General features: G+C 72.9%; 110 protein-coding genes (2 of these 110 only partly in view). 42 read left to right on the forward strand and 68 right to left on the reverse strand.

The genetic code is table 11. The features are described 5' to 3' along the window. Positions 1–164, forward strand: partial view of an AraC family transcriptional regulator gene (locus K1T35_RS31750; protein WP_220255458.1) — the 3' portion only. 667 nt of this gene lie to the left of the window's left edge; 164 of the gene's 831 nt are visible here — the last part of the coding sequence; its start codon lies off the left edge, out of view; it ends in the stop codon at positions 162–164. On the opposite strand, the gene K1T35_RS31755 is transcribed toward K1T35_RS31750, so the two are convergent. After that, positions 130–1,014 carry an SDR family NAD(P)-dependent oxidoreductase gene (locus K1T35_RS31755; protein WP_220255459.1) on the reverse strand — a complete coding sequence of 295 codons (885 nt, stop codon included), beginning with the start codon at positions 1,012–1,014 and terminating at the stop codon, positions 130–132. The genes K1T35_RS31750 and K1T35_RS31755 overlap by 35 nt on opposite strands. Positions 1,015–1,098: 84 nt before the next feature. On the opposite strand from K1T35_RS31755, the gene K1T35_RS31760 reads away from it, so the two are divergent. Then, on the forward strand, positions 1,099–1,680 hold the full coding sequence (locus K1T35_RS31760) for a TetR/AcrR family transcriptional regulator (RefSeq protein WP_220255460.1): 582 nt from the start codon (positions 1,099–1,101) through the stop codon (positions 1,678–1,680). Positions 1,681–1,686: 6 nt separating this feature from the next. Here the strand turns inward: K1T35_RS31760 and K1T35_RS31765 are convergent, their stop codons facing one another. Both K1T35_RS31765 and K1T35_RS31770 read right to left on the reverse strand, forming a co-directional pair. Further along, positions 1,687–2,181: a GNAT family N-acetyltransferase gene (locus K1T35_RS31765; protein WP_255620971.1), complete on the reverse strand. Its 495-nt coding sequence runs from the start codon at positions 2,179–2,181 to the stop codon at positions 1,687–1,689. 5 nt (positions 2,182–2,186) lie between these two features. Further along, positions 2,187–4,712, reverse strand: a complete 2,526-nt coding sequence (locus K1T35_RS31770; protein ID WP_220255462.1) for a DNA translocase FtsK — start codon at positions 4,710–4,712, stop codon at positions 2,187–2,189. Between the two features lie 98 nt (positions 4,713–4,810). On the opposite strand from K1T35_RS31770, the gene K1T35_RS31775 reads away from it, so the two are divergent. Then, positions 4,811–5,395: a Uma2 family endonuclease gene (locus tag K1T35_RS31775; protein ID WP_220255463.1), complete on the forward strand. Its 585-nt coding sequence runs from the start codon at positions 4,811–4,813 to the stop codon at positions 5,393–5,395. On the opposite strand, the gene K1T35_RS31780 is transcribed toward K1T35_RS31775, so the two are convergent. Further along, the gene (locus K1T35_RS31780; protein ID WP_220255464.1) at positions 5,386–5,826 is read right to left on the reverse strand and encodes an Lrp/AsnC family transcriptional regulator; all 441 of its coding nucleotides are present in this window, start codon (positions 5,824–5,826) and stop codon (positions 5,386–5,388) included. The two genes, K1T35_RS31775 and K1T35_RS31780, sit on opposite strands and share 10 nt — an antisense overlap. Positions 5,827–5,908: 82 nt before the next feature. Between K1T35_RS31780 and lat the strand changes: the two genes are divergently transcribed. The 3 genes from lat to K1T35_RS31795 all read left to right on the forward strand — a co-directional run bounded on the left by lat (position 5,909) and on the right by K1T35_RS31795 (position 9,712). Next, a complete protein-coding gene (lat, locus tag K1T35_RS31785) occupies positions 5,909–7,204 on the forward strand; it encodes an L-lysine 6-transaminase (RefSeq protein WP_220255465.1) in 1,296 nt (431 codons plus the stop codon). Next, positions 7,201–8,814 carry an aldehyde dehydrogenase family protein gene (locus K1T35_RS31790; RefSeq protein ID WP_255620973.1) on the forward strand — a complete coding sequence of 538 codons (1,614 nt, stop codon included), beginning with the start codon at positions 7,201–7,203 and terminating at the stop codon, positions 8,812–8,814. The genes lat and K1T35_RS31790 overlap by 4 nt, the downstream gene beginning before the upstream one ends. Before the next feature lie 91 nt (positions 8,815–8,905). Next, the gene (locus K1T35_RS31795; RefSeq protein ID WP_220255466.1) at positions 8,906–9,712 is read left to right on the forward strand and encodes an SAM-dependent methyltransferase; all 807 of its coding nucleotides are present in this window, start codon (positions 8,906–8,908) and stop codon (positions 9,710–9,712) included. Positions 9,713–9,737: 25 nt separating this feature from the next. Here the strand turns inward: K1T35_RS31795 and K1T35_RS31800 are convergent, their stop codons facing one another. The 5 genes from K1T35_RS31800 to K1T35_RS31820 are packed head-to-tail and all read right to left on the reverse strand — an operon-like array spanning position 9,738 to position 14,041. Further along, complete coding sequence (locus K1T35_RS31800; protein WP_220255467.1) at positions 9,738–10,406, reverse strand: phosphonatase-like hydrolase; 669 nt, start codon at positions 10,404–10,406, stop codon at positions 9,738–9,740. 11 nt (positions 10,407–10,417) lie between these two features. Continuing rightward, positions 10,418–11,239: a phosphonate ABC transporter, permease protein PhnE gene (gene phnE / locus K1T35_RS31805; protein WP_220255468.1), complete on the reverse strand. Its 822-nt coding sequence runs from the start codon at positions 11,237–11,239 to the stop codon at positions 10,418–10,420. Further along, positions 11,236–11,997, reverse strand: coding sequence for a phosphonate ABC transporter ATP-binding protein (locus K1T35_RS31810; protein WP_255620976.1), 762 nt, complete (start codon positions 11,995–11,997; stop codon positions 11,236–11,238). The genes phnE and K1T35_RS31810 overlap by 4 nt, the downstream gene beginning before the upstream one ends. Further along, positions 11,994–12,899 carry a phosphate/phosphite/phosphonate ABC transporter substrate-binding protein gene (locus tag K1T35_RS31815; protein WP_220255469.1) on the reverse strand — a complete coding sequence of 302 codons (906 nt, stop codon included), beginning with the start codon at positions 12,897–12,899 and terminating at the stop codon, positions 11,994–11,996. Before K1T35_RS31815 ends, K1T35_RS31810 begins: the two co-directional genes overlap by 4 nt. Before the next feature lie 8 nt (positions 12,900–12,907). After that, a complete protein-coding gene (locus K1T35_RS31820; RefSeq protein ID WP_220255470.1) occupies positions 12,908–14,041 on the reverse strand; it encodes a TIGR03364 family FAD-dependent oxidoreductase in 1,134 nt (377 codons plus the stop codon). Positions 14,042–14,187: 146 nt separating this feature from the next. Here K1T35_RS31820 and K1T35_RS31825 point away from each other — a divergent pair, with 146 nt between their 5' ends. Beyond that, the gene (locus tag K1T35_RS31825; RefSeq protein WP_220255471.1) at positions 14,188–14,928 is read left to right on the forward strand and encodes a GntR family transcriptional regulator; all 741 of its coding nucleotides are present in this window, start codon (positions 14,188–14,190) and stop codon (positions 14,926–14,928) included. A 1-nt stretch (position 14,929) separates the two neighbouring features. Here the strand turns inward: K1T35_RS31825 and K1T35_RS31830 are convergent, their stop codons facing one another. Then, positions 14,930–15,589 carry a TetR/AcrR family transcriptional regulator gene (locus tag K1T35_RS31830; RefSeq protein ID WP_220255472.1) on the reverse strand — a complete coding sequence of 220 codons (660 nt, stop codon included), beginning with the start codon at positions 15,587–15,589 and terminating at the stop codon, positions 14,930–14,932. A 66-nt stretch (positions 15,590–15,655) separates the two neighbouring features. Here K1T35_RS31830 and K1T35_RS31835 point away from each other — a divergent pair, with 66 nt between their 5' ends. Continuing rightward, positions 15,656–16,846, forward strand: a complete 1,191-nt coding sequence (locus K1T35_RS31835; protein ID WP_220255473.1) for an FAD-dependent monooxygenase — start codon at positions 15,656–15,658, stop codon at positions 16,844–16,846. A 70-nt stretch (positions 16,847–16,916) separates the two neighbouring features. Here K1T35_RS31835 and K1T35_RS31840 read toward each other — a convergent pair whose 3' ends face one another. The 4 genes from K1T35_RS31840 to K1T35_RS31855 form a co-directional block, all read right to left on the reverse strand. Then, a complete protein-coding gene (locus K1T35_RS31840; RefSeq protein ID WP_220255474.1) occupies positions 16,917–17,363 on the reverse strand; it encodes a hypothetical protein in 447 nt (148 codons plus the stop codon). 61 nt (positions 17,364–17,424) lie between these two features. Further along, entirely contained in the window at positions 17,425–18,792 is a 1,368-nt protein-coding gene (locus tag K1T35_RS31845) for an FAD-binding oxidoreductase (protein WP_220255475.1), read from the reverse strand. After that, a complete protein-coding gene (locus K1T35_RS31850) occupies positions 18,777–20,168 on the reverse strand; it encodes an aspartate aminotransferase family protein (RefSeq protein WP_220255476.1) in 1,392 nt (463 codons plus the stop codon). The genes K1T35_RS31845 and K1T35_RS31850 overlap by 16 nt, the downstream gene beginning before the upstream one ends. Continuing rightward, positions 20,165–20,638: an Lrp/AsnC family transcriptional regulator gene (locus K1T35_RS31855; protein WP_220255477.1), complete on the reverse strand. Its 474-nt coding sequence runs from the start codon at positions 20,636–20,638 to the stop codon at positions 20,165–20,167. The genes K1T35_RS31850 and K1T35_RS31855 overlap by 4 nt, the downstream gene beginning before the upstream one ends. A 150-nt stretch (positions 20,639–20,788) precedes the next feature. Between K1T35_RS31855 and K1T35_RS31860 the strand changes: the two genes are divergently transcribed. Next, positions 20,789–22,231: a gamma-aminobutyraldehyde dehydrogenase gene (locus tag K1T35_RS31860; protein WP_220255478.1), complete on the forward strand. Its 1,443-nt coding sequence runs from the start codon at positions 20,789–20,791 to the stop codon at positions 22,229–22,231. 11 nt (positions 22,232–22,242) lie between these two features. Next, positions 22,243–23,871 carry an APC family permease gene (locus tag K1T35_RS31865; RefSeq protein ID WP_220255479.1) on the forward strand — a complete coding sequence of 543 codons (1,629 nt, stop codon included), beginning with the start codon at positions 22,243–22,245 and terminating at the stop codon, positions 23,869–23,871. Positions 23,872–24,014: 143 nt separating this feature from the next. Here the strand turns inward: K1T35_RS31865 and K1T35_RS31870 are convergent, their stop codons facing one another. The 3 genes from K1T35_RS31870 to K1T35_RS31880 form a co-directional block, all read right to left on the reverse strand. Then, positions 24,015–24,440, reverse strand: coding sequence for an SgcJ/EcaC family oxidoreductase (locus K1T35_RS31870; protein ID WP_255620978.1), 426 nt, complete (start codon positions 24,438–24,440; stop codon positions 24,015–24,017). A 34-nt stretch (positions 24,441–24,474) separates the two neighbouring features. Further along, positions 24,475–24,891, reverse strand: coding sequence for a RidA family protein (locus K1T35_RS31875; protein WP_220255481.1), 417 nt, complete (start codon positions 24,889–24,891; stop codon positions 24,475–24,477). A 68-nt stretch (positions 24,892–24,959) separates the two neighbouring features. Continuing rightward, positions 24,960–25,583 (reverse strand): class I SAM-dependent methyltransferase, encoded by a 624-nt coding sequence (locus tag K1T35_RS31880; RefSeq protein ID WP_255620980.1) that lies wholly within the window; start codon positions 25,581–25,583, stop codon positions 24,960–24,962. Between the two features lie 137 nt (positions 25,584–25,720). Here K1T35_RS31880 and K1T35_RS31885 point away from each other — a divergent pair, with 137 nt between their 5' ends. Continuing rightward, positions 25,721–27,619, forward strand: a complete 1,899-nt coding sequence (locus tag K1T35_RS31885; protein ID WP_220255482.1) for an ATP-binding protein — start codon at positions 25,721–25,723, stop codon at positions 27,617–27,619. Between the two features lie 24 nt (positions 27,620–27,643). Here K1T35_RS31885 and K1T35_RS31890 read toward each other — a convergent pair whose 3' ends face one another. The 5 genes from K1T35_RS31890 to K1T35_RS31910 form a co-directional block, all read right to left on the reverse strand. Beyond that, on the reverse strand, positions 27,644–28,510 hold the full coding sequence (locus K1T35_RS31890) for a spermidine synthase (RefSeq protein WP_220255483.1): 867 nt from the start codon (positions 28,508–28,510) through the stop codon (positions 27,644–27,646). Between the two features lie 11 nt (positions 28,511–28,521). After that, the gene (locus K1T35_RS31895; protein WP_220255484.1) at positions 28,522–29,652 is read right to left on the reverse strand and encodes a type III PLP-dependent enzyme; all 1,131 of its coding nucleotides are present in this window, start codon (positions 29,650–29,652) and stop codon (positions 28,522–28,524) included. Positions 29,653–29,663: 11 nt separating this feature from the next. Continuing rightward, positions 29,664–31,337 carry a ribonuclease J gene (locus K1T35_RS31900; protein WP_220262984.1) on the reverse strand — a complete coding sequence of 558 codons (1,674 nt, stop codon included), beginning with the start codon at positions 31,335–31,337 and terminating at the stop codon, positions 29,664–29,666. Positions 31,338–31,505: 168 nt separating this feature from the next. Next, positions 31,506–32,492 (reverse strand): 4-hydroxy-tetrahydrodipicolinate synthase, encoded by a 987-nt coding sequence (gene dapA, locus K1T35_RS31905; protein ID WP_220255485.1) that lies wholly within the window; start codon positions 32,490–32,492, stop codon positions 31,506–31,508. 113 nt (positions 32,493–32,605) lie between these two features. Continuing rightward, entirely contained in the window at positions 32,606–33,229 is a 624-nt protein-coding gene (locus K1T35_RS31910; protein ID WP_220255486.1) for a TIGR03085 family metal-binding protein, read from the reverse strand. A gap of 129 nt (positions 33,230–33,358) precedes the next feature. Between K1T35_RS31910 and K1T35_RS31915 the strand changes: the two genes are divergently transcribed. Together K1T35_RS31915 and K1T35_RS31920 are read left to right on the forward strand one after the other, a co-directional pair. Then, positions 33,359–34,372, forward strand: a complete 1,014-nt coding sequence (locus tag K1T35_RS31915; protein ID WP_220255487.1) for a tripartite tricarboxylate transporter substrate binding protein — start codon at positions 33,359–33,361, stop codon at positions 34,370–34,372. Between the two features lie 105 nt (positions 34,373–34,477). Next, entirely contained in the window at positions 34,478–34,891 is a 414-nt protein-coding gene (locus tag K1T35_RS31920; RefSeq protein ID WP_220255488.1) for a hypothetical protein, read from the forward strand. A 102-nt stretch (positions 34,892–34,993) separates the two neighbouring features. Here the strand turns inward: K1T35_RS31920 and thyX are convergent, their stop codons facing one another. Continuing rightward, positions 34,994–35,746 carry an FAD-dependent thymidylate synthase gene (gene thyX, locus K1T35_RS31925; RefSeq protein ID WP_220255489.1) on the reverse strand — a complete coding sequence of 251 codons (753 nt, stop codon included), beginning with the start codon at positions 35,744–35,746 and terminating at the stop codon, positions 34,994–34,996. Positions 35,747–35,845: 99 nt separating this feature from the next. Between thyX and K1T35_RS31930 the strand changes: the two genes are divergently transcribed. Both K1T35_RS31930 and K1T35_RS31935 read left to right on the forward strand, forming a co-directional pair. Beyond that, positions 35,846–36,385: a toxin-antitoxin system HicB family antitoxin gene (locus tag K1T35_RS31930; protein WP_220255490.1), complete on the forward strand. Its 540-nt coding sequence runs from the start codon at positions 35,846–35,848 to the stop codon at positions 36,383–36,385. Positions 36,386–36,390: 5 nt separating this feature from the next. Then, entirely contained in the window at positions 36,391–37,368 is a 978-nt protein-coding gene (locus K1T35_RS31935; RefSeq protein WP_220255491.1) for a DUF4097 family beta strand repeat-containing protein, read from the forward strand. Positions 37,369–37,495: 127 nt separating this feature from the next. On the opposite strand, the gene K1T35_RS31940 is transcribed toward K1T35_RS31935, so the two are convergent. Continuing rightward, positions 37,496–38,920: an MFS transporter gene (locus tag K1T35_RS31940; protein ID WP_370645526.1), complete on the reverse strand. Its 1,425-nt coding sequence runs from the start codon at positions 38,918–38,920 to the stop codon at positions 37,496–37,498. 99 nt (positions 38,921–39,019) lie between these two features. Between K1T35_RS31940 and K1T35_RS31945 the strand changes: the two genes are divergently transcribed. Then, complete coding sequence (locus K1T35_RS31945) at positions 39,020–39,892, forward strand: helix-turn-helix transcriptional regulator (protein WP_220255493.1); 873 nt, start codon at positions 39,020–39,022, stop codon at positions 39,890–39,892. Here K1T35_RS31945 and K1T35_RS31950 read toward each other — a convergent pair. Continuing rightward, the gene (locus tag K1T35_RS31950; protein WP_220255494.1) at positions 39,838–41,121 is read right to left on the reverse strand and encodes a winged helix-turn-helix domain-containing protein; all 1,284 of its coding nucleotides are present in this window, start codon (positions 41,119–41,121) and stop codon (positions 39,838–39,840) included. The genes K1T35_RS31945 and K1T35_RS31950 overlap by 55 nt on opposite strands. Beyond that, positions 41,118–42,062: an EamA family transporter gene (locus K1T35_RS31955; protein WP_255620981.1), complete on the reverse strand. Its 945-nt coding sequence runs from the start codon at positions 42,060–42,062 to the stop codon at positions 41,118–41,120. Before K1T35_RS31955 ends, K1T35_RS31950 begins: the two co-directional genes overlap by 4 nt. A 60-nt stretch (positions 42,063–42,122) precedes the next feature. Between K1T35_RS31955 and K1T35_RS31960 the strand changes: the two genes are divergently transcribed. The 3 genes from K1T35_RS31960 (at position 42,123) to K1T35_RS31970 (ending at position 43,762) form a co-directional block, all read left to right on the forward strand. After that, positions 42,123–42,683, forward strand: coding sequence for a GNAT family N-acetyltransferase (locus K1T35_RS31960; protein ID WP_220255495.1), 561 nt, complete (start codon positions 42,123–42,125; stop codon positions 42,681–42,683). A gap of 155 nt (positions 42,684–42,838) precedes the next feature. After that, on the forward strand, positions 42,839–43,300 hold the full coding sequence (locus K1T35_RS31965; protein ID WP_220255496.1) for a DUF4190 domain-containing protein: 462 nt from the start codon (positions 42,839–42,841) through the stop codon (positions 43,298–43,300). A gap of 96 nt (positions 43,301–43,396) precedes the next feature. Beyond that, a complete protein-coding gene (locus tag K1T35_RS31970) occupies positions 43,397–43,762 on the forward strand; it encodes a DUF4190 domain-containing protein (RefSeq protein WP_220255497.1) in 366 nt (121 codons plus the stop codon). A 15-nt stretch (positions 43,763–43,777) separates the two neighbouring features. Here K1T35_RS31970 and dapB read toward each other — a convergent pair whose 3' ends face one another. From dapB to truB, 8 genes are all read right to left on the reverse strand, one after another. Next, a complete protein-coding gene (dapB, locus tag K1T35_RS31975; protein WP_220255498.1) occupies positions 43,778–44,527 on the reverse strand; it encodes a 4-hydroxy-tetrahydrodipicolinate reductase in 750 nt (249 codons plus the stop codon). A 1,370-nt stretch (positions 44,528–45,897) separates the two neighbouring features. Next, a complete protein-coding gene (locus tag K1T35_RS31980) occupies positions 45,898–46,377 on the reverse strand; it encodes a DUF456 domain-containing protein (RefSeq protein WP_220255499.1) in 480 nt (159 codons plus the stop codon). 112 nt (positions 46,378–46,489) lie between these two features. Continuing rightward, positions 46,490–47,824 carry a pitrilysin family protein gene (locus tag K1T35_RS31985; RefSeq protein WP_220255500.1) on the reverse strand — a complete coding sequence of 445 codons (1,335 nt, stop codon included), beginning with the start codon at positions 47,822–47,824 and terminating at the stop codon, positions 46,490–46,492. Then, positions 47,821–50,073, reverse strand: coding sequence for a polyribonucleotide nucleotidyltransferase (locus K1T35_RS31990; protein WP_220255501.1), 2,253 nt, complete (start codon positions 50,071–50,073; stop codon positions 47,821–47,823). Before K1T35_RS31990 ends, K1T35_RS31985 begins: the two co-directional genes overlap by 4 nt. Positions 50,074–50,267: 194 nt before the next feature. Beyond that, positions 50,268–50,537 carry a 30S ribosomal protein S15 gene (rpsO, locus tag K1T35_RS31995; RefSeq protein WP_220255502.1) on the reverse strand — a complete coding sequence of 90 codons (270 nt, stop codon included), beginning with the start codon at positions 50,535–50,537 and terminating at the stop codon, positions 50,268–50,270. 133 nt (positions 50,538–50,670) lie between these two features. Further along, complete coding sequence (locus K1T35_RS32000; protein WP_220255503.1) at positions 50,671–51,213, reverse strand: helix-turn-helix domain-containing protein; 543 nt, start codon at positions 51,211–51,213, stop codon at positions 50,671–50,673. 145 nt (positions 51,214–51,358) lie between these two features. Continuing rightward, positions 51,359–52,285: a bifunctional riboflavin kinase/FAD synthetase gene (locus K1T35_RS32005; protein WP_220255504.1), complete on the reverse strand. Its 927-nt coding sequence runs from the start codon at positions 52,283–52,285 to the stop codon at positions 51,359–51,361. A gap of 59 nt (positions 52,286–52,344) precedes the next feature. Next, the gene (gene truB / locus K1T35_RS32010) at positions 52,345–53,220 is read right to left on the reverse strand and encodes a tRNA pseudouridine(55) synthase TruB (protein ID WP_255620982.1); all 876 of its coding nucleotides are present in this window, start codon (positions 53,218–53,220) and stop codon (positions 52,345–52,347) included. Positions 53,221–53,305: 85 nt separating this feature from the next. Here truB and K1T35_RS49205 point away from each other — a divergent pair, with 85 nt between their 5' ends. Together K1T35_RS49205 and K1T35_RS32015 are read left to right on the forward strand one after the other, a co-directional pair. Then, the gene (locus K1T35_RS49205; protein WP_255620983.1) at positions 53,306–54,940 is read left to right on the forward strand and encodes an ABC transporter ATP-binding protein; all 1,635 of its coding nucleotides are present in this window, start codon (positions 53,306–53,308) and stop codon (positions 54,938–54,940) included. Next, complete coding sequence (locus K1T35_RS32015; RefSeq protein WP_255620984.1) at positions 54,937–56,670, forward strand: ABC transporter ATP-binding protein; 1,734 nt, start codon at positions 54,937–54,939, stop codon at positions 56,668–56,670. The genes K1T35_RS49205 and K1T35_RS32015 overlap by 4 nt, the downstream gene beginning before the upstream one ends. A 99-nt stretch (positions 56,671–56,769) precedes the next feature. Here the strand turns inward: K1T35_RS32015 and K1T35_RS32020 are convergent, their stop codons facing one another. Continuing rightward, complete coding sequence (locus tag K1T35_RS32020; protein ID WP_220255507.1) at positions 56,770–57,441, reverse strand: DUF5995 family protein; 672 nt, start codon at positions 57,439–57,441, stop codon at positions 56,770–56,772. A gap of 212 nt (positions 57,442–57,653) precedes the next feature. On the opposite strand from K1T35_RS32020, the gene K1T35_RS32025 reads away from it, so the two are divergent. Then, positions 57,654–58,214, forward strand: coding sequence for an RNA polymerase sigma factor (locus K1T35_RS32025; RefSeq protein WP_220255508.1), 561 nt, complete (start codon positions 57,654–57,656; stop codon positions 58,212–58,214). Positions 58,215–58,896: 682 nt separating this feature from the next. On the opposite strand, the gene K1T35_RS32030 is transcribed toward K1T35_RS32025, so the two are convergent. After that, positions 58,897–61,860, reverse strand: coding sequence for a LuxR family transcriptional regulator (locus tag K1T35_RS32030; RefSeq protein ID WP_220255509.1), 2,964 nt, complete (start codon positions 61,858–61,860; stop codon positions 58,897–58,899). Positions 61,861–62,005: 145 nt separating this feature from the next. Here K1T35_RS32030 and K1T35_RS32035 point away from each other — a divergent pair, with 145 nt between their 5' ends. The 3 genes from K1T35_RS32035 to K1T35_RS32045 all read left to right on the forward strand — a co-directional run bounded on the left by K1T35_RS32035 (position 62,006) and on the right by K1T35_RS32045 (position 66,253). After that, on the forward strand, positions 62,006–62,791 hold the full coding sequence (locus K1T35_RS32035; protein ID WP_220255510.1) for a DUF5995 family protein: 786 nt from the start codon (positions 62,006–62,008) through the stop codon (positions 62,789–62,791). A 42-nt stretch (positions 62,792–62,833) separates the two neighbouring features. Beyond that, positions 62,834–64,501 (forward strand): ABC-F family ATP-binding cassette domain-containing protein, encoded by a 1,668-nt coding sequence (locus K1T35_RS32040; protein WP_220255511.1) that lies wholly within the window; start codon positions 62,834–62,836, stop codon positions 64,499–64,501. 81 nt (positions 64,502–64,582) lie between these two features. Next, positions 64,583–66,253, forward strand: coding sequence for a PstS family phosphate ABC transporter substrate-binding protein (locus K1T35_RS32045; RefSeq protein WP_220255512.1), 1,671 nt, complete (start codon positions 64,583–64,585; stop codon positions 66,251–66,253). A 6-nt stretch (positions 66,254–66,259) separates the two neighbouring features. Here the strand turns inward: K1T35_RS32045 and K1T35_RS32050 are convergent, their stop codons facing one another. From K1T35_RS32050 to rimP, 10 genes are all read right to left on the reverse strand, one after another. Further along, positions 66,260–66,388, reverse strand: coding sequence for a hypothetical protein (locus K1T35_RS32050; protein ID WP_255620985.1), 129 nt, complete (start codon positions 66,386–66,388; stop codon positions 66,260–66,262). Between the two features lie 106 nt (positions 66,389–66,494). Next, positions 66,495–67,826, reverse strand: coding sequence for an MATE family efflux transporter (locus K1T35_RS32055; RefSeq protein ID WP_220255514.1), 1,332 nt, complete (start codon positions 67,824–67,826; stop codon positions 66,495–66,497). Further along, positions 67,823–68,449, reverse strand: coding sequence for a class I SAM-dependent methyltransferase (locus K1T35_RS32060; protein ID WP_220255515.1), 627 nt, complete (start codon positions 68,447–68,449; stop codon positions 67,823–67,825). The genes K1T35_RS32055 and K1T35_RS32060 overlap by 4 nt, the downstream gene beginning before the upstream one ends. Positions 68,450–68,560: 111 nt before the next feature. Next, the gene (locus K1T35_RS32065; RefSeq protein WP_255620986.1) at positions 68,561–69,526 is read right to left on the reverse strand and encodes a bifunctional oligoribonuclease/PAP phosphatase NrnA; all 966 of its coding nucleotides are present in this window, start codon (positions 69,524–69,526) and stop codon (positions 68,561–68,563) included. Further along, entirely contained in the window at positions 69,523–69,978 is a 456-nt protein-coding gene (gene rbfA, locus K1T35_RS32070; RefSeq protein WP_220255516.1) for a 30S ribosome-binding factor RbfA, read from the reverse strand. The genes K1T35_RS32065 and rbfA overlap by 4 nt, the downstream gene beginning before the upstream one ends. A gap of 24 nt (positions 69,979–70,002) precedes the next feature. Continuing rightward, complete coding sequence (locus K1T35_RS32075; protein ID WP_220255517.1) at positions 70,003–70,299, reverse strand: DUF503 domain-containing protein; 297 nt, start codon at positions 70,297–70,299, stop codon at positions 70,003–70,005. A gap of 50 nt (positions 70,300–70,349) precedes the next feature. After that, positions 70,350–73,502: a translation initiation factor IF-2 gene (gene infB, locus K1T35_RS32080; RefSeq protein WP_220255518.1), complete on the reverse strand. Its 3,153-nt coding sequence runs from the start codon at positions 73,500–73,502 to the stop codon at positions 70,350–70,352. Between the two features lie 93 nt (positions 73,503–73,595). Next, the gene (locus K1T35_RS32085) at positions 73,596–73,886 is read right to left on the reverse strand and encodes a YlxR family protein (RefSeq protein WP_255622698.1); all 291 of its coding nucleotides are present in this window, start codon (positions 73,884–73,886) and stop codon (positions 73,596–73,598) included. A gap of 140 nt (positions 73,887–74,026) precedes the next feature. After that, positions 74,027–75,046, reverse strand: a complete 1,020-nt coding sequence (gene nusA / locus K1T35_RS32090; RefSeq protein WP_255620987.1) for a transcription termination factor NusA — start codon at positions 75,044–75,046, stop codon at positions 74,027–74,029. Further along, complete coding sequence (gene rimP / locus K1T35_RS49210; protein ID WP_255620988.1) at positions 75,043–75,567, reverse strand: ribosome maturation factor RimP; 525 nt, start codon at positions 75,565–75,567, stop codon at positions 75,043–75,045. Before rimP ends, nusA begins: the two co-directional genes overlap by 4 nt. 197 nt (positions 75,568–75,764) lie before the next feature. On the opposite strand from rimP, the gene K1T35_RS49215 reads away from it, so the two are divergent. Together K1T35_RS49215 and K1T35_RS49220 are read left to right on the forward strand one after the other, a co-directional pair. After that, on the forward strand, positions 75,765–76,205 hold the full coding sequence (locus K1T35_RS49215; RefSeq protein WP_255620989.1) for a hypothetical protein: 441 nt from the start codon (positions 75,765–75,767) through the stop codon (positions 76,203–76,205). Further along, positions 76,202–76,657, forward strand: coding sequence for a ferritin-like domain-containing protein (locus K1T35_RS49220; protein WP_255620990.1), 456 nt, complete (start codon positions 76,202–76,204; stop codon positions 76,655–76,657). The genes K1T35_RS49215 and K1T35_RS49220 overlap by 4 nt, the downstream gene beginning before the upstream one ends. 17 nt (positions 76,658–76,674) lie before the next feature. Here K1T35_RS49220 and K1T35_RS32105 read toward each other — a convergent pair whose 3' ends face one another. Beyond that, positions 76,675–77,700, reverse strand: coding sequence for an aminotransferase class V-fold PLP-dependent enzyme (locus K1T35_RS32105; RefSeq protein ID WP_220255521.1), 1,026 nt, complete (start codon positions 77,698–77,700; stop codon positions 76,675–76,677). An 18-nt stretch (positions 77,701–77,718) separates the two neighbouring features. On the opposite strand from K1T35_RS32105, the gene K1T35_RS32110 reads away from it, so the two are divergent. Continuing rightward, entirely contained in the window at positions 77,719–78,129 is a 411-nt protein-coding gene (locus K1T35_RS32110) for a secondary thiamine-phosphate synthase enzyme YjbQ (RefSeq protein ID WP_220255522.1), read from the forward strand. Positions 78,130–78,170: 41 nt separating this feature from the next. Here K1T35_RS32110 and K1T35_RS32115 read toward each other — a convergent pair whose 3' ends face one another. The 6 genes from K1T35_RS32115 to K1T35_RS32140 all read right to left on the reverse strand — a co-directional run bounded on the left by K1T35_RS32115 (position 78,171) and on the right by K1T35_RS32140 (position 84,891). Further along, positions 78,171–78,983 carry a protein kinase gene (locus K1T35_RS32115; RefSeq protein ID WP_220255523.1) on the reverse strand — a complete coding sequence of 271 codons (813 nt, stop codon included), beginning with the start codon at positions 78,981–78,983 and terminating at the stop codon, positions 78,171–78,173. Between the two features lie 18 nt (positions 78,984–79,001). Then, on the reverse strand, positions 79,002–81,008 hold the full coding sequence (locus tag K1T35_RS32120; protein WP_220255524.1) for an FHA domain-containing protein: 2,007 nt from the start codon (positions 81,006–81,008) through the stop codon (positions 79,002–79,004). A 272-nt stretch (positions 81,009–81,280) separates the two neighbouring features. Then, positions 81,281–83,032 (reverse strand): proline--tRNA ligase, encoded by a 1,752-nt coding sequence (locus tag K1T35_RS32125; RefSeq protein WP_220255525.1) that lies wholly within the window; start codon positions 83,030–83,032, stop codon positions 81,281–81,283. Positions 83,033–83,099: 67 nt separating this feature from the next. Continuing rightward, positions 83,100–83,774 (reverse strand): MBL fold metallo-hydrolase, encoded by a 675-nt coding sequence (locus K1T35_RS32130; RefSeq protein ID WP_220255526.1) that lies wholly within the window; start codon positions 83,772–83,774, stop codon positions 83,100–83,102. Further along, the gene (locus tag K1T35_RS32135; RefSeq protein ID WP_220255527.1) at positions 83,771–84,421 is read right to left on the reverse strand and encodes a DsbA family protein; all 651 of its coding nucleotides are present in this window, start codon (positions 84,419–84,421) and stop codon (positions 83,771–83,773) included. The genes K1T35_RS32130 and K1T35_RS32135 overlap by 4 nt, the downstream gene beginning before the upstream one ends. Continuing rightward, positions 84,418–84,891 (reverse strand): pyridoxamine 5'-phosphate oxidase family protein, encoded by a 474-nt coding sequence (locus K1T35_RS32140; protein ID WP_220255528.1) that lies wholly within the window; start codon positions 84,889–84,891, stop codon positions 84,418–84,420. Before K1T35_RS32140 ends, K1T35_RS32135 begins: the two co-directional genes overlap by 4 nt. A gap of 63 nt (positions 84,892–84,954) precedes the next feature. Between K1T35_RS32140 and K1T35_RS32145 the strand changes: the two genes are divergently transcribed. Then, the gene (locus K1T35_RS32145; RefSeq protein WP_220262988.1) at positions 84,955–85,569 is read left to right on the forward strand and encodes a TetR/AcrR family transcriptional regulator; all 615 of its coding nucleotides are present in this window, start codon (positions 84,955–84,957) and stop codon (positions 85,567–85,569) included. Between the two features lie 6 nt (positions 85,570–85,575). Here K1T35_RS32145 and K1T35_RS49225 read toward each other — a convergent pair whose 3' ends face one another. Further along, positions 85,576–86,034, reverse strand: a complete 459-nt coding sequence (locus tag K1T35_RS49225) for a dCMP deaminase (RefSeq protein ID WP_255620991.1) — start codon at positions 86,032–86,034, stop codon at positions 85,576–85,578. Next, positions 86,027–86,713, reverse strand: a complete 687-nt coding sequence (locus tag K1T35_RS49230) for a RibD family protein (protein ID WP_255620992.1) — start codon at positions 86,711–86,713, stop codon at positions 86,027–86,029. The genes K1T35_RS49225 and K1T35_RS49230 overlap by 8 nt, the downstream gene beginning before the upstream one ends. 244 nt (positions 86,714–86,957) lie before the next feature. On the opposite strand from K1T35_RS49230, the gene K1T35_RS32155 reads away from it, so the two are divergent. Beyond that, a complete protein-coding gene (locus K1T35_RS32155; RefSeq protein ID WP_220255529.1) occupies positions 86,958–87,344 on the forward strand; it encodes a VOC family protein in 387 nt (128 codons plus the stop codon). Here K1T35_RS32155 and K1T35_RS32160 read toward each other — a convergent pair. Then, a complete protein-coding gene (locus K1T35_RS32160; RefSeq protein WP_255620993.1) occupies positions 87,322–88,464 on the reverse strand; it encodes a homoserine O-acetyltransferase in 1,143 nt (380 codons plus the stop codon). The two genes, K1T35_RS32155 and K1T35_RS32160, sit on opposite strands and share 23 nt — an antisense overlap. A gap of 78 nt (positions 88,465–88,542) precedes the next feature. On the opposite strand from K1T35_RS32160, the gene yaaA reads away from it, so the two are divergent. From yaaA to K1T35_RS32180, 4 genes are all read left to right on the forward strand, one after another. Then, complete coding sequence (gene yaaA / locus K1T35_RS32165) at positions 88,543–89,289, forward strand: peroxide stress protein YaaA (RefSeq protein ID WP_220255530.1); 747 nt, start codon at positions 88,543–88,545, stop codon at positions 89,287–89,289. Positions 89,290–89,472: 183 nt separating this feature from the next. Next, a complete protein-coding gene (locus K1T35_RS32170) occupies positions 89,473–90,435 on the forward strand; it encodes a serine protein kinase RIO (RefSeq protein ID WP_220255531.1) in 963 nt (320 codons plus the stop codon). 366 nt (positions 90,436–90,801) lie between these two features. After that, on the forward strand, positions 90,802–92,070 hold the full coding sequence (locus tag K1T35_RS32175) for a DEAD/DEAH box helicase (protein ID WP_220255532.1): 1,269 nt from the start codon (positions 90,802–90,804) through the stop codon (positions 92,068–92,070). Between the two features lie 261 nt (positions 92,071–92,331). Next, on the forward strand, positions 92,332–93,678 hold the full coding sequence (locus tag K1T35_RS32180) for a hypothetical protein (RefSeq protein WP_220255533.1): 1,347 nt from the start codon (positions 92,332–92,334) through the stop codon (positions 93,676–93,678). A 6-nt stretch (positions 93,679–93,684) separates the two neighbouring features. Here the strand turns inward: K1T35_RS32180 and K1T35_RS32185 are convergent, their stop codons facing one another. Together K1T35_RS32185 and K1T35_RS32190 are read right to left on the reverse strand one after the other, a co-directional pair. Further along, positions 93,685–94,107, reverse strand: coding sequence for a lipopolysaccharide assembly protein LapA domain-containing protein (locus tag K1T35_RS32185; protein ID WP_255620994.1), 423 nt, complete (start codon positions 94,105–94,107; stop codon positions 93,685–93,687). Between the two features lie 90 nt (positions 94,108–94,197). Then, positions 94,198–94,656 (reverse strand): GNAT family N-acetyltransferase, encoded by a 459-nt coding sequence (locus K1T35_RS32190; RefSeq protein ID WP_220255534.1) that lies wholly within the window; start codon positions 94,654–94,656, stop codon positions 94,198–94,200. Between the two features lie 76 nt (positions 94,657–94,732). Between K1T35_RS32190 and K1T35_RS32195 the strand changes: the two genes are divergently transcribed. From K1T35_RS32195 to K1T35_RS32210, 4 genes are read left to right on the forward strand one after another with little or no spacing between them, the layout of a single operon-like run. Next, positions 94,733–95,461, forward strand: a complete 729-nt coding sequence (locus K1T35_RS32195) for a M15 family metallopeptidase (protein ID WP_255622699.1) — start codon at positions 94,733–94,735, stop codon at positions 95,459–95,461. A 9-nt stretch (positions 95,462–95,470) separates the two neighbouring features. Next, entirely contained in the window at positions 95,471–96,844 is a 1,374-nt protein-coding gene (locus K1T35_RS32200) for a mycothione reductase (RefSeq protein WP_220255535.1), read from the forward strand. Positions 96,845–96,901: 57 nt separating this feature from the next. After that, the gene (locus tag K1T35_RS32205) at positions 96,902–97,846 is read left to right on the forward strand and encodes an acyl-CoA desaturase (protein WP_370645172.1); all 945 of its coding nucleotides are present in this window, start codon (positions 96,902–96,904) and stop codon (positions 97,844–97,846) included. A gap of 33 nt (positions 97,847–97,879) precedes the next feature. Beyond that, a complete protein-coding gene (locus tag K1T35_RS32210; RefSeq protein WP_220255537.1) occupies positions 97,880–98,707 on the forward strand; it encodes a class I SAM-dependent methyltransferase in 828 nt (275 codons plus the stop codon). A gap of 143 nt (positions 98,708–98,850) precedes the next feature. Here the strand turns inward: K1T35_RS32210 and K1T35_RS32215 are convergent, their stop codons facing one another. Further along, positions 98,851–99,642: a 1-acyl-sn-glycerol-3-phosphate acyltransferase gene (locus tag K1T35_RS32215; protein WP_255620995.1), complete on the reverse strand. Its 792-nt coding sequence runs from the start codon at positions 99,640–99,642 to the stop codon at positions 98,851–98,853. A 159-nt stretch (positions 99,643–99,801) separates the two neighbouring features. Here K1T35_RS32215 and K1T35_RS32220 point away from each other — a divergent pair, with 159 nt between their 5' ends. Next, a complete protein-coding gene (locus tag K1T35_RS32220) occupies positions 99,802–100,548 on the forward strand; it encodes a cyclopropane-fatty-acyl-phospholipid synthase family protein (protein ID WP_220255539.1) in 747 nt (248 codons plus the stop codon). Between the two features lie 17 nt (positions 100,549–100,565). Beyond that, positions 100,566–101,030 carry an SRPBCC family protein gene (locus K1T35_RS32225; RefSeq protein ID WP_220255540.1) on the forward strand — a complete coding sequence of 155 codons (465 nt, stop codon included), beginning with the start codon at positions 100,566–100,568 and terminating at the stop codon, positions 101,028–101,030. 39 nt (positions 101,031–101,069) lie between these two features. On the opposite strand, the gene K1T35_RS32230 is transcribed toward K1T35_RS32225, so the two are convergent. From K1T35_RS32230 to K1T35_RS32250, 5 genes are read right to left on the reverse strand one after another with little or no spacing between them, the layout of a single operon-like run. Beyond that, positions 101,070–101,885: a carbohydrate ABC transporter permease gene (locus K1T35_RS32230; RefSeq protein WP_220255541.1), complete on the reverse strand. Its 816-nt coding sequence runs from the start codon at positions 101,883–101,885 to the stop codon at positions 101,070–101,072. Between the two features lies 1 nt (position 101,886). Then, positions 101,887–102,810: a carbohydrate ABC transporter permease gene (locus K1T35_RS32235; RefSeq protein WP_220255542.1), complete on the reverse strand. Its 924-nt coding sequence runs from the start codon at positions 102,808–102,810 to the stop codon at positions 101,887–101,889. Continuing rightward, positions 102,807–104,099, reverse strand: a complete 1,293-nt coding sequence (locus tag K1T35_RS32240) for an ABC transporter substrate-binding protein (protein ID WP_220255543.1) — start codon at positions 104,097–104,099, stop codon at positions 102,807–102,809. Before K1T35_RS32240 ends, K1T35_RS32235 begins: the two co-directional genes overlap by 4 nt. 14 nt (positions 104,100–104,113) lie before the next feature. Beyond that, positions 104,114–105,367: a cellulase-like family protein gene (locus tag K1T35_RS32245; RefSeq protein WP_220255544.1), complete on the reverse strand. Its 1,254-nt coding sequence runs from the start codon at positions 105,365–105,367 to the stop codon at positions 104,114–104,116. Beyond that, entirely contained in the window at positions 105,364–108,702 is a 3,339-nt protein-coding gene (locus tag K1T35_RS32250) for a DUF5107 domain-containing protein (RefSeq protein WP_220255545.1), read from the reverse strand. The genes K1T35_RS32245 and K1T35_RS32250 overlap by 4 nt, the downstream gene beginning before the upstream one ends. 90 nt (positions 108,703–108,792) lie before the next feature. On the opposite strand from K1T35_RS32250, the gene K1T35_RS32255 reads away from it, so the two are divergent. Next, the gene (locus K1T35_RS32255) at positions 108,793–109,719 is read left to right on the forward strand and encodes an AraC family transcriptional regulator (protein WP_220255546.1); all 927 of its coding nucleotides are present in this window, start codon (positions 108,793–108,795) and stop codon (positions 109,717–109,719) included. Here the strand turns inward: K1T35_RS32255 and map are convergent. From map to K1T35_RS32275, 4 genes are read right to left on the reverse strand one after another with little or no spacing between them, the layout of a single operon-like run. Beyond that, the gene (gene map, locus K1T35_RS32260) at positions 109,682–110,539 is read right to left on the reverse strand and encodes a type I methionyl aminopeptidase (protein WP_220255547.1); all 858 of its coding nucleotides are present in this window, start codon (positions 110,537–110,539) and stop codon (positions 109,682–109,684) included. The genes K1T35_RS32255 and map overlap by 38 nt on opposite strands. Before the next feature lie 37 nt (positions 110,540–110,576). After that, positions 110,577–110,957 carry a DUF3054 domain-containing protein gene (locus tag K1T35_RS32265; protein WP_220255548.1) on the reverse strand — a complete coding sequence of 127 codons (381 nt, stop codon included), beginning with the start codon at positions 110,955–110,957 and terminating at the stop codon, positions 110,577–110,579. A 51-nt stretch (positions 110,958–111,008) separates the two neighbouring features. Continuing rightward, positions 111,009–112,826, reverse strand: coding sequence for a penicillin-binding transpeptidase domain-containing protein (locus tag K1T35_RS32270; RefSeq protein WP_370645175.1), 1,818 nt, complete (start codon positions 112,824–112,826; stop codon positions 111,009–111,011). A gap of 50 nt (positions 112,827–112,876) precedes the next feature. Further along, complete coding sequence (locus tag K1T35_RS32275) at positions 112,877–113,443, reverse strand: helix-turn-helix domain-containing protein (protein ID WP_255620996.1); 567 nt, start codon at positions 113,441–113,443, stop codon at positions 112,877–112,879. A gap of 51 nt (positions 113,444–113,494) precedes the next feature. On the opposite strand from K1T35_RS32275, the gene K1T35_RS32280 reads away from it, so the two are divergent. Continuing rightward, positions 113,495–113,647, forward strand: partial view of a pyridoxal phosphate-dependent aminotransferase gene (locus tag K1T35_RS32280; protein WP_220255549.1) — the 5' portion only. Its footprint extends 1,008 nt past the window's final position; only the first 153 of its 1,161 coding nucleotides appear in the window; its start codon is at positions 113,495–113,497; its stop codon lies off the right edge, out of view.

Consider the following 113,647-nt stretch of genomic DNA (forward strand, 5'->3'; position numbering starts at 1 on the left):
GCTTCGAGGGCGCGTGCGACCGGCTGCTGGCGCCGCGCCGTCCCGCTCTCGCGGACGTGGCAGCCGAAGCGGGCTACGTCGACCAGGCCCACCTCGCCCGCGACTTCCGCGACCTGGCCGGCCTCCCCGCTACCGCATGGCTCGCGGAGCGGACCGGCCGCTGAGCCGCTCGCACAGCGCCCAGACCACGTCACGGTTGCGCTCGTCGCGCGCACACGCCGGCCACGGGGCGGGCCGCCCACGGGTGTCGAAGTACGTGCCGCTCACGCCGGTCAAGCTGGGATCGGAGGCCAGCCGGACGCTCGATCGCGAGGCCTTCGCCACCGCATCGCCGCCGTAGACGATCGGCAGCACGAGCTTGAGCAGGGGAACGAGCGGCCGGGCCGCCAGTGGAAACGTCCGGGCCGACAGACCCCGGTTCATGTCGGTGTACGCATGTCCCGGATAGGCGACGTTGATCGTCACGTCGCCTGCGGGGCACCGCGTCGCGAACTCGTAGCTCATCGCCATCAACGCGCGCTTGGTCTGGTTGATGAACCACGGATAGCGCCGCTCCCCCTGGAGGTTGTCGAGGTCGAGCCGGCCTCGGGGGATCGCGCCGGTGAGATTGACGGCCCGGCCGGGCGCCGCGGCGCGCAACACCGGCAGCAGCAGGTGGGTGAGCAGGAACGGCGCGAGGACGTTGGCGGCGAACATCGCCTCCACCCCGTCCTCGGTGAGCTCCCGGCGCTCCCGGACGATCGCCGCGTTGTTGACCAGCACGTCCAGCCGGCCGTACCGCTCACCCACCTCGGCCGCGAGCCGGTGCAGGTCGGCCTGGCGCGAGACGTCGGCGGTGAGCGCGTCGACGGCGCCGTTGCCGGTGTCCAGCCGCATCTCCTCCGCCGCGGCCGCGGCGCGCTGCGGGTCGCGGCCCACGAGGACGACGTGTGCGCCGAGGCGCGCGAGCCCGCGCGCCGTCTCCTTGCCGATCCCGCCGGTGCTCCCGGTGATCAGCGCGATGCGGTCCTGCATGTCTCCTCCTCGGTTCGAGCAGGGGTCAGCTTACGTCACTTGGTGACGAGTTAGGCAGCAGCTGTCGAGAAGTAGACTTGGGTGATGGCCGACACGCTGCGGGAACGCACCCGGAGGGCCGTCCGGGCCGAGATCGCGGAGGCGGCCGTCGCGCTCTTCGCCGAGCGCGGGTTCGACGAGACCACCGTCGAGGACATCGCCAGAGCGGTCGGGATGACCAAGCGCAGCTTCTTCCGCTACTTCCCGACGAAGGAGGACGCCGTGTTCGCCGGGACCGAGGTCCTGGTGGAGCAGGTGGTCGCAGACCTCGAGGCGCGACCGGCGGGCGAGGACCCGTGGGCGTGCCTGCACCAGGTGCTGCGTCGCTGGCAGGAACGGATCCACTCCTCCGCCGCGGAGCTGGCAGGCGAGCGGCTCATCGCGTCGACGCCCGCCCTGCGCGCGCGGCTGCACCAGAAGCGCGAGCTCTGGCGGCAGGCGGCCCGCGGCGTGCTCGTGTCACGCGGCAGGCTCGACGACTTCTCCGCCGACCTCCTCACGAACGCGGCGACCGCCGTGCTCGACAGCGTCGAGCGCGAGTGGGTGCGCACCGACGGACGTGCCGACCGAGCGGAGCTGCTGGATCGCGGGTTCGCCGTGCTGCGTCCCGCGCTCGCTGGCGGTTGACGCCCCTCAGTCGGGCTCGAGCTCCAACCGGAAGCACACGCGATCCTGCCCGGGGCCGTCGTAGTCGCTGTGCACGGAGACGCCGTCGACCTCCTGGTCGCCGGGCTCCACGGCGAAGCCCATCGCACGGTGGAACGCGATGGATCCCGTGTTCGACGGCGAGGTGGTCGCCCGGACCGTCCGCCTGCCGACCTTCGCCGCCTGCGCGAAGAACGCGGTGTAGAGGCTGCGCGCCGCGCCGGTCCCGCGCAGCTGGGGGTCGACGCCGACGAAGTGGATGTACGCCTCGTCCGCGGCGTCGGCGGAGTGGAAGCCCACGAGGAAGGCCCTGACCCCGGTGTCGTCCTCGACCACGAGGCTGGTCGTAGCGAAGTGCTGCAGGAACAGCCTCGGCAGGAGCAGCGAGAGTTCCCGCGCCTGCTCAGGGGTGCGCGAATCGGCCCACCAGCTCTGCACGCGCTCCACAATCGCCCGGTGGTCCTCGGCGCGTGCCTGCCGCATGCCGCTCACTCGTCGTCGTCGCCGTCCGGCGCGGGCCCACCGCCGCGGATGAGCCAGAGCACGTTCTCCAGCTCGTCCGGCTTGATCAGCACCTCGCGCGCCTTGGACCCCTCCGACGGCCCGACGATCCCCCGCGACTCGAGCAGGTCCATCAGCCGCCCGGCCTTCGCGAAGCCGACGCGCAGCTTGCGCTGCAGCATCGACGTCGACCCGAACTGCGAGGTGACGATCAGCTCGGCGGCCTGGATCAGCACGTCGAGATCGTCACCGATGTCCGGGTCGATCTCCTTGGCCTCGCCGGCCTTCTGCGTGGTGACACCCTCGTTGTAGGTGGGCTCGGCCTGCTCCTTGGCGAACGCGACCACCGAGGAGATCTCCTCGTCGCCGACGAACGCGCCCTGCATGCGCACCGGCTTGCCCGCGCCCATCGGCAGGTAGAGCCCGTCGCCCATGCCGATGAGCTTCTCGGCGCCGGGCTGGTCGAGGATGACCCGCGAGTCGGTGAGCGACGAGGTGGCGAACGCCAGCCGGGACGGCACGTTGGTCTTGATCAGGCCGGTCACCACGTCGACGGACGGCCGCTGCGTGGCGAGCACCAGGTGGATCCCGGCGGCGCGGGCCTTCTGCGTGATCCGCACGACCGCGTCCTCGACGTCGCGCGGGGCGGTCATCATCAGGTCGGCCAGCTCGTCGACGATGCAGAGGATGTACGGGTAGGGCCGGTACTCCCGCTCGCTGCCGAGCGGCGCGGTGATCTCGCCCGAGCGGACCTTCTTGTTGAAGTCGTCGACGTGGCGGACCTTGTTGGCCTGCATGTCCTGGTAGCGCTGCTCCATCTCCTCCACGAGCCAGGCCAGCGCGGACGCGGCCTTCTTCGGCTGGGTGATGATGGGCGTGATCAGGTGCGGGATGCCCTCGTACGGCGTGAGCTCGACCATCTTGGGGTCGATGAGGATCATCCGGACCTCGTCCGGCGTGGCCCGTGACAGCAGCGACACCAGCATCGAGTTCACGAAGCTCGACTTGCCGGAGCCGGTGGAGCCCGCGACCAGCAGGTGGGGCATCTTCGCGAGGTTCGCGACCAGGAAGTGGCCTTCGATGTCCTTGCCCAGCCCGATGCCGAGCGGGTGCTGCTCGGAGCGCGCGGCCGACGAGCGCAGCACGTCGCCGAGGCGCACCATCTCGCGGTCGGTGTTGGGCACCTCGATGCCCACCGCGGACTTGCCGGGGATCGGCGCGAGCAGCCGCACGTTGTCGGTGGCCACCGCGTAGGAGATGTTGCGCTGCAGCTGGGTGATCTTCTCGACCTTGACGGCCGGGCCCAGCTCGATCTCGTACCGCGTGACGGTCGGGCCGCGGGTGAACCCGGTGACCTGCGCGTCGACGTTGAACTGCTCCAGCACCCCGCTGATCGACTCGATCATCGCGTCGTTGGCGCGGCTCCGGGTCTTCGGCGCCGGCCCGCTGGGCAGCAGGTCGCTGGGCGGCAGCTTGTAGGGGACGGCGTCCGCTGCCGACGGCTGCACGGTGAGCCGCAACTGCTCCCCCACCGCGCCCTCGGGCTCGGGCTCTGCGGGCGGCGTGGCCGGCACGACGACGGGCTTGCGCTTCGGGGGAGGCGGGGCTTCCTCGGCCGGCGGGTCGAGCGCGTCGGGGGTCTCGGCACCATCCTCCCGGTAGGCGTCGGCAACGCGGGAGGCCTGCCGGCGGCGCGACGGGCGCCGGAGCGCCACCGACGGCGGGTCGGCGACGACCTCGCCCGGGTCCTCCGCGGCCGGTGCGGGCTCGTCGACGGCCTGCCCGGTGAGGCGCCGGAACCGGTTCGGCACCTCGCGCACCGGGGTGCCGGTCAGCACCAGGAACGCGTAGCCCGACAGCAGCACGAGGACCGGAACCGCCACCCACGACGTCAGCCCGGTGGCCAGCGGGGTGGCGGCGACGTAACCGATCGCGCCTCCGCCGCGCGACCAGACCGCCGGGTCGTCCGGGCGGCCGGACGCGATGTGCACCAGCCCGAGGACGCCGAGAGCGAGCAGCAGCGAGCCGACGGCCACCCGCGGCCGCGACTCCGGGTGCGGCTTGGTGGCCATCAGCAGCATCCCGATGCCCACGACGAGCACGGGAAGCACCACAGAGCCGCGCCCGACGACCGCGGCCACCGCACCGGAGAGCCAGTTGCCCACCGGGCCACCCGCGCCCCACCAGATGCCGGCCGCAGCCACCACGCCGAGCACGAGCAGCGCCACACCCAGCCCGTCGCGGCGGTGAGCGGGGTCGAGCTCGCGCGTGCGCCCCACGGCGCGGCCCACCGACCGCCCGAGCCGGGCGATCCCCCGGCCGACGCCATCGATGCCGCGGTCGATCAGGTCGGGCTGCTTGCGCGCCGGCGCTCGTCGCGTGGAACCGGACCGGCCGCCCGAGGTCTTGCGGGACGCGGGCGTGCGACGCCCACGCGAAGACCCGGCCGCCGATCGAGCTGACGACGCTGCCGCGGTGCTCCTGCCGCCGCCGGCGGTCGTCCGTCCTGCCATGCGCCCCACGGTATCGGGGAGTGACCCCCGGTCCGGTGACCGACACTCTCCGAGCCCGGTGCCCGGGATCTCTCGGTGTCGCGTGCCACACTGCCGCCGTGACCGCCCGACCCCGGCTCCTGACGGTCGCCGAGTTCGCCGCACTGCCTGAGAACGGCGACGTCACCTGCGAGTTGCAGGAAGGCGCGCTCGTGATCTCACCGAGCCCGTTTCCGGAGCATCAACGCAGCATGCGGAGGCTGCTGAGGATCATCGAGGACCAGCTTCCCGACACCCTCGAGGTGCTCCCGGAGGTCGACATCGACCTCCAGCTCGTCGAGCCTTCGCGGCCCGGGTTCGTCCGCTGCCCCGATCTCGTGGTCGTCCCCACGGCTGCGATCGACCGCCGTGAGCGGGAAGGCGGCCTGCTGCCCGCCGACGAGGTCGTGCTCGCGGTCGAGATCGTGTCGGTCGGATCGGAGCGAACCGACCGCACGATCAAGCACGGGGAGTACGCCGACGCCGGGATCCCGCACTACTGGATCGTCGACATCGACTCCCGCTCCACGCTGACGGCCTGTCACCGAGCGGGCGAGTTCGGTTACGTCGACGCTCCGGCCGTCACCGGCGTGTTCACGGCCGAGGAGCCGTTCCCGGTCCGGCTGGAGCTCGATCAGCTCGTCCGGCCGCCGGGTCAGCGGTAGCGCGTCAGCACCACCCAGGTCGTCGTCCGCACGGTCTCGCGCCACCCCTGGATGCCGTCCAGCACGGCGTCCAGCTCGCCCGCGCTCGGGGCGGTGACCAGCACCATCAGGTCGTACTCGCCGGTCACCGACTCGATCTCGGTCACCCCGGGCATCGCGGAGAGCCTGCGGACGTAGCCGGCCACGTCCGCGGTGCGCACGACGACGCCCACGCGGGCGCGGTGCGCGGCCGACGTGCCGGGCAACTCCACGTCGGCCCGGTAACCGCGGATCACCCCGGCCCGCTCGAGGCGCTGCACCCTGGCCAGCACGGCGGTGCGCGACAGCCCCACGGCGCGGCCGAGCTCGGCCATCGACGCGCGGCCGTCGGCCGCGAGGTGGGCGAGCACCCGGCGGTCGAGGTCGTCGAGCTGACGATCCGTCGGTGGCACGGCGCACATCGTGGCACTTCGTCACCGATACCGACGGTCGACGCGCTGCGCACCGACGATCAACGAACCGACACTGGCGAACATGACCGTCACCCCGGACCGCGTCCACGAGACGCTGCGCCGCCACCTGCTCGTCGACGGCTTCGACCTCGTGCTCGACACCAGGGCCAGTCATGGGTCGTGGCTGGTCGACGCCCGCGACGGGTCCCGCTACCTGGACCTGTTCAGCTTCTTCGCCTCGGCGCCGCTGGGCATGAACCACCCTGCGCTGACGGGCGACGCGGAGTTCCTCGCCGAGCTGACCGAGGTGGCGGTCAACAAGCCGTCGAACTCCGACATCTACACCACGCACATGGCCGCGTTCGTCGAGACGTTCGAGCGGGTGCTCGGCGACCCGGCGCTGCCGTACCTGTTCCTCGTCGAGGGCGGGGCCCTCGCGGTCGAGAACGCGCTCAAGACCGCCTTCGACTGGAAACGGCAGCACAACGCACTGCACGGCCGGCCGGCGCACCTGGGCACGAAGGTGCTGCACCTGCGCAAGGCGTTCCACGGCCGCAGCGGCTACACGCTCTCGCTCACCAACACCGACCCGCGCAAGACCGCGCTCTTCCCCACGTTCGACTGGCCGCGCATCGACGTGCCGGCGATCCGGTTCCCCCTCGATGTCGCCGAGGTCGAGGCCGTCGAGGACCGTGCACTCGCACAGGCCCGCGAGGCGTTCGCCGCCCACCCGCACGACATCGCCTGCTTCATCGCCGAGCCGATCCAGGGTGAGGGCGGTGACAACCACATGCGCGCCGAGTTCCTGCAGGCCATGCAGGCGCTGTGCCACGAGCACGACGCCCTGTTCGTGCTCGACGAGGTGCAGACCGGCGGCGGCATGACCGGCACCGCGTGGGCGTACCAGCAGCTGGGGCTGCAGCCGGACGTCGTCGCGTTCGGCAAGAAGCTGCAGGTCTGCGGGATCATGGCGGGCGGTCGCGTGGACGAGGTGCCCGACAATGTGTTCCGGGTGTCCTCGCGGATCAACTCGACCTGGGGCGGCGGGCTCACCGACATGGTGCGTTCGCGCCGGTACCTGGAGGTCATGGAGACCGAGGGCCTCATCGAGCGGGCCGCGGTGCTCGGCAAGCGGCTGCTCGACGGGCTCGCGACGATCCCGGAGGTCGACAACGTGCGCGGCCGCGGGCTGTTCGTGGCCGTCGACCTGCCGACGGCCGCGGCGCGCGACGCCGTACTGCGCAGGCTGCACCGCGACGAGAAGGTGCTGATCCTCGGCGGCGGGGAGCGCTCCATCCGGTTCCGGCCGGCCCTGACGATCGGCGAGGACGAGCTCGACGCGGCCGTCGCCGCGCTCACCAGGGCGGTGCGGGCATGACCTTTGCCGAGGTGCGCGAAGAGGGCCAGGATTCCGCAATGGGCACGACGATGGGTACGACGCGCGAGGTCGGCGCGTACGTCGGTGGGAAGTGGCGCGCCGAGGGCCTCGGCGGCCGCGTCACCTCGATCGACCCGGCAAGGGGCACGCCGGTCGTCACCGCGCTGCTGGCCGACGCGGGTGGATTCATCGAGGCCTGCCATGTTGCCAGGGATGCGCAGCGGGCATGGGCCGCCGTTCCGGCGCCGGTGCGGGGCCGGGTGATCGAGCAGATCGGCAGGCTCGTCGAGGCCAACAAGGAGCCGCTCGCCGCACTCGTCACGCGCGAGATCGGCAAGCCGATCGCGGAGTCCCGCGGCGAGGTACAGGAGGTCATCGACACCTGCTCCTTCTTCGCGGGCGAGGGCAGGCGGCTCTACGGCCAGACCGTGCCCAGCGAGATGCCGGACAAGCAGCTGTTCACGTTCCGGGTGCCGGTCGGGGTGGCCGCGATCGTCACGGCCGGGAACTTCCCGGTGGCCGTGCCGTCCTGGTACGTGGTGCCTGCGCTGCTGTGCGGCAACGCGGTCGTCTGGAAGCCGGCCGAGTACACGCCCGCGATCGCCGAGGCGTTCACCGAGCTGTTCGTGCGCGGCGGGCTGCCCGCGGGCGTGCTGAACACCGTGCTCGCCGACGGCACCACCACCTTCGACGGCCTGTCCGCCGCGCTCGACGCCGGGCTCGTCGACAAGATCGGATTCACCGGCTCGTCGGCCGTCGGCGTGCGGATCGGGGAGCTCGCCGGGCGACACCTGCAGAACCCGTGCCTGGAGCTGGGCGGCAAGAACCCACTGGTCGTGATGCCCGACGCCGATCTCGACCTCGCCGTCGAGGGCGCCCTGTTCTCCGGGTTCGGCACGGCGGGGCAGCGCTGCACGTCGCTGGGCACCGCGATCGTCCACGCATCGGTGCACGACGAGTTCGTGCGCCGCTTCGACGCTGCCGTCCGGTCCGCCGAGATCGGCGACCCGACCCGCACCGACGTGCTGTACGGACCGATGCTCTCCGCGCGGTTCCTCGCGGGATTCGAGCGGCACCTCGACCTGGTCCGGCCGCACCACACCCTGCACGGCTCCACCGGCACCGGCCGGATCACACCCGACAACCCGCGCGGCGACTTCACCGGCGAGCCCGGGATCTACGCCCACCCGACGATCGTCGACGGCGTGGTCGCCGACGACGCCCTGTACCGCACCGAGACCTTCGGCCCGATCGTCGGCGTCGCGACGTTCGAGACGTTCGACGACGCCGTCGCGCTCGCGAACGGCCACGGCTACGGCCTCTCCGCGGCGATCTACACCTCCACCCCGGTACACGCGTTCCGGTTCCGGGAGCGGGTGAGCGCCGGCATGGTGAGCGTCAACAACTCGACATCGGGGGCCGAAGCCCACCTCCCCTTCGGCGGCAACGGGCGCTCCGGCAACGGGAGCCGGCAGTCCGGGATCTGGGTCCTCGATCAGTTCACCCGGTGGCAGTCGATGAACTGGGACTACGCGGGCAAGCTCCAGAAGGCGCAGATGGACACCGCCGTGCTCCCGGCCGACGCCGAGTTCCGCCTACCGGAGGCCTGACCGCACGCGCTGCGATCCACTGACCGCAGGCAGTCCGCCGATCGCCCGCGACGCATCGACCTGAGCTCGCTGCACACGACAAGATGAATCGGTGACGAACGATCCTGCCCTGCCATCGGCCGTGATCAACACCACCGTGCCGCACTCGGCGCGGGTCTGGAACTACTGGCTGGGCGGCAAGGACAACTACGCCGTGGACCGGGAAGCCGGCGACGCCTTCGCCAAGGCGTACCCGGGCATCTTCACCCTGGCCCAGCAGTCGCGGCAGTTCCTGATCCGCGCGGTCCAGCACCTGGTCACCGAGGCCGGAATCCGCCAATTCCTCGATATCGGCACCGGGCTACCGACGATGGACAACACTCACCAGGTGGCTCAGCGAGCCGCACCGGAGTGCCGCGTCGTCTACGTCGATAACGATCCCCTGGTGTTGGCGCACGCCCGCGCACTGCTGGTGAACACCACACCGGATGGGGTAACGGCCTACATTGACGCTGACCTCCACGAGCCCGATCAGATCATTGCCGACGCCAAGAACATCCTGAACTTCACCCAACCCATCGGAATCATGTTCATGGGCGTCCTCGGCCATGTCGCCGACTACGACGAATCCCGCTCGATCGTCAACCGGGTCCTGGCGGCCGTCCCGTCCGGTAGCTACCTCACGCTGTGGGACGACACCGCCGCCAACGAGGCGGTCGTCGCGGCCAATGAGGGCTACGCGGAGACGGGCGCGATTCCGTACATCCCACGCACGGTGGAACAGGTTGCCGGCTACTTCGAGAACCTGGAGCTGGTGGAGCCGGGCGTGGTCCCGGTGTCGCTGTGGCGACCGAACGCCGCCGAGGTCGGGACTCCCAAGCCCGTCACCGGGCACGGCGCAGTGGCGCGCAAGCCGTGATCCACGGTGGCTGCCGCCGGCACGGCTATCGGTGTGCGGCCGCATCCAGCAGGGCCGGCACCTCCGCCACCCCGCTCAGCACCCGCGTGGGGCCCGCTGCGCGCAGCTCCGGGGCCTCCTGAGCCCCGGTCAGCACTGCGACGACCAGCCCGGCGCCCGCGGCAAGGCCTGCCCGGACGTCGAGCACCGTGTCCCCGGCCACCAGGACGTGCGCCGGGTCGGTGACGCCGAGCCGCGCCATGGCCTCCCGGATCATGTCCGGGGCGGGCCTGCCGGAGGCGACCTCGTCGGCGCAGACGACGGCGTCCAGCGTGCCGGGTACGTCCCAGCCGACCGCGGCGAGCAGCGGTTCCGTCACCTGTCGGTCGAACCCGGTGGTCAGCGCCACCCGCATGCCGGTGGCCCGCAGCGCGGCGAGCGCCTCGGGCACCCCGGGCAGCGGCTTCGGCGGGTCGGCGGTGTACGCGGCGACGAGCTCGCTGACGAACGCGGTGTGCGCGGCGGCGGCCCGTGGATCGTCACGCGCGACACCCAGCAGCGCGGCGAGCGCCTCCCGCTTGTCCGCGCCCATCCACGGGCGCACGTCCGGGTGCTCGGCGCCGTGCGCCCCGGCGACGGCGCCGAGCACCCGGTACACCGCTCCCCCCTCGTCGACCGTGGTGCCCGCGATGTCCAGGACGGCGAGCTCGATCATCTGCGTTCCTCTCACTGGGCGAGCCTGCGCCGCACGGCGGCGGACAGCTGGTCGACCGCGACGATCAGCACCAGCACCACGAGGATGTGGGTGAGCATCTGGTCGAAGCGGAATAGCTTGATCGACTGGTTGATCAGGAACCCGATCCCGCCCGCCCCGACCAGGCCGAGCACGAGCGACGAGCGGACGTTCACGTCGAAGCGGTAGAGCAGAAGGCCGACCAGCTGCGGCGTGACGGTCGGCAACAGCGCGTGCGCGGCCACCTGCACCCGGCCGGCGCCCGCCGAGCGCAGCGCCTGTGCGGGGCCGGGGTCGGCGTCCTCGATCGCCTCGGCCCACAGCTTGCCCATCACGCCCGTGTTGTGGCAGACGAGCGCGAGCACGCCCGGGAACGGGCCCAGCCCGACCGCGGTGACGAACACCAACGCGAACACGACGTCCGGCACGGCGCGCAGGAACGACAGCAGCGACCGTGCCGCCTGGTAGACCCACGGGCCGGGTGCGGTGCCACGGGCCGCGGCCAGCGCGAGCACCAGCCCGGCCGGCACCGACAGCGTGGTGCCGAGCAGGCCGATCCACAAGGTCGTGGCGGCCCCGGCGAGGCTCTGGCCGAGCACCCCTGCCGACAGGTCCGGCGGCACGGCCTCGGCGACGAACGAGAGCATGCCGCGCCAGCCGTCGACCAACGCGCCGAGCGACACCTCGGTGGCCCGCCACGCAACGACGTGCGCCGCGACCAACAGCAACGCGACGCTGCCTCCCACCACCAGCGCGCCCCGGCGGACGGGACGGGGCGGCACCGGAATCCGGCGAACCGGGGCGGTCGTGGTCATGCCGGAACCTCCGCGGCGTAGAGGGCGTCCACGGCCTCGCCGAGCCCGGCCGGATCGCCGTCGAGCACGACGCGACCGTCGCGCAGCCCCACGACCCGGTCGGCGTGGCGGCGGGCCAGCTGCGGCTGGTGCAGCACCGCGAGCACGGCGAGGCCCTCGGCGTGCGCGAGCTCGGAGAGCAGCGCGAGCACCTGCTCGGCGGCGACCGGGTCGAGCGCCGACACCGGCTCGTCGGCCAGCACCACGCGTGCCCGCTGGCAGAGGGCGCGGGCCACGGCGACCCGCTGCTGCTGCCCGCCGGAGAGCCGGCCTGCCCGGTCATGGGCCCGATCGGCGAGCCCGACGCGGTCCAGGCAGGCCATCGCCTCTTCCCGCAGCTCCCGCGGGAACAGCGCCGGCACGAGCGAGGCGCGCAGCGGGAGCCTGCCCAGCCCGCCCGAGCAGACGTTGTCGAGCACGCTGCGCCTGCCGACGAGGTGGACGTGCTGGAACACCATCGCGACGTCCGCGCGCTCGGAGCGGCCGCCTGCGACGGTGACGCTGCCACCGCTCACCGGCACGAGCCCGGCTGCCGCGCGCAGCAGCGTGGACTTGCCCGACCCGTTCGCCCCGAGGACGGCGAGCAGCTCGCCCGCGTGCACGGCGACGTCGACGCGGTGCAGCGCCACCCGGTCGCCGAAGCGCACCTCGCAGCCGCGCAGCTCGAGCGCGGCCCGGCCGGCGACGACGCGCTCCCGGTCCGGCGCCTGCGCGGTCACACGTCCTCCTCGGTGAGCCCGAGCGTCGAGGCGAGGTCGAACAGCGGCTGGTAGGTGGCCCGGTCGACGGGCACCAGCGGCCCGGGCGGGCTGACGTCGAGCAGCGCCCCGACCTGGGCCACCTGCTCGGGCGTGAGCCCAAGCAGCGCGTCCCGCACCGCCGCCTTGACGGCCGGGTCGAGGTCGCCGCGCACCGTGATCGGGTCGTTCGGGATCGGCTCCGACGTCCAGATCTGCCGGAAGCCTGCCGCGTCGAACGTGCCGGCGTCGGTGGCGCTGCGCAGCTGCTGGCTGTTGATCTCGGCCGCGTCGACCGTGCCGTTGACGAGCGCGAGCAGCGCCTCGGGGTGCCCACCGGCGTAGTCGATGCGGACGTCGGACTCGGCGATCCCGGCATCGGCGAGCGCCTTGCGGGGCAGCGCGTCTCCCGAGGTAGAGCCCGCGCTCGACAGCGCGAGCGAGCGCCCGCGCAGCCCCGCGATGTCGGTGATCGGTGAGCTCGCCGGCACCCAGATGCCCGCGGTGTACGTGCTGAGCGCGCCGGAGGCGTCGGCGAACGACGCCACGGGCTCGGCGTGCGCACGCTCGCTCGCGAACACGTACCCGAGCGGGCCGAACTGGGCGACGTCGAGCCGCCCGTTCTGCATCGCGAGGACCTCGGCCGAGTAGTCCTCGACGACCTGCAGGTCGACCGGGCAGGCCAGGCGCTGCGACAGGGCATCGGCCAGCACCTGGTAGGCGGGGGTGAGCCGGGCGGGGTCCTCGTAGGGCTCCACCCCGAACCGGATGCGCCCGTCGGGGCAGGTGGGGGATGCGGCGTCCGATGTGCTGCCTCCGCATCCGGCGAGCAGCAGGGTCAGGGCGGCGAGACCGCAGGTGGCGGCACGGGCGAGGCGGGACACGGGCGCTCCTACAGGGAGTCGAGGATGTTCGGGGCGAGGCCGAAGGCCGTGGTCATGCCGATGCCGGAGGTCACCGCGACGGCCATGACGCCGGGCGCGACCTTCGCGCGCAGGAAATCGCGCTCGGGCGCGCTCGCGTAGACACCGCGCCAGCGGTGCACCACGCGCAGGTCGGTGACGCGCAGCAGGGCGCAGGTCTCGGCGAGCAGCAGCTCGTCGAGCGGTTCGGACGAGAACGGGTCGGGCGTGCGGGCGTAGGCGTGGGTGTCACCGACGACGAGGTCGCCGTCGGGCCGCTGGGTGATCATGTGGTGGATGCCGGCCTCGAGCAGCTCCGGACGGTCGGCGGCCCAACGGGCGCGCAGTGCTGCCGCGCCGTCCGTGCTGGAGAAGGCGGGGTAGCGCAGCAGTGAGCTGCCGGTGAAGACGGCGGGCTCGATCGGGCCTCCCTCCGGCACGCGGACCTGCAGCATCTGCAGCGCGCAGCGCACCATGCCTGCGTCCTCGGCAGCCGCGGGCACCAGCCGGTCGAGGTCGTGCCCCGCGCAGACGACGACGCGCGCACCCCTGAGATCGCCACGGGGCGTGTGCACGACGCCCTCCTCGACGCCGGTGACCGGGGTCGACCAGAGCACCCGCCCGCCCGGCTGCCGGTCGATCCACTCGGCGAGTGCGGGGATCGCCGCCCTGGGGTCGACGCGGATGTCGCGGGGCAGGAACGCTCCCCCGAGCACCGGACCAGGATGTACCGGCACCCGCTCGGTGATCTCGGCCGGGCTCATCAGGACCACCTCGGCACGCCCGCGGCGCTGTGCCACCTCGTCGAGAGCGGCGAGCTCCTCCTCGGCACGCGCGACGACGACCGTGCCGGTCTCGGCGGCCCAGAAGCCGGCGAGCCGGGCCATCCGGAGCCAGGTGCCACGGGCCTGCTGGGCGAATCCGAGTGCCTCGCCCTCCTGAGCGGTGACGCAGCCGTGGCCGAAGTTGCGAACAGAGGCGCCGACGGCCCGCTCGTCGCGGTCGACGACGGTCACCGTCAGCCCGCGCTCCAGCGCGGTGACGGCGTGCGCGAGCCCGACGATCCCGGCCCCGACGACGAGCAGGTCGACGCGGGCGGGCCGCAGGCCGGGTAGGTCGGTCACGGCGTCGACGGTGGCAGCCGAGGCGACCGCCGGTCAAGACTTGTATTGATAAGTTCGGAGAGGCGATTTCGCTTCTACCAGCGGCTTTATCCTGGGTTCATACAGTGTTCACGGCGGGCTCGCCTGTTCTTGTACAGTCAGGTTCCGTGAGCACGCCCCTACACGTGACCGTCGCGGTGGAGCTCCGCCGCCGCATCTCCACCGGCCTGCTCCCCGTCGGATCCCTGCTCCCGTCGGAGGCGCAGCTGTGCCGGGAGTTCGGCGCATCACGCGGCCCGGTCCGCCAGGCGCTCGCCGCTCTCCGGGACGACGGGCTGATCGGCGGCGGCCAGGGCCGCCGGGCGACGGTGCTCGACAGCGTGCCCGCCCAGTCGTTCGAGACGTTCCTGTCGTTCTCGCGCTGGGCCGAGCAGATCGGCCGGTGCCCCGGCCAGCGCACCCAGGAGATCGCCGTACGCCGCGCCGAGCCGGCCGTCGCCGCGGCGCTGGACCTGGCCCCGGGCACCCCGGTCGTGCAGCTGCTGCGGCTGCGCCTGCTGGACGGCGCGCCCGCGATGCTGGAGCGCACGACGTTCGTCGAGTCGGTGGGCCGGGCCCTGCTCGACACCGACCTCGACGCCGGCTCCATCTACGCCTACCTCTTGGAACGGGGAGCGGACCTCGACACGGCCCGGCACACCCTCGACGCGGTCGCCGCCGACGCCACCGACGCCACGCTCCTCGAGGTCCAGCCCGGTGCGCCACTGCTGCGGGAACGGCGGCTGACCACCAGCCGCACCGGCGAGCCCCTCGAATGGTCGGACGACCGCTACCGCTCCGACGTCGTGACCGTGACGATCACGAACACCCGCCGGTCCCGCCCGGCGATGACCCGCACCGGCACCTGACTCACCTGTCAGCAGAACGCCGGGCCGGGATCATCGCGAGGATCCCTCCGACGATGAACGCGACGAGGCGCTCGAGGTCGGCCGCGCCGGAGCGGTCCTGCCCGGGGTCGAGGCGCTGCGGCCAGTCCACGGTGGCGAACGTCCCGGACTGGTGGAGACCCAGCAGCCCCACCATGCTGGTGTAGGCGAAGCGGACGTCCGCGTCGCCGAGCTCGGGAAGAGCGCGCGCCAGCGCGGTGAGGTAGCGGCCCTCCACGGGGTCGACCTGGTCGGCGAAGAGCTGCCGGACCTTCGGATCCGGTTCACCCAAGACGCGTCCCAGGAAGCGGGCGACATCGGCCCGGTCCGCGAGACCCGCGCCCGGCTCCACGAACGCGCGGACCAGGTCCGCAGCCGACGGCGGCCGGGGCCGCGCCTCGAGCTCGTCCAGTCGGCGGCGGCGCTCGTCGTTGACGGGTCGCATCGCGCGGTCGATGACCGCGCGCAGCAGGCCGTCCTTGGAACCGAAGTGGTAGTTGACGGCGGCGATGTTGGTCCGCGCCGACTCGGTCAGCGCCCGCAAGGACGTCGCCTCGATCCCCCGCTCACCGAACAGGCGTACGGCAGCGTCGATGAGCCGCTCCCTTGTCGACCCGGCCGGCTCGTCGCCTCCTGCACTCACGCCGCAGATCGTATAACGTTCGTTTCAAGCGTTCGTTTGAAGCATTCGTTTGAGACAGGAGCGGCAGTGGGCGCGAGGAGAGCGATCATCATCGGCGCTGGGATCGGCGGGCTGGCCGCCGCTCACGCCCTGCGCCGCATCGGCTGGCACGTCACCGTCTACGAGCAGGCGCCCGTCATCGCCCCCGTCGGCGCGGGCGTGGCCATCGCCCCCAACGCGGTCAAGGCCCTCGACCACCTCGGTCTCGGGACGGCCCTGCGCGACCGCGGCAGGCGCCAGACCGGGCTGGAGATCCGGCTCCGGGGAGGTGCCCGCGTCGCGAACATCCCGGCCGAGGGCATCGAGCGGCGCTACGGCGCCCCGTTCTACGCGCTCCACAGGGCCGAGCTGCACCGGCTCCTCATGGAGGGGCTCGGCCCGGACACCTTCCGCACCGGACACCGCGCCGAGGGTGTCGACGGGACCACGGTCTCGCTGGGCACGCCGGACGGCGCCCGGTCGGACACCGCGGACCTGGTCGTGGCCGCCGACGGGGTGAACAGCCGGCTCCGCGCCGCGCTCCTGCCCGGCTACCCCGGCCCGACCTACGCCGGATACACGGTCTGGCGGGGCATCGTCCCGCCGGACCGCACGCAACGCCTCGGCCTGCAGGCCGTGCTGTCGGAGACATGGGGCCGCGGCGCTCGCTTCGGCTCGGCCACCATCGACGAACGCCGGATCTACTGGTTCGCCGCGGAGAGCCTCGCGGAGCGCTCCTCCCCCACCCACGACCTCGACCAGCTCGCCGCCCGCTTCCAGGGCTGGCACGATCCCGTCCCCGCACTCCTCGCGGTCACCCCGCCCGACGCGCTGCTGCGGCACGACGTGTACTACCTGCGCGCCAGGCTGCCCGGGTTCGTCCACGGCCGGGTGGTGCTGCTCGGGGACGCCGCGCACGCCGTGACGCCGGACATCGGCCAGGGCGCCTGCCTGGCGATCGAGGATGCCGTCACTCTCGCCGCCGCCGTCGACGAGAAGGGGATCGATGGCGGGTTGCTGGTCTACGACGCGGTCAGGCGCCCCCGGACCGAGCGGATGGCCCGCACCTCGGGCCGGCTCGGGCGGATCCTGCAGACCCGCAGCCCGACCGGGGCCCTGCTGCGCGACGCCATCGCCGCGGCGCTGCCGACCCCGCTGCTCACGAAGGCGGTGGGCAGCGCACTTGCCTGGACACCGCCCTTCGGCACCCACGACGTGCACGCCAGAAGTGGCGCGTGATCGCCACGACGCTCCGGCGCCACGGGACGCGCAGGCGCCGCCGATACGGTGATCGAGCCGAGCCGCCAGATCACGACGGCTTGTCGTCCTCCTCGCCCGCCCGGCGGATGTCGTCCGCGACGAGTTCCTTGAACGGGTGCAGCCGCTCGTAGAGCTCCTCCGGTGGCACCGCCTCCTGCGGCTCCCTGGTTCCGACGATCCAGGGTGCGGCCTCGACCGCGGTGTCCCATGCCGACTCGTCGGCCGGCTGCACGTCACGACCGCCCTCGAGCCGTTCCGAGGCGGCGGGCTCGGCGGCGGGACCGATGGCATCGAGGTACACGTTGCGGAAGCCCCGGCGGTCCTCTTCGTGGAACTCGATCCGGGCCCGCTTCCCCCGGAACCGCATCGCGTCCTGCCCGATCCGGCTCCGGAACGTCGTGTACTCGTTGTCCTCGTCGTCGCGCAGGACGAAGCGCGTCGATCCCGACCGGGCCGACAGCTCCTCGACCTCGCGCACGCGCACCTCGCGCTCCACGCGGCCGGGATACCCACGCACCACTCCGACGAACGGGCCGTTCGTCGGTCGAGCATGGCCCTCAGCCGCCCAGCGCCCGTGCCACCGACGCCGCCAGAACGCTCGGGCGGCCCGTGAGCCGTTCCTCCTCGTCCGCGAGCGTCATGAGGCGTAGGCCCGCGTTGACCAGCAACCAGCGCAGCGGCTCCGGCTCCCATCGCCGTGAGCGGTGCCCGACCCACGGCAGGCCGGTGAGCGGGCTGTCGTGGCCGAGGATCAGGGCGGCGAGGGTGCGCCCGGCGAGGTTCGAGGTGGCGACGCCGTCGCCGACGTACCCGCCTGCCCAGCCGAGACCGTCCGGGCCGAGCCCGACGCCCGCGTGCCAGTCCCGCGGGATGCCGAGCGGCCCGCCCCACGCGTGGGTGAAGTCCTCGCGTCGTAGCGCCGGGAACAGCTCGGTGACGGCGGCGCGCAGCCCGGCGAACACCCGCTCGTCGCGGTCGAAGGACGGGTGGATCCGGGACCGGAAGTGGTACGGCGCTCCGCGCCCGCCGAAGACGAGCCGGTCGTCGGCGGTGCGCTGGCCGTAGACGACGAGGTGGCGGTGGTCGCTGAACGTCTGCCCGCCCGCGAGACCCGCCTCGTCCCAGAACGACGCCGGGAGCGGACGGGTCGCGACGATCAGCGAGTACACCGGCACCACAGAGCGCGGGGTGAGCGCCGCGCTCCACGCCTCGGTGGCCCGCACGACGGTGTGGGCACGCACCACTCCGCGATCGGTCACGACCCCGCGGGGCCGGACGGCGAGCGCGGTGGTGCCCTCCGCGATCCGCCCGCCGCGTCGCTCGACAGCCCGCGCGAGGCCCCGCGCCAGCCGGGCTGGCTGGATCCGGGCGCAGTCGGGCATGAAGATCCCTCCGAGCACGTTCGTGGCCCCGACCAGCGCGGATGCAGCTGCCGGCCCGAGCAGCTCGACCCGGTCCGGCCCGTCGGACACCTCGCCCCGAGCCCGAGCGAGCTGCGCGCGGGTGCGGGCGATGACCACGGTGCCGCCCTTCACCCAGTCGCAGGCGATGCCCTCCTCGGCCACCGCCTCGCCGACCTCGTCCACCGACGCGCGCATCGCCGCCCGCATCGCGTCCGCCGCCGGGGCCCCGTGGCGCCGCTCCAGCGCGGCCGGGCCGGCCGGGAAGAGCGCCGAGCACCAGCCGCCGTTGCGCCCGCTCGCCCCGAACCCGGCGATCTCCCGCTCGACGAGCAGCACCCGCAGCCCGGGGTCGCCGTTCAGGAGCGCGTACGCGGTCCAGAGCCCGGTGTAGCCCGCGCCCACGATGCAGACGTCGGCCTCCGCGTCGCCGTCGAGCGGTGGGCGCGGCGCGAGGTCGTCCCCGTCGGCGACGACCTGCTCGAACCAGAGACCTACAGCGGCGCTGTTCAGATCCGGGCCCACGCCTCCGTCAGCACCCCCCGCAGGATCTGCTCGATCTCGTCGAACTCGGCCGGGCCCGCGACGAGCGGCGGCGCGAGCTGGACGACGGGGTCGCCACGGTCGTCGGCGCGGCAGTACAGGCCTGCGTCGAACAGCGCCTTGGACAGGAAGCCGCGCAGCAACCGCTCGCTCTCCTCGGCGTCGAACGTCTCCTTGGTGGCCTTGTCCTTGACCAGCTCGATGCCGAAGAAGAAGCCCTCGCCGCGGACGTCGCCGACGATCGGCAGATCCAGGAGCTTCTCCAGGGTGGCCCGGAACACCGGCGACTGCTCGCGGACGTGCTCGTTCAACCCCTCGGCCTCGAAGATGTCGAGGTTGGCCATCGCCACGGCCGCCGATACCGGGTGGCCGCCGAACGTGTAGCCGTGCAGGAACGACGCCGCTCCGGAGCGGAACGGCTCGAACAGCCGGTCGCTCGCGATCATCGCGCCGATCGGCGAGTAACCCGACGTCATGCCCTTGGCGCAGGTGATGATGTCCGGGACGTAGCCGAAGCTGTCGCAAGCGAACACGTTGCCGATGCGGCCGAACGCGCAGATCACCTCGTCGGACACGAGCAGCACGTCGTGGCGGTCGCAGATCTGGCGCAGCCGCTCGAAGTAGCCGGGTGGCGGCGGGAAGCAGCCGCCCGCGTTCTGCACCGGCTCCACGAACACGGCGGCAACGCTGTCCGGGCCCTCGGCCAGGATCGCCTGCTCCACCTGGTCGGCGGCCCAGCGGCCGAACGCCTTGAGGTCGCCTGCCACGTGCTCCGGCGCGCGGTAGGCGTTGGTGTTGGGCACCTTGAACGCGCCGGGCACGAGCGGCTCGTAGGGGATGCGCAGGTCCGGAACGCCGGTGATCGCCAACGCACCCTGCGGGGTGCCGTGATAGGCGATCGACCGGCTGATCACCTTGTGCTTGGCGGGCTTGCCGGTGAGCTTGAAGTACTGCTTGGCGAGCTTCCACGCGCTCTCGACGGCCTCGCCGCCGCCCGTGGTGAAGAAGACCCGGTTCAGGTCGCCGGGCGCATGGTGCGCAAGGCGCTCGGCGAGGTCGATCGCCGCCGGGTGGGCGTAGGACCAGATCGGGAAGTACGCGAGGTCGGCGGCCTGGCGCGCGGCGGTCTCGGCCAGCTCGCGGCGCCCGTGTCCGGCCTGCACGACGAAGAGCCCGGCGAGGCCGTCGAGGTACTCGCGCCCGTCGGCGTCCCATACGCGGCAGCCCTCGCCGCGCACCATGATCGGCACCCGCCCGCCGTCCTCGTAGGTGGAGTGCCGGGTGAAGTGCATCCAGAGGTGGTCGCGGGCGGCGTCGGCGCGGTCGGTGCCCCGGGGAGTGCGGGTCTCGGTCGTCATCTCGTACCCCAGTTGTAGTGCTGCTTGCGCAGCTTCATGTAGACGAACGTCTCGGTGCTGCGGACGCCGGGCAGCGCCCGGATCCGCCGCCCGACGAGATCCAGCAGGTGGTCGTCGTCCTCGCAGACGGCCTCGACCAGCAGATCGAAGCTGCCCGCTGTGATGACGACGTAGGTCACCTCGGGGAACTCGGCCAGCGCGTCGGCCAGGTCGACGACGTCGCCTTCGGAGCGGATGCCGACCATGGCCTCGCGCCGGAAGCCCAGCTGGAGCGGGTCGGTGACGGCGACGATCTGGATGACGCCCGCCTCCTGCAGCCGCGCAACGCGCTGCCGCACGGCGGCCTCGGAGAGCCCGACGGCGCGGGCGATCGTGGCGTAGGGCCGCCTGCCGTCCTCCTGCAGCTGCTCGACGATCGCCTTGCCGACGGCGTCGAGGAGCGCATGAGCCGGCTCAGGGGCGAGGGACACGCAGCAAGAGTAGGCGTTCACAACTGGATCCGTCGACTGAACCGGGTTCGCAACACGGAATTCATCGCAAGCAGCGCCTTCGGGTCTCGAAATCCGCAGGAAGGGCAGCTAGAGTGCCCCAGGTCACCCGGCCGAGCGAGGAGTGCCTCGATGGACAAGCTGCAGTTGCGGAACTTCGTCGACGGGCAGTCACGTGACGCCGCCGACGGCCGCACGAGCGACCTCGTCGACCCGGTGACCGGAGAGGTGTACGCGACTGCCCCGTTGTCCGGGGAGTCGGACGTGGATGCGGCGTACGGGGCGGCGACGCGGGCGTTCGATACCTGGCGCGACACCACTCCCGCGGAGCGGCAGCGCCTCCTCCTCAAGCTCGCCGACGCGATCGAGGGGCGCGCCGGCGAGTTCGTGACGACCGAGAGCCGCAACACTGGCAAGCCACTCGGTCTCACGGCGGAGGAGGAGCTGCCGCCATGTGTGGACCAGATCCGCTTCTTCGCGGGCGCTGCCCGCGTGCTCGAGGGACGCGCCGCCGCGGAGTACATGGCAGGGCACACGTCGTTCGTCCGGCGCGAGCCGATCGGCGTGGTGGGCCAGGTGACGCCCTGGAACTACCCGCTGATGATGGCGGTCTGGAAGATCGCCCCCGCGCTGGCGGCGGGCAATACGGTGGTGCTCAAGCCGTCGGACACCACGCCCGCCTCCACGCTCCTGCTCGCGGAGGTGGCCGCGGAGTTCCTGCCACCGGGCGTGTTCAACGTGGTCTGCGGTGACCGCGACACCGGCCGTGCGCTCGTGTCCCACCCCGTCCCGCAGCTGGTGGCGATCACAGGCTCGGTGCGGGCCGGGATGGAGGTGGCCGAGGCCGCGAGTCACGACGTCAAGCGGGTGCACCTGGAGCTGGGCGGCAAGGCACCGGTGATCGTGTACGACGACGCCGACATCGCCGCGGCCGCGGAGACCATCGCGGGCGCCGGCTACTTCAACGCGGGCCAGGACTGCACCGCGGCCACCCGCGTGCTGGCCGCCGCGTCCGTGCACGACGACCTGGTGGCCGCGCTGACGGAGCAGGCGCGGGCCACGCGCACCGGCCTGCCCGACGACGAGGACGTGCTCTTCGGCCCGCTGAACAACCGCACCCAGCTCGACCGCGTCACCGGGCTGCTCGGCAGACTGCCCGACCACGCCGCCATGACCACGGGCGGCACCCGCCCCGGTGGCGACCTTTCCGGCGGCTTCTTCCTGGAGCCCGCCGTCGTCGCCGGCCTGCGGCAGGACGACGAGGTGATCCAGAACGAGATCTTCGGTCCGGTGATCACCGTGCAGCGGTTCACCGACGAGGAGGAGGCGATCCGGCTCGCCAACGGCGTGCGCTACGGCCTCGCCTCCAGCGTGTGGACGCGCGACTTCGGCCGCGCCATGCGCACCAGCCGCCGGCTCGACTTCGGCTGCGTCTGGATCAACACCCACATCCCGCTGGTCGCGGAGATGCCGCACGGCGGCTTCAAGCAGTCGGGCTACGGCAAGGACCTGTCGGTCTACGGATTCGAGGACTACACGCGCGTCAAGCACGTCATGGCGAACATCGAGTCCTGAGCGGAGCCGAGATGACCGAGGTGATCAACCGGCCAGGCGGCACCGCGCCCGGCGACAAGGGACTCAAGGGCGGCGCGCTCGGGCTGCTGTCCAGCGTGGTGATCGGCATGGCGTCCACGGCGCCGGCATACAGCCTCGCCGCCAGCCTTGGCGCGCTCGTGCTGCTGTCCGGCGAGAAGGCGCCTGCCGTCCTGCTGCTCGCGTTCGTGCCGATGTACCTGATCGCGGTCGCCTACCGCGAGCTCAACAGGGCCGAGCCGGACTGCGGCACCACGTTCACCTGGGCCGGACGCGCGTTCGGGCCGTGGATGGGGTGGCTCGGCGGCTGGGGCATCATCGCGGCCGACGTGATCGTCATGGCCAACCTCGCGCAGGTGGCTGGGCAGTACTCGTTCGTGCTGGTCGGCGCGGATGCGCTCGCGGAGAGCACGCTGTGGACGACCGTGACCGGTGTCGTCTGGATCCTGGTCATGACCTACATCTGCTACCGGGGCATCGAGATCTCGGCGCGGCTGCAGTACGCCCTGCTGGGGATCGAGCTCGTGGTGCTGGCGATCTTCGCCGTCACCGCCCTCGTACGCGTCTACACGGGCGACGCGCCCGAGGGCTCGATGATGCCGAGCCTCGGCTGGCTGTGGCCCGGCGGGCTCGAGATCCCCGACCTGGTCGACGCCGTGCTCATCGCCGTGTTCCTGTACTGGGGCTGGGACACGGCCGTGGCCATCAACGAGGAGAGCGACGAGCCCGGCCGCACGCCTGGGCGGGCCGCGGTGCTCTCGACGCTGCTGCTGGTCGTCACGTATGTCCTCGTCGCGGTCTCCGCGGTGGCGTTCGCGGGCACCGGCACCGAGGGCATCGGCCTGGGCAACGAGGAGAACTCCGACGACGTGTTCGCCGCGCTCGGTTCCGCCGTGTTCGGCGAAGGGGGCTTCGGGCAGTTCTTCGTGATCCTGCTGATCATCTCGGTGCTGACCTCGTCGGCGGCGTCCACCCAGACCACGATCCTGCCCACGGCGCGGGCGGCGCTGTCGATGGGCGCCTACCGGGCGCTCCCGCGGAAGTTCGCCGACATCCACCCGCGCTACCTCACCCCGACCTGGGCCACGTGGGGCATGGGCATCGCGTCGATCGTGTTCTACGTGGGCCTCACGCTGATCAGCGAGAACGTGCTGGCCGACTCGATCTCCGCCACCGGCCTGCTGATCGCCTTCTACTACGGCCTCACCGGCTTCGCCTGCGTGTGGTTCTACCGCAGGGAGCTGCGCGGGCGCGGGTTGTGGACCAAGGGCGTGCTGCCGGGGCTGGGCGGGCTGATGCTGCTGGTCGCGTTCGTGCTGTCGAGCATCGACTACGCGTCCGCCGATGCCGGCTCCACCACCGTGTTCGGCATCGGCGGCGTCTTCGTGATCGGGATCGGGGCCATCGCGCTGGGCGCGGTGCTGATGCTGGTGTACAGCCGGATCGCCCCCGCGTTCTTCCGCGGCGAGACGCTGCGGCAGGGCACCTCGGACCTGCTGCTGCACGACGAGCGCGGCGGCCCGCACTTCGGCCTGCCCGACTCCGAGGAGAGCACCGTCATCGCGCCCGACCGGTCGAACCTGCCGCCGGGGCAGGAACCGGACGACCCGCCGCGCCCCTGAGTCGTGCCTCGGATCGATCACACGTGCCCGTGATCGATCCGAGGTGCTCGGCTACCGCACCGGCCTCGCCGGGTATCGGAACCATGATCAGCGGCCTGGCGCGAATCCGGTCGGATACGGCCGTTCCTGCACCAAGGCGATGATCATGTGGGCACGATGGTGTTCTGCCGCGAGACGATCCACCACCGCCCGTTCTCGCGCACGAGCACGTACAGGGCGTTCATCTCGTGGCCGACGCTCTTGGGCTCGCCGGTCTCGTCGATCGCCCATGCGTGCTTGTGCGCGACCGCGACGTCGGGCCGCGCGAACGCGACGTCGGCGAGCTCGTAGCGGGCGCGCTCGTCTCGCAACGGCCCGGCGAGGCCGGCGCGGGCGGCGGTGAGCATGGCCTCCCGACCGTCGATCTGCGTGCCCATCGCGGTGACGGCGGAGCCGTTCTGCGCGAAGTGCTCGACGAGCAGCTCGGCGTCGTTGTCGTTGAAGCCCTTCTCGACGTCGGCGATGATCCGGCGGATCGCCTCGACGTCGGCGACGTGGTCGGTGTGGTCCTCGATGCGGGGTGCGTTCACGTCAACCACCCTCATACCTGAACCACGCTTCAGGTCAAGGGCGCCGGAACCGGTCGTGCGGCACCACGGCTATCGGGACCAGCTCCACCCGCAGCTCCGGCGCGACGAGCCCCGCGACCTGGATCAGGATGCTCGCCGGCGCGGTGCCCGCCGTGAAGTACTGCGACCGGACGCCCTGGATCGCGGGCAGGTCGGCGCGGTCGACGAAGTAGACCGTCATGGAGACGATGTCGTCGAGGAGGCCGCCGACCTCGGCGAGCACCGTCCGGACGTTGCGGATGCACTGCTCCATCTGCGCATCGGGGTCGCCGATGCCCACGACCTTGTCGTGCTCGTCCCATGCGACCTGCCCCGTGACGTGCACGACCTCACCGGGGCCCTGGATCACGCCCTGGGAGAAGGCCCGACCGTTCGGTTGCCAGATCCCGCGCGGGTTGAATCCGTCAGCCATGGCTCGATGATCGCAGACCGAGTGCCCGGCGGCGTTGTTCCGCGTACCTCGTGCCGAACCGCCCCCCACTAACGCGGCCGGACTCCGAGCACGCACGCCACGGGCGGATCGAGCTCCAGCGTCTCGACCCGGAGCTCTGCGAAGCCCGCCCCGGCGAGCAGGGCCCGGAGCTCTCCGGCGGCCCTGTCCGTGGTGTCCCGGGTCGCACCGGGGCAGCGGGGCTGGCTGGCGAGCGCGATGCGTCCGCCGGGTCGCAGCAGACCCCACAGCTCGCGGAGCCGCTGCGCGGGCTCGGGCCAGAAGCCCACCGAGTTGACGGCCATGACGGCGTCCAGCGGCGCGTCGAAGCGCGGCAGCCGGTCCACGGACGCGTGCACGAGCTCGACCCGTCCCTCGGCGACGGCGACGCGGTTGCGGCGGCTCGCCTGGCGGACCATCACGTCGGACCGGTCGATGCCGTGGACGTGACCCGCCCGGCGGGCGAGTTCGGCGATGGCCAGCCCAGGTCCGAAGCCGATCTCCAGCACCGTGTCCGTCGGCTGCACGTCGAGCAGGCCCACCACCCACCGGTTGCGCTCCCGGTTGGACCGGCGATGGGCCATCACCCACCCGACCACCTGTCCGGTGCTTCCTCGCGGATGGCCGAACTGCCGCACCAGCGTGCCGAGCACCCGTCGCTTCACGGTCGTCACGGCGGCAAGTCAACGACTTCAGGTCCACCTGAGGTCAAGCCGAGTCTGGACGGCGCGGGGACGGCGTGGAGTACTCTCGCTCACCCGCCGTGCGCGGGGCACGGAGCGAGATGGATCACGGTGGGGCGAGGTGGCTGGTGTCGTCTCCTGATTTCCGTCTGATCTTCGAATCGGCCCCTGGGCTCTATCTCGTGCTCGACCCCGATTTCACGATCGTCGCCGTCAGCGACGCCTATGCCAGGGCGACGATGACCGAGCGGGACTCGATCGTCGGCGAGGGCATCTTCACCATTTTCCCGGACAATCCCGGGGACGCGGGCGCCGAGGGCGTCAAGAATCTGCGAGCGTCGCTCGAGCGCGTGCGCCGCGACCGGACCACCGACGTGATGCCCGTGCAGAAGTACGACATCCGCCGGGCGGGCGGCGACTTCGAGGAACGGTTCTGGAGTCCCACCAACGTGCCGGTGCTCGGCCCGGACGGGGCGCTGCGGTTCATCATCCACCGGGTCGAGGACGTCACCGACTTCTTGCGGCTGCAGCGGTCCGACGAGGCGCAGCAGCGGGAGGTACTCGCGCAGTCGCTGGCGGCGGCACGGGCGAGCCGCGAGCTCAAGGAGGTCAACGCGGAACTGGCCGAGCTCAACCACCGGCTGACCGAGCTCGACACGCTCAAGAACCAGTTCTTCGCCAACGTGAGCCACGAACTCCGCACACCGCTCACGCTGATTCTGGCGCCGGTGGAGAAACTGCTGGCGGAGATCCCCGACGACGATCCGCATCACCAGCTGCTCGACGTCGTGGACCGCAACGCGCGATTGCTGCTGCAGCAGGTCAACGATCTGCTCGACGCGTCGCGGCTCGAGTCCGGTCGGGTGGGAGTCGATTACGCCGAGCTGGACGTCACGGAGCACGTCCGCCAAGCAGCCGGGTTCTTCGAGTCCCGCGCGATCGAGCTGGGAATCGAGTTCCGGGTGCAGGCCGACTCGCAGGTGCGCGCGGAGGCCGATGCCGAGCACCTGAATCGGATCCTGATGAACGTGCTGTCCAACGCGTTCAAGGTGACTCCCGACGGCGGGGTCGTGCGCTGCGCCGTCCGGCTCGATCCCGGCGGCGCCCGCGCGTTGATCGAGATCGCGGACAGCGGGCCGGGCATCCCCGCCGACAAGCGCGAGGTGATCTTCGAACGATTCCGCCAGCTCGACGGAGGGCTCGCCCGTGAGCTGGCCGGCACCGGGCTGGGGCTGTCGATCGTGCGCGATCTCGTCGACCTGCTGCACGGCGATGTCGAGGTCTCGGCCGCCCCGGAGGGAGGGGCGCTGTTCCGCATCGCCTTGCCCGTGGAGGCACCCCCTGGCACCACGGTCCGTCCGCCGACGCCCATCGAACCCGTGGCGGCGCGCCCGCTCGCGGCCGACCGGGCGAGACCGGTCGTGGCGGATACCGACGACCCGGCCCGTCCGCTGGTACTGGTGATCGAGGACAACCCCGACCTGAACGAGCTGGTGTGCCGGACGCTGGCGCAGCGGTACCGCGTGCGCGCCGCGTTCGACGGCGAGAGCGGCCTCGCGGAAGCCCGCGAGCTGCGGCCACAGCTGATCGTCTGCGACGTGATGATGCCGAAGCTCAGCGGCGAGGACCTGATCCGACAGCTGCGAGGAGACGGTGCGGAGTCGGTTCCGGTGCTGGTGATGAGCGCGCGGGCCGAGGAGGGCGCCCGGGTGGGAATGCTGCAGGCCGGCGCCAACGACTACCTCGCCAAACCTTTCTCGCTCACGGAGCTCCGGGTGCGCGCGGACAACCTGATCAACGCGACCCTGCTGACCGAACGGCTCCACGTCGCGCAGCTCGCGGCCGACCGCGAACGCATCGCCACCGACCTGCACGAGCGCGTGATCAGCACGCTGTTCGAGCTCAGCCTCCAGCTCGGCGGTGTGCGCGACCTGGCCACCGGGCGGGTCCAGGAACGGATCGACGCGACGATGGGCAGCGTCGACACCGTGATCCGGGAGATCCGCGCCACGATCTTCGAGGCCTGACACCGCAGGTCGAGAGCGCCGGCCCTAATCGACCACCGGGGGCCGGCGCAGCCCGAACGGGAGCACGGAGCGGGCACGCAGCGCCTCGGCGTCGAGCGTCGCCGGCCGGTAGCCCAGCCCGGGCAGGCGCTCCACCATCTCGCCCGCCGGGTCCGGCCCCTCCGTCTCGCGGCCGGCCAGGAACGCCCACTCGTGCTCGTCGCTGACGTACGGGACGACCTGGCCGAACACCTCGCGGAACCGGTCGAGCGCCGCGCGGAGCGTTGCGTTGCGCCACAGGGCGGGGCTGCCCGCCTGCGAGACGACCACCCCGCCCTCGTTGAGCCGCTGCGCGCAGCGGCGCAGGAACGCCGCGCTGTAGAGGCGGTTGAGCTGGGCGTCGGGGTCGTCGGGCCGCTCGTCGGGCAGGTCGACCACCACGACGTCGTAGCGGTCCGCAGTCTCCGCGACGAACGCCAGCCCGTCGCCGTAGTGCACCCGGACCGGGCCGTCATGCCGATCGGCGCGGGCCAGCTGGTCGGGCCGGTAGCCGTAGGGCAGGTGCTCGGCGCAGGCGCGCACGCAGTCCGGATCGATGTCCACGTGGTCGACGACGCGCGCCCCCGTGGCGACGGCCAGTTGCGAGACGACCCCCTCGCTCGACCCGATCACCAGCACCCGCTCCCGCCGCGCGGCGAGCAGGGCGGCCGGCAGGAACAGCGCCTCGTGGTACACGAGCTGGGTCTGCTCTGCGCTCTGCCGTTCGTCGTCGCAGAACAGTGTGGTGCCGTGGGCGGTCTCGGCGACGAGCACGTGCTGGAACGGGGTGCGCGATTCGTACCGCACGGCATCGATCCGCCAGTGCCGGGTGAGCCCGGCACCGAGTACCTCGACGACCTCCCGGGCTGACATGGGATCCGGCATCAGACCGTGTGCACTGGCAGTGGCGGGAGCCCGTTGAACGCGACAGACGCGTAGGAGGCGGTGTAGGCACCCGCCACGAGCAGGTCCACCACGTCCCCCGCCTCCAGCGACAGCGGGAGCGGGCACGGGGTGCGGCGGTACAGCACGTCGTCCCCGTCGCAGGTCGGGCCGGCCAGTACCACCGGCTCGGCAGGCCCGGACCGGCCGGGCACGCGCACGCGGTAGGCGATGGCCTCGTTCTCCGTCTCCGCCAGTCCCGAGTAGCGGCCCACGTCCAGGTAGACCCAGCGCCGGTCGTCGACACCCGGCCGCCGGGAGACGCGCAGCACCGTCGAGCGGATCAGCCCGGACTCGGCGACGAGCGCCCGTCCCGGCTCCAGCATCAGGCGGACGCCTTCGGCCCCGGCAAGAGCGTCATGGATCGCGGCGGCGTAGGCCGCGATGTCGGGGACCGGCTCGAGGTAGGCGACCGGAAAGCCGCCGCCGAGATCGAGCACCGGCCGGGGCAGCCCGGCGGCCGCCGCGACGGACAGGGCCTCGGTGATCCCGTCCGCGAAGGCATCGGGCCGCAGCTGCTGCGAGCCGCTGTGGAACGCCACCCCGTCCGCGACGAGCCCAGCGTCGGCCACGGCGCCGAGCAGCCGGACGGCCTCGCCCCGCACCGCCCCGAACTTGGCGGCGAACGGGGTGGCGGAGCCGGCGTCGGACACGAGCAGCCGCACCAGTACCCGTGCCCCGGGCGCCGTCGCGGCGAGGAGCCGGACGTCCTCGGCGCTGTCGGAGACGAACCGGCGCACCCCCGCGGCGTGGGCCGCGGCGATGTCGGCCGGCCCGCGCACCGGGTTGCCGTAGCAGATCCGGTCCGGGTCGGCCCCGGCAGCGACCGCGAGCCGCACCTCCCCCACGCTCGCCACGTCGAACCCGCTGCCGAGCGCGGCGAGGGTCCACAGCACCTCGGGGTGCGGGCAGGCCTTGACCGCGTAGTGGATCTCGGCGCCGGGCAGGGCAGCGGCGAGCCGGTTGTAGCGGTCGGCGACGACGTACGGGTCGAGCACGAGGTACGGCGTCGGCAGCTCGGCGGACGCGACGAACCGCTCGACGGCGAGGCTGGGCTCGACCGGGAGCGCCACTCCGAGCACGTTCAGACGGCGATCACCGTGGGCACGATCATCGGGCGGCGGCGGTAGGTCTCCCCCACCCACTTGCCCACCACCCGGCGCACGGCCTGGGCGATGCGGTGGGTATCGGTGATGCCCTCCGACTCGGTGCGGGACAGCTCGTCCTCCACCAACGGCAGCACCGCGTCCAGTGCCTTGGGGTCGTCGGAGAACCCGCGCCCGGACAGCTTGGGGACGGACACCGCCCGGCCGGTGTTCGAGTCGACCACCACCGAGATCGAGATGAAGCCACCCTCGCCGAGGACCAACCGGTCGGCGAGCGTGCTCTCGCCGATGTCGCCGACCTCGAGCCCGTCGACGTACACGCGGCCCACCTCGACCCGCCCGGTGATCGACGCCCGCCCGTCCACGAGATCGACGACGACGCCGTCCTCGGCGAGCACCACGGCGTCCTCCGGCACGCCGGTCTGCACGGCGAGTCGACCGTTGGAACGCAGGTGCCGCCACTCGCCATGCACCGGCATGACGTTGCTCGGCCGCACGGCGTTGTAGAGGAACAGCAGCTCACCGGCCGGGGAGTGCCCGGACACGTGCACCTTGGCGGTGCCCTGGTGCACGACCGTGGCCCCGAGCCGGGTCAGGCCGTTGATCACGCCGAACACGGCCGTCTCGTTGCCCGGGATCAGCGAACTGGCCAGGATGATCGTGTCCTCCTGCTGGATCCGCACGGAGCGGTGGTCGCCGCGGGCCATCCGCGCGAGCGCCGACAGCGGCTCGCCCTGCGAGCCCGTGGAGACGAGCACCAGTTGCTCGTCGGGCAGCTCCATCGCCTCGTCCAGCTCGACGAGCAGCCCTTCCGGCACGTTGAGAAAGCCCAGCTCGGCCGCCAGCCCCATGTTGCGCACCATCGAGCGGCCGACCAGGCAGACGCGGCGCCCGTGCGCTGCGGCGGCATCGAGCACCTGCTGCACCCGATGCACGTGGCTCGCGAAGCAGGCGACGATGATGCGGGAGTCTGCCCGGTGGAACACCCCGTCGAGCACCGGCCCGATCTCGCGTTCGGCGATCACGAAACCGGGGACGTCGGCGTTGGTGGAGTCGACGAGGAACAGGTCCACGCCCTCGTCGCCGAGCCGGGAGAAGCCGGCCAGGTCGGTGAGGCGGCCGTCGAGCGGGAGCTGGTCGAGCTTGATGTCGCCGGTGTGCAGCACCAGCCCCGCCGGGGTGCGGATCGCGACCGCGAGCGCGTCCGGGATCGAGTGGTTCACCGCGAAGTACTCGCAGTCGAACGCGCCGTGGTGCAGCCGCTCCCCCTCTTTCACCTCGAGCAGGTGCGGGGTGAGCCGGTGCTCCTTGCACTTGGCCGCCACGAGGGCGAGCGTGAACCGGGACCCGACGATCGTCAGCTCCGGCCGCTGGCGCAGCAGGAACGGTACGGCGCCGATGTGGTCCTCGTGGCCGTGGGTGAGCACCAGGGCGTCGATGTCGTCGAGCCGGTCCTCGATGGCGCGGAAGTCCGGAAGGATCAGGTCGACGCCGGGCGAGTCCTCCGACGGGAACAGCACACCGCAGTCCACGACGAGCAGCCGCCCGTCGTACTCGAACACGGTCATGTTCCGGCCGATCTCACCGATGCCGCCGAGCGCCACCACGCGCAATGCGCCCTCGGGGAGCGGCGGCGGCGGGTTCGACGGCAGCTCTGCCCGGTTGACCTCCTCGGGTGGCGCTTCCGCCGGGCGGGAGCGGTCGCGCCGGGGCGGCCGGGAGCGACGGTCGGACCGGGCGCGATCGGACCGTGCTGGGGGACGACTCAAACTTGTTCCTCGCAGTTTTCGTAGGCGCGTTTTCGTAGGCGCGGTGCAGGGTCAGTGGTAGGCCACCTCGGCACCGAGGTCGGCGGCGGCCCGCGGGCCGAGCGCGCCATGGCCGTGGTCGTCGGCGCGGTGGGAGTCGGCGAGCGCGATGCCGGCGGACTGCAGGTCCCCCGCGATCGCGGCCACCTGCTCCTCCGTGGCAGGCGGCAGCGGCAGCCGGGGGCCGCCGACGTCGATCCCGCGCAGCCGCATCGCGGTCTTGGCGAAGATCACGCCGCCGACGCGGCCCATCGCGCGCATCACCGGGATCATGGCGTAGTGCAGGTTGCGGGCGCGGTCGACGTCAGCGGCCTCGTACGCGTCGAGCAGCTCTCGCAGCCGGTTGGCCACGACGTGCCCGATCACGCTGACGAACCCGACCGCCCCGACCGACAGCCATGGCAGGTTCACCGGGTCGTCGCCGGAGTAGTAGGCGAGCGTGGTGGTGGCGAGCACCTCGGTGCCGGCGCGCAGGTCGTTGCGCGCGTCCTTGACCGCCACGATCCGCGGGTGCTCCGAGAGCCGCTGCAGCGTCTCCACCTCGATCGGGATCACGCTGCGCGGCGGGATGTCGTAGAGCATCACCGGCAGGTTCGTGGCGTCGGCGACGGCCGTGAAGTGCAGCACGAGACCCGACTGCGGCGGCCGTGAGTAGTACGGCGTGACCAGCAGCAGCCCGTGGGCGCCCGCCTTCTCCGCCTCGCGCGAGAGGTGGATGCTGTGGGCGGTGTCGTAGGTGCCGGCGCCCGCCACCACGGTGGCCCGGTCGCCGACGGCGTTCACCACCGCCCTGATCAGCTCCGACTTCTCCTCGTCGCTGGTGGTGGGCCCCTCGCCCGTGGTGCCGTTGACGACCAGCCCGTCGTTGCCCAGCTCGACGAGGTGCGCCGCGAGCTCCTCGGCTTTGGCGAGGTCCAGCCGCCCCTCGGCGTCGAAGGGCGTGACCATAGCGGTCAGCACGCGGCCGAACGGTCGGCCAGGCAGGGCGGTGGGACTCATGCCAGCTCCTCGCCAGGGCTCGTCGCGGGCATTCGCCCAAGACGCTGTGCCCATGACTCGCTCGCAAGCTCGCTCATGCGAAGACGGTACCCCGGTGCTCCCCGAGGGATTCGCTACACACCACGGGGACTGGCCGTCAGAGCCTCGATGTCACCCGGCTCGCCCTGCAGGTCGACCCGAACGGCGTCGCGTCCGAACGCGAAGAGCACGAGCTCCCCCGGCTCGCCGGACACGGTGACGGCCCCTGGCCCGGTCTTCACCACGTGCCGCTCCCCCGACGGGCGCGCCAGCACCACACCGACCGGGCTGCGGCGCAGCAGCATGCCCATCCGCCGCGCGCCCGCCCACAGCTCCGCGTCGCGCTCCTCGTCGGGCTCACGGGGTTCCCAGCCCGGTGCGCCGCGCCGCACGTCCTCGTGGTGCACGAAGAACTCGGCGCCGTTCGCGGCCGCGTCGACCCGCTCGAACCGGAACGGCGACCACGACTGCGGGCCACCGCGGAAGAGGGCAACGGCCTCGTCCCACGGCATCTCGCGGTAGCCGTCCATGGCGCGCTCGGCGACCGGGGCCAGCGCGGAGATCAGGATGCCGGCGGCCGCATGGGGTTGCCGCTCGCGGACGAGGAGGTGGGCCAGCAGGTCGCGGGTGGCCCAGCCCTCGCAGAGCGTCGGGCGGTCCGGACCCACCCGGAGCAGCTCGTCGCTGAGCGCGGCACGCTCCCTGCTCGCAAGACTCATGATCCGTACTTTACTCAGGAAGTAGTGATGCTCCAGAGGTATCACTCCATGCTCGATTTGCCTTGGACAGGCATGGAATGCGCTCCTACGCTTCACGCCCAAGCGGCCGATGGATCAAAGGAGATCGTTGTGGCCCGACGCAGGTACACGCGCCGAACCGCGCTGATCGGTGCCGGTGCGGCGCTCGTCCTCTCCCTCGCCGCCTGCGGCGGCAACCTGGGCGGCGGAAGCAACGGCGGCGGTCAGTCCGCCGAGGCGTTCCCCAGCGGCCCCATCAGCGTCAGCGTTGGCCAAGCGCCCGGCGGGAGCACGGATCTGATCGCCAGAGCGCTGGCGAACATCGTCACCAACGACCTCGGGGTTCCGGTGCCGGTCGTGAACACACCGGGCGCCAACGGGGCCCTGGCCGCCCAGGAGCTCGCTACCAAGGCACCGGACGGCCAGAACCTCATGGTCATCAACGCGTCGCTCGTGGCGATCACACCACTCGCCGTGCCCGACAACGAGGCGATCGACATCAACAACTACGAGGTCGTCACCGGCATCTCCCAGGACGACTTCATCCTGGTGGCCAACCCAGCCACCGGCTTCCGCACCGTGCAGGACATGGTGAACGCCACCAGGCCGATCAGCTACGGCACCACCGGCGTGGGCACCGGGAGCCAGCTCTCCCAGGCGCTGCTGTTCTCGCAGGCGGGCATCGAGGGCAACGCCGTTCCGTTCGACGGCGCGTCCGACGCCATGACCGCCCTGCTCGGCGGCCAGATCGACGTGGCGGGCGTGCAGCTCGGCGACGCCAAGACCCACCTCGAATCGGTCAACCCGATCGTCGTCTTCTCGAAGGAACGCAGCCAGTACTTCCCGGACGTCCCCACGGCGGTCGAGGCGGGCTTCGACTCAACGGTGTCCCAGTACCGCGCGGTCGTGGCACCGAAGGGCACGCCGGCCCCGGTGCTCGACCGGCTGCGCCAGGCCTTCACCGCGGCGTTCCAGAGCCCGGAGTACAAGGACTTCAACACCCAGCGACTGCTCGCGCCGTACGAGGTGGACGGTGCGCAGGTGGTGTCGGAATGGACGGCGGCCCGCGACCGCTACCAGGCGCTGATCACCCAGTACGGCATCCCGTTCGGCGACAAGGGCTGAGCAAGCGCCGCACCGGCTGCGGCGCGGGCAGTTCAGCGCCAGGGACGGCGCTCGCACACCGACTCCTGTGCCCACACACCGACTGCTTTCGGTGTGTGGGCACAGATGTTGGTGTGCGAGCAGCCGCGCCGGGGGAGCCGCCGCGATACGAGGCCCCGCCACGCCCTGCTCGCGGCGGTGCGCGACGAGCGCCACGCGGCAGACGGAGCGCTGAGCCACGTCTCGGCCGCGGTGCTGCACGGGCTCTCCACGTGGGGGCTGCCGCTCGACCGCATCCACCGCACCCGCGATCGCCGCACCGGCGGACGAGTCGGCAACGGCGTGCACCTGCACGCCGCACCGCTCACGCCCGACGAGGTGGACGAGGTCGACGGACTGCTCGTCACCTCCGTGGCCCGCACGGTCGTCGACCTCGCCCGCACGGCGGGTTTCGACGCCGCGGTCGCGGTGGCCGACAGCGCTCTGCACAAGCGCCGCGGCTTTGCCGCCTCCCCTGCCGGCGCACGCTGGCGCCGCTGAACCTCACACACGGACATCTGACCTCACACACCAACTGCTGTCGGTGTGCCAGCACAGAAGTCGGTGTGCGAGCGCCGAAGTCGACGCAGAACCCGCCCTGGCTTATCCCTCCGTGACGAACGGGCTCGACGCGATCTCGGTGGCGTCGTCCAGCGTGCCGATCTCGAAGTCGTCGAACACGTTGGGCACCTCGCGCTGCAGCTGGCGCAGGCACTCGATCGCGAGGGCGCGGATCTCGACGTCGGCGTGCTCGGTGGCTCGCATGGCGATGAAGTGGCGCCACGCCCGGTAGTTGCCGGTGACCACGATGCGGGTCTCGGTGGCATTGGGCAGGATCGCGCGCGCCGCCTGCCGCGCCTGCTTGCGCCGCAGCGTGGCGTCGGGGACGTCGGCGAACCTCTTCTGCAGGCCCTCGAGCAGCGCCTCGTATGCCTTGACCGACGCGGCAGCGGCCTCGGTGAACAGCTCGTGCAGCTCCGGGTCGTCTGCGATGACGCCGGGCTCCACCATCGCGGCGTCCCGCTCGGGCACGTAGCGCTGCGAGAGCTGGCTGTAGGAGAAGTGGCGGTGGCGGATGAGCTCGTGGGTGAGCGAGCGGGACAGGCCCGTGAGGTAGAAGCTCACCGTGCCGTGCTCGAGCACCGACAGGTGCCCGACCTCGAGGATGTGGCGCAGGTAGCCGGCGTTGGTGGCGGTGGCCGGGTTCGGCTTGGACCACGACTGGTAGCAGGCCCGGCCGGCGAACTCGGCGAGCGCCTGGCCGCCGTCGGCGTCGGTGGTCCACGGCACGCCCTCCGGGGCGATGAACTCGGTCTTGGCGACGAGCTGGACGCCCAGCGGCACGGTCTGCGGCATGCCGGGAAGCGTAGCCACGGGATCCCCGGAACCGCCGTGACGCCAGATGACGTCAGCGATCCGCTTGACTGACGTCACCCATGACGCCATGATGGCGTCATGGACCTGAGTCAGTACGTGCAGCAGCTGCGCGAGGACCTCGCGTCCGCGGCCGCTGCAGGCGACGAGCAGACGCAGCGCACCAGCGCCCTGCTCGGTGCCGCCATCGAGCCCGCGGCGCGGCTCGCGATCATGAACGCCCTTTCCGACCTGGCGGCCGAGGTCACCGCCGCGCTCGGGGACCGCGTGGTCGAGGTCCGCCTCGACGGCCGCGACATCCGCGTCGCGGTGAGCCGTGACGAGGCCGCCGAACCCGAACCCGGGCCCGGCCCGACCCCGCCCTTCGGCGGCTTCGGGGGAGGCTTCGGGGGCGACTTCAAGGGCCAGGACGCCGGGGACATCAGCCGCATCACGCTGCGGCTCGTCGAGCAGATCAAGAATCAGGCCGAGCAGGCCGCCGCCGCGCAAGGCGTGTCCCTCAACTCGTGGGTCGCACAGGCCGTGCAGGGCGCCCTCGCGGGCCACCGCAAGCCCGGCCGCCACGGCGACTGGACGCGCGACCGCGGCGGCAAGCGTCTGCACGGCTGGGTGGAGGGGTGAGTGACGTGAGCGAGTCCGACATCAACTTCGACAAGGACGACGTCGACAAGAACGACTTTCCCGACGAGCCCGGTCCCGGCCTCGTCCGCCAGCAGAGCTGGCCCGTCACCGGCCCGGCCGAGCTGGAGCTGTCCACCGACGTCGGCCGCGTTCGCGTCCACCTCGAGGACCTCCCGGAGGACGGCGGCGAGCTGCGGGTCGAGGTCCGCCACGACCCGTCGGCGACCAACGCGTGGACGCAGGGCCTCTCCGGCCTGATCAACTGGCTGGGCACCGCCACCGGAGGCGGACTGGGTGGCGACCCGGAGCAGCTCGCGATCGACGCCGTGTCGGCAGCCGAGATCAGCTGGTCCGACAGCGGGCGGCGACTCGTAGTGCGTTCGACCCAGGAGCTCCCGCTGCGGGTGGTGCCGCTCGCGATCACCGTGTGGGCACCCACGCGCTCCCGGCTGGCCGTGCGGGTCGGCTCGGGCGACGTGCGGGCCAGCGGCCGTGCCGGGTGGGCCGGCGTGCGCGCCGGCTCCGGCAACGCCACCCTCGACGGCGTCGACGGCGATGCCGACGTCACCACCGGTTCCGGCGCGATCGACCTCGGCCCCGTCACCGGGCGGGCGCGGCTGCGCACCGGTTCCGGCGCGATCAGGGTGGCCGGCACCGGGGGGCCCACCGAGATCAAGACCGGCAGCGGCGACATCGTGCTCGGCGAGGTGAACGGCGACGTGCGGGTCCGCACCGGGTCCGGTGACGTCACCGTCTCCGACGCGCGCAGCGGCGGCGTTCAGTTCACCACCGGCTCCGGCGCGGTCCGCATCGGCGTGCACCCCGGTGTGAGCGCCGAGCTCGACCTGGTGTCCGGCTCCGGCACCGCGCGCAGCGAGCTGGAGGTCGCCACGGTGGCACCGGAGAAGGCGGCCGCCGTGCACGTGCGGGGGCGCACCGGCAGCGGCGACGTGCTCGTGGCCCGCGCGGCCGTCCCGGCCTGACCGACGGCCAGGGGGAGCCCGGGTTGGGGGGCCCGGGCGGCCGGCGGCACCCTCGTCGATGGGGAGCGACGAGGGTGCCGCTCCGGTGGTCGAGTAGGGCCGGCGCCCCAGCGCCGGCGGGCCGGCGCTACTCGACCACCGGGAGCCTCGGGTCGGGCAGGCGGCGGCTGAGCAGCACGATGCCCACCGTCAGCATGGCGTGCAGCCCGACCACCACGACGAACCCGTCCCGCGGCCCGACGGCGTCGGAGAGCTCGGCGTAGAGGCCACCCAGTGTGGCCACCCCGAGCGCGAGGAACGTCTGCTGCGCGGTCGTGAAGACACCGCTGCCGGCGCCGGCTCGATCGGCGGGCACCCGGGAGAGCGTCAACCCGATCACGGTCGTCATCGCCATGCCCTGGCCCACGCCGCAGATGAACATGCCGGGGGCGATGTCGAGCGCGGTCAGGTCCGGCCAGCCTCCCGACACGGTGCCGAGCACGACGAGCAGGCCGACGAGCTGCAGCGCGAACCCGGCGACCACCACCGAGCGGCCGTACCGCGCCACCAGGCGCGCGTTCAGCATCGACGCCCCGAAGAAGCCCACCGCGAGCGGCGCGAGCGCGAACCCGGCGTCGAGCGGGCTCATCCGCAGCCCGTCCTGCAGCAGCAGCGCGCAGATGAACATGAACCCGCCGAACCCGACGAAGAACGGGATGGCGACGCCGAGACCGCGGCGCATACTGGGCAGCCGGAGCACGCTCGGCGGCAGCAGCGGGACCCGGCCCGCCCGCTCCACCCCGCGCTCGACCGCCGCGAGCCAGAGCCCCAGCACCGGCACCGCCGCGAGCAGCGCGATCGACCACGCGGGCCACCCCAGCGCACGGCCCTCGGTCAGCGGAACCAGCAGCGCGAGCAGCGTGGCCCCCAGCAGGACCGTGCCTCGGCCGTCGACGCCGAGCGGGTTGGCCGACCGGCTCTCCGGCACGGAGCGCCCGGCCAGCACCAGCGTCACGATCCCGATCGGCACGTTGACCAGGAAGATCGTCCGCCAGCCGAGCCCGGCGACGTCCGCGGCGACGAGCGCTCCGCCCAGCACCTGCCCGATCACCATCGAGATGCCGGAGTTCGCCCCGTAGTACCCCACGGCACGCGCCCGCTCGTCGCCGCTGGTCAGCGCCTGGATCGAGGCGAGCACCTGCGGCATCGCGATCGCGGCGGCGGCGCCCTGCGCGATGCGGGCGAGCACAAGAGTCGTCGCGTCGGGTGCGATGCCGCACACGAGCGAGGTCACGGTGAAGGCGGACAGCCCGATCCGGAACATCCGCCTGCGCCCGAAGGAGTCGCCGAGCCGGCCGCCGAGCACGAGCAGCACCGCGAAGGCGATGCCGTACCCCGCGACGACCATCTCGAGGGTCGCACTCGAGGCTTGAAGGTCGGCGTCGATCGTGGGGAGGGCGACGTTGACGATGAAGAAGTCGATGACGTTGAGCGCGGCGCCCAGTAGGAGCGTGAGCAGTCCGGCGGAGGTCAACCCGGGACGTGTCGCTGGAGTGGATTGCACTGTCACTATCACCACGCTCCGCGCGGCCGGAGAGTGGTACCAGAGCGTGGCTATTCAGGTATCAGCACTACCCGGTAACAGGATCGGAAGCGTGGCAGTGTGGTTGGCATGAGCACCGTGCTCGAACCGGTTGCCGTCGGTCTGTCCGACGAGGTCGCCACGCTGCCGGGCGCGATCCGCAGGCGCGAGCTGGCCGCGTTCCTCCGCAGCCGCCGCGAGCGGCTCACGCCCCACCAGGTGGGGCTGCCGATCACCGGGCGCCGCCGGACACCCGGCCTGCGTCGCGAGGAGGTGGCACAGCTCGCCGGGGTGGGTGTCACCTGGTACACGTGGCTGGAGCAGGGCCGCGACATCCGCCCGTCGGAGCAGGTGCTCGGTGCGGTGGCCCGCACCCTGGAGCTCGACCCGTACGAGTCGGCGCACCTGTTCACGCTCGCGGGGCTCCCGGCGCGGCCGTCGCAGAGGGACTGCAACGCCGTGCCGCCGGGCGCCGCCGCGTTGCTCGACAAGATCGACCCGTGGCCCGCGCTGGTGGCGAACGCCCGCACCGACATCCTCGCCTACAACCGGGGCTACAACTGGCTCTTCGGCGACGTCGACGAGCTCCCGTTCGAGGATCGCAACACCACGCTGCAGTGCTTCGTGGGCAGCTGGCCGCAGCGGATGCCCGACTGGTCCACGCACAAGGCGCGGTCGGTGGCACAGTTGCGGGCCGCGATGGCCGACCACATGTCGGACCCGAGCTGGAAAGCCCTGATCAAGCGGCTGCGCAAGGAGTCGGCCGAGTTCGACGTCCTGTGGAACCAGCACGACGTGACGGCACCGCGCAACCTGACCAAGCGGTTCCTGCACCCCGACGCCGGACTCCTGCAGTTCCACACGACCTACCTCTGGCTCACCCCCAGCGCCGAGATCCGGTTCGCCAGCTACACGCCCGCCGACGCCGAGACCGCTGACAAGCTCGCCGCGCTCCGCCTCTGACGCTGGATCTGACGCAGCGGGACTGCGAGATCGCCCCGCTCCCCCACCTCGACCCCGTCGAGACCGAGCCATTCCGCCATGACCTGCAGCTCCGCCGCCAGCTCCGCGGTGACGCGCGGGATGTCGGCCCCCTGCTCGGCGAACGCACCCGGCACCCGCAGGACGCCCGCCGCGCGGTCGGCCTTGAGGTCGACACGTGCCACGAGCTCGCCGTCGAGCAGGAACGGGAACACGTAGTAGCCGTACTGCCGCTTCGGCTCCGGCACGTAGATCTCGATGCGGTAGTGGAACCCGAAGATCCGCTCGGCGCGCGCCCGCTCCCAGACCACCGGGTCGAACGGGCAGAGCAGGGCACGGCCGGTGATCCGGCGCGGCACGCGGGCGGCCGGCAGCCGGTATGCGGGCCGGTCCCAGCCGCGCACCTGCACCTGCGCCAGCTCGCCCGAATCCACCAGCTCGGCGACCGCCGCCTGGCTGCGTGCCGGGGCGAGGCGGTAGTAGTCGCGCAGCTCCGGCTCGGTGGCCACGCCGAGCGCCGACGCGGACCCCAGCACGAGCGTGCGGGCCGCCTCCTCGGCGCTGGGCCGCGGCGCGGCCAGTACGGCTGGGGGGAGCACACGCTCGGGCAGGTCGTAGAGCCGCTCGAAGTGGCGGCGGGTGCCCGTGGTGAGCACGCCGGTGCCGAAGAGGTACTCGCAGATGCGCTTGACGTCCGACCGCTCCCACCACGACGCCCCCGACGGCCGCGGCCGGGTGGGGGCCTCGAGCGCCTTCTCCAGTGCCCCCGCCCCGATGGGGCCCTGCTCCTTGACGACGGCGAGCACGTCGTCGACCAGGCCGGGGTGGCGGTCGACGATCGACTCGTAGGAGCGCCACCAGCGGTCGCGGAAGGCGCCGGACCACAGCAGCGGCCACTCCTCAACCGGCACCAGGCTCGCCTCGTGGGCCCACGCCTCGACCAGCAGCCGCGGCTTGCGCGCCGAGTGGGCCCACGCGGCGTCGTCGACGAGAGTGCGGTCGTAGGGCCCGAGCCGGCTGAACACCGGCATGTAGTGGGCGCGGACCGCGACGTTGACCGAGTCGAGCTGCAGCAGCCGGACCCGGCCGAGCACGCGCGCGAGGTGGCGGCGGGTGGGCGAGCCGGACGGCCGCGGGTCGGCGAACCCCTGGGCGGCCAGCGCGGCCCGGCGGGCGGCAGCGGGACCGATCGTCTCGACGGTGGGCGTCACGTGGTGGATGTTGCCAGCTCCCCCTGACGTTTTCGGGGCCGCTCCGCCGCGATGACCACAACCACGGCGAGCAGCACCACGGCGCCGCCTGCCAGCTGCGCCAGTGAGAACCGCTCGCCGGCGACCAGCACGCCGAGGAGAACCGCGATCACGGGGTTCGCGTACGCGTAGGTCGCCACGGTGGAGACCGGCAGCGCAGCCAGCGCGTAGGCGTAGGCGCTGAACGCGGCCAGCGACACCACCACGGCCATGTACGCCCACGCCCACCACGCGGTCGGCCCGACGGCACCGAGGTCCGGCCGGTCGCCCACGAGGACGCTGCCGGCCATCAGGATCGCCCCTCCCACCAGCATCTGGCCCGCGGCCAGCGCGAACGGGTTGGCCGGCGCGGGCATCCGGGTGGTGGCGAACGTGCCCGACGCCCAGCCGACCGCGGCCAGCAGCACCAGCCACGGCCCCCACCACGCGCTGCCGAACACGCCTCCCGACCCGGACGACGGTCCGGCGAGCAGCAGCAGGGCGAGGCCCGCTACGCCCAGCCCCACCCCGCCGACGGTGGCGCGCCGCGGCCGGTCCCCCGTGAGCGCCCGCAGCACGACGATCCACATCGGCACGGACGCGATCAGCAGCGCGGCGAGCCCGGACGCCACGTACTGCTGCGCGATGGTGACGAGCCCGTTCCCCCACGCCGGCAGCAGCAGCCCGGCCAGCAGGGTGGTGCCGAGCTGCGGCCACGACATCCGGAACGCCTTCGGCCCGGAGAACGCCAGGACCAGTACCCCGAGCAGCGAGCCACCGACGAGGAACCGCACACCGCTCGCGAACAGCGGCGGCAGGTCGGTGATGATGAAGCGGTTGGCGAGATACGTGGAACCCCAGAGCACGTAGACCACGCCCAACGCGGCCCACGCGAGTGCCGGTCGGCGAGCAGTGGCGTTCACCCCCACAACGTTGCCATAGCGAATGAACGCCTGTCGCGTGGATTGGGCTTGGATGGGGCCATGGCCACCGCCGCCGTCCGCCCCGCGTCGCCCGAGGACGTCCCCGAGATCGTGCGGATCCAGGCCGATACCTGGTCCACCGCGTACGCGGGGCTCGTACCCGCCTCGGCCCTCGAAGGGCTGCGCTCGCCCGCGGCGCATGCGGCGTGGGCGGCAGCCGTCGAGGCGGGCGAGGGCCACCACGTGCTCGTGGCCACCGAGGGCGAGTGGACGGTCGGCTTCTGCGCCGCCGCACCCGCCGTCGCGTCGGACGGCGCGGCGACGCCCTCCGCCCCGACGCTGGGCGCCGAGGCGTGGGCGGAGATCAGTGCGCTGCTCGTGGAGCCGCGCTGGGGCCGGCGCGGTCACGGCGGGCGGCTGCTGGCCGCGGCCGCTGCCCACCTGCGCGGAGACGGCGCGCGCTACGGCCTCGCCTGGGTGCCGGAGGCCGACGCGGCGAGCCGCGGCTTCTACAAGGCCGCGGGCTGGATCGCCGACGGCACCGTGCGGGTCCTCGACACGGGCGAGGGCGAGGTCCGCGAGGTGCGGATCACCGGGTCGCTGGACCTCGAGCTGCGCTGACGGCGCCCGGCCGACCTCGGACGTCGGGGGACACGCGGAAGACGCCGGTTGACGCAGCCGGAGAGCCCGAGGAGAGCTCCGAACCGACGCAATTCCCCGGCCGGGACCCGGAGCGGCCCTCCGCCCCTATGATCCCCCCACCAGGGGGGAACACCATGACGCAGGACAGCACGGGCCGGTCCGATGACGACCCGACCGCGAAGTTCGAGCACGGCTCTGCGCCGAACACCGATCCGGGCCCGTACGGTCCCACCGCGTACGGCCAGCAGTACCAGTACCCGCAGCCGGGATACCAGCCGGATGGATATCCGCCGCCCGGGTATCCGCAGCCCCCGTTGGGCGCGTACGGCGCGTACCCGGGGTACCCGCCCCCCGCGCGGGGCACGAACACCATGGCGATCCTCGCGCTCGTCTTCGCGTTCGTGTTCGCGCCGGTCGGCATCGTCTTCGGGATCATCGCGCGCAACCAGATCGCACGCACCGGCGAGGAGGGCGAAGGGCTCGCGCTCGCCGGTCTGATCGTCGGCGCGGTGTTCACGCTGCTCATCGTCGCCTACATCATCTTCATGGTCGCCATCTTCGCCGCGGCGTTCAGCGCGATCCCGGCGCAAACGTGACGAAACCGGGCACTACCAGCGGGATCGTCGACCTGCTCACGGCCGACGTGCCATAGACATCTACGATCACCGCCCGACTACTACGAGGGGATCACCATGACGCAGGGCAACGAGCACCCAGGGAGCGGATACGGGCAGCAGCAGCCCGGCGGCTACCCTCCGCCCCCGCAAGGGGCGCCGGGCCAGTACGGGGGCTACCCGCAGCAGTACCCGCCTCAGCCTCCTGCCCGGGGCACGAACACCATGGCGATCCTCGCGCTCGTCTTCGCGTTCGTGTTCGCCCCGCTCGGCATCGTCTTCGGGATCATGGGGCGCAAGCAGATCGCGCGCACCGGCGAGGGCGGCGACGGGCTGGCGCTGGCCGGTCTGATCGTCGGCTCGCTGTTCACCCTGCTCGGCATCGTCTACATCATCTTCATGATCGTCGCCATCTCCGCGGCGGTCAGCTCGTACCCTGGCTGATCGCCTCACGAGCGGCTACAGGCCGAGCAGGGGCTCCAGACCAACCGTCAGGCCGGGGCGGTCGCGCACCGCGCGGACAGCCATGATCACGCCCGGCATGAACGACGCCCGGTCGAACGAGTCGTGTCGGATCGTCAGCGTCTCCCCGGTGGTGCCGAGCACCACCTCCTGGTGAGCCACCAGGCCGGGCAGGCGCACCGAGTGGACTCGCACACCGTCGACCTGCGCGCCGCGGGCGCCCGGGAGCTCGGAGGCGGTGGCGTCGGGCACCACACCGGCGCCCGCCTCTGCTCGTGCGGCCGCGATCAGCGCCGCGGTGTGCACGGCCGTCCCGGACGGCGCGTCGACCTTGCCCGCGTGGTGCAGCTCGATCACCTCGACGGACTCGAAGAACCGCGCCGCCGTCCTCGCGAACTGCATCATGAGCACGGCGCCGACCCCGAAGTTCGGGGCGATCAACACGTGCCCGGGCCGGGCCGCGAGCCGCTCGCGCACATCTGCGAGCCGCGCCTCGTCGAACCCGCTGGTGCCGACCACCGCCGCGATGTCGTGGTCGATGCAGAACTGCAGGTTGTCGAGCACGGCGCCGGGGTGGGTGAAGTCGACGGCGACCTGCACGCCTGCGTCGGTCAGCGCGGAGAGCGGGTCGCGGTCGTCGACCCCGGCGACGAGCGCCAGCCCGTCCGCCGCCTCGACGGCCGCGCAGACCTGCGTGCCCATCCTTCCCCGCGCGCCCAACACACCGACCCGAATCGTCTCGCTCACGGCCGGAAGGGTAACCAGCAACCATCGGGAGCCCTGCTGTGGTCCACGCCGCGTCGACAAGGTCCACGCACAGGTGCGTGTGATCGCCGCTGGGGACGCTAGTACTCCAGCCGGACTTCGTGATCATTCCTCTGATCGCAGGGCTCAGGCCGCATCTCGGCACGGCGGAGCTGCCGGCGCAACCCGTGCCGGCCGGCGCAGCCCGTCGTAGGTCAGACACCCCGTCGACGGGGTACGCCGCCCGAGAACGAGCGCGCCGGGGCTCCAAAGAGCCCGGGCTGGGTGGCTCGGCGAGCCTGTGATCATCAGGTCGGCGCCTTTCCCGACGTGGGACGTCGGGTTTCGCGCCGATCCGCTGATCACCGTCGCGGTGCGTTCCGCGGAACGCTCCCGGGAAGTGCTGCCGGGTGCCGGACGCTTTCGTGGGCGCGCCGTTCCCGGCACCGGGTAGCCCCCGGGCCGCACCCGCCAGCCGAGGGCTGCTGTCGTAGCGATCCGGTTCACCTCGACCCCGTCGCCTTCCGGGGGTGGCTGGGTTGGGTGCACTACCGAATCATGTGGTTGCGCGGGCGGCCGTCCCCGACGCGGGGGCACGCCCGTCCGGGACGAGACCACCGCAGTTGGGTGCAACGCGACTGGCTGTGGTCCCGTCGTCGCCTTCTGGCCACCCCTGGAATCTGGGGTGTGACCAGTGGTACCGAGACCTGGGCTGCACCCGGAAGCCGGTGTGTTCTGACCGGGGAGACACCCCTGCAGCGGGTGTCCGGTCCTGCTGATCATGGACCTGCGCGTGGGCCCTGCCCCTGGGGTGGTCCGGCCGTGATCATCCAGGAGCGGGGCTGGGGGGTGGAGGGTCGGGACCACAGCCAGTCGCGTGGCACCCGGCAGCGACGGTCTCGTCGGGAACGGGCCTGTGCCCGCGTCGGGGACGGCCGCCCACGCAACCCCACTAATCGGTAGTGCACCCAACCCAGCTACCCCGGCAAGGCGACCGGGTCGATGCAGCTGGCGGAACCACACGCGAAGCCCGGACCACGAGGCGGGGCGCCGGGCGACCCGGGCCGGGAACGGCGCGCCCACCGGCAGGCAACCGACCAGACCGACCCGATGGACCGACACGATCGCACCCCGGGCCGCCAGGCGCCCGGGCCGGCGGCGAGCAAGATCCGAACTATCGGTTGCCCACGGCTGCCCCCGCAACCATGAGCACCCGAAACTCCGGATCATGGAAGCGAAGATCGCAAGTAGCGGGTGCTCATGGTTGTCGCCACAGCCATAGCGACCCGATATCTCGGATCATGGGCGCGGCCACCACCGAACGGCCCCAGCAGCAGCGCCGAACACCAATGATCACAAATCCGGCTGTAGCCCTAGGCGAAGACCAGCGCCCCGACCCAGACCGCCGCCGCGATCAGCCCCGTGGCCATCTCGATCACGATGCTCCAGCCCACGGCCGCCAGCGCCCTTCGGGTGGACGGCCACGCGACCTCGTGCCCGCCGAGACGGGCCAGCTCGGAGAGGTAGACCCCGAGCACGAACCCGATGAAGAGACCCAGCACCGGGATCACGAAGAACCCGACCACGCCCAGTACCGCGCCTGCCGCGATCGTGCGGCCGGGCACACCGGAGTCGCGCAGGCGCCGTCCTGGCAGCAGGTACTTCACCACCGACCCGACGAGCACGATCGCGACGACGATCCCCAGCACGATCCAGGCCACGGCGTCGGCACGGGCGATCGCCCACACAGCCACGCCCGCCACCACGAGCACCAGCCCTGGCAGGATCGGCAGCGCGATCCCGACGATGCCGACGACGACCAGCACCGCGGCGAGAACGGTCACGACCTCCACACCCTGATGATGTCACGGCCCGACCGCCCGGCCCGGCCCACGCGCGGACCCAGCCCGCGACTCGCCTGCAGCCAAACCGCGACTCGCGTACACGGAGACCGCGACTCGCGGGCTACGCCAGGGAGCGGAGGGAGTCCGGGAGGTCCTGCTCGTCGTCGTACGGCCCGACCACCGCGGCCGTGAGCGGGGCCGCCAGTAGCTCGGCTGCGAGCGCCTTCACCTGGTCGGCGGTGACCGCGGTGATGCGGTCGAGGCTCTCGGTGATCGTGCGCTGCCGGCCGTGGTCGAGCTCGGAGCGCCCGATGCGGTTCATCCGCGACGGGGTGTCCTCCAGCCCCAGCACGAGGCCACCGCGCAGGTTGCCCTGGGCGCGGACGAGCTCGTCCGTGGTGAGGCCGTCGGCGGCCACCTCGGCGAGGACGGCCCGCACGACCGTGGCGACCTCGTCGACGCGCTCGGGGGCGCACCCCGCGTACACCGAGAAGCTGCCCGCGTCGGCGTAGGAGGAGAGCGCCGAGTAGACGGAGTACGCCAGGCCGCGCTGCTCGCGGACCTGCTGGAAGAGCCGGGAGCTGGGCCCGCCGCCGAGGGCCGTGTTGAGCACGGTGAGCACGGTGCGCCGCGGGTCGTGGCGCGAGAGGCCGGGCACACCGAGCATCAAGTGCGCCTGCTCGGTGTCGTCCGGCCGCAGCACGACGCGGGGTCCGAGGGCCAGCTGCGCGGGTGCCGGGCGGCGCGGGGGCACCGGCACGGCGTCCCCGGCCCGCGCGCCCGCCGCGGCCAGCGCGCTCGATACGAGCTCGACGACCTCGGCGTGCACCAGGTTGCCGGCCGCAGCAACCACCATCCGCGGGGTCGTGTACTCGCCGCTCCAGAACTGGTGCAGCGTGTCCCGGGTCATCCGGCGGATCGACTCCTCGGAGCCGATCACCGGCCGGCCCAGCGGGTGGTCGCCGAACAGCGCCTCGTCGAACAGCTCGCCGAGCAGGTCCTCGGGGTCGTCGTCGCGCATCGCGATCTCCTCGAGCACCACCCCGCGCTCGATCTCGACGTCCGGCGGCGCCAGCGTGGCGTCGGTGACGACGTCGGCCAGCACGTCCACCGCGAGCGGCAGGTCGGTGTCGAGCACGTGCGCGTAGTAGCAGGTGTGCTCCTTGGCGGTGAACGCGTTGAGGTCACCGCCGACCGCGTCGAACTGCTCCGCGATCTCGACGGCGGTGCGCCGACGGGTGCCCTTGAACAACAGGTGCTCGAGGTAGTGGGCCGCACCCGCCTGCAGCGACGACTCGTCGCGGGAACCGATGCCGATCCAGATCCCGATCGATACCGACCGCACGCCCGGCACCGTCTCGGTGACGACGCGCAACCCGCCGGGCAGCTCGGTGCGCGAGACGCCGCCGGGGGCGGGAGCCGCAGCCCCCGCCCCCGGCGTCAGAACGCCCGTCAACTGGGTGAGACCGCCTCGGCCTCGTCGTTCTCGGCAGCCGCTTCCGCCGGGGCGGGCGCGGTGCCGTTGGCCGACTCATCGGCCACCGGGATCAGGCTGATCTTGCCGCGGTTGTCGATGTCGGTGACCTCGACGCGGATCTTGTCGCCGACCTTGACGACGTCCTCGACCTTGCCGACCCGCTTGCCCTGCCCGAGCTTCGAGATGTGGACGAGGCCGTCCTTGCCGGGAACGAGCGAGACGAAGGCGCCGAACGCGGCCGTCTTGACGACCGTGCCGAGGAACCGCTCGCCGATCTTGGGCAGCTGCGGGTTGGCGATCGCGTTGATCATGCCGATCGCCTCCTCCGCGGAGGGGCCGTCGGCGGCACCGACGTAGATCGTGCCGTCGTCCTCGATCGAGATGTCGGCACCGGTCTTCTCGGTGATCGAGTTGATCATCTTGCCCTTCGGGCCGATGACCTCGCCGATCTTGTCGACCGGCACCTTGATCGCCGTGACGCGCGGCGCGAACTGGCTCATCTCGTCGGGCCGGTCGATCGCCTCGCCGATGACCTCGAGGATCGTCAGGCGGGCGTCCTTGGCCTGCGAGAGCGCCGCTGCCAGCACCTCGGACGGGATACCGTCGAGCTTGGTGTCCAGCTGCAGCGCCGTGACGAACTCGGACGTGCCTGCGACCTTGAAGTCCATGTCGCCGAACGCGTCCTCGGCACCGAGGATGTCGGTGAGCGCGACGTAGCGGGTCTGCCCCTCCACCTCGTCGCTCACCAGGCCCATGGCGATGCCCGCGACCGGCGCCTTGAGCGGCACACCGGCGTTGAGCAGCGACATCGTGGACGCGCAGACCGAGCCCATCGACGTCGAGCCGTTGGAGCCCAGCGCCTCCGACACCTGCCGGATGGCGTAGGGGAACTCCTCGCGCGTGGGCAGCACCGGCAGCAGGGCCCGCTCGGCCAGCGCGCCGTGGCCGATCTCGCGGCGCTTCGGAGAGCCCACCCGGCCGGTCTCACCGGTGGAGTAGGGCGGGAAGTTGTAGTGGTGCAGGTAGCGCTTGTGCGTCTCCGGGCCCAGCGAGTCGATCTGCTGCTCCATGCGCAGCATGTTCAGCGTGGTGACGCCCATGATCTGGGTCTCGCCACGCTCGAACAGCGCCGAGCCGTGGGCCCGCGGGACGACCTCGACCTCGGCCGACAGCGGCCGGATGTCGGTGATGCCACGGCCGTCGATGCGGACCTGGTCGCGCAGGATGCGCTGGCGCACGAGCTTCTTGTTCAGCGACCGGAACGCGGCGCCGAGCTCCTTCTCGCGGCCCTCGAACTTCTCGCCGAGCGAGGAGAGCACTGCGAGCTTGACCTCGTCGAGCTTCGACTCGCGCTCCTGCTTCGGACCGATCGTCAGTGCGGCGGCGAGGTCGTTGCTGCCCTCGGCCTCCACGGCCTCGAAGACGTCGGGCTGGTAGGCCGGGAACGTCGGGTAGTCCCGCGTCGGCTTGGCGGCGACGTCGGCCAGCTGCTGCTGCGCGACGCACAGGCTGCGGATGAACGGCTTGGCCGCCTCCAGCCCGGCCGCGACCACGTCCTCGGTGGGCGCCTGGGCGCCGCCCGCGACGAGCTCGATCGTGGAAGTGGTGGCCTCGGCCTCCACCATCATGATCGCCACATCGTCCCCGACGACCCGACCGGCAACGACCATGTCGAACACGGCGCGGTCGAGGTCCTCGTGCTGCGGGAACGCGATCCACTGGCCGTCGATCAGGGCGACCCGGACACCGCCGATCGGGCCGGAGAACGGCAGCCCCGACAGCTGGGTGGACATCGACGCGGCATTGATGGCCAGCGCGTCGTAGGGGTCCTGCGGGTCGAGGCTCAGGACCGTGACGACGATCTGGATCTCGTTGCGCAGGCCGTCGACGAACGACGGGCGCAGCGGCCGGTCGATGAGGCGGCAGGTGAGCACCGCGTCGGTGCCCGGGCGGCCCTCCCGGCGGAAGAACGAGCCCGGGATCTTGCCGATCGCGTACATCCGCTCCTCGACGTCCACCGTGAGCGGGAAGAAGTCGAAGTGCTCCTTGGGCTGCTTGGACGCCGTGGTGGCGGACAGCAGCATGGTCTCGTCGTCGAGGTAGGCGACGACGGATCCGGCGGCCTGGCGCGCGAGGCGCCCGGTCTCGAACCGGACGGTGCGGGTGCCGAAGCTCCCGTTGTCGATGACGGCACTGGTCTCGTGCACGTCCTCAAGAGGGTCGGTCATGAGGTCCTTCTTCTCGGGACCCACGCCGCACCGGCTGATCCTCGGCCTGAGCCGGTCTTCGATCGAAGCTTCCGGGACTCGAGTCCCGGGAGCCACTACCGAGGACCGGCGGATCGTCCGCGGCGGGCGTGCGTCATGGAGTTGGTGAATGTGCTGCCGGCCCGGACCGAGGAGCAGGTCCGGGCCGGCGGGTGTCAGCGGCGGAGGCCGAGACGCTCGATCAGCGACCGGTAACGCGCGACGTCGACCGAAGCGAGGTACTTCAGCAGCCTGCGGCGACGGCCCACCAGCAGCAGCAGGCCGCGGCGGGAGTGGTGGTCGTGCTTGTGCTGCTTGAGGTGCTCGGTGAGGTCGCTGATCCGCTTGGTGAGCAGCGCGACCTGCGCCTCGGGCGAACCCGTGTCGCCCTCGTGGACACCGTAGGTGCCCAGGATGGTCTTCTTCTCTGCGGCGTCGAGTGCCACGTGGTGCCTCTTCCTTCGTGATGTGCCGTGAGGCCCGCATCCCCTGCGGCGGGGGCGGAAGACGGTGCACGGCCGCCACGGACTGCAGCCGGACCCGGTACTCCACGTTACCAGGCACGATGCCGCGGGACCCTCACGCCCCCGGGCGACTCGCCGCCTGCCGCAGGACCTCGGCGAGTTCCGGGAACGTCGGGCCGAGCGCGGCCGCGGCCGCGGCCAGTCGAGCCGGCTCGGACACCCCGCGCAGCACCGCGGCCGCCGTGCCGTCGCGGGCCGCCCGCTGCGCGCGGTGGCCCGGCGTGCGCGGCCCGCTCGCCCGCTGCCCGTTGCCCCGCTGCCCGTTCCAGTACCAGCGCGCCTCGGCGATCTCGGCGAGCAGCGCGTCGACGGTGTCCCGGTCGCCGGGGGTGGAGCGCAGCCCGTGGCAGCGCTGGTCGAGCAGCAGCATCCGCGCGAGCACCGCGGGATCACCGATCTTCACGCGGCGAGCGCTCACCAGCTGGCTGAGCATCGCGGGGCTCATGCCGAGCGTGCGGGCCAGCCTGGCCTGGGAGATGCCGAGCGCCCCTGTCAGGCGGCGGACCCGCTCGCCGAGCGGGGCGCCGTAGAGCTCCCGCTGCCGTTCCTGGTTCTCGATGAGCCAGGAGCCCGTCGCGTCCCCGCCCGTGTCCGCCATGAACAGGATGCTCGCAGGTCCACCGGCAACTCCGTGGGCGAACCGAGAAACTGTGCCGATCGTTCGCTCCGCGGGCTCCGCTCAGCGTCGATGGTTCGCTCCGCAAGCTCCGCTCAGCGCCGATGGTTCGCTCCGCAAGCTCCGCTCAGCGCGCGAGCAGCTCGCGGGTGCGTGCGACGTCCCGGTGCATCTGCTCGACGAGCGCGGTCACGTCGGTGAACCGCTCCTGCCCGCGCAGCCGGTGCACGAAGTCGAGCGCCACCTCGAAGCCGTAGAAGTCCTCGTCGACGTCGAGCACGTACGCCTCGACGGTGCGCACCTTCCCGGAGAAGGTGGGGTTGGTGCCCACCGAGATCGCGGCCGGGAGCGCCCGGTCCTTGATCTCGAACAGCCCCGCGTACACGCCGTCGGCAGGCAGGGCGGTGAACGGTGCGGTGGCCAGGTTCGCCGTGGGGAAGCCCAGCTCGCGGCCGCGCCGGTCGCCGTGCACGACCACACCCTCCACGCGGTGCGGCCTACCGAGCGCGGCCGCGGCGGCATCGACGTCGCCCGCGTCGATGCAAGCGCGGATGTAGGTGGACGAGAACGTGATGCCGTCGTCCGTGATCAGCTCCAGTCCCTCAACGCCGAAGCCGAACCGCTGGCCGAGCCGGGTCAGCAGCGCGACGTCGCCCGCCGCCTTGTGGCCGAACGTGAAGTTGCGGCCCACCACGACGTCGGCCGCGTGCAGCCGCTCCACGAGCACCTCGTGGGCGAACTCGGCGGGCTCGGTGCGGGCCAGCTCCGGGGTGAACGGGAGCACGCAGAACGCGTCGACACCGAGCGCGGACACCAGCTCCGCCCGCCGCGGCAACGTGGTGAGCCGCGCCGGGTGGCTGCCGGGGCGCACGACCTCGGCCGGGTGCGGGTCGAACGTCACGAGCACGGCGGGGAGCCCGCGCTGCCCGGCCCGCTCGACCGCGCGGCCGATGAGCCGCTGGTGCCCGCGATGCACGCCGTCGAACACGCCGACGGTGACGACGCTGCGCCCCCAGCCGGTCGGCACGGCCTCCAGCCCCCGCCAGCGCTGCACGGGATGAGCCTACGAAATGCCCCGCGGCAGGCGCCGGGCGGGCGCCGGGCCGTGTCAGATCAGGTCGCCGCTGGGGCCAGTACCACCAAGGGGCGGGCCTGGGGGCCCTTGTCCGTCACCAGCGCCAGTGCGCGGCCGTCCGGGGCGAAGACGCCGTACGTTCCCGGCTCCCCCGTCGCCGGGAGGGGGCGGCCGTGGGAGATGTCGGCCGCCTGGGCGGCGTCGAGGTCGCGGCGCGGGAAGGCCAGTGCGACGGCCGCGTCCAACGGGACGACCGCGGACTGGTCGGCCTCCAGTGCCTCGAGCGTGCTGGCGTGGTCGAGGGCGAACGGGCCGACGCGGGTGCGGCGCAGCGCCGTGAGGTGCCCGCCCACCCCGAGCGTGGTGCCCAGGTCACGGGCGAGCGCGCGCACGTAGGTGCCCGATGAGCACTCCACGGCGACGTCGAGGTCGGCGCCGCGGCGGGCGAGCAGCGTGAACTCCGAGACGGTGACCGGCCGAGCGGCGAGCACGACCTCCTCGCCGGACCGGACGCGAGCGTAGGCGCGCTGCCCGTTCACCTTGATCGCGCTGACCGAGCTGGGCACCTGTTGGATCGCCCCGGTCAGCGCGGCGATGCCGGCCGCGATCGCGGCGTCGGGGACGCCGCTCGCGTCGGCGGTGGCGAGCACCTCGCCCTCTGCGTCGTCGGTACGGGTGGTGACGCCGAGGCGGATCGTGGCGGCGTAGGCCTTCGTGTCGAGGGCCAGGTGGCCGAGCAGCTTGGTGCCGCGCCCGACCCCGCACACGAGCACTCCGGTGGCCATCGGGTCGAGCGTGCCGGCGTGACCGACCTTGCGGGTGTGCAGGATCCGGCGCAGGCGGGCGACGACGTCGTGCGAGGTCAGCCCTGCGGGCTTGTCGACGATCACGAGGCCGGGGGCTGGGGCGTCCACCGCGTGATTCTCGCAATCCCCGCGCCCGCGGCCGGACCCACCGGATAGCGTCGTCGTCGCGAACTGCATGTAGGGGGACCTCGGAATGATGCCGGTCACGGCTGGCGGAGTGCTGCGGCGCGGGGCGGGCGCCCGGCCGCGGGAGCTCGGCCTCGCCGCGTTCCTCGTGTCGCTGCACCAGCTGGCCGAGGCTGCCGTGCCGGTCACGGTGGGCTGGGTGATCGACCTGGCCGTGGTCGGTCGCGACTCCGGCGCGCTGGTGCGCTGGCTCGCGGTGGTCGTCGCGGTGTTCGCGGTGCTCGCCTCCAGCGCGTTCTTCGGGTACTTCCTGGGCGCGCGCACGGTGCGGATGGCTGCGCACCGCATGCGGATGGACGTCGCTGCTCGGGTATTGCACCCGGCGGGCGGCGCGCCTGGTCGCTCCGGCGAGCTCGTGAGCACGGCCGGGTCCGACGCCGACCGCGCGGGCCAGGTGTGCTGGGTCATCGGCGGCGGGACGGCCGCGCTGGCCGCGCTGGCGGGCGGCGCCGTCGTGCTGCTCGACGCGTCCGTCGTGCTCGGGCTCGTGGTGCTCGGCGGGGTGCCGCTGGTCCTGCTGTCCTCCCGGCTGCTGGCCCGGCCGCTGGTCGGGCGCGCCGAGGCGGAGCAGGAATCGCTCGCCGCGGCCACCGCGGTCGCCACCGACGTGATCACGGGCCTGCGGGTGATCAAGGGGATCGGCGCCGAGGAGGCGGCGGGCGAGTCGTACCGCACCGCGAGCCGCGCCGCGCTGCGCGCCCGCCTCGCCGCGGCCGACCTGAACGGCGGCTACCTCGGGGCCACCAACGTGATCACCGGGCTGTTCCTTGTGGCGGTCGCATGGGTCGGCGGCCGCCTCGCCCTCGACGGCGCGATCAGCATCGGCGAGCTCGTGGCAGGCGTCGGGCTGGCGCAGTTCCTGATCGGGCCCCTCGAACGGCTCACCGAGCTGGGCGCGTTGCTCGCGGGCGCCCGCGGATCGGCCCGCCGCATGGCCACCGTGCTGGCCGCGGCGCCCGCCGTCACGGAGGGCACGGGCACGCTTCCCGCACGGCCGGACGGCGCGCTGCGGGTGCGGCTGGCGGACGGCCTCGCCGTCGACGTCGCGGCGGGCGAGCACGTCGGCGTGGTCACGCTGCAGGCGGCCGATGCGGCCGCCCTGCTCGACGTCCTCGCCCGCGACGCCGACGCGCCCGTGCAGCTGGACGGCACCGACCTGCGGGAGGTCGGGCTCGACGAGGCCCGCCGGGCCGTGCTCGTCGCCCGGCACGAGGCCATCCTGTTCGAGGGCACGGTCGCCGACAACACGGGGCGCGATCCCGCGCCGCTGGCCGCGGCGGCCGCCGACGAGGTGGTGGAGACGCTGCCGGAAGGGCTCGACAGCGACGTGGGCGAGCGCGGACGCACCCTCTCGGGCGGGCAGCGCCAGCGCATCGGGCTGGCCAGGGCGCTCGCCGAGCACCCGCCCGTGCTCGTGCTGCACGACCCCACCACGGCGGTCGACGCCGCCACGGAGCACCGCATCGCCATGGGCGTGTCCACGCTGCGGGCCGGGCGCACCACCGTGGTCGTGGCGTCCAGCCCCGCGCTGCTCGCGCGCTGCGACCGCGTGCTGCTGGTGGACGGAGGCGCCGTCGTCGCGTCCGGGTCGCACTCCGAGCTCGTGGCCGACGCGCGCTACCGGCAGGCGGTGCTCGCGTGAACGTGCTCCCGATCGCGACGCTCGCCCGCACCCGGGGCGCGCTCGGCGACCTCGTCAGCCCCCACCGCGGGCTGCTGGTCGCCACCGTGACCACGCTGGTCGCCGCATCGGTGGCGATGCTCGTGGTGCCACCGCTGCTCGGCCGGATCGTCGACGCCGTGATCGCCCGCGGAGCAGCCGGCCTCGTCGACGGCCTCGCGCTCGGCATCCTCGCCGCGCTCGTGGCGCGTGCGGTGTTCTCGGCGCTCGGATCTGTGCTGGTGGCGCGCCTCGGCGAGCAGGTGCTCGCCACGCTGCGCGAACGCGTCGTGCGGCGCGCCCTCGACGTGCCGCTGGCCGACGTCGAGCGTGCGGGCACCGGCGACCTGCTGCAACGCGTCGGCGGCGACATCTCCGTGATCTCCGAGGGCATCCGCAGGGCGATCCCCACCGTGGTGATCTCGCTGCTCGACGTCGGGCTCACGCTCGTCGGGCTCACCGTGCTCGACTGGCGCCTGGCGCTCGCCGGGCTCACGCCGCTGCCGATCTGGGTGCTGGTCTCGCGCTGGTACATGCGCACGTCGGGCCCGCTCTACGCGGCGGAGCGGCGGGCCGAGGGCGAGCGCACCCAGTCACTGCTCGCCGGCGTCGGCGGGGCGGCCACCGTGCGCGCCTTCCGTCGCCGATCGGCCCAGCTCGCCCGCATCGACCGGCATTCCGTGGCGGCCGTCGACGCCTCGCTGCGCGCGTCCGACGCCGAGCGGAAGTTCGGCCTCGCCATGAACGGCGCGGAGCTGCTCGGCGTGCTCGCCATCCTGGTGACCGGCTTCTGGCTGGTCCGGGCCGACGCCGTCACGGTGGGTGCCGCCACGGCCGCCGCGCTGTACTTCCTGCGGCTGTTCGACCCGATCGGGGTCATGCTCTACCTGCTCGACGAGGCGCAGTCGGCAGGCGCCGCGCTGGCCCGGCTGGTGGGCGTGGCCGACATGCCGGCCCCGCCCGCGCCGCGACAGCCCCGAACCCCGGCCCACGCCGGCGTGCGGCTCACCGGGATCCGCCACGCCTACGACGGCGGGCCCGAGGTGCTGCACGGCATCGACCTCGAGGTGGCGCCCGGGGAGCGGGTGGCCGTGGTCGGCGCGAGCGGTGCCGGTAAGACCACGCTCGGCGCCGTCCTCGCCGGGGTGCACACGCCCGTGGCGGGCACCGTCGAGATCGGCGACGTGCCGCTCGGCGAGATCGCCGACGTGCGGCGGCACGTCGCGCTCGTCACGCAGGAGGTGCACGTGTTCGCGGGCACGGTGGCCGACAACCTGCGCATGGCCCGCCCGGACGCCACCGACGACGAGCTCGCCGCCGCCCTGACGACCGTCGACGCCCCGATGCAGCTCACCGACGTGGTGGGCGACGGCGGCGACGAGCTGTCGGCCACCCGCGCCCAGCAGCTCGCGCTGGCCCGGCTGGTGCTCGCCGACCCCGCCGTCGCCGTGCTCGACGAGGCCACGGCCGAGGCCGGCAGCGCGGGTGCCCGCACGCTCGAACGGGCCGCGGCGGCCGCGCTCGCCGGGCGCACCGCCGTGGTCATCGCCCACCGGCTCACGCAGGCCGCAACGGCCGATCGCGTGGTTGTGCTGGAGAAGGGTCGGATCGTCGAGTCCGGCCCGCACGACGAGCTGGCCGCGGCCGGCGGCAGCTACGCGGCGCTCTGGACCGCGTGGGCCGCCCCACGTAACCCCGGTTCGGGAGCGTAGCGAGCGACCATCCATTGCAGCGCGGTCGCGAGGGTGCCCAGTGAGCGGATACGCGGGCCGAGGCCCGCGTATCCGCTCACACCCCCCAACCCGCCCGGGTCAGCCGCTCCCCAACAGTGCCCGGGCGACAAGCGCGGCGCGCCAATCGAGCGCCGCACGTTCCTTCTCTGCCTCCGACGGCCTGCCGCGGAGCGTCCACAGGTGTTCGGCCTGCCGCCAGCACTCGCTGCGCGAGAGCAGCAGCGCGAGCCCGCTGGCGTCGTCGCGCGACTGGGAGTCGGTGGCCGCGGCCTCGTTGGCGAGCCTCGCGATCTGCGCGGTCACCGCCTGCACCACCGCCTGCTCGACGGGGCCGGGGCTGAGGCCGAGCAACGTGCATGCGCTCACGACCGCCGGTGGGAGGTCGAAGCAGACGAGCGCGTGGGCTCCCGCGAGCGCGGTTCGGGCCGGGTCGCCCGTGCCGCCCTCCCACCGAGTCAGCAGAACCTGCCACACCCGCGGCGCGCCGCTCCCCCGTGCGTGCGCGCGAACGGCCCGCAGGTAGCGCCGCGCCAGCTCGGCCACGAGGGCCGCCCTGAGCTCGGTGTCGAGCTGCGCGGCCGCGTCGTCGGGTGCCGCGACGGCGGTCAGGAGTCTGCCGACGGGGCCGGCCCCGTGGCCCCGCACCCCGGCGTCGGCGCCTTCCTGCAGCCCCGCCACGGCATCGACGACGCCGCCCGGGCGGTCCGGATCCCCCGTCTCGACCGCCTCCGACTCGATCGCCACCAACACCGTTCCTCCTCGTCGAGGCACTTTCGCGGACGGCCTCCTGTCCTCCGGCGTGGGTGCCGGCGACGGGGAGAGCCATCCCGGGCCCGCGTAGATACGCGGGCCCGGGATATAGAGCGTCCTTTCTCAGCCGCGTAAGGCGTTGACCTGACGACAGGGCCCCTCGCTCAGCCGAGTCTGGTGCGGTACGCCGTCCCACCTGCGAGGAGTCTGCGATGACCGTGCCGTCCTCCACCGGTAACGACCAGCTGCTGCGCTCGGCCGACGGCGGCGACGAGCGGGCGTGGACCGAGATCGTGGAGCGCTACCGCGGCCTCGTGAGCGCCGTGGTCCGGTCCTACCGGCTGCAGGACGCCGACGCGCACGACGCCGAGCAGCGCACCTGGCTGCGGCTGGTGGAGCACCGGGACGCGGTGCGCGACCCGGAGCGGCTCGGCGGCTGGCTGGCCACCACTGCGTCGCGGGAGTGCCTGCGGATCTTCCGGGAGAGCCGGGCCGTCGTCACCGACGAGCTGGACGCGGTCCCCGACCCGCACCGCACGGTGGAGGACCAGGTGGTGGACGCCGACACCGTGTCACGGCTCTGGATGATCGTCTCGGCGCTCCCCCCGCGCGGGCGCACGATCATGATGGAGCTCTTCGCCGAGGAGCCGCGCTCCTACGCGGAGGTCGCGCAGGCCACCGGGATCCCGATCGGGAGCCTGGGCCCGAGCCGGGCCCGCCTCATCGACCGCGTTCGCCGCTCGTTCGACTCGGACCTGGTGGTGGGGGTCTGACAGAGGTTCTCTCGGCGGCGGTCGCGGGCGAGTCGGTGCCCCGCATTCCGCGGAACGCGGGGCGGCGGAAGGGGCTGCTTGCGGTGGGCCTTCGGTGGCGGGCCCGTCCAGGGCCTTCGGTGGCGCCACGCAGTGTGCGGGGCCGCCGAAGGCCCGTCCCACGGACATGATCAAGGCCTCGGCGCGAAAACGGGCGAAAACCGCCCGGGAACGCGCCGAACCTCCGATCATGAGCCCATACCGGCCCATGATCGCAGCGAGGTGCACCTCACGGTCCCCGGCGGGGCCATCACGTGCAGCTCGGAACGAGCTTCCCAGCTCACGCACCCGTTGTCGGCCCACGCGGCCCGTCGACCGGCCGCGTGAAGCCAGAAAGGGTGCGCCAGCACAAACCAGGTGTGCGAAGGCAACAAGATCCGGCGACTCCGCCTCCTGGCGGCGCCGCGCGCCCCACCGGGCAGGCCCCGGCCTGCCCGCTCTGCTTGCCCGAGGGGCCGCAGAGGCTCCCAGGTCAAGGGTCGCGCAGCGATCGCGAAGCGACGCGCAGCGCCCTTGACCTGGGAGGGGCGGCCCCGCACACTGCGCGGCGCCGCCAGGAGGCCTGGCCCGCAACAACCCGTCCCAGGGCGGCGCTTCCTCCGCGAACCGCGAATGTCCGCCACCGGCGATCATGCCGCGATCACTATGAGCCCCGCCGGCGCGCCAGCTGGGGCCTCGCGCGCATCAGCACCGCGCTCGCCTGCACGCGGCTGTGCACGTGGAGCTTCGCGTAGATGCGGCTGATGTGGACCCCGACCGTCTTCTCGCTGATGAACAGCCGCTGGGCGATCTCCCGGTTGGTGTGGCCCCCGGCCAGCTCGGTCAGCACCTCCAGTTCGCGCGCGGTGAGGGCGGCGAGCTCGTCGTCGGTGGCGATCGGCGCGGCCGGTTCTGGCGCGGGCTCCGCCTCGCCGATGCGCACCCGCGCCCGGTCCGCGAGGTCGGCGATCTCGACGAGGAGCGGGGCCGCCCCGAGCCGGTTCGCGATCTGCGCGGCGTGGCGCAGCGACTCGGCCGCCACGGCCGAGTTCGCCCTCGTCGCGAGGAGCGCCTCTGCCCTCCGCAGGTGCGCGTACGCCGCCGGGTAGGGCTGCCTGCTCGCCCGCCAGATCTCGGCGACGCGTTCCCACGCCTCCGGATCGGAACTCCCCGCCGCGCGCCCGTCCTCGGCGGCGGACATCTCCACGAACGCGAGCACGACGTCGCGCACGGCGGGCACCGACGCCGCGGCGATGCGGGCCAGTTCGGCCGCGTGCCGGCGCAGCCGGACGTCCGTGCCGTCGTCGGGCCTGCGCATCGCGAGCCGGGTGAGCTCGGCGCGGGCGCGCGCGCCGTGCCAGACCAGCGGGGCGACGAGCCAGACGTCGTCGGAACCCCGCTCGACGACGTCGAGCCCGGCCGCGACGTGGTCGAGCGCGAAGTCGGGACGTTCCCTCCACATCGCGAGGCCCGCCCACAGCGTGAGCAGCGGGAGCCGGTAGCGCGGGCCGAGCGTGGCGGCCGAGAGCGCGGCCACCGCCTCGAGGTCGTCCTCCGCGGGGCCGAACCGGCCGCGCCCGGTGTGCAGGCGGGCCCGCGCCAGCCTCAGTTCGAGCGCCTCCGCGCCGGCCGGGGCGAGCTCCCACGCCTCGGCGATCGTGTCGTCCGCCTCGTCCCAGCGCCCGATGCGGAACAGGCCGTTGGCCGCCACGGCGAGCATCCCCGCTCCGGCGCTGCGCGCGAGCCCCAGCTCGTGTGCACGGTCGGCGCCTGCGCGGGCGATCGCGATCCCCCGGTCCAGCTCGTTCAGCGGGCCGGACAGCAGCTCGGCGAGGCTGCGGTGGGCCCGTGCGATCTCCAGTGGCTCGCCCGCCCGCTCGGCCACCGCGATCGACTCCCGCAGCGCGGCCTCGCCCGCCACCGGATCCTGCAGGTAGGCGAGCCCGAAGCCGAGCGTCGCGAGCGCCCGTGCCTCCTGCACCGTGAGGCCGATCCGGCGGGCGAGTGCCAGCGCGCGCCGGGCGGTCTCGTGGGCCGCGGTGTAGTCGCCCGCCGTCCAGAGCGCCGACGCGTGGCCGCCGAGCACCTCGGCCCGCTCGCGCTCGGCCCCCTCCTCAGGGAGCGCCGCCGTCGCACGGCCGAACGCCTCGGCGGCCTCGGCGCCGCGTCCCGCCGCCACCAGGTACTGGCCCGTGCGGGCGTGGAGCAGGGCTGCCTCGACATCGGGCGCTCCGACGTGCACCGGCTCGAGCAGGTCGAGCCGCTCGGCCAGCAGGGCCACTGCCTGGTCGGCGTCCCCGGCCAGGTGGGCGGCCTCGGCCGCGCGCTCGAGGCACCCGGCCCGTGGGACGGGCGGCGCGGCGACCTCGCCCGCGAGCCGGGCGGCGCGCAGCCAGTGCCGGTGTGCTTCCGCGTAGCCGCGCACCCGGTCGGCCGCCTCGGCAGCCGTCACCGCGGCGGCGGCGGCGCGGTCCCGGTCGCCCGCCTCGTACCAGTGGTGGGCCAGCCGGGCGTCGCCCCCCGGCAGCTCGCGGGGCTCCAGCGCGGTGGCGTAGCGGCGGTGCAGGTCCATCCGCTCCCCCGGCAGGAGCTCGCCCACCACCACGTCGGTCATCAGCCCGTGCCGCAGCCGGTAGCCGTCGGCCGCGGCATCCACGACGACCACACCGGCGTCCACGCTCTCGCGGAGGGCGTCGAGCAGCCACGGCCCGCCGTCCAGCACGGCCTCCAGCAGGCGGTGCGGCAGGGGCCCGTCGGCGAGCGCCACCGCCCGCACCGTCCGCAGCGCCGACGCGGACAGGCGCTCGACGCGGGAGAGCACGAGCTCGCGCAGCGTGGTGGGCAGGCCTGTGGGGTCGCCGTCCACCGCGGCGCGCAACGTCTCCTCGGCGATGAACGCGTTGCCCGCCGACCGCATCCACACCAGCTCGACGAGATCGGGACGCCCCGGCTCCACGGCCGCCACCAGACCGGCCACCGCGTCCCGGCTCAGCGGCGGCACCTCGATCGTCCGCACCTGGCGGTGCCGTGCGAGCTCCCGGATCACGGTTCGGGCGGCGCCTGCCTGCGCCGAGGCGCCCGGCTCGGTCCGGTGCGTGCCCACGAGCAGCACGCGCTCGTCGGCGAGGTTCGCGACGAGGTAGGCGATCAGGTCGAGCGTGGAGCGGTCCGCCCACTGCACGTCCTCGACCACGAGCACGAGGACCGATTCGAGCGCGAGCCTCAGCACGACGCGGTGCAGGAGCTCGAGGGTCTGCACGCGGGCGAGCGGGGCGGGCACCGTCGACCGCAGCGCGAGCAGCTCGTCCAGCTGGTCCGACCACGGCGCGAGCAGCAGCCGCACCTGGTCGCCGCGCGGCGAGCGCAACAACGCGCGCAGTGCGGAGGCCACCGGCCAGAACGGCGGACTCTCCGCGATGTCGGTGGCGGCGCCCAGCAGGACGGTGGCCCCGGTGTCCTCCGCCCTCGTGACGAGCTCCTGCACGAGGCGCGTCTTCCCGACGCCGGCGTCGCCGCTGAGGAAGATCGTGGACATCCGGCCGTGCCGCACCGATTCCAGCGCGGTCATGAGCTCGCCGAGGTCCTCGTCCCGGCCGACCAAGGGGCGCACGGGCCATCGGTCGGTCACGCCCCGCGACGCTACTGCCCCCGTCGATCCGGTGACCAGGCCACCACCCCGTCACGCCGAGAGAGCCGCGGACGAACATGATCGGAGGACGTATCAGGCGCACCTCGGGGTGCTCCTCGACTGGAGGAAACGGAAGGAGTTGCCGGTGGGAGAGATCACGTACGAGTCGGTGCCGAAGGGGAGCACGCAGCGCCTGGCCGAGCTGGCCGGGGACTCGCCGCCGACGACCATCCCCGAGGTCATCAGGCGGCTGACGGAGATCCGGGACTACGCGGCGAGCACGTCGCTGCTCGGGGAGAACGACGGCATCGCCGCGTTCTCGAAGCTCTACCACATCATCACGCGGCGGGTCGGCGAGATGGTCGAGAGCGGGGAGTTCAAGTCCTCGCCGTTCCTGGTGCGGCTCGACATCGAGTTCGCCGAGCGGTACTTCCAGGCTCTGCGCCGCTACGCCGCCGACATCCACACCGCGCCCGGCGTGTGGCGGGCGCTGTTCGACAACCGCAGCGACCCGAAGGTGCCGCCGGTGAACTTCGCGGTGCTCGGCGTCAACGCCCACATCAACTACGACCTCGCGCACGCGCTCATCGCGACGTGGCGCCACGTGGAGCCGGACGGCGAGGGACCGGACAGCGAGCAGTTCCACGACTACCGCGTCATCAACGAGGTGTTCGAGATGGAGATGGACGGGCTGCGCGAGGAGCTCGACTCGATCTTCTCGAACGGTCCCGACGGCGCGCCGTGGGACGTCGGGGCGAACTGGCTCGCCGACCTCGTCGTCACGTTCACGCGCGACCTCGCGTGGGACGAGGCGAAGCGGGTGTGGAAGGCGGGCGCGTCCCCCGAGGTATGCAAGGCGTCCGAGCGCAGGCTCGACTCGATGGCGACGTTCCTCGCGGAAGGTGTGCTCCGGCTGCCCCTGCCGGTCTGATAACCGGTCGACCGGGCAGCGCCGCCCCCGCACCATGTGCGGGTGGGTCACATCGAGGCGATGGCCGTCGAGCACCGGTTGCCCGACGGTCGCACGCTCTTCTCCGACGTCTCCTTTCGCGTCGGGGACGGCCGGAAGGTCGCTCTGGTCGGGCCGAACGGCGCCGGCAAGACCACGCTGCTGCGGATGGTCGCGGGCGAGCTGACCCCGGTGGCCGGGAGCATCGCGCGCAGTGGCGGGCTCGGGGTGATGCGCCAGTTCATCGGCTCGATCAGCGACGCGAGCAGCCTCACCGACCTGGCGCTCTCGCTGGCCCCGCCAGCGGTCCGCGCCGCCGGGGAGCGGCTGCGCGCCGCCGAGCGCGCACTCGCCGACGACGAACGCTCCCAGCTGCGCTACGCCGATGCCCTCGCGGCATGGGGCGAGGCCGGCGGATACGGCGCAGAGGTGGAGTTCGACACGGCCGCCGTCGCGGCGCTCGGCCTGCCCTGGGACCGGGTGCGCGACCGGCGCGTCGCCACGTTGTCGGGTGGCGAGCAGAAGCGGTTCGCCCTCGAGCTGCTGCTGCGCGGCCCGGACGAGGTGTTGCTGCTCGACGAGCCGGACAACTTCCTCGACGTGCCCGGCAAGCGCTGGCTGGAGGAGCGCCTCGCGGAGTCGGCCAAGAGCGTGCTGTACGTCAGCCACGACCGGGAGCTGCTCGCCCGCACCGCGGAGCGGGTGGTCACGGTGGAGGCGGGATCAGCATGGGTGCACCCTGGCGGCTTCGCGTCCTGGCACGCGGCCCGCGTCGCCCGCCACGACCGGCTCGACGAGCTGCGCCGCCGCTGGGACGAGGAGCGGGCCAAGCTGGAGCGACTGGTCGTCTACTACAAGACGAAGGCGGCGTTCAACGACGGCATGGCATCGCGTCTGCAGGCCGCGCGCACCCGGCTGGCCCGCTTCCTCGAAGCGGGCCCGCCGCCGGAGAAGCCGCGTGAGCAGAACGTCCGGATGCAGCTGCGCGGGGCCCGCACGGGCAAGCGGGCCGTGGTGTGCGAGCAGCTGGAGCTGGCCGGGCTGACCTACCCGTTCGACCTCGAGGTCTGGTTCGGCGACCGGGTTGCGGTGCTCGGCGGCAACGGCACCGGAAAGTCGCACTTCCTTCGGCTGCTGGCCCGTGGCGGCACCGACCCCGAACCCGGCACCGTTCCCGCGAGCGGGCTCGCTCTCGCGCCGGTCGGGCACGACGGTGTGGCCCGGCTGGGCGCGCGCGTGCGTCCCGGCCACTTCTCCCAGACCCACGACCGCCCCGAGCTCGCCGAGCGCACGCCGCTCGACATCCTGGTCGGCGGCGACGCCGACCGGGCGGGCATGACCCGCGGCGACGCGATGAAGGCACTCGCCCGCTACGAGCTCGCCGGCCAGGCCGAGCAGCGGTTCGACACCCTCTCCGGGGGCCAGCAAGCACGGCTGCTCGTGCTGCTCCTCGAGCTGTCGGGGGCCACCCTGCTGCTGCTCGACGAGCCGACGGACAACCTCGACCTCGCCTCGGCCGAGGCGCTCGAGCAGGCGCTCGTCGCGTTCGAGGGCACCGTGCTGGCGGTCACCCACGACCGCTGGTTCACCCGCGGCTTCGACCGCTTCCTGCTGTTCGCGGGCGACGGCGAGGTGCGGGAGACGCCTGAGCCGGTGTGGGAGGCACAAGACCGCTCAGCCGTTCGGGTGTGAACCGGGCCACCTTCGGGTGATCGACGATCACCCCTATGCTCGCCCTGATCGACACGGAGCGACCCGACGGGGTGACGAAGAGTGGCCGCCTTCTGGGAACCCCTGCTCACGGTGCTGCAGCAGTTCGGGTTGCCCGGCATCCTCGCGACACTGGGACTGTTCATCGCGGCCCTGCTCGGCAGGCTCTACTCCGGCCGCCGCCGGCTGGTGTGGGAGGAAGAACTCAACACGAAGATCGGGATGGAGCCGTTCGGCGCGCACAACTCGCCCGATCTGAAGTTGTACAACTCCATCACCGTCCTGGTCGTGAAGTTCCGCAACGCCGGCTGGAGCGCCATCACCCCGTCCGACTACCGGACACGGCCCCAGGTCACGCTGGTCGGACGCTCCATCGTCGACTTCCGGGCATCAGCGGTGTCCCCCATCGCGCTCGAGGACGAGATCCAGCTGAGGATCGAGAAGGGCGGACGGACCGACGACGGCGCTGAGCGGACCGGATGGGTTGTCGGCGCGGCCGCGGGCGGCCAGAACGAGCACGACCAAGCGCGCGTGATCAGGGACGGGCTCACCCAGCAGGACCTTCGGCAGAGCCTGCCGGCCGCGCTCCAGGCAACCGCGTCGCCCGCCGAGCGGGACGGGCGGCGCAGGCTCATCCTCCCGCCGCTCGCGATCCCGCGCGGTGGGCAGTTCCGGCTCATCATCTGTTGCCGCGATGACGACCCGGGCCATCGGCAACGGGACTACATCGTCCGGGGCGCCATGGACAACCTGCTGCCGATCGACCGGCGGATCGTGGAACGCGGACGGAAGCGGAAGGTGTTCTCGCTGACCCGTGTCCTGGCCGCGGCGATCGCCGTGCTGGCCGTCGCACTGGTGGTCGTGATCGCGGTGCCCCGCACGCCGCCGTCGTTCTGCGGGTCCGGTCCGATCGTCGTGACCGGATCGAGCGCGTTCGTGCCCGTCGTCGCGAAGGCAGCCCGCCCCTACGTCGCCGCGTGCCCCCAGGCCCAGGTCACCGACGTCGCCTCGTCCAGCCACGAGGGGATCCGTTCGCTGCTGCGACCGGACGCGAAGCGGGACACCACGCTCGTCCTGTCCGACGGCATAGGCGACGACCCGAGCGGCCAGCTGCAGCGTCAGGCGATCGCCGTGCTGCTCTTCGCGGTCGTCGTCAACGACGACGCGGGTGTCGACGCGCTGACCGTCGAGCAGATCCGCGCGATCATGGCAGGCCGGGTGACGTCGTGGGCCCAGCTGGGAGGTGCCGACGTGCCGATCCGGATCGTGGGTCGCGGGCCCGACTCGGGCAGCAGGGCCGCGTTCGAGCGGTACGTCCTGCAGGGGGCCGAGCCCCGGGAGTCGTCCGACAACTGCGTGGAGCGGGACCGCGTGCCGGCCGATCCCGTCACCCGCTGCGAGCGGTCCTCCACCGAGGAGGTGCTACGGCAGGTCGCCGCCGTACCGGGCGCGATCGGGTACGCCGACGCCGAGGCGGCGGGCGCCTACCCCGGTCTGACCATCGCCTCGCTCGACGGCGCGGAGGCCTCGCGCGGCAACGCGCGCAACGGCTACCCGTTCTGGACCGTGGAGTACGCCTACACCTACGGCCGACCGGTGCCCGGCGGGCCGCTGCAGAGCTTCCTCGAGCACCTGTCCGGCGATGCCACGGCCCGGCTGATCGGCGAGGCGGGCTACGAGCCGTGCGTGCTCTTCGACCGCAGCCTCGACCCGCTGTGTGTGAGCGATCGCTGACGCGGCTCAGACCAGCGAGGTGAAGAAGGTGATCACCGACTCCGCGCCCTCGCGCAGCAGCGAGCCGATGTCCTGCACCGTGTCCGCCGCGCTGTCCGGGTCGATGAAGACCCAGAACACAAGGAGCGCGATCACGAGGAGTCCAACGATTCTCTTCACGTACACCCGATTCGTGGCCCGCAGGGATGACGGTTTGCGCTGCATTGTCTACCGCAAGTGACGCGATCGGGCATAGCGACACTCAGGAGCGAACCGCACCTGTGATCGTCCAGTGATCCCCTCGGGCGCGCAGACCCACCGCGACGAGGCGGATCACCATGAACAGGGCCAGCCCTGACCAGATGCCGGCGAGGCCCCAGCCGAACGCCAGCGAGGCCCAGATCAGCGGGAGGAACCCGACCACGGCTCCGAGGAGCGTGGACGTCCGCAGGAACGCCGCGTCGCCCGCACCGAGCAGAACGCCGTCGAGGGCGAACACGACCCCGGCGATCGGCTGCATCGCCGCGAAGAACCACCACGGCACCGGCACGGCCGCCAGCACGGCCGGGTCCGGCGTGAACAGCGGCGGCAGCACGCCGGACAAGGCCGCGAACACCACCCCGAAGCCGATACCCAGCACCAGCCCGTATCGGGTGACCTGGCCGGCGAGCGCCCTGGCCCTCTCGGCACCGCGGTCGGGCGAGCCCAGCGCGGCGCCGACCAGCGCCTGGGCGGCGATCGCCACCGCGTCGAGGACGAGCGCCTGGAAGAACCACAGCTGCAGCACGATCTGGTGGGCGGCGATGCTGGCCGCCCCGAACCGGGTGGCGACGGCGGCCGCGGACAGGAAGCACGCCTGGAAGGCGAGGCTGCGGGCGAGCAGGTCACGCGCGAGTGCCAGCTGCGCGCGCAGCACGGCCGGCACGGGCCGCAGCGACACCTCGCCGGCCCGGGCCGCCCGCACCAACGCGACCAGGAACAGCGTGGCGCCCACCGTCTGCCCGACGACGTTGGCGATGGCGGATCCGACCAGGCCCAGCCCGGCCCCGTGCACCAGCACCGGGCAGAGCACGGCCGAGATCCCGTTGCCCGCGAGCACGTAACGCAGCGGGCGGGCGGTGTCCTGCACGCCGCGCATCCAGCCGTTGCCGGCGAGCGTGACGAGCACCATCGGCGCTCCCCACAGCGCGACGCGCAGCCACGCGGTGGCGGAGTCGGCGATCGCGCCGCCGTCGCCGAGCACCTCGGCGACCGGCCGGGCCACCAGCTGGCCGACCCCGAGCACCAGCAGCCCGACGGCGAGCGCGAGCCACGTGGCCTGCACACCCTCCCCGACGGCGTCGCCGCCTCGCCCGGCGCCGTGCAGCCGGGCCGCACGGGAGGTGGTGCCGTACGACAGGAAGTTCATCTGGCTCGTGACCTGGGCGAACACGACCCCGGCTACGGCAAGCCCCGCCAGGGACACGGCACCGAGCCGCCCGACCACCGCCGTGTCGACGAGCAGGTAGAGCGGTTCGGCGGCGAGGACCGGGAGCGCGGGAGCGGCGAGCCGCAGCACCTCCCGCGCGGGAACGCGATCCGGCCCTGTGGTCATCCGTCCTGGCGCGGGCGGCGGCACACGTAGACGAACGCGGGCGGCAGGTTGCGCCAGACCGTGGCGCTCACCAGCACCTCGTCGAAGGTGTCGCGCAGGCGGCGCCGGAACCGGCGGGCGGCCCCGAGCGTCATCCCGTGCAGGTAGGCGAACGTGGTGAAGGCGCCTTGGTCACCGATCACACGGCTGATCTCACCGAGCAGCGCGGTCTGGGTGGCGTCGTCGAACAGCGCCCAGGGAAGCCCGCAGATCACGGCGTCGACTCGTGTGATCCCGCGGTCGGCCAGCAGCTTGCCGAGATCGGCGGCGTTGCCCTGCACGACGTCGAGATCCGGGTGCGTGCGACGCAGGTACTCGACCATTCGGGGGTCGAGCTCCACGGCGAGGTGCCGGGCGCCCTCCGGCAGCTTCTCGGCGATCACCGCGCTCACCGCACCGGTGCCCGGCCCCAGCTCGACCACCACCGGCTCCCCGGCGCGCGGCACCACCGACGCGAGCACCGCCCCGAGCCGCGGAGAGCTCGGCGCGATCGCGCCCATCGTCGCCGGGCGGCGCAGCGCCGCGGCGAGGAACGCGCGGCGGGCGGACCGCGCCTCCGCGGCGGAGCGGGTCTCGGACGTCATGCAGGCTTCCTCCGAATCGGTTCGCTCTGCTCACCGTAGCGGCCGAGGATTCGGGACCACCCCCAGCACGGATTCCGACGAACGCGCCGCTCGTCGGAATGGGGCGGGCTGCTATCCCGCCAGGGCGGCGCGGAGCGCTGCCAGTACGTCCTGTTCGGTGCCTTCGCGGGTGAACCCGGCGGCCATCGCGTGGCCCCCGCCGCCGAGGGCGGTGGCGACGGCCGCGACATCCACCGTGCCCGCCGAACGGAGCGACACCCGCCACCGTCGCTCCTCGATCTGCATGACGGAGGCCACCACCTCGGCCTCGACCGCCGTCCGGAGCACCTCGACGACGCTGTCGATCTCCTCGGACCGGTACCGCCGGACGTCGGCGAGGGGGATCGTGGTGTGGAGCAGCCCCGACGGCTCGAGCACAGCCCGCTCGAGCGCGCCGCCGAGCCCCTCGAACCAGGCGAAGGGATGGCTGTCCATCAGAGTCCTGGTCAAGGCCGCCGGGTCGGCGCCCGCCTCCACCAGGTCAGCGGCGAGGCGGTACGCCGCAGGGCCTGCGGTGCGGAAGCCGCGGGTGTCGGTGACGAGGCCCGCGTAGAGGCAGCGCGCCATGTCGGCGTCGATCGGCGCGCCCATCTCGACGAGCACGCGGTGCGCCAGCACCACCGTGGCCTCCGCACCCGGGTCGAGCACCTGCACGTCGCCGAATCCCGGGTTGGTGGCGTGGTGGTCGAGCATCACCGTGCGCCCGGCCGTGTCGAGCAACCGGCCGAGGGAGCCGAGCCGGCGCGGCTCGGCCGCGTCGCAGCTGACCAGCACTTCGGGTGCCGCGATCACCCTCGCGGGAGGGACCAGCAGCCCGAGCGCGTCGAGCGGTTCGAGGGACTCGGGCACCCGGTCCGGCGACGAGAACGCCACCTGCACCCGGGCGCCCCGTCTGCGCAGGGCGATCCCGAGCGCGAGCGCGCTTCCCAGCGCGTCGGCGTCCGGGTCGATGTGGGCCAGTAGCGTGACGTCCCGCGCACCCCCGAGGACCGCAGCCGCCTCGGCCACTGCCTGGTCCACGGTGACGACTCGGCTCACAGGTCTCCTTCGTCTTCACGCTCCCGGGGCACCCGGTACGGGTCCGGGTCGCCCGCGGGGCGGGCCGACGCCGCCAGCCGGGCGACCTCGGCGTCGGACTCGCGGGTGCGGGCGAGCAGCTCCTCCATGTGGCGGGCCGTGTCCGGCACATGGTCCGGCACGAAGACGAGCGAGGGGGTGTGCCGGATCCCGGTGCCCGCGCCCACCATCGAGCGCAGCACACCGGTGGCGCTGGCGAGTGCTGCGGCGGCGCCCGCGGCGTCCGGGTCGGCGTCGACGCGCTCCCCCAGCACCGTGTAGTACACGGTGGCCTCACGCAGATCACCGGTGACCCGGGTGTCGGTGATGGTCACCATCTTCAGCCGAGGGTCCTTGACCTCGTGCTCCAAGGCGGCCGCCACGATCTGCGTGATCCGCTTGGATAGCCGCCGCGCGCGGGCGTGATCCACCACAACTACAGCCCTCCCAGGATCTGGCTAGTCCTCAGGGCCCAGCAGCCGGTGCCGGGCCGAGAGGAGTTCGAGCTCGGGGCGCGCGGCGACCAGCCGCTCGCACCGGTCGAGTACCTCGGTGACGTGTCCGGAATCGGCCGCGACGCACGCGACCCCGAGCAGCGCGCGGCGGTGCAGTTCGAGGTGCCCCGCCTCGGAGACGGCCACCTCGAACTTCCGGCGCAGCTCGGCCAGCACGGGCCGGACTCTCGCTCTCTTCTGCTTGAGTGAGTGGACGTCCCCGGGGAGGAGGACGTCCAGCTCGAGTGCTCCGACGAACATGGCTCTCCGACGTGGTGAGGGCCGGGACGTGCCCGGCCCTCACCTGTTCGTCAGCTCCTCGGCTTCTCGCGCATCTCGAAGGTCTCGACGACGTCGCCGACCTTGATGTCGCTGTAGTTGCCGAGCGTGAAACCGCACTCGAAGCCCTCGCGGACCTCGACCACGTCGTCCTTGAACCGCCGCAGCGAGCTGATCGGCAAGTTCTCGGCGATCACGACGTTGTCGCGCAGCAGGCGGCCGCGGGCGTTGCGCCGGATCTCGCCGGACATCACGAGGCAACCGGCGATCGTGCCGACCCGGGAGGACTTGAAGACCTCGCGGACCTCGGCGCGGCCCAGCTCGACCTCCTCGAACTCCGGCTTGAGCATGCCCTTGAGCGCCTGCTCGATCTCCTCGATGGCCTGGTAGATCACCGTGTAGTAGCGGATCTCCACGCCGTCGCGGTTGGCGAGCTCGGTGGCCTTGCCCTCGGCCCGGACGTTGAAGCCCAAGACGATGGCGTCGGACGCCGTTGCCAGGTTGACGTCGCCCTCCGTGATGCCACCGACACCGCGGTGGATCACCCTGAGCTCGACCTCCTCGCCCACGTCGATCTTCAGGAGCGCGTCCTCGAGGGCCTCGACGGTACCCGAGTTGTCGCCCTTGATGATCAGGTTGAGGCTGCTGGTCTCCTTCAGCGCGGCGTCCAGGTCCTCAAGGCTGACGCGCTTGCGACGGCTCGCCAGCTCGGCGTTGCGCTCACGCGCGCGGCGCCGGTCGGCGATCTGGCGGGCCACCCGGTCCTCGTCGACGACGAGGAACGTGTCGCCTGCGCCTGGCACCGACGTGAAGCCGATGACCTGCACCGGACGCGACGGGTAGGCCTCCGTGACGTCCTCGCCGTGCTCGTCGAGCATTCGCCGGACACGCCCGGAGGCGTCGCCCGCGACGATCGAGTCGCCGACCCGCAGCGTGCCGCGCTGCACCAGCACCGTGGCCACCGGGCCGCGGCCGCGGTCCAGGTGCGCCTCGATCGCGACGCCCTGGGCCTCCATGTTCGGGTTGGCCCGCAGGTCGAGCGCGGCGTCCGCGGTGAGCAGGATCGCCTCGAGCAGCTGCTCGATGTTGATGTTCTCGCGGGCCGAGATGTCCACGAACATCGTCTCGCCGCCGTACTCCTCGGCGACCAGGCCGTACTCGGTGAGCTGCTGGCGGATCTTGGCGGGGTTGGCCCCCTCCTTGTCGATCTTGTTGACGGCCACCACGACCGGCACGTCGGCGGCCTGGGCGTGGTTGATCGCCTCGACCGTCTGCGGCATCACGCCGTCGTCGGCCGCGACCACGATCACCGCGATGTCCGTGGACTTCGCCCCGCGGGCACGCATGGCGGTGAACGCCTCGTGACCAGGGGTGTCGATGAAGGTGATCGGCCGCTCGACACCGTCCAGCTCGGTGAGCACCTGATAGGCGCCGATGTGCTGGGTGATGCCGCCTGCCTCGCCCGCCGCGACGTTCGCCTTGCGGATGGTGTCGAGGAGGCGCGTCTTGCCGTGGTCGACGTGACCCATGACCGTGACGACCGGCGGCCGGAAGACCAGGTCCTCGTCGCCACCGGCGTTCTCCCCGTAGGAGATCGAGAAGCTGTCGAGCAGCTCGCGGTCCTCCTCCTCCGGGCTGACGACCTGGACCTGGTAGTTCATCTCGCTGCCGAGCAGCTCGAGGATCTCGTCCGAAACCGACTGCGTGGACGTGACCATCTCGCCGAGGTGGAACAGCACCTGCACCAGCGAAGCCGGGTTGGCGTTGATCTTGTCGGCGAAGTCGGTGAGCGACGCGCCACGCGGGAGCTTGATCGTCTCGCCCTGACCCTTCGGCAGGCGGACGCCGCCGACCGAGGGGGCCTGCATCGAGTCGAACTCCTGGCGCTTCTGCCGCTTCGACTTGCGACCCTTGCGCGCCGGTCCGCCGGGACGGCCGAACGCACCCGCGGCACCGCCGCGACCGCGACCGCCACCACCGCCGGGACGACCACCGCCACCGGGACCGCCGCGGAAGCCGCCGCCAGCGGGAGCACCGCCGCCACCGCCGCCGGGACCGCCGCCACCGGGCCGGAAGCCGCCGCCACCGCCGCCGGGACGACCGCCACCGCCGGGACGACCACCGCCCGGACCGCCGGGACGACCGCCGGGGCCACCACGGCCACCACCTGGTCCGCCGCCGGGACGACCACCCGCCGGACGCGCCGGCATCATGCCGGGGTTCGGCCGCGGTGGCATGTTGCCGGGCGACGGGCGCGGGCCGCCGCGACCGGGCTCACCGGAACGCGGTGCCTGCGGGCGCGGCCCACCGGGACGCGGGCCGCCCTGGCCCTGGCCTTGGCCCTGCCCCTGGCCACCCTGGCCCGGGGCCTGACCGCCACCGGGCGGGCCGGGGCGTGGGCCCTGCGGGCGCGGCGGGGCGCCCGATCCGACACCGAACGGGTTGTTGCCGACCCGCGGGGTGCGCGGGCCGGGACGCGGCGCCGCGGGGCGCGGCGGGATGACGCCCGGGGCGTCGGCCGCGGCTGCCGGGCGCTGCTGAGCGGGCGCGGGGCCGGGACGCGGACCGGGACGAGCTCCCGGACGCTGCTGTCCGGGCGCGGGCGCCGTTGGCGAATCCGCCGCCGCGGCGGCCGGGCGCTGGGTTTCCGGGCGCTGGGTTTCCGGGCGCTGGGTTTCCGGGCGCTGGGTCTCCGGGCGCTGGGTCTCCGGACGCTGCGTCTCGGGACGCGGTGTTTCCGGACGCGGTGTCTCCGGCTGCTGGGCCGCCGGCCGCTCCGCCGCCGGGATCTGCGGCTCGCTGCGCGGGGTCTCCGGACGAGGCACCGCCTGCGGCGGGCCGGGACGGGGTCCGGGACGTGGGCCGGATGGCCGATCCGTGCCCGGCGCGGCCGGGCGCTCCTGCCGGGGCGGGCCGGGGACCGGGCCGCCGTTCCGCGGCGGGACGTTGCCGGGAGTTGGCGCGCCGCCACCCGGGCGCGGGCGGCCACCGCCGCCGCGCCGACGACCGTCGCCGGAATCGCCACCACCTGCGAGCGCCTCACGGAGCTTGCGGGCGACGGGTGCCTCGACGGTCGAGGACGGGGACTTCACGTACTCCCCGAGGTCCTGCAACTTGCTCAGGACCTGCTTACTGCTGACTCCGAGCTCTTTCGCGAGCTCGTGCACGCGGGCCTTGCCTGCCACTGCACTCCTTGTTAACCGGAGGCCGGGCGGCGGCACCGCTCGACCTCGAACCTAGTGTCGAAGCACGTTCATGGTGCGATCTTCACGACTGGCTCATGACGGGTCGACCTTGCTTCCTGATGTGTTGGACTCGGGTGTCTCCCGAGCCCCGCTCATGCACACGGCGCCGATGTGGGCTCGCACCGGCGCGGGGTCCAGCGGCCCCGGGACGCGAAGCGCCCTCGGGAACGCCGAGCGCCGCTCGGCACGGTCCAGGCACTCCGGGGCGAGATGCAGCCATGCACCGCGCCCGGGGAGCCTGCGCCGCAGGTCCGGGGTGAGCACCCCGTGCACCGCGACGACCCTCAACAGACCGTCGGCCACATCCCGGCACCGGCAACCGATGCACGTCCGGACTGGTCCCGTGGCGGATCGATGATCCGGTGCGGGGGCCGGTCGTGCGGGGGCCGGACCCGAGTGGTGGGCCGGTGTGGAGTGTAGCGCAGCACCCGCACCCCCTACTCCATCGCTGCCTGCTCGACGGCTCAGCCGACCGACTCCGTCTCTGGCGCGTCGACGGCCCCTCGGGGGTCGGCGTCGCTGCGGATGTCGATGCGCCAACCGGTGAGCCGGGCCGCCAACCGGGCGTTCTGTCCTTCCTTGCCGATCGCGAGCGACAGCTGGAAGTCCGGCACGACGACCCGGGCGGTCTTCGTGCGGGCGTCCAGCACCGTGACCGAAACCACCTTCGACGGCGAGAGCGCGTTCCCGACGAACGTGGCCGGGTCCTCGGACCAGTCGATGATGTCGATCTTCTCTCCGGCCAGCTCGCTCATCACACCGCGTACTCGGGCGCCTACCGGACCGATGCACGCGCCCTTCGGGTTGACCCCGGACACAGTGGACCGGACCGCGATCTTGGATCGGTGACCGGCCTCCCGCGCCACCGCGACGATCTCCACGGAGCCGTCGACGATCTCGGGGACCTCGAGCGCGAAGAGCTTGCGCACGAGGTTGGGATGCGTACGGCTCAACGTGATCTGCGTCCCCCGCATTCCCCTGCTGACGCCCACGACGTAGCAGCGGATGCGCTCGCCGTGCTCGTAGCGCTCGCCGGGTACCTGCTCCGCCTGCGGCAGCACGCCCTCGGTGCCACCGGAGAGCTGGACGATCACCACGCCGCGGGCGTTGGCGCGTGCGTCGCGCTGGATGACGCCCGCGACGATCTCGCCCTCCTTCGCCGCGAACTCGCCGTAGGTGCGCTCGTGCTCGGCGTCACGCAGCCGCTGCACGATCACCTGCCGCGCGGTGGTGGCGGCGATCCGCCCGAAACCCTCCGGGGTGTCGTCCCACTCGGTGTCGACCGAACCGTCGGGCCCCAACTCCTGTGCGAGCACCCGCACCGCGCCCGTCTTGCGGTCGATGTCGATCCGCGCGTGCGGCTGGTGGCCGTCGGTGTGCTTGTACGCCGTGATCAGCGCGGTCTCGATGGCCTCGATGACCGTCTCGAACGGGATGTCCTTCTCGCGCTCGATGGTGCGCAGCGCCGCGATGTCGACGTTCACGCCGTACCCTCCTCTTGCAGCAGCGCCACCTCGTGCTCCGGCGCGGGCCGGAACTCCACCTGCACACCCGCGTGGGCCACGTCGGCGTAGCGCAGTTCGCGCCGCTGTCCGTCGACGAGCACGGTGACGGCCTCCTCGCCGGCAGCGCCGACGCGGCCGGTGAACTTCGTACCGTCGTGCAGCCGGACGGCCACCTGGCGCAGGTGCGCCCGCCGCCAGTGCCGCTGCCCGGTGAGCGGGCGGTCGACACCGGGAGAGGTGACCTCCAAGGTGTACGAGCCACCGATGAGGTGCTCTTGACGGTCCAGCTCGGCCGAGATCGCTCGCGAGACGGCCGCGATGTCGTCCAGGCCCACGCCCTCGTCGGAGTCGACCACCACCTTGACGGTGTGGCGGCGGCCCGCGGACCGGACATCGAGCAGGTCGAGCTCGAAGCCGGCGTCCGCGACGATCGGCGCCAGCACGCCGTGCAGCTCGCCGGATTGCGGACCGGCGTCCTGCGCGGAGCGGGGGGAGGGCATCGCGTCTACTCCTACGAACGGGGTGGGTCTGTCAGGGTATCGCGCCACCGAACGGACCCACGCGGGCCGTTACCCCGCGTGAACCACCCAGCACCCGGTCGCGCTCGGGAGGCCGGGTGGCAGGATGGGCGCCCGGCGAGTGCGGTTGGGGAGGATCCCGCGCCCCGGGTCGAGGAGAAGTCGTGGCAGGAGCGGCAATGAGCCGGCGGCGCGTGCTCGCCGGTCTGCTGCTCCTCCCTCCGGCCGTTGCCGGATGCGCGCTGGGCCGCGCGGCCGGACCCACCGAGCCCGACCCGCTGATCGCGCTCGCCGACGCCGCCCGCGCCGACGCCGCGCTCGCGGCGGCCGCTGTGGCGACCGACCAGGGCCTGGCCTCCGCGCTGCAGCCGCTCGTCGAGGCGCGTACCCAGCACGCCGCCGCGCTCGACGCCGAGGTCGCACGGCTGAACCCGAGCCGCCCCACCCCGGCCCCCTCGCCCCGGCCATCGGGCCGTCCGGGCCGCGCCGAGGTGCAGCAGGCGGTGCTGGCGTCCGGGCGCGCCGCCGGGGACGTCGCGCTCGGCCTGCCGCCCGAGCGGGTCGGGCTCGTCGCGTCGGTGGCCGCGTGCTGCAGCACGTACGCGGAGGTGCTCACGTGACGTCAGGGAACCCGCGGATCGGCGAGACCGCCGTCGCCGCGCTCCAGAACGCGCTCATGGCGGAGCACGCGGCCATCTGGAGCTACGCGCTCGCCGTCGCGTTCCTCTCCGGCGCCGACGCGGCGCGGGCCCGTGAGGACGAGGAGGCGCACCGCGAGCTGCGCAACCAGGTCGAGGAGACCCTCACGCAGCTCGGCGCCCCAGCGGTCTCCGCCCAGCCCGCGTACTCCACCCCGCGACCGGTGACCGACCCCGCGTCGGCCGCTCAGCTCGCGGCCGTCGCCGAGACCGACGCGCTCGCCGCATGGCGGTCCGTGCTCGAACGCTCCCGTGACCGGGCACTGCGCCAGGCCGCCCTCGACACACTGAGCGCCGGCACCCTGCGCTGCGCCCGGTGGCGCGCGGCCATCGGCGAATCACCCACCATCCCGGTCTTCCCCGGGCAGCCCTGACTGCGCGGTTCCGCGGATCATCGTGCGGTGAGGGCGTCCAGGGCGCGGGCCACGTCGTCGTCCGTGTTGTAGAGGTGGAACGCCAGGCGAGCGGCGCCGGCGCGGGCCGCGCTCATCACGCCCGCGGCGGCCAGCCGCTCGCGCGCGCCTTCGCGGCGCACCGACACGATCGCCGAGCCTGCGGGCTCCATCCCCAACCCCGCGCGGAACGTGTCGGCGAGGCCGACGCAGTGGGCGTGCACCGCGGCCCGGTCCAGGCCGGCCAGCCACGGCAGCGCCACCGCCGCGCCCACATGGCAGTACCAGGCGGGCGACGTGTCGAGCGCACGCGCGTCCGGGGCGAGGGTCATCGGCAGGCCGTAGACGTCCGCCCAGCGGTCCGCGCTCGCGTACCACCCCGCTGCGACCGGTACGGCGGCCAGCTCCGGCCGGATCGCCATCCAGGCCGACCCGCGCGGGCTGAGCAGCCACTTGTAGCCCGCGGCCACGACCGCGTCGGCCCATGACAGGTCGGCGTCGAGCCAGCCGAGCGACTGCGTGGCGTCGAGCACGACCTTGGTGCCCGACGCCCGCGCCGCGCGGAGGGCGTCCAGGTCGACGAGCCGACCGTCCGCGGACTGGACCGTGCTCACCGCGACGAGGTCGAACTCCCCCGCCCGCCGCCCCACCTGCCCGAGGTCGACCTCGGTGACCTCGACGCCACGGCCTGCCTGCGCCGCGAACGGCCACGTCACGCTCGTGAACTCACCACCGGCGACGAGCACCCTGGTGCGGTCCGGCACGGCGGCCGCGACCAACCCGATGAGCGCCGACACCGCCGGCCCCATCGCCACCCGATCCACGCCGACCCCGATCAGGTCGGCGAACCCCTCCCTGGCCCGCGCCACCGGCTCGTCGAACTCCGAGGCCCGACCCGCGCCAACCCGCCACCCGACGAGCGCATCGGCCACCGCGTCACCGATGGCGACCGACGGGATGCCGATGCTCGCGGTGTTCAGGTATCCGTCCGGAACGTCGAACTCCTCACCGAATGCAGCGCGCACACGGGGGACACTACGGCCGTGGACAGCCAGCTGATCGATATCCGGACCGGCGGCCGCGAGGCCGTCGTCGACCTCACCGACGAGATCGCCGCGTTCCTGCGCTCCGCCGACGCGCGAGACGGCCTGCTCAACGTCTGGGTCCCGCACGCCACCGCGGGCCTCGCCGTGATCGAGACCGGCGCCGGGAGCGACACCGACCTCCTCGCCGCCCTGCGCGACCTGCTCCCCGCCGACGACCGCTGGACGCACCGGCACGGCAGCGCAGGCCACGGCCGCGACCACGTGCTCCCCGCCCTGATCGCGCCGTCGATGTCCGTGCCGGTGCTGGAGGGGAGCACCGCGCTGGGCACCTGGCAGTCGGTGTGCCTCGTCGACACCAACGGCGACAACCCCGTCCGCTCCGTCCGCCTCTCCTACCTCCCTGGCTGACCGCGACTCGCGCGCACGCAGACCGCGACTCGCGGAACTGACTAGAGGGCCGCGAGGCGGTCGGCCACCTCGGCGGCCGTGCGGAGGCGGTCCGGGCCGTCGGCGATGCAGTCGCGCACGAGCGCGGCGATGTCCGGTTCGAGGCCGGGATGCACCTGCGGGCTCGTGGTGTGGAGCTCGCGGATCGCGCCGAGCGGGTGCCCGGGCAGCTCCCCGTAGAGCCCGACGCCCGCCAGCACCCGGTGGATCGTGGCGCCGAGCGCCCACACCTCGGTGCGCCGCGATGCGCTCGCCGCGGCCAGCAGGTCGGGGTCGCGGAACTCCAACACCCCGCCGCGGCCCGCGCCCGGCACGACCGCCCCTGGCGTCAGCACGCGCGACAGGCCCGGCTCGGCCAACCGTCCGCCGAGCGTGCCGTCCGCCTCCTCGACGAGCAGGACGTTGCCAGGGTGGATGCCTGCGTGGATGATCCCGGCCTCGTGCAGCGCGTGCGCGCCGCGGGCGGCGTGCTCGAGGGCGGTGAGGGCCTCCCGCCGGGCCAGTGGGCCGGCCGGTTCCGCGAGGGAGCCCAACGGGACGTACTCCATCGCGTACGCGAAGTTCTCGCCCAGCATGGCGTCGAACACGCGCACCACGTACGGCGAGCGCACCGCCGCCACCGCACGCAGCTCCCGTACGGCCCGGTCGAACGCGGGCTCGCTCACGCGCCCGGTGAACACCTTGACGACGACGCCCTCGTCGGGCCGGCCAGGCGGCCGGGCGAGGAAGCAGCGCGCGTGCGGCCCCTCACCCAGCACGCCGAGGACCTCGTAGTCGGCGATCGATGCGGCTGCCAGCGTCGTGGTCGGCTCCAAACCGGGGGTCCTCCTTGTTCAGCGGGCCCCCGACGGCGCCTCGAACTGGAAGCTTCGACCCCCGATCCGCACCCGTGTGCCCGGCACCAGCCGGTGTGTCTCCCCCGCGGGCAGCTGAGTCCACCCCTGCTCTCCCGGCGGCGACACGAACGTGCCGTTGCGGGAGCCGACGTCGACGAGCAGCGCCTCCCACCCGTTCACGACGATCTGCGCGTGCACGCGCGACACCGCTCCTGACGCGTCCTCGAGGGCCAGCGAGCGCAACGCGCCGGACGCGACCCGCGGGTCGGCCTCCGGCATCCGGCCCATCAGGTACTCGGCATCGACGGTGTAGGTGGCGCCGTCGTCGAACACGATCAGGCCGACCGGCGGTCGCGGAGGGGGCTCCTCCTGCTGGTCGTCGACGACGAGCCCGCTGGTGGCAGGACCGTCCTCCAGTTCCTGCTCGTCCGCACCGAGGATCCGTTCGGACCGCAGCGCCGTGGTGTGTGGCGCGTCCCCGTCCGCAGCGGGCTCCGCATCGGCCAGCGGGTGGGCCTGCTGCGGGGCCTCCTGGGCGGGCACGCCCAGCCGGGGGGTGCCGTCGCTGGAGCCGTCGAGGGACTCGCCGTCGGGCGGCGGGATGGCAGGCTCGGCGACGATGGGCGGGATCGAACCGATCCGGGTCTCCTCCGCCGACCCCGATCCGAACGCGCCGGGGTCGGCCTCGTGGTCGACGCCCGCGTAGTCGTCCGAGCCGCGCTCGTCGCCGACTTCCCCGCGTTCGTCCGCGGGTGGCTCCGGCTCGCCGCTCCCGGCCTCGTTCGGGGCGGACAGATCGTCATCGGGCAGGCGGTGCCGGCGGCGGCGGCGGTCGGACGGCCCGACGGCGCTCATGCCGGTCTCGGTGCCCCCCTCCGGGGTGGCGAACCAGCCCTCGATCCGTTCCGGCCGCCCCGCGTCCCGGTCGCGGCCGTCGCTCCACGGGCTGCGCTCCGGTTCCTGCGGGCGCGCCTCCGGCGCGCCGAGCAGGTCGTACGCCGCGCCGTTGTCGTACGCCGCGCCGTTGAGGAGGCCGCCGCCGCGGGCGCCGTTGCGGCCGTTCTCGGAAGTCTTCTCGGGCTCGCGCAGCTCGTCGGAGCGCCCTGCGTCGGTGGGATGATCGTCCTCGTGCGGTCCGGCGGCCTGGTCGTGCTCGGTGTCGGACGCGCGACCGAGGTCGCTCATCGAGCCGCGGCGCGGGACCCACCCGCGGTGCGCGACGCCGTTCGAGCCCGACGGCACGGGGCGCAGGTGGGCGCGACCGGAGGGCCGCTCGGCGCCGCCGCCGCCGGAGTCACCGGGGTGGTAGTTCTCGAGAGGGCCGAGACCGCGCGAGGGCACGCCGTTGCCCGTGCCTTCGGGGTAGAGCCCGTCGCCCGACGCGGTGGGGGCCGGATCGGGGCCCCACTGGCGTTCCGCGCCGCCGGCGTCGAGCCAGCGCGCTTCGGCCTGGCGCGTGCGGGCCGCCTCGTCGGCCACCTCGACGGACCCGTGGTCCCCGCTCGGCACGAGAACAGCGCCCGCGCCGGGCACGACGCCCGCGCGCAGGTCGTGCACCCCGTCGACGAGGCCGGGCGGGATCGGACCGCCTTCCAGCGCCAGCACGACGGGCGCGTCCGGGCGCGGCAGCAGCCGGTCGGTCCACGCCACGGACTGGGCGCCCGAGAGCGCCACCTGCCGGTCCGGCACGACGAGCCCGACGGGGCCGTACAGGAAAACCGCCCATTGCTCGCCGCGCTGCGCGCCGGAACGCGGGTCGGATCCGGTGACGGCCACGGTGCCGAAGCGCAGGCCGTCACCGGGTGCATCGGCTCCACCGAGCCACATCGCCAGCCTGCGCGCGAGCGCCCGGCCGGGCTCGTGGCCCGCCGCTGTGGCGCACACGTCGAGGAGCTGGCGCAGCACGCTGCGATCGGAGCACTCGGCAACGCACACCACGCCGGGCCAGCGCCCCACGACACCGGCACCGGGCACGACTGCGGCGCGCAGCGCGTCGAAGTCCACTGGGTCTACCTCCCCCGCGGCGGCCGCGGACGGACCGGCGGTACGGCCAGTCCGCCACCGGCCAGGTGACGGTCACGGTCGTGCATTACTGCGGACGAATGACGGGAACGGTACGGGGCGGGTGATGCACGGTCGCCGCCGCACCTCCATCGTTGCAGGTGGTGATGGTGTGAGCCGGTTGTGTAACCGAACTCGACCCACCGATGCACGGGGTCAGTCGACCACGAACGGGTGACACCCGACCAGACCGGTCGCCGCTCAGCGGGTGCAGGTCAGCGCGCGCTAGTCAGTTCGACCAGATGGGCGACCGCGGCCTCGACCGCGATCTCCTGCCGTTCACCGCTGCGACGGTCCTTCACCTCGACCACGCCGTTCGCCAGACCTCGCCCGACCACCACGATCGTCGGGACACCGATCAGCTCGGCGTCGGCGAACTTGACGCCCGGTGTCGCCTTGCGGTCGTCGAGGAGAACGCGGACGCCTGCCGCACCGAGGTCGGCGGCGAGCCGCTCGGCGCCCGCGGCGATCTCGTCGGTCTTGCCGGCGATCACGACGTGGACGTCGGCGGGCGCGACGGCGCGGGGCCAGATCAGGCCGGACTCGTCGTGGCTCTGCTCGGCGATCGCGCCGACCAGCCTGGACACCCCGATGCCATAGGAGCCCATCGTGATCCGCACGGGCTTGCCGTCGGCGCCGAGCGCGTCGAGCTGCGCGGCGTCGGCGTACTTGCGGCCGAGCTGGAACACGTGCCCGATCTCGATGCCGCGGGCCGCCTCGAGGGGGCCGGAACCATCGGGCGCGGGGTCGCCCTCGCGCACCTCGGCCGCCTCGATCGTGCCGTCCGGGGTGAAGTCGCGGCCGCAGACGAGGTCGACGACGTGGTGGTCGGGCTTGTCGGCGCCGGTGACCCAGGCCGTGCCGGGCACGATCCGCGGGTCGACGAGGAAGCGCACCCCGTTGGCGGCCAGCGCGGCGGGCCCGATGTAGCCCTTGACGAGGAACGGGTGGGACAGGAAGTCGGCCTCGTCGAGCAGCGCGACCTCGGCGGGGTCCAGGGCGGCCTCGAGGCGCTTCATGTCGACGTCGCGGTCGCCGGGCACGCCGATCGCGAGCAGCGTCCACTCGTCTGTGCCCGGCTTGCGGGTCTTGACCAGCACGTTCTTCAGCGTGTCGGCCGCGGTGAAGGTGCGGCCGAGGCCCGCCTTCTCGTTCAGGAAGTCGACGAGCGTTTCGATCGTCGGGGTGTCGGGCGTGTGGTGCGCCTGCGCGGGCGACAGCCCCTCGATCGGCCTCGCGGGCGGCGCGGGCGTGGTGACCGCCTCGACGTTGGCCGCGTACCCGCCTGCGCTGCGCACGTAGGTGTCCTCGCCGGTGGGTGCGACCGCGAGGAACTCCTCGGACGCCGACCCGCCCATCGCGCCGGACGTCGCCTTGACGACCACGTACTCCATGCCGAGCCGGTCGAAGATCCGGACGTAGGCGTCGCGGTGCAGCTCGTAGGACTCGGAGAGGCCCTCGTCGGTGAGGTCGAACGAGTAGGAGTCCTTCATGAGGAACTCGCGGCCGCGCAGGATGCCGGCGCGGGGCCGCGCCTCGTCCCGGTACTTGGTCTGGATCTGGTAGAGCATGACCGGGTAGTCCTTGTAGGACGAGTACTCGCCCTTCACCACGAGCGTGAACAGCTCCTCGTGGGTGGGTCCGAGCAGGTAGTCCCCGCCCCTGCGGTCCTTGAGCCGGAAGATGTTGGGCCCGTACTCGGTCCAGCGGCCGGTGGCCTCGTAGGGCTCCTTCGGCAGCAGCGCGGGGAACTGGATCTCCTGGGCGCCGATGGCGTCCATCTCCTCGCGCACGATCTGCTCGATGTTGCGCAGGACCCGCAGGCCCAGCGGCAGCCATGTGTAGATCCCCGGCGCGACGCGACGGACGTAGCCGGCGCGGACGAGCAGCTTGTGGCTCGGTACCTCCGCGTCGGCAGGGTCCTCGCGAAGGGTCCGCAGGAACAGCGACGACATCCGGGTCAACACCCGGGAAAGGGTAGCGACGGCCCGCCGGGGCTGGTTCGCCGGTCACCGCTGCGGGCGGTCCACCGGCTCACCAGCCGCGAGCGACCCATCCGGCCAGGTGGGGACGCTCGGCCGCGACGGTGGTGTCGGGGCCGTGGCCGGGATGGATGCGGGTGTCGGCCGGGAGCGCGAGGAGCGTGCGCACCGAGTCGATGATCGTGGCGAAGTCGGAGAGCGGTGGGCCGGTGAGCCCCGGTCCTCCGGGGAAGAGGGTGTCGCCGCTCAGCAGGTGGCCGTCGACGAGCAGGCTGATGCCGCCGGGTGTGTGCCCGGGGGTGTGCAGCACGCGAGCGGTGAGCGGCCCGATGGGCAAGTTCGCCTCGTTCACGGGGGTGAACGCGCCGTCCCACAGCGTGCCGGGCGGCGCGAGCCGCGAGGGGTCGTCCGCGAGCAGCTCGGCGGTGGCGGTGCCGGCGTCCCAGTGCCCGTCCCGCAGGACGGTGGCGAGCTCGTGGGGCCACACCGGTGACTCGGCGGGATGGGCCAGTACGGGCACCTGCCATGCGTCGACCAGCGCGGGCACCGCGAGCACGTGGTCGAAGTGGGCGTGGGTGAGCAGGATGGCCGTCACGTGGAGGTCCGCGGTCGCGGCCATGACCCGCTCGGGCTGGTCCCCGGGGTCGACGACCAGCGCTTCGCCGCCTGCGGAGACGATCCAGCAGCTCGTCTCCAGCACACCGACGACCACCCTGCGCAGGTTCACGCCGCGCGCCGGAGCAGCTCGTCGTAGACGCCCGCGTCGTGGGCGTCCACGACCGGGAACCCTTCCGCCCACGGCCCCTGCCAATGCACGTCGATGCCCGGATTGCTGACAGTGGTGCCGTCGGGCAGGCGCAGCGTGGGGCTGGCCGGGATCGCGTCGGTGCTCGCGACCGCGAAGTCGGCCGTGACGCGGCGACGGTGCCGTCCGTCGTCGAGCGCGGCGGCGAGCTCGCCGGCGTCGACATGGGGGACGGAGGCGGCGACGTCGAGGATCACCTGCCGGTGGCTGATCGACCGCGACTCCGCCCAGAACGCCCGCCGCAACGCGAGGTCGAGCTCCTCCCCCGCGGTGAGGCTCTGCGCGCTCGCGGCGTGCACGGCCTCCGCGGCGAGCAGCACCGTGTGGGGGTAGCGGTCGTCGGCGCCCGTCCACACCCGGAACCCGGCCTCGGGCTCGATCTGGCCCAGCCCGACCGCCTCGGTGTCGGTTCCTCGCCGCGGGTGCGGCCCGTTGAACAGTTCGAGGGGGAACGTGTGGTGCTCGATCCGGACGTCGAGCCCGAGCCGCGTGCGGGCGCGGCGCAACCGCAGCAGCCCGACGTAGGCGAACGGACACAACAGGTCGGACCACACCTCGATCGCGCTCACGAATGCTCCTCGTGCTCGGTGCCGGGCGGGTTGCTGGTGAACCGCTCGGGCTTCAGGAGCACGGCGGTCCGCCGTTCGGCGGCCATGGCGCGGTCGTACTCGTCGAGATCGGGGTGCTCACCGCCCGCGGCGGCGTAGATGTCGCGCAGGAGGCGCCGCAGGTCGGCTCCGGCGAGCGGGTCGTCCGGCCCGGCCAGCTCGACCGGCCCCCGGACGGCGACCCACTCCCAGCCCGACCGGAACACGAGCGTGGCGCGCGGGTCCGTGCGGAGGTTCGCGAGCTTGGCGGTGGCCCCGCGGGCGACGAACGCGACCACCGGCTCGCCGGTCGACGGGTGGGGCAGCACGCCCGCGTTGACGACGCTCACCGACGGTGCGTCACGTCCGGTCGTGACCAGCACCGCCAGCCAGCGCTCCGCGGCGCCGTAGGCCCGCACGAGGTGGAGGCCCTCTTGGGTGGACAGGCTCATGACGCGGAACGATACGGACTGCGGTCCGGTTAGGCAAACACTAGGGTTCGCCGCGTGGACTTGATGGCCGGCGAGGCCCCGAGGGAGCGGGCCGACGCGGCACGCAACCGACGCAAGGTGCTCGCTGCCGCCGGGGAGCTGTTCGCGGCGCGCGGGGTCGCGGCGGTGAGCATGGACGACGTCGCGGCCGCCGCAGGCGTGGGCAAGGGCACCCTGTACCGGCGGTTCGGTGACAAGTCCGGGCTGGCCGCGGCGCTGCTCGACGAGCGAGAGTCACGCCTGCAGCAGGAGCTGCTCAGTGGCCCGCCCCCGCTCGGTCCCGGCGCGCCCCCCGCCGAGCGGCTCGCCGCGTTCGCCGCGGCGTACCTCCTCTACGTCGACGCGCACCTCGACGTCGTCGCGCTCTCCCAGACCGCGAGTCCAGGCGCCCGCCTGCGCACGGGTTCACACCGGTTCTGGCGCCTGCACTGCCGGATCCTGCTCGCCGACGCCGGTGCGCCCGATCCCGACCTGCGCGCCGACGCACTGCTCGCCACGCTCACCGCCGAACAGGTGCGCCACTGGCGCCACGACGAGGGTCACCAGCTCGGCGAGCTCACACAGGCCATGAGCACCCTCGCCCGCAGCCTCGCCGAGTCCACGGGAGCCGGCTCGGCATCGACCCGGTCCGGAGGCTGAGTCGGGTCAACCTCCCAGCAGGTGTGCGTTCGGCATGCGCGCGGCCGCAGCGAGCTCGGGCAGCTCCACGACCTCCACACCGGCGGCCCGCAGCAGCTCCGCCCCCCGGCCGTCGACGAACAGGCCGGGCTCCCGCCACGCGAACACCACGCGGTCGACGCCGGCGGCGAGGATGAGTTCGGTGCAGGTCAGCGGTCGGGACGACCGTGCGCTGCACGGTTCGAGCGAGCTGTAGACCGTGGCGCCAGGGGCGGCGCGCCAGCCGGGCCCGAGGTCGGCGAGCGCGCCCTCCTCCGCGTGGTCGTGCGGGTCGCTGCGGCGTGACCAGCTCTCCGCGAGCACCGTGCCGGCCGCGTCGACGACGAGCGCGCCCACCGAGAACGCCGTCTCCGACGGAGGACACCGCCGCGCGAGCTCCACCGCCCGCCCCAGCAGCTCCCGATCGGCACGCTCCGGGTCAGCCACCGGCAGCGCCCAGGAGGTAGCGCAGGAGCACGAGGTCGCCGATAGGACGGACCTCGGCGAGGCGCATCCGGTGCGCGGCGTCGTGCCGGAAGCGCCCCGGCCCGACGAACCGCGGCGCCTGCGCGTCGCCCACGAAGAACGGCGCCACGACCAGCTGCAGCTCGTCGGCGACGCCCGCGCTGAGGAAGAGCGTGTGCATCCCGGTGCCACCTTCCACCATCAGCCGGGCGACACCGCGGCCGGAGAGGTCGGCGAGCAGCCGGTGCAGGTCGAGTGGGTCGCCCGCGTCCACGACGTCGGCGACCGCGCCCACCGCCTTGCGCGCCGTGTCCAGTCCCGGCGTTGCGGCGTACACGAGCTTGGGCCCGTCCCCCGTGGTGAAGAAGCGCGCCCCGGGGTCGAGGTCCCCCGAGCCGGTGATCGTGACCTTGAGCGGGTACGCAGGGCGCCCGGCCGCCACGCGCGCGGCCCGGCGTTCCGCGGAACGCACGTTCAGGCGCGGGTCGTCCCGGCGCAGCGTGGTGGCCCCGACCAGGATCGCGTCGACGCCCGCCCGCACCTCGTCGACCCGGTCGAGGTCGGCCGCGTCGGAGAGCAACAGCGGCTCCGGCCCGCTGTCGTCGATGTGGCCGTCGACCGACATCGCTGCCGACAGCAGAACATAGGGGCGGTCGGGCACGGGCCGATCCTTCCCCATCCCGGGCGGCCGGGCTCACGGCGCCGGCTCACGCACAGGTTCTCCGCTCGCGCGACCCGTCGACGAGAAGCGTGGCCGATCAACGCGTGCACGGGCGGAGCCCGGATGCGTGACCTTGCCCGGGCCGGGCTTGATCAGCGGATGGGTGCACCGGCGGCCACATGTGGCCGCTCCCACACCGGGCCGCCGATCATGGGCGTCGGACGCCCTCGCTAACGTCCGGGACATGGGACTTTCCATCGGCATGGTCACCGTCGACTGCGCAGACCCGGCGGCGCTGTCGGAGTTCTGGTCGGCCGCGCTCGACACCACCGTGCTCCAGAACTACGAGGACGCGTTCATCATGCTGGCCCCGCCCCCGCGGGGTGGTCCACTGCTCGCCTTCCAGCTCGTCCCGGAGCCGCGGTCGGGCAAGAACCGCCTGCACCTCGACCTGGGCGCGCCGACCGGCAACCGGCAGGCCGAGGTGGAGCGCCTGGTTCAGCTGGGGGCCACCGTGCTCGGGGAGCGTGGGGATCCGGCGATCTTCGCCTGGACCACGCTCACCGACCCCGAGGGCAACGAGTTCTGCATCGGGGAGAAGGAGGGGATCACCGATCCAGTAGCTCCGTGACGAGCTCACCCACGGCGGGCGCCTCGATGAGGAACCCGTCGTGGCCGTACGGGGAGTCGATGATGCGCAGCGTGCCCGCGTCCGGGATGCCCGCCACCAGCTCCGCCTGCTGCTCCAGCGGGTAGAGCCGGTCGGAGCTCACGCCCGCCACGAGCGTCCGCGCCGTCACGCGGGCGAGCGCGGCGGCGGTCCCGCCGCGTCCCCGGCCCACGTCGTGGGCGTTCATCAGCTCCGTCAGCCGCACGTAGGACATCGCGTCGAAGCGGCGCACCAGCTTGCGGGCGTGGTGGTCGAGGTAGGACTCCACCGCGTACCGTCCGCCGCGCCACGGGTCCTCGCCGTCCTGGGCGTCACGGCCGAAACGCTCGCCGAGCTCGAACGCGCTGCGGTAGCTCAGATGCGCGATGCGCCTGGCCACACCGAGACCGCGGTGCGGGCCATGCCCCGGCGGGGCGTCGTGGTAATCGCCGCCGCTCCAGCCGGGGTCGTCGCGGATCGCGGCGAGCTGCGGGGCCGCCCAGCCGATCTGGTCGGCCGATGTGGCGGCCGGGCATGCCAGCAGGCACAACCGGGTCACGCGGTCCGGCTCGGTGGCCGCCCATTCGAGGGCCCGCATCCCGCCCATGGAGCCGCCGATGACGAGTGCCCACGCGTCGACGCCGAGCGCGTCGGCCAGCACCCGCTCGGCGGTCACCGCGTCCCGCGCGGTGACGAGCGGGAAGCGGCTCCCCCACCGCCTGCCGTCCGGGCCCGGTGAGGCAGGGCCGGTGCTGCCCTGGCAGCCGCCCACGATGTTCGGCGCCACCACGAACCAGCGCGCGGGGTCGAGCGCCCGTCCCGGCCCGATCAGTGCGTCCCACCAGCCCGGCGTCGGATGGCCGGCCTCGGCGGGACCCGTCACATGGCTGTCACCGGTGAGGGCGTGCAGCACGAGCACGGCGTTGGACGCGTCCGTGTTCAGGGCGCCCCACGTCTCGTAGGCGATCCGGACGCCGGGCAGTGTGCCCCCGGCCTCGAGGGCGAGCGGCTCGGGCAGCGTGATCCACTTCCTGCGGCCAGGGTCGTCGCCATCGCGCCACGCACCGGTGGCGGGAGGGAGCTCGGTGTCGACCGCGGTCACCGCGTGGAACCGACCTGCCCGATCACGCCGAGGACGGTAATCCGGGCGTCGCCGGGGACACAACATAGGCTCCCCCACGTGCTCGTCCTGCTTCCCCCGTCGGAGACAAAGCGCGACGGCGGCGACGGCCCGCCACTGCGGCTCGACGCGCTGTCACATCCCGCGCTGGACGCGGTGCGCAAAGCACTCGTGGAGGAGCTCGTCGACCTGGCCGCCGACGCGCAGGCGTGCCGCGCCGCGCTCGGTCTCTCGCCCGCGCAGGACGCCGAGATCGCCCGCAACGCGGCGCTGTGGACCTCGCCCACCCTGCCCGCCCTGCACCGCTACACCGGCGTGCTCTACGACGCGCTCGACGCCGGCTCGCTGCGCGGGGCCGCCGCCGCGCGGGCGCGGGCGCGGCTCGCCGTCGGGTCGGCGCTCTTCGGGCTGCTGCGCGCGCACGACCCGGTGCCGGCCTACCGCCTCTCCGCGGGCTCCACGCTCCCCGCGGGCGGCACCCTCGCGGCTCGCTGGAAGCCGGTGCTCGAACCCGAGCTGACGGCCATCGCCGCCGCCGATCTCGTCGTGGACCTGCGCTCGGGCTCCTACGCCGCGCTGGGCCGCGTGCCAGGTGCGGTCACGGTGAACGTCCTCGCCGAGCGGCCCGACGGCAGCCGCAGCGTCGTGAGCCATTTCAACAAGGCGCACAAGGGCAGGCTCGCCCGCGTGCTCGCGGGCACCCGCGCCGAACCGACGGACGCGGCGGGCGTCGCAACGATCGCCCGCAGAGCGGGGATGCGCGTGGAACGCGGGGGAAACGCCCTGGAGATCGTGATCCCCGCATAAATCGGTTGTCGAGGGGATCCGGTGTTCGGCAGAGTGCCGGCAACCAGGGTCGCCGGGGGTCCGGCGTGATCAGGAGGAGGTGCTCCATGTCTAGGCCTGTCCGGGACGTGGCATGCCCTCGTCCGATCCCCGCCTCGCGCTGACGTCGGTCCGCGGGGCGCACACTCCCTCTGGAGCCCCCCGTTGCACGACTACGAGTCGTACTCCGAGATCTACGAAGCCAAGTCCACTCGCAAGGCCCGTCGCCGCCGGTTCGACGACGAGGCACCCGCACGCTCCCGGCGGCCCGCGCCGGACCTGTCCGCCCTCGACGAGCGGCTCGGGGTCGACCCCGACGGCCCGCCCGAGGGCGACCGCTGGTCCACGTGGGACGGCGCCGAGCACGGCCCGCACCCGCGGCCCGCGTGGGTGGTCACCGAACACGCCGCCGTCGACAGCGAGCTGGGCGTGATCAAGACCGGCAAGGAGGCCGACGTCCACCTCGTCGAACGCGCCGTGCCGGGCACCGAGCGGCGCACGCTGATGGCCGCCAAGCGCTTCCGCACCGCGGAGCACCGCATGTTCCACCGCGACGCCGGCTACCTCGAAGGCCGACGCGTGCGCCGGTCCCGCGAGACGCGCGCGATGGCCAACCGCACGGCGTTCGGCCGCGACATCCTGGCCGGGCAGTGGGCGAACGCGGAGTTCGCCGCGCTGTCGCGCGTGTGGGCCGACGGCATCGCGGTGCCCTACCCCGTGCAGTGCAGCGGCACCGAGCTGCTGTTGGAGTTCGTCGGCGGCGACGATGGCACGGCCGCCCCGCGGCTCGCCCAGCTGCGTCCGGACGGCGACGAACTGTGTGATCTCTGGCACCAGCTCGTCGACGCCCTGCTCGGGCTGGCGCGCCACGGCCTCACCCACGGCGACCTGTCCGCCTACAACCTCCTCGTGCACGACGGGCGGCTGGTGCTCATCGACCTTCCGCAGGTCGTGGACGTCATCGGCAACCCGCAGGGCCCCGAGTTCATGGCCCGCGACGTCCGGCGGATCGGCGACTGGTTCACCGCCCGCGGCCTGCCCCCCGACGTCGGCACATCGGAAGCGCTGCTCGAAGAGCTGCGCGTCGAGGTGGGAATGCGCGGAGGCGAGGGGATGTCACACCAATAGCCCCGACAGGACCGCCCCCGGCTGGGCGCTCGGCTAGACTGATCACGAGCGCCCGGCCGGAACGGCCCTGAAGTGGGCGCAGCCCGCAGTACCCATCAGGGCGCACACCGATGCGCCCGGGCTCGTCCCGAGATCCCAGCCGCCGCCATTTCGGCGCTGCTCTCCGTGTGACGTGCCACGTCCCGGAGGTTCTAGTTGTCATCCCCGTCCTCTCGCCGTGCCCATTTCTCGGCGAGCCCGCAGCCCCGTCGATCCGACGGCGGCCGCACCCGCTCCCCCCGCGGCCGCTCCCGCACGCCGCAAAACCGTCCCCCGCTCGCTCCCGTCGGGCCGCCCGAGGAGCTGTGGACCGCCCCCGAGTCGGGCATGCCGTCGTTCGCCGAGCTGGGCCTGCCTGAGCCGGTCGTGCGCGCGCTCGCCGCCAACGGCTTCAGCGAGCCGTTCCCGATCCAGGCCGCGACGCTCCCCGACACCATCGCGGGCCGTGACCTGCTCGGCCGCGGCCAGACCGGCTCCGGCAAGACCCTCGCGTTCGGCCTCGCCGTGCTCTCCCGGCTCGCGGGAGGCCGGGCCCGTTCCCGGCAGCCGCGCGGGCTCGTCCTTGTGCCCACCCGCGAGCTGGCCCAGCAGGTCGACGACGCGCTCGCCCCGTTCGCGCGGGCGTTGCGCCTGTCGACGGCCGTCGTGGTGGGCGGGCTGTCGTTCAACCGCCAGGCGGCCGAGCTGCAGCGCGGCGTCGACCTGGTCGTCGCGACCCCGGGACGGCTCACCGACCACACCGAGCAGCGCACGTGCGATCTCTCGCAGGTCGAGATCACGGTGCTCGACGAGGCCGACCGCATGTCGGACATGGGCTTCCTGCCTCAGGTCAGGAGGATCCTGAACCTCACCCCGGCCGGCGGCCAGCGGTTGCTGTTCTCCGCCACGCTCGACGGCGAGGTGGGCGCGCTGGTCCGCCAGTACCTCACCGAGCCCGTCACGCGCTCGGTCGCCTCGGCCACGGCGCAGGTAGCCACCATGGACCACCACGTCCTGCTCGTCGACCCGGCCGCCAAGCCGCGGATCCTCACCGAGGTCGCCGCGCGGGACGGTCGCACGATCCTGTTCGCCCGCACCAAGCACGGCGTCGACCGGCTCGTGAAGGTGCTGCGGCGGGAGGGCGTGGCGGCGGGTGCGCTGCACGGCGGGAAGGCGCAGAACGCCCGCAACCGGGCGATCGCCGAGTTCAAGGACGGCACCACCCCGGTGCTCGTGGCCACCGACGTGGCCGCGCGCGGCATCCACATCGACGACGTGAGCCTCGTGGTGCACGTCGACCCGCCCGCCGACCCGAAGGACTACCTGCACCGGGCCGGGCGCACGGCGCGGGCGGGCGACTCCGGCACCGTCGTCACGCTCGTCACTCCCGCCGAGCGACGCGACGTCGAGCGGATGATGCGCCTCGCGGGTGTGCGCGCGCCGCAGACCCAGGTCATGGCGGGCGACGGCGAGCTGGCCCGTATCACGGGCGCGCGTCCTCCGTCGGGGGTGCCGATCATGACACCGCCGAAGCCCGAGCAGGGTCCTCGCCGCCCGCGCAGCGGGAGCGGGCGCACCTCCCGCGGCGGGAGGCGCAGGCGTCAGGCGGCCGCCTAGTGTCCCGAACCGGAAGTCCGGTGCATAAATCGGCGGATCCAGGTTTCCGCTGGGTGTGCCGGCGAGCCGGCCTCGTACCGGGCGTACTCGGCCGGTTCGCCGGTGCGCCCAGCGGGAAGCTGGGCCGTCGAGTTATGTGGTGGACTTCCGGTTCGGGACACTAGATCTCCGTCAACGAGATCAGGGGTTCTCAGCCGCACCACAGGGTCGCCCTGCCACGGTCGGGTGGAAGTCTCCCGAACCCTGACACCTGAGGTACCTGTGCGCGCTCCACGTCCCTTCGCCGCTGTACTGGCGGTGCTCACCGCGGCGCTGGTCGCCTGCTCGGCCGAACCCGTCCCGTCGCCGACACTGCCGTCGCCGAACGAGACGCTGCCGCCCATCGAGCTCGAGGGCGACTGGACGTGGACCAAGCAGGGGACCGCGCTCGAGCTGGGCGTCACCCACACCCAGAAGAGCCTCGACGACAGCGAGCCCGCCGAGGCCCGTCGACGCGGGATGGACATCCTGGCCGCCGACGGCGCGATCTGGCAGAACCACCACCTCATGGGCTTCGGCACCGACAACCCCGAACCCGAACCCGGCGAGTACGACTGGGACACCCTCGACCGCCGGATGAAGCTCACCGAGGAGACCGGCCAGCGCACCATGCTCACCCTGTGCTGCTCCCCGGACTGGATGAAGGGCGGCCAGGAGGGCGAGACCGACTGGGACGAGCTGGAAGAAGCACCCAGACCCGAACACTTCGGCGACTTCGCCCGCCTCGCCGCCGAGACCGTCAAGCGCTACCCGCAGGTCGAGCGCGTGATGGTGTGGAACGAGATGAAGGGCTTCTGGGACGACGCGAAGAAGCGCTGGGACTACGAGGGCTACACCGAGCTCTACAACCAGGTCTACCGCGCCGTGAAGGACGTCCGCCCCGACATCCAGGTCGGCGGCCCCTACGTCGTGCTCATCGGCCTCGACCCCGGCGCCCAGGACACCTCCACCACCGTCACCGGCCCATGGGGCGCCGCCGACCAACGCACCCTCGACGTCATCGACTACTGGCTGCAGAACAACATCGGCGCCGACTTCCTCGCCGTCGACACCGCCACCAACAAACGCGACCAGGACGGCCCCGCCCCCCTGGATGGCGCCCGCAAGTTCGCCGACCTGGCCGCCTGGCTCAAACAACGCAGCCCGCTGCCGATCTGGTGGGCCGAGTACTACCCCGAGGTCCCCGCCGGTGAGGACGACGCCGGCGGCAGCCCGGTCAACGCCGCGGTGAACCTCGCCGCGATCGCCGCCATGGCCGAGTCCGGCACCGCAGGCGCCCTGCTCTGGGGCCCACAGGAACACGACCTCGGATCCGCCGCCCTGTGGACCGACGCCACCAAGAAGGACGGCGGACAACCCCTCCCGCTCACCCAGGCCTGGCAGTTCCTGGTGCCCAGACTGGCCGCAGGCGGCGTCGAGATCGGACGCTCCCCCTCCCGGCCCGACCTGCTCGCGTTCCGCGCGAACGACGGCGTGGTGGTGGTCAACCTGAGCGCCGACCAGACCGAACTCGCCCCCGGCAGTTCGCTCGCCCCGTGGCAGATCCAGGTCGGCGGCCGCGAGTCCTGAGCACGTTCAGCGGCGGCGGGCGGCGCGGCGCAGCTGGAGGATGCGCAGTCCACCGGGGATCGCGACGAGCAGCAGCCCCGCGACGGCGGCGAGCAGCAGCGCAACCCCGGTGGGCAGGGTGCCCGACGCGGCCAGGAAGTTGATCTGTACCGGCGCGCTGTTCTGCAGGATGAAGATCAGCAGGACCAGCAGGACCAGCGCGGACAGGACCAATCCCACCCACAGGACACCCGTTCGCGTGCGCGGCACCGGTTCGGCGGGCCACCCCGCTCGCGCCTTCGGTTCGGTCGGCGTCGGGACGGTCGGGCCGTCGGCGACGACCGGACGCATCGCCGGCTGCGTGTCCGGGTCGGCGTTCGGATCGGCCGGGCCGACGCTGCCGTAGGCAGGCGAGCGCACGTTCATCGCCCGCGTCGGGTCGTCACTCATGCGGCCACCTCGCTCGCTCGACACCCTTCGTGACCACCCGTGAGTATCCCGCAATCTGGCGCCCCACCGCGACGTCTTGCGATCTTGCGCTCAGTTCCGCCGCATCGGGACGTGCGCGACACCGTCCCAGTCGTAGGACTCCCCCACCTGACCGAAGCCGAACTCGCGGTAGAAGCCCGCGAGGTGCTCCTGGGCATCCAGCAGGCACGTGCGGTCGCCGACCTCGGCCAACGCCGCCTCCATCAGCTGCCGGCCGAGCCCGCGCCCGCGCACCGAGCGGGCGGTGCAGAGCCTGCCGATGCGGAACTCGCCCGTCGGCTCCCGCAGCAGCCGCACGCATCCGAGAACGGGCTCCGGTTTCCCGTCGCCGCCCAGCCAGAAATGCCGCGCGCCGTCCTCGAGGTCGCGCCCGTCGAGCTCCGCGTACGGGCAGGCCTGCTCCACGACGAACACGTCGACCCGCAGCCGCAGCAGCTCGTAGAGGGTGCTCGGCGCCAGGTCCGCGGCCCAGGCGCGGTGCACGGTGGCCGTCTCCGTATCGCTGCTCATCCGGTTCTGCCTACCAGATCGGGTGAGCGCGCGCCGCCCGTGCCCGTGCGAGGCTCGGCGGGTGCTCCGACTCGTGATCGTCGCCGTGGCGGCCGTCGTGGCCTGCACAGCCGGGGCGGCCGCCGAGCGCCCCCCGCTCCCCCTGCGCCCCGACGGGTACGGCGTCGCCCAGCCCACGCCACCCGACCTGGTGGACCGCAGGCTCCCGACGCGCGACATCCTCCCGCCGCCCGCCGACGGGACGTTCACCTCCGCGGTCGGACCGGTGCCCGACGACGTACTCGCCCGCTCCACCTGGAAGCCGGAGTGCCCCGTACCACCGGCCGACCTGCGCTACGTCACCGTCTCCTTCCGCGGCTTCGACGGGTTGCCGCACACCGGTGAGCTGATCGTCGCCGCCCGGGTGGCCGACGACGTCGCGGCTGTCTTCGGCGAGCTCTACGCGGCCGGCTTCCCGATCGAGGAAATGCGGGTCGTCGAGCCCGCCGAGCTGACCGCCCCGCCCACCGGCGACGACAACAACACCACCGCGTTCGTCTGCCGGCCCGCCGTGGGCTCCACGCGCTGGTCGGCGCACGCGCTCGGCCTCGCCGTGGACGTCAACCCGTTCCAGAACCCCTACAGCAAGGGCGACCTCGTGCTGCCCGAGCTCGCTACCGCCTACCTGGACCGCGACCGCGACCTGCCAGGAATGATCTCCGGCGGTGGGCCGGTCGTCGCGGCGTTCGAGCGCATCGGCTGGAAGTGGGGCGGGCGCTGGACATCACCTGTGGACCGGCACCACTTTTCCCAGACCGGCACGTAGGTTGGGAGGGTGCGCCATCACGACCTCGTCGTCATCGGGACCGGCTCCGGCAACTCGATCGTCGACGACCGGTTCGCGCACCTGGACGTCGCACTCGTCGAGCACGGGGTCTTCGGTGGCACCTGCCTGAACGTCGGCTGCATCCCGACGAAGATGTACGTCTACGCCGCCGACGTGGCGCAGGCCGTCCGGCACGCCGGTCGCTACGGCGTGGACGCCACGGTGGACAAGGTCCGTTGGACCGACATCCGCGACCGCGTCTTCGGCCGGATCGACCCGATCTCCGCCGGTGGGCGCGAGTACCGGGTGGACCGCAGCCCGAACGTCACCGTCTACGAGGGCCACGCGCGCTTCACCGGGCACAAGGAGCTCGCGGTCGCGCGCACCGACGGGTCCGGCACTGTCGCGTTCACCGCCGACCGGGTCGTGCTTGCCGCGGGGAGCCGGCCGGTGATCCCCGACGTCGTCACGGAGTCGGGAGTGCCCTACGAGACGTCCGACACCGTGATGCGGATCGACGCGCTCCCCGAGCACGTGGTGATCCTCGGAAGCGGCTACATCGGCGTCGAGTTCGCCCACGTCTTCTCCGCGCTCGGGGCGAAGGTGACGATCATCGGCCGCAGCAGCATCCTGCGCCGCCAGGACGAGACGATCTGCGAACGGTTCACCGACATCGTGTACCGACGCTGGGACGTGCACCTCGGCAACGAGGTCACGCGCGTGCGCGGGAGCCACGGCGACATCATGCTCGAACTGGCCGACGGCACCGCCGTGCGCGGCGACCTGCTGCTCGTTGCCACCGGGCGGCGCCCCAACAGCGACCGCCTCGACCTCGACCGGACCGGCGTCGCCACCCACCCCGACGGCCGGATCGTCGTCGACGCCGAGCAGCGCACCGGCGTGGAAGGGATCTTCGCCGTCGGCGACGTCAGCTCCGCCCACCAGCTCAAGCACGTGGCCAACCACGAGGCGAAGGTGGTGGCGCACAACCTCCTGCACCCCGACGCGACGCGCAAGAGCGACCACCGCGTCGTGCCCGCGGCCGTCTTCACCGACCCGCAGATCGCCGCGGTCGGGCTCACCGAGGCCGAGTGCCGCGCCGGGCACCTCGACTACACCGCCGCCGTGCAGGACTACGGCGACGTCGCCTACGGGTGGGCGATGGAGGACACCACCGGGTTCTGCAAGGTGATCGCCGAGCGCGGGAGCGGCCGGATCCTCGGGGCGCACGTGATGGGCGCCCAGGCGTCCACGGTGATCCAGCCGCTGATCCAGGCGATGTCGTTCGGGCTCGGCGCCCGGGAGATGGCCACCGGCCAGTACTGGATCCACCCGGCGCTGGCCGAGGTCGTGGAGAACGCACTGCTCGGTCTCGACATTTAGATCCCGCGCCGAGCGGGTAAGGTGACCCTTAATTACGACTCCCCGAGGAGCATGCCCATGACCGTTGCCGACAGCCCGACTCGACCGGCCGGAACCGCCCGCCCGATCCTCGCCGGGAGGCGGGGCCTGGCGCCGCACATCGGTGTCTACGTCTTCGTGATCCTCCCCCTGCTGGCGCTCGTCGCCACGATCCCGTTCGCATGGGGCTGGGGCCTCACCTGGATCGACGTCGCGATCGCCGCGGTCTTCTACGTCGTCAGCGGGCTCGGCATCACGGTCGGCTTCCACCGCTACTTCACCCACGGCTCGTTCAAGGCCAAGCGGCCGCTGCGGATTGCGCTCGCCCTGGCGGGCAGCCTCGCCATGCAGGGCCCGGTCATCACCTGGGTGGCCGACCACCGCCGCCACCACGCGTTCTCCGACAAGGAGGGCGACCCGCACTCGCCGTGGCTGTTCGGCACGAGCCCTGCGGCCCTCGCCAAGGGCTTCTGGCACTCCCACACCGGCTGGCTGTTCGACCGCGACCTGACCAACCGCGAGCGATTCACCCCCGACCTGCTCGCCGACACCGACATCCACCGCATCGACCGCCTCTTCGGCCTGTGGTCGATCCTCACCCTGCTCGTGCCGGCCGCGCTCGGCGGTCTGCTGAGCTGGTCGTGGTGGGGCGCGCTCACCGCGCTCTTCTGGGCCGGGCTCGTGCGCGTCGGTCTGCTGCACCACGTCACGTGGTCGATCAACTCGATCTGCCACATGATCGGCGACCAGCCGTTCGCCGCCCGCGACCACTCCCGCAACGTCTGGCCGCTCGCAGTGCTCAGCTTCGGCGAGTCATGGCACAACCTGCACCACGCCGACCCCACCTGCGCCCGCCACGGCGTCCAGCGCGGGCAGGTCGACATCTCCGCGCGCGTGATCTGGGCGTTCGAGAAGCTGGGCTGGGCCCACGCCGTCCGCTGGCCCACCCAGCGGCGGCTGGCGAGGCTGGCCCGCGACGCCTGAATTTCCCCTTGCCCTCCGGGCTAGCTTCGCCGCATGGGATACGAGATCGACTCGGCGATCCAGGAGCACTACGGCATCGGCGTCGAGCGGGACCGGTTGACGACCTGGGGCCGCCTGGAGGCCGTGCGCACAGGCGAGCTGCTGGACCGGTTCCTGCCGGAGCCGCCCGCCGTCGTGCTCGACATCGGCGGCGCCGAGGGCGCCTATGCGCTGCCACTGGCCGCCGCCGGCTACGAGGTGCACCTGATCGACCCGGTGGAGCGGCACGTGGACGCGGCGCGTGCCGCGTCCGCCACCGCGCCTGCTCCGCTCGCGTCCGCGTCGGTGGGCGATGCCCGCGCGCTCCCGCAGGCCGACGGCAGCGCCGACGCCGTGCTGCTGCTCGGCCCGCTCTACCACCTGGTGGAGGCCGCGGACCGGGCCACGGCGCTCGCCGAGGCCCGGCGGGTTCTGCGGCCTGGCGGCGTGCTGCTGGCGGCGGCGATCTCCCGCTTCGCGTCCGCGCTGGACGGCGGCGTCCGCGCGGGCTACTTCGGCGATCCGCGGTTCGCCGCGATCGTCGACAGGGACCTCACCGACGGCGTCCACCGCAACCCCGACCCGGCCGGCAGGCCGGAGTGGTTCACCCTGGCGTACTTCCACCACCCCTATGGGCTCCGCGACGAGGTCGTGGCAGCGGGGTTCCCCGAGGTGCAGGTGCTCGCGGTCGAGGGCATCGGGGCGGCAGGTGACACCGGGCCCCTCCTGGACGACCCGGGCACGCGCGAGGTCCTGCTGGGAACGATCCGGCGGCTGGAGTCGGAGCCCACCCTGCTGGGGGCCTCCCCGCACCTCATAGCAGTAGCCGTTGCATCCGGCTGACAGCGCTGACACGAGAGCGGCTGCTGGTCCGGCTGCTCCGTGAAGCGGGTGGCCGGGCGCCGACCGGCATGATCACCGCACGCGGTTCCACGGCCGCGAAGCTGCGGTGTCGGAACCACACACGCTGATCATGCCTCGGTCCCTCAGCTCGCCGGCCGCTCGTCCTTCAGCGACATCTCCGGTCGAGCCGGGTCGAACGGCGCCGCAGGCGGGGTCTCCCCGCGGATCTCGCCGACCAGTCGCGTGACGTCCCCCATGATCGCGTTGGTCGCACCGTCCAGGGCCGTGCGGGTGCGCGGTCCGCCCAGCCAGGCCGACAGGTCGACCGGCGGGCCCGCGACCACCGTGACCCGCTTGCGGGGGAACAGGCGGGGCCGGCCGCTGCCGGGTGGCAGGACGTCCTGGGTGCCCCAGTTCGCGATGGGGATCACGGGCGCGCCGGTGAGCAGGGCGATCCGGCCGATCCCGTTCTTGGCCTTCATCGGCCACCCGTCGGGGTCGGCGGTGAAGGTGCCCTCCGGGTAGAACGCCACGATCTCCCCGCGCCCGATCGCCGCGATCGCGTCCCGGTAGGCGTCCTTCGCGCGGATCGAGGCGCGGTAGACCGGGATGTGGCGCCCGCCGCCGAGCACCCACTTGACCCCTGGCATGTCCCATAGCTCGGACTTCGCCAGGAACCGGGGCATTCGGCCGTGGCAGATCGTGAACGCCACGTTGAAGATCGGGTCGGCGAACGACACGTGGTTGATCGCGAGCAGCGCCCCGCCCGAGCGTGGGATGTGTTCCCCGCCGCGCCAGCCCACCTTGGTGCCGAACATCGCGAACGGCCAGATCAGCGCGATCGCGACGCCGTACCAGAACCCGGAGTCGCGCCACCGCCGGGTGAACGTCAGGCGCAGCTTCTGCCAGTCCGACAGCGGTCGGTCCAACGTCACGGCGTCTCCTCCATGTTGAGCTCGGGCTACCCCGATCATCGCATCCACGTCCGTGGGACCGGGGTCACACGGACGTCGTAAAAGGCGTCGCCCTCCGTGAACCGCGCTGGATACGGTCGCCGCCGCACGTGTCCCAACCGGTACGGAGGCGATCCTGGCGTGGAGCTCCCCCGCAGCTTCCTCATCCGCGAGAGTAGCCACCGGATCCTCGATCCGTTCACCTCCGAGAAGCTCGCCACGCTGGGTGCGGCGTTGCGCATGCGTCCCGGCACGCGCCTGCTCGATCTCGCGTGCGGCAAAGGCGAGCTGCTCTGCACGTGGGCGCGGGACCACGGTGTCACCGGGGTCGGCGTCGACATCAGCGCGACGTTCCTGGCCACCGCGCGGGCACGGGCGGTCGAGCTGGAGGTGTCCGACCGGGTCGAGTTCGTGCACGCGGACGCCGCGGGCTACATCGCAGAGGAGCCCGTCGACATCGCCGCGTGCCTTGGCGCCACCTGGATCGGGCAGGGCACGGCCGGCACCCTCGACCTCCTCGAACGCAGCCTGCGCCCCGGCGGCACGGCACTGGTCGGTGAGCGCTACTGGCGGCTCGACCCGCCGGACCAGGACACCGTCGAAGGCTGCTACGCGCGCAACAAGGACGAGCTGGTGTCGCTCCCGCGGCTCGTCGAGAACTTCGGCGAGCTCGGATGGGACCTCGTCGAGATGGTGGTGGCCGACCAGGACAGCTGGGACCGGTACGTGGCAGCGCAATGGCTCAACATCCGGCGCTGGATCGACGCCAACCCCGATGACGAGCTGGTCGGCGCGATGCGCGCCGAGCTCGCAACGGCGCCGCTGCGGCACGTGCGCTACCAGCGCGAGTACGTGGGCTGGGGCGTGTTCGCCCTCGCCCGGCGCTGATACGCGACACTCCCCGCATGACCAGCGACGACCACGCGACCAACCTCGGCCGCACCGTCTCCGCCAGCACGGTGGTGGCCGCGCCGCCGGATGAGGTGTTCGCGCTGCTCGCGAACCCCCACCGGCACCACGAGTTCGACGGCTCCGGCACGGTCCGCGGGGCGTTGTCCGGGCCGGAGCGGCTCGCGCTCGGCGACCGGTTCGGCATGAGCATGAAGATCAAGCTGCCGTACCGGATCACGAACCGCGTGGTGGAGTTCGAGCCGGACCGCCGCATCGGCTGGTGCCACGCGGCAAGGGCGATCTGGCGCTACGAGCTCGAGCCCGTCGCCGGCGGCACCCGCGTCACCGAGACGTTCGACTACGGCGGCTCGCCGCTGGCGAAGGGCATGGAGCTGGTCGGCTTCCCGAAGGGCAACGCGAAGTCGATCAGGGACACGCTGCGCAGGCTGCGCGAGATCTTCGGTGCCGCCGACGGCTGACCCGGTGAAGTGCCAGGGCCGTCCGCAGCTCCCGGGTACTCACTTCGCGGAGCCGACCAGCAGCCCCGACACGAAGTGCCGCTGGAACACGAAGAACACGATCGCCGTCGGCACGGCCGCGACGAGCGATCCCGCGGCGATCACATTCCACGAGTTCGAGTAGCCGCCCTGCAGGTTGAGCAGGGCCGCGGTGATCGGGAACTTGGTGTCGGACTGCAGCACGGTCATGGCCCAGATCAGGTCGTTGTAGATCCAGGTCGTGGCCAGCGCCGCGAGCGCGGCGAGCGCCGGCCGGCAGAGCGGCAGCACGATGCTCCAGAACGTCCGGCCCGGGCCCGACCCGTCGAGCAGCGCGGCCTCGAACACCTCCGACGGCAGCGCGCGCATGAACCCGTGCAGCACGAACGTGTAGAACCCGAGCCCGAACCCCACCTGCACGACGACCAGGGCGAACAGGGTGTCGTAGATCCCCAGGCCCTGGGCGATCCGCGACACCGGGATGAGCAGGATCTGCGGCGGCAACAGGTTGCCGGCCAGCATCACGAGCAGGATCGTGCGCCGCGCCGGAATGCGGTGGCGCGACAGCGCGTACGCGGCAATGGCGGCCAGCGCGAGCGACGCCACCACCGTGCACACGGTCACCACCGCGCTGTTGGCCAGCGCGGTGGCCACCTGGCCGCCCGCGAGCGCCGTGGCGAACCCGTCGAGCGTCAGGGTTGCGGGCAGCGCCCCGAGTCCGCGTGCGGCGATGTCGTCGAACTCCCGCAGCGCAATGAGCACGACGAACACGATCGGTGCGAGCCACAGCAGCGTGAACGGGATCATCACTGCGTGGAACAAAGGCGAGCGGCGCATGTCAGCCCTCCTCGGTCCGCGCCTGGCGCACCAGGTAGGTGATGATGAACGCGATCGCCAGCACGAAGATCACCACCGCGATCGCGGAACCGTAGCCGAGGTTCACCAGCGTGAACCCCTGCTGGAACATGTAGGTCGAGAGCAGCTGCGTGGTGTTGTACGGGCCGCCGCGGGTCATCGCCCACACGATGTCGAACGTGCGCAGCGAGTCGATCACGGTGACCGCGAAGATCACGGTGTTGACACCACGCAGCTGCGGCATGACGACCTTCCAGAACCGCTGCCACGCGTTGGCGCCGTCCACGGCGGCGGCCTCCTCGAGGGTCGGGTCGCAGCCCTTCAGCCCGGCGAGGTAGAGCACCATGATGTAGCCGACCTGCCGCCACACGGCCGCGATCAGCACGGCGTAGAGCGCGGTGTCGGGATTGGCGAGCCACTGCTGCTGCAGCTCGCCCAGCCCGATCGCGCCCAGCCCGACGTCGATCGGGCCGCCGGGCTGGTACATCACCTGCCAGAACAGCCCTGTCAAGGCCAGGGAGATGACCATCGGCAGGTAGATCGCGCTGCGGTAGATCCCGACGCCGCGACCGGGCCGGTTGAGCGCGACCGCGAGCGCGAGCCCGCCCACGACCGACAGCCCGCCGAACCCGATCGCCCAGATCACGTTGTTGCGCAGGGCGGTGGCGAAGATCGGGTCGGCGAACAGGCGCTCGTAGTTCTCGAACCCGACGGGCCGCGCCGCCCCCACGCCGTTCCACGACGTGAACGACAGCGAGAAGCTGTTCATCGCGGGCCAGAACACCCAGAACAGCTCGACGGCGAGCGGCAGCAGCAGGAACGCCCACACCAGCGGCGGCACGCGCCGCCGCCGACCCTGCCGCGGTGGAGCACCCGTCCGCACCGGCGCGTCCTGCACCGCGGTCATGACGTGAATACCTGCTGGGCGGCCGCCTGCCAGTCGCGCAGGTGCGCCGGGATGTCCGATGGGTCGGCGATGAACCGCGTGAGCGCGGCGTCCGCCGTGGTCTGGAGCGCGTCGCTGGAGTCGCGGTTGAAGAACTGCGTGATCTCGGAGGTGGAGTTGAGCAGCTCGATCCCCTTCTGCACGATCGGGGCGAACTGCGAGGTGTCGACGTCCGGGGAGGTCGGCAGGTTGGACGTGCCGGACTCGGTGATGTAGCGCTGCTGGACCTCCGGCGAGGCGAGGTAGGAGAGCAGCGCCTTTGCGCCGTCCGGGTTGTCGCTGCGGGCCGCCGCGAAGTACCCGTCGGTGGGCGCCTCCTCGGCACTCGGCACGCTCGGGTTGATCGGCGGGACGGAGAAGAAGTCCAGGTCGTCGCGCTGGTCCTCGGGGAAGTACTGCGTGACGAACGCACCGACGAGGTACATCGCCGCCTCGTTGTTGACCATGGGTGTCACGGCCTGCTGGGCGTCCCACGAGGTCTGGTTCGGGTGGAAGTACGGGATCAGCCGGGCGTACTCCTCCATCACGGCCACCACCTCGGGGTCGGTGAAGGACCGCTGCCCGGCCAGCAGCGCGCGGTGGTAGTCGGCACCGTTGATCCGCAGGTTCAGGTAGTCGAACCAGCCCGCCGACATCCAGGCCGTGTTTCCGATGCCGTTGGTGAGCGGGTGGATCCCGCGAGCCTTCAGCTGGTCGCACAACGCGATGAACCCGTCCCACGTCGTCGGCGGCTCGACGCCCCACGACGCGAACGCCGACTTCTTGTAGAAGACGGACCACCAGTAGTACGTGGTCGGCACGAAGATCGCCTGGCCTCCTGCCGATGTCGACAGCGATCGAAGCGCGTTGGAGAACCCGGCGCACGCACCGTCGCCCGTCCACAGATCCGACAGGTCCAGCAGCAGGCCCTCGGCGGCGTAGGAGTTCGCGACCGACCCGGCGTACCAGGTCAGGACGTCCGGCGGCGTGGCCGAGGACAGGTAGGTAGACAGCTGGGCCCGGAACTGCTCGGTGGCCACCGCGTTGAGCGTGACCGGGGAGCCCGCGCCGCCGTAGGCGGCCACGATCTTCTCGAGGGCGGCCTTCGGTCCGGTGTCCTGGACCGACGACTGCAGGGTGATCGTCGCCGACGCCTGCCCGCCGCCCGTCTCGCCGCCGCCCGAACCGACGCACGACGCGAGCAGGGGCACGCTGCCGAGGCTCGCGGCCCCGAGCAGGAAACGACGACGGGACAGCTCCATTGCTGTCATGCCAACCTCCGTTATCAATCGTTGAAGAGGGAGTTGCACTCCTGCTGCAGGGCGACGTCCGCCCACATCGGGTGCTGGGGGGCCGCGTTCGAGCAGACGACCGTTCCCCATGCGCCGCGCTCGCGGGCGTAGCGCACGGCGTCGCGGCAGATCTGGGCCCCGACCGGGCCTTCCTCGAACGTGCCGCGCAGCGGCGTGTAGCCCACCCAGCCCTCGCCGAGTACGAGCGGGACGCCGTGCGCGGCCGCCCAGTCGGCGGCGACGTCGAGCCAGAGCCGCAGCTTCTCGTCCATCGCGACGCGGTGCTCGCCGTAGTGGTCGTAGAGCCAGCGGTCGAAGGCGTCCGGGTCGGCCCAGTCGTGCACGTAGACCTCGGCCGCCTTGACGATCGTCGCGTCGAGCCGCCAGCGGTGCTGCGCGTCCACGGTCCACTCCGCGACCGGTGGCGCGCCGGGCCGCAGGATCGCGGCCGCGGCCTCCTGCGGGAAGTCCTCGACGGTGCCGCGCAGCCCGAACTCCTCGATCAACGCGCCCAGCACCCCGTAGACGTAGGGGTGCACGACCAGCACGTCGATGTTCTGCGGGATGCCGCGCATGCTCGCGTGGGGCACGCCGCCGTAGTTGACGGTGCAGAGCCGTTCTGGATGGCGCGCCTTGAACGCGTCGACGGCCTTCTCCAGCAGCGGGCCCAGCTCGACGACGGCGTGCTCGCGCCGCATGCCTTCGGCGAGGTGTCCGACCTGCACCTCGTTGTGGATCTCGGTGAACGCGACGCGGTCGTCGAGACCCTCGGCGATCAGCAGGTCCATCAGGTCGGCGAGGGCCGCGGCGAGGCGCTCCGGCCGCGCGGCGGGCGGCACCGCGCGCAGGGCGTCCCACCAGGCGGAGTCGGCGCCGAACGAGGAGCTCTGCTGGTACTCCCACGACGAGACGATCACGTAGCAGTCGTGCCTGCGCGCGGCGCGGAAGAGCTCCAGCAGGTGCTCGCGGGAGTCGATCGTCGTCGGGGCCTGCACGTCGTACCAGCGCATGCCCTGCGCGTACTCGCCGCCGAGGCGCTCCAGCCGTAGGGCGGACGTGTCCAGCCCCGAACCGAACAGCAGGAACGGCATCGCGCAGATCCGCACGGTGTTGTAGCCGCGCTCGACGGCCTGGGCGAAGGCTGCGTCGAGGTCCTCGAACGGCTCCCCCGGACCGGTTCGCACGTACCAGGAGAAGTCCCACAGGGTGGTCGTCAGGCGCCCAGGAAGGTGCGCGGGGAGTGTCATCGGGCCTCCTCGAGAACGGGGTGCAGTGCGCTGAGCAGCTCCAGCGCATCGATGTGGTGCGGGTCGTCGGACAACAGCGCGTCGAGGCGCTCGCGGGCTCGCTGGGGCGCGCCGTCGAGGACGTCCAGCTGCGCCCGGAGGAAGGCCACCCTGCGGCGCTGCGCCACGGCCGGATGCTCGGCGAACAGCAGCATCGACGGCAGCGACGTCGCGAAGTAGTCGACGGTCGCGGGCGCGGCGTCGAGGGCGTCGACCCACTCGCGCAGCGACTCCGTGCGGTCGCGTGCCTCGGTGTCACGGCCGAGCCTGCGCAGGGCGAGCACCGAGGAGTAGGTGGCCTCCGAGTGCGGGTCGGCGGACATCGCGAGGAAGTCGCCGTCGCGGGCGGCGAGCTCCCACGCGGCGCGCGCGGCGTCCTCGTCCCCAGCCGCCGCGAGCGCGTCGCCGCGCAGCAGTTGCAGGGCCGCGGTGCTGGCGAGGGGGTGGCGGGCCTCGCCGAGGGAGGTGGGCGGGTCCAGCGCGGCGTCGATGGCCGCCACGCCACTCCCGCCGGGACGGGCCGCCGCGAGCCGGCACAGCCGGTCCCAGACCCGCAGCACCTCGCCCTCGCCGCCCTCCCACGGCTGGAACGTGCGGCCGAGCAGCAGCGCCCGCGCCTCCTCGAGCCGTCCGGCGGTGAGCAGCAGGTGGGCGAGCACGACCGTGGCATCGTCGCGGGTCTCGACGAGCCCGCGCACGTCGAGCAGCCGGTCGAGCCGCTGCTGCGGCGGTACGCCGCGGCGGGCGTCGAGCTGGTCGCTCTCGAAGACGAGCCGGGCGTCGGCCCCCGCGACGGCGAGCGCGCGGTCGTACGCGGCACGGGCCGCGCGGGCGGCGCCGAGGTGGTTCCAGGCGGCGAGGCCGAGGTTGCGCCACACGACGGGGTCGGACGGGTCGAGCGCGGCGCTCGCCCGCCAGGCCTCGATCGCGTCGTCGGCGCGGCCCACCGCATAGCGCCAGTGGCCGAGCAGGGCGAGGGCTCGCGCGTCCGCGGGATCGGCACGTTCGAGCACCGCGATGTCTTCCAGTCGCGATGGAAAACACCAGCTGAGGTCCGACGCGCGAACCTCGTGCTCTCCCCCTACGTGTCGTGAGTGGATACGCGAGCTATAGCGCGCGTTTCCACTCACGAGCAGGGCTGTGCGGTGGTAGGCGATGAGCGGCCCCGCCGCCGTCTGTCCGAGCGGGCGATGGGCCTCGCGTTCCTCGGCGACGTCGAGCACGCGCAATGCGGCCTCGGTCTCGCCGATGCCCGCGTACTCGAGCGCGACGTCCAGGCAGGTCTGGGCGTCGGTCGTGAGGGGAAGGCCTGCGATGTCGCGGGTCCACCAGTCGAGCGGGTCGAGCGCGAGGGTGTCCCGGAGCAACGCGTCCGCCTCCTCCGGCCGCCCGGTGCGGCGCAGCAGCAGCGCCGTGAGCGCACGAGCCTGCAGGTGGTCCGGCTCCACGCGCCGGACATCGGCCAGCCGCTCGAGTGCGGCGGCGTCGCGGCCGGCGGCGGCGGCGAGGCGGGCCATCCGATAGCCGGCGGGCGCGCGCCAGGCCCGTGCCCACGACGCGGCCGCGTACCGGGCGTATGCCTCGTCGGCCCTGCCCCGGCGCTCCACCACGAGGCCGAGCAGGTAGATCGCCGTGGTGTCGGCTGGGTTCGCATTGAGGGCCGTGAGCCGGTCGACTGCGGCGGTCAGCAGGGCTTCGGCCTCGGCGAACTCGGCCCGCCGGTACGCCCGGCCGGCCAGCCCGATGCTGCTGGCCATGTGCCCGGCGTCGCGGCGAAGGGCCTCGCGCCAGTACGGCTCGGGCGAGCGGGTGGCGTGCCGGTACTGCTCCAGGTGGGCGCCGATCAGCGCGAGCTCCTCGACGGACGCCACGTCCTCCGGTGCGGGGGGCTCAGTGGCCGGGGCGACGTCCGGTGCGGCCGGGACGTACGAGTCCCAGGCGACCAGCTCCTCGTCGCCGTGCAGGACCCGCAGGCGGAACCGGTCCGGCACGTCCAGCGCGATCCGGGAACGGTGCGGTGCGCCCGGGGCGACATCCGCCTCCACCTCGGCCACCACCGCGCCCGATCCGTCCTCCAGCCGGATCCGGCAGCCGGGACGCTCCCCCGTCACCGCGAGCCCGACCCGCACGCCGTCGGCCTCGACGTCCACCCGCACCGCCGCGTCGACCGTGGCCGCGTGCACCGGCCCGATCTCCTGGATCGGGTACCAGACCTGCGAGAACACCTTCGTCTCGCCCGGCGCGATGAAGGAGAAGTCGGGCTGGTTGTCGGTGAACACGCCGGCCATCAGCTCGACGTACGCGGCGCCGTCGTCGCTGAGGTTGCGGTGCCACGCGTGCCCGAACGCGGAGTCGCCCCACGTCCACTGCTTCTTGCCCACGGCCGTGTACGGGTCGGCGACGTGCACGAACCCGGCGCGCGCCGCGTGGTCGTAGCCGCCGAAGAAGCCCTCCCGGCTGCCGCACATGTACGAGGTGGGGACGGGGATGTTGCGGTACCAGTCGAGGCGGTCGCCACCGTCGGCGCGGCGGGCCGGGTAGTCGACGCCGTAGTACGGGCGGTCGGCGGCGGGGAACGCGGTGACCGCCCGCTTGGCGTGGTCGGCCACGATCCGCACGTCGCGCGGGAAGAACGACTGGTACCGCTCGTGCACCCGGGCGGCCACGTTCGCCCACCACAGGAACGTCTGCGTGGTCTCGCTGCGGTTGTAGAGCCGCACCCGCAGCTCGACGGTCGCCCGGTCCGGCCGCAGCCGCACGCCGTGCATGCCCTTCATCCGCGTGAACGGGTCGTGGTCGGAGCACCAGACGGTCACCGCGCCGTCGGGTTCCCGCTCGATCTCGACGTCGGTGGGCAGGAACGTGGCCGGGCGGTGGTGCTGCGGCCAGTTGAACTCCACCCCGCCGGCGATCCACGGCCCGGCGAGCCCCACGAGGGCCGGCTTGATCACCTCGTTGCGGTAGAAGAAGTCGTAGCCCGCGCTTCGGTCGTACCCGACGTGGACGCGCCCGCCCAGCTCGGGCAGCACCATGACGCGCAGCCAGCGGTTCTCCAGGTGCACCGCGTCCCACTCGTGCGGCGCGCTCGTCGGGCTGATCCGGTCGTGGAAGGGCAACGGGTACACCCGGCCCGATGAGCCCTGGTAGACGCGGCGGTCGAGGTAGGCGGGGTAGCGATCGGGCGCCTCGGGCAGGTAGCTGTCGATCGTCACGCGCTCCCGCCACGCGGCAACCCCCGCGTCCGCCAGCGCGGCGGGCCGGTCCGGGAGCTGCATCCGGGACTCACCTTCGAGCACGCCGCGACGCTACGAGCGCCGGATCTCCGGTGGCATGGGCGAATCGACCGAACTACCTGGACGATTCGACGATCCGCCTACACTCAGGGTGTGTTACTGCCCCACGGCTTTCCCGGCCAGCGGCTGCGCGTGCTCCCCCGGCCGCTCGTCGCGTCGGCCCTGCGCAGGCCGCCGACGTCGGGGCTTCTCGTCACCGACGCCGGCTACTTCCCACGGGCTGCGAACCACGGCCGACGTCGGGCGGAAGGCGCGCCGGAGGCGATCGTGATCGTCTGCGTTGACGGGCACGGCCGCTGCGAGGCCGGCGGCCGCACCACCGTCGTCGGGCCGGGTCAGGCGCTCGTACTGCCGCCCGGCCAGCCGCACATCTACCTCGCCGACCCCGACCGCCCATGGACGATCTGGTGGCTGCACGCTGCGGGCACCCAGGTGTCCGAGCTGCTCGCCGTCATCGCCCCGGACGGGCGGGAGGCCCTCGTCGAACTGCACGACGCCTACCGTGCCGTCGCGACGATCGACGACGCCATCGCCTGCTTCGAGCGCGACGAGACGCTCCCGAGCCTGATCTCGGCGTCCGGGGCGGGCTGGGCGCTGCTCGCCCAGCTGGCCGCCGACGTGGTGGCAGGCGGTCCGCAGCGCACCGAGCCGGTGCGCCAGGCCCAGGACTACCTGCGCCGCAACTTCGCCAAGCCGCTCAGCGTCGCCGAGCTCGCCCGCACCGCCGGGCTCTCGCCGTCGCACTTCTCGGCCCTGTTCCGCGAGGCCACCGGCGGCGGGGTCGTCGAGTACACCAAGCGGCTTCGGATGGCGCGGGCCCGTGAGCTTCTCATGACGTCGTCGCGCGACATCGGCGACATCGCCGCAGCCGTCGGCTACCCGGACGCCTTCTATTTCTCGAGGCAGTTCCGCACGGTGCACGGATGCAGCCCCAGCGACTACAGGAGCGAGCACCGCTCGCTCCGGACCGGGCCGCCGTCCATCACGGAAGCGTCAGGATCTCCGCCCCGTCGCCGGTGACCAGCACCGTGTGCTCGAACTGCGCGGTGCGGGCGCGGTCCTTCGTGACGACCGTCCAGCCGTCGTCCCAGATGTCGTAGTCGATCGTGCCGAGGGTGATCATCGGCTCGATCGTGAACGTCATGCCCGGCTCCAGCACCGTGTCGACGCTCGGCTCGTCGTAGTGCAGCACCACGAGGCCGCTGTGGAACGACCGGCCGATGCCGTGGCCGGTGAAGTCGCGCACCACGCCGTAGCCGAACCGCTTGGCGTAGGACTCGATCACGCGGCCGATCACGTTGAGCTCCCGGCCCGGGCGCACCGCCTTGATCGATCGCATGGTGGCCTCGCGGGTGCGCTCGACGAGGAGGCGGTCCTCCTCGCTCACGTTCCCCGCGAGGAACGTGGCGTTCGTGTCGCCGTGGACGCCGCCGATGTACGCGGTGACGTCGATGTTGACGATGTCGCCGTCCTGGATGACCGTGGAGTCCGGGATGCCGTGGCAGATCACCTCGTTGAGGCTCGTGCAGCACGACTTGGGGAAGCCCTTGTAGCCGAGGGTGGACGGGTAGGCGTCGTTGGCCACGAGGAACTCGTGGACCACGCGGTCGACCTCGTCGGTGGTGACGCCGGGCACGACCGCCTTCCCGCCCGCCTCGAGCGCCTGCGCGGCGATCTTCGCCGCCACCCGCATGCGCTCGATCACCTCGGGTGTCTGCACCCACGGGTCGGTGCTGCGCTCGGGGCGCTTCTTGCCGACGTACTCCGGGCGTGCGATGTGCGCGGGCACCGGGCGGGTCGGCGACACGGTGCCGGGGGTGAGCAAGGTGCGGGCGGGCATGGCGCCAGTCTATGCAGGCGGGCGGGGCCGGAGCCCTTCAGCGCACGGTGTGCGCGCGAGCCCGCACGGACACCACCGCCGACAGCGCCCGCCACCCCAGCAGGAGGACGGCGAGGGCGACGGCGGTGACCGCCACGAAGCTCGGCGGGAGGCTCCAGGTGATGCCGGCCCGCACCAGCAGCCCGATCACGACCGTGCCCGCCCATACCGTGAGCGCGGCCCTGGCCCCGACCGGATGGGCGCGCACGAGCGGCGTGGCCCACATCGCCGCGAGGCCGATGAGGAAGGGCGCTGCGGTGCCGAGGAGTCCGAGCAGGTCGTCGGATTCTGCATGGCTCATCCGGCCGATGGCGGCGAACACCACGACGGCAACGACGTCGGCCACGATCGCGAGCGCGGGTATCCGCCGGGGCGACATGCCGTCCAGCGTAGGCGCCGGGGCAAGACCTCCGTTAGCGAGACACTCCCATCAGCCGATCGCGGACAGGAAGCGCTCCGCGACCTGCACCGCGGGCACTGACGATGCGCCGTCGACGACCAGCACGGCAAGGGCGACGTCGCCCCGGTACCCCATGAACCAGCCGTGTGCCCTGCCGTCGCCGGTGAACTCCGCGGTGCCGGTTTTGCCGTAGACCTCCCCCATGCCCGCGAGCGCGGAGGCGGTGCCTTCCGTGACGACCGCCCGCATCATCGAGCGCAGCGCCTCCAGCGCCGCCGGGTCGGGTGCGGTGGCGGGCACCAGGACCTGGGTGGGGCGGTCGCGGATGAGCTGGGGCACGACCGGCCCGCCACGCGCCACCACCGCGGCGGCGAGGGCGACGCCGAACGGGCTCGCGAGGACCTGGCCCTGGCCGAACCCGTTCTCGGCCCGCAGGACCTCCTCGGCGGATGCCGGCACGGATCCCGTGATGGTGACGATGCCGGGGACGGTGTAGTCGGCACCCAGCCCGAGCCGCAGGGCGGCCGCCGGCAGGGCGCCGGGGTCGAGCTGCGTCGCGAGCTGCGCGAACGTGGTGTTGCACGACCGGGCGAACGCCGTGCGCAGTGGCACCGTGCCGAGGTCGAACCGGCCCGCGTTGGGCACGACGCGCCCGCCGATCACCGTGGTGGCAGGGCACGGCACCTGCGTGTCGACGGTGAGGCCGTCCTCGGCCATCGCGGCCGTCGCCGTGGCGACCTTGAACGTGGACCCCGGCGGGTACCGGCCGGTGAGCGCGAGCGGGCCCTCGGCGTCCGCCGCTGGGTTCTGCGCGACGGCCAGCACGTCGCCCGTGGACACCGAGACGGCCACGAGCATCGCCTGCTGCACCACCGGCTCGACGGCGTCCTCCGCAGCGGACTGCATGGCGCGGTCCATCCCCACGGCCACGGTGGTGCCCGACCGCGGCGCCTGCTCGGCGAGCGTGCGGACGGCTCCGCCGCTGCTGTCGACCACGAGGACCGCCCAACCGGGCACCCCCTCCAGCTGCTCGATGGCCTCGTCGCGGACGCCGGTGAGCACCTGCCTTCCGAAGTCGGCGTTGGGCGCGAGCAGGCGCTCCGAGGTGGTGAACCGCACCCCGGGCAGGTGGTGGATCGCGTTCTTGACCTGGGCGTAGTCGGTTTCGCGCAGCACCGCCACCGTGTAGGCCTGCCCGTCGGCGGTGCGGGCGGCACCGTCGGTGATGGATGCCTGGGTGATCCGCGGGTCGAACGGGGACAGCGCGGCGGCGAGGGCACCGGTGACGGTGGGCAGGTCACCCGTCGTGCGCCGGTCGAGTAGCACGGCGACCACCGGGGTGGCCTCGAGCAGCGGCGCCCCGCCCCGGTCGACCACCGGCGCGGGCGATGGCGCCTCGGTGCGCAGCACGAGCCGCTGCCCGGCCGCAAGGTCGGGGTGCACCACGGTGGGCGCCCAGTGCACCCGCCAGCCCTCCTCGGTGTCGGGCGTGGGCCGCAGCTCCAGCTCCCCGAGGTACTGCCAGCTGCGCTCCCGGCCGAGCTGCCATGTGACGTCGACGGCCGCGGTGGCACCGTCGGCGTCGGTCCGGACCTGCCCGAGGGTCGCCGTCAGGCCTTCGGGGTCGAGCGCCTTGCGCGTGGTGGCGAGCAGCTCGACTGCCCGCGCCGGGTCGTCGGTGAGGCCGGCGGCGCGCGCGTCGTCGCCCGCCGACCACGCCGCGAGGAAGGCCGTCGCGGTGTCCTCCGGCCCGGTGTCGCGGAAGAGCCCGCAGCCCGCGGTGGTGAGCAGCACCCCCAGTACGGCGGTCAGCGCGGTGATCGCACGGCACATGCGGGCAGGCGGCACCCGCCGAGTATTGCGGAGCTGCGCCGAGGCACCCCGGCGGGACGCGGCGATCAGTCCTCCCGTGGCCGCACGCTCGCCGCGGGGTGGAGCATGAGGAGCACGGCCCTGTTCCTGGGACCGTGGCCGCGGTACAGGTGGGGCGCGTCGGCGTCGAACCGGACGGAGTCGCCCGCCGCCAGCTCCACCGGGGCGTCGGCGGGCCCGGCGGTGATCCGCCCCTCCGTGAGCACGATGCACTCCCCGACACCGTCGATGTGGGCGGCGGACTGCTGACCGGTGGGCGCCACCTCGATGTCGTAGACCTCGACGACGCCGTGCAGCCGGATCCGGTGCAGCAGGCGGGCGCTGACGGCGTCGCCCGCGACGCGGGGCTGGTCGTCACCCGCCCGCACCACGTCCACGACCGACGTGCGGGCTTCGAGGAGCTCTCCGAGCGACACCCGCAACGCGCCTGCCAGGTCCCACAACGTCGAGAGCGTCGGGTTGCCGTGGCCCTGCTCCATGCCGTGCAGGGTTGTCTTGCTGATCCTGCTGGCCTCCGCCAGCTCGGCGAGGGACATCCCGGCGGCCGTGCGCAGCCTGCGCACGTTGTCCCCCATCACTTGCCCGCGATCCATGACGTACAGAATAGTGATACGACGTATCAGCGAAGCGAGACGAGGGCTGCGATGACCGTGACCCGGCTGCGGCACATCCCCGGCATCGGCGTGGACGCCGTCGGCAACGCCGCCGACGCCACTGCCGACCCGGCGCTGTTGCGCCTGGAGAACCTCGACACCGACCTGCGGCCACCCGGCGTCGCGCTCACCGCCACCAGGGCC

Origin of the sequence: Pseudonocardia sp. DSM 110487 (genome assembly GCF_019468565.1) — a bacterium.
In the GTDB taxonomy this organism is placed as follows: Bacteria; Actinomycetota; Actinomycetes; order Mycobacteriales; family Pseudonocardiaceae; genus Pseudonocardia.

What these genes read in the sequence shown, in the direction of transcription:
- K1T35_RS32210 (WP_220255537.1), top strand. Translation starts at nt 97,880, where the DNA reads ATGGGATACGAGATCGACTCGGCGATCCAGGAGCACTACGGCATCGGC.
- K1T35_RS31930 (WP_220255490.1), top strand. Translation starts at nt 35,846, where the DNA reads ATGGACCTGAGTCAGTACGTGCAGCAGCTGCGCGAGGACCTCGCGTCC.
- K1T35_RS32055 (WP_220255514.1), bottom strand. Translation starts at nt 67,826, where the DNA reads ATGACCACAGGGCCGGATCGCGTTCCCGCGCGGGAGGTGCTGCGGCTC.
- thyX (WP_220255489.1), bottom strand. Translation starts at nt 35,746, where the DNA reads ATGCCGCAGACCGTGCCGCTGGGCGTCCAGCTCGTCGCCAAGACCGAG.
- K1T35_RS32155 (WP_220255529.1), top strand. Translation starts at nt 86,958, where the DNA reads ATGGGACTTTCCATCGGCATGGTCACCGTCGACTGCGCAGACCCGGCG.
- phnE (WP_220255468.1), bottom strand. Translation starts at nt 11,239, where the DNA reads ATGACCACGACCGCCCCGGTTCGCCGGATTCCGGTGCCGCCCCGTCCC.
- lat (WP_220255465.1), top strand. Translation starts at nt 5,909, where the DNA reads ATGACCGTCACCCCGGACCGCGTCCACGAGACGCTGCGCCGCCACCTG.
- K1T35_RS32140 (WP_220255528.1), bottom strand. Translation starts at nt 84,891, where the DNA reads ATGAGCCTGTCCACCCAAGAGGGCCTCCACCTCGTGCGGGCCTACGGC.
- K1T35_RS32245 (WP_220255544.1), bottom strand. Translation starts at nt 105,367, where the DNA reads ATGACACTCCCCGCGCACCTTCCTGGGCGCCTGACGACCACCCTGTGG.
- K1T35_RS31850 (WP_220255476.1), bottom strand. Translation starts at nt 20,168, where the DNA reads ATGACGACCGAGACCCGCACTCCCCGGGGCACCGACCGCGCCGACGCC.
- K1T35_RS32225 (WP_220255540.1), top strand. Translation starts at nt 100,566, where the DNA reads ATGACCAGCGACGACCACGCGACCAACCTCGGCCGCACCGTCTCCGCC.
- K1T35_RS31970 (WP_220255497.1), top strand. Translation starts at nt 43,397, where the DNA reads ATGACGCAGGGCAACGAGCACCCAGGGAGCGGATACGGGCAGCAGCAG.
- K1T35_RS31790 (WP_255620973.1), top strand. Translation starts at nt 7,201, where the DNA reads ATGACCTTTGCCGAGGTGCGCGAAGAGGGCCAGGATTCCGCAATGGGC.
- map (WP_220255547.1), bottom strand. Translation starts at nt 110,539, where the DNA reads ATGCCCGCCCGCACCTTGCTCACCCCCGGCACCGTGTCGCCGACCCGC.
- K1T35_RS31760 (WP_220255460.1), top strand. Translation starts at nt 1,099, where the DNA reads ATGGCCGACACGCTGCGGGAACGCACCCGGAGGGCCGTCCGGGCCGAG.
- K1T35_RS32205 (WP_370645172.1), top strand. Translation starts at nt 96,902, where the DNA reads ATGACCGTTGCCGACAGCCCGACTCGACCGGCCGGAACCGCCCGCCCG.
- K1T35_RS31990 (WP_220255501.1), bottom strand. Translation starts at nt 50,073, where the DNA reads ATGACCGACCCTCTTGAGGACGTGCACGAGACCAGTGCCGTCATCGAC.
- K1T35_RS31890 (WP_220255483.1), bottom strand. Translation starts at nt 28,510, where the DNA reads ATGTCAGCCCGGGAGGTCGTCGAGGTACTCGGTGCCGGGCTCACCCGG.
- K1T35_RS31875 (WP_220255481.1), bottom strand. Translation starts at nt 24,891, where the DNA reads ATGGCTGACGGATTCAACCCGCGCGGGATCTGGCAACCGAACGGTCGG.
- K1T35_RS32145 (WP_220262988.1), top strand. Translation starts at nt 84,955, where the DNA reads ATGGCCGGCGAGGCCCCGAGGGAGCGGGCCGACGCGGCACGCAACCGA.
- K1T35_RS32075 (WP_220255517.1), bottom strand. Translation starts at nt 70,299, where the DNA reads ATGTTCGTCGGAGCACTCGAGCTGGACGTCCTCCTCCCCGGGGACGTC.
- K1T35_RS32275 (WP_255620996.1), bottom strand. Translation starts at nt 113,443, where the DNA reads ATGGATCGCGGGCAAGTGATGGGGGACAACGTGCGCAGGCTGCGCACG.
- K1T35_RS31960 (WP_220255495.1), top strand. Translation starts at nt 42,123, where the DNA reads ATGGCCACCGCCGCCGTCCGCCCCGCGTCGCCCGAGGACGTCCCCGAG.
- K1T35_RS31910 (WP_220255486.1), bottom strand. Translation starts at nt 33,229, where the DNA reads ATGAGTCTTGCGAGCAGGGAGCGTGCCGCGCTCAGCGACGAGCTGCTC.
- K1T35_RS32185 (WP_255620994.1), bottom strand. Translation starts at nt 94,107, where the DNA reads ATGAGTGACGACCCGACGCGGGCGATGAACGTGCGCTCGCCTGCCTAC.
- K1T35_RS31965 (WP_220255496.1), top strand. Translation starts at nt 42,839, where the DNA reads ATGACGCAGGACAGCACGGGCCGGTCCGATGACGACCCGACCGCGAAG.
- K1T35_RS31770 (WP_220255462.1), bottom strand. Translation starts at nt 4,712, where the DNA reads ATGGCAGGACGGACGACCGCCGGCGGCGGCAGGAGCACCGCGGCAGCG.
- K1T35_RS31800 (WP_220255467.1), bottom strand. Translation starts at nt 10,406, where the DNA reads ATGATCGAGCTCGCCGTCCTGGACATCGCGGGCACCACGGTCGACGAG.
- K1T35_RS31755 (WP_220255459.1), bottom strand. Translation starts at nt 1,014, where the DNA reads ATGCAGGACCGCATCGCGCTGATCACCGGGAGCACCGGCGGGATCGGC.
- K1T35_RS31860 (WP_220255478.1), top strand. Translation starts at nt 20,789, where the DNA reads ATGGACAAGCTGCAGTTGCGGAACTTCGTCGACGGGCAGTCACGTGAC.
- K1T35_RS32190 (WP_220255534.1), bottom strand. Translation starts at nt 94,656, where the DNA reads ATGAGCAGCGATACGGAGACGGCCACCGTGCACCGCGCCTGGGCCGCG.
- dapA (WP_220255485.1), bottom strand. Translation starts at nt 32,492, where the DNA reads ATGAGTCCCACCGCCCTGCCTGGCCGACCGTTCGGCCGCGTGCTGACC.
- K1T35_RS31920 (WP_220255488.1), top strand. Translation starts at nt 34,478, where the DNA reads ATGTTGGTGTGCGAGCAGCCGCGCCGGGGGAGCCGCCGCGATACGAGG.
- K1T35_RS32000 (WP_220255503.1), bottom strand. Translation starts at nt 51,213, where the DNA reads ATGGCGGACACGGGCGGGGACGCGACGGGCTCCTGGCTCATCGAGAAC.
- K1T35_RS32025 (WP_220255508.1), top strand. Translation starts at nt 57,654, where the DNA reads ATGACCGTGCCGTCCTCCACCGGTAACGACCAGCTGCTGCGCTCGGCC.
- K1T35_RS32240 (WP_220255543.1), bottom strand. Translation starts at nt 104,099, where the DNA reads ATGACAGCAATGGAGCTGTCCCGTCGTCGTTTCCTGCTCGGGGCCGCG.
- rimP (WP_255620988.1), bottom strand. Translation starts at nt 75,567, where the DNA reads ATGCCCTCCCCCCGCTCCGCGCAGGACGCCGGTCCGCAATCCGGCGAG.
- K1T35_RS31865 (WP_220255479.1), top strand. Translation starts at nt 22,243, where the DNA reads ATGACCGAGGTGATCAACCGGCCAGGCGGCACCGCGCCCGGCGACAAG.
- K1T35_RS49215 (WP_255620989.1), top strand. Translation starts at nt 75,765, where the DNA reads ATGAGCCGGCGGCGCGTGCTCGCCGGTCTGCTGCTCCTCCCTCCGGCC.
- K1T35_RS32265 (WP_220255548.1), bottom strand. Translation starts at nt 110,957, where the DNA reads ATGTCGCCCCGGCGGATACCCGCGCTCGCGATCGTGGCCGACGTCGTT.
- K1T35_RS49205 (WP_255620983.1), top strand. Translation starts at nt 53,306, where the DNA reads ATGATGCCGGTCACGGCTGGCGGAGTGCTGCGGCGCGGGGCGGGCGCC.
- K1T35_RS32175 (WP_220255532.1), top strand. Translation starts at nt 90,802, where the DNA reads ATGCCGTCGTTCGCCGAGCTGGGCCTGCCTGAGCCGGTCGTGCGCGCG.
- K1T35_RS32235 (WP_220255542.1), bottom strand. Translation starts at nt 102,810, where the DNA reads ATGACCGCGGTGCAGGACGCGCCGGTGCGGACGGGTGCTCCACCGCGG.
- K1T35_RS32060 (WP_220255515.1), bottom strand. Translation starts at nt 68,449, where the DNA reads ATGACGTCCGAGACCCGCTCCGCCGCGGAGGCGCGGTCCGCCCGCCGC.
- K1T35_RS31765 (WP_255620971.1), bottom strand. Translation starts at nt 2,181, where the DNA reads ATGCGGCAGGCACGCGCCGAGGACCACCGGGCGATTGTGGAGCGCGTG.
- K1T35_RS31945 (WP_220255493.1), top strand. Translation starts at nt 39,020, where the DNA reads ATGAGCACCGTGCTCGAACCGGTTGCCGTCGGTCTGTCCGACGAGGTC.
- K1T35_RS32230 (WP_220255541.1), bottom strand. Translation starts at nt 101,885, where the DNA reads ATGCGCCGCTCGCCTTTGTTCCACGCAGTGATGATCCCGTTCACGCTG.